Source organism: Paludibacillus litoralis, assembly GCF_037646705.1.
GTDB classification, from domain to species: domain Bacteria; phylum Pseudomonadota; class Alphaproteobacteria; order Rhodobacterales; family Rhodobacteraceae; genus Pikeienuella; species Pikeienuella litoralis.
Genome location: NZ_JBBHER010000005.1, coordinates 1 through 113,478, shown reverse-complemented (window position 1 = coordinate 113,478; position 113,478 = coordinate 1). Strand labels below are relative to the sequence as shown.

Below are 113,478 nucleotides of genomic sequence, written 5' to 3'. Positions count from 1 at the left end.
AGCCGGTGTCCGAATTCAGCGGAGTCGTGTCCAGGTCTTGCGCAAGGGAGGCTTGCGGAAGGAAGAGAAGAGAGGCGACAAGGCCCAACCTGATTAATCTCGTCATGCTTATTCTCCTGAAATGGGGGCGTTACAGTGCGTTTTCATTGGTTTCGCCAGTGCGCACGCGCAGCACCTCTGAGAGGTCAAGAACGAAAATCTTGCCATCGCCGATCTTGCCGGTCCGCGCGCGCGACGCGATGGTCTGAACGACGCGCTCGGCCATGTCCGCGGGGGTTGCGATTTCCAGTTTGAGCTTTGGCACGTAGCTCACGCTGTATTCAGCGCCGCGATAGACTTCGGTATGGCCCGACTGCACGCCATACCCCTTGATTTCCGAAACCATCATGCCTCGCACGCCGATTTCGGTCAGCGCCTCGCGCACATCATCAAGTTTGAATGGCTTGATCGTAGCGATAATCAGTTTCATTCCGCTTCCCTTTGAGAGTCCGCCTGGCGCGATTTGCTGCGCCACAGCATCACCCCCCGCACTGCAGCGAAAGAATGTGTCCCGATAAATCGCCGGTCATCCGCGGATATGCACAAAATTTCGTCCGCTAGAAATTTACCGCCTAATAATTGGGCGCCATATGAACACAGCGGAGCGCAAACCTGTCGCCGCGATCGGGCTTTCACCCCTGTTTTCGGGGCGCCAGCCACTGAAGATTCTCAAATCAGGGAATCAGACAAATCGAATGGGCGTTGCGCAGTCGCCGCGAATGGCGGCGCTGCGCTGCGGACGGCCGGCGTGAGAAGCAGGGCGAGCCCGGCGCCTTCGTGGACGCCTCGCGCGCCTCCATGGACTTCCCGCGAGGTCAAGCGGCGCACAGATCAGCTTCGGGACGTTCCGAAGGTCGGCGTTCTCACTCCATCCGGCGGCGCGCCATCCTCAGGCGCGCGGGCGTCACCTGGAAGGCCGCGATTGCGACCGGAGCCTTCACGGCGCCCCGAACCCTTTCAGCGCAACGACAGGCCCGCCCGCGGCGGCGGCGTCATCGGGGTCGTGCGTGACCATCAAGGTCGGAACGGCGCGGGACGTCACATGCGCGAAGGTGAATTGGCGCATCTCGTCACGCAGTTCAGGGTCGAGCTTCGAGAACGGCTCGTCCAGCAGCAGCGCCGCAGGCTCGGCCAGCAGAGTGCGCATCAGCGCGGCGCGCGCGCGTTGCCCGCCCGACAATGTGGCCGGGTCCCGCTCGTAAAGCCCCGCCAGCCCCGCATGTTGCAACGCCGCCTCCACCGCCGCGCGGCGGCGCGCGCGCCCGCGCAGGCCGGGCGGCAGACCGAAGGCCAGATTGTCGCCGACCGAAAGATGCGGAAACAGCAGCGCGTCCTGAAACATCAGCCCGATCCGCCGCGCCTCGGCGGGCAGCGCCGTCACGTCGCGCCCATTCAGGCCCACCGCGCCCGACAGGCGAAACCCGTGCGCCAGGTGCCCGCCGATGGCGTCGAGCAGCGTGGATTTCCCCACTCCCGACGGCCCCATCACCGTGACGACGTCGCCCGCCGCGACATGCAGCGTCAACGGCTGGAACAGCGCCGCGCCATTGGCCGGCCAGATGCAGAGCGCGTCGAGGTCAAGGCTCATGTGGCGACTCCGGACAGACCGCGGCGGTTACGGTGCAGGATCGCAGGGATCATGACCGCCGCAAGATAGGCGGCGAAGGGCAGCGCGGCCTGAAGCGTCCCGTATACCCCCGTCACGCGGCGATCGGACCCGGAAGACAGGGTCACCGCCTCGGTGGTCAGGGTCGCGACGCGGCCCCCGCCCATGAACAGGGTCGGCAGGTATTGCGCCACGGAGACCGCCACGCCGATGGCGGTGGCGGTCAGGATCGGGCGCAGCAGCACCGGCAGCTTGACCGCCCATAACCTGCGCCCCGGCCCCGCCCCGAGCGCGGCGGCGGCGCGGATCATGCGCGGGTCCAGCGCGCGCCAAGGGTCCGACAGGGCGATCATCATATAGGGAAAGACGAACAGCGCCTGCGCCCAGGTCACCGCCCAGATCCCGCTCGACAGGCCGATCTGCAGAAACCCGACATTCAGCCCGTAGAGAAACCCGATCTGCGGGATCAGCAGCGGCAGATAGATCAGCGCCTCGGCCCAGGGCGCGCGGCTTCTGCGGGCGCGATCCTCGCCCTCGAGCCAGGCGATCGCCAGCGCGAGCGACAGACCGACCGTCGCCCCCGCCAGGAGAAGCGTATTCGCCAGCGTCCGCATCCAGCCGCTCTGCGCGCCCGTCCAGGGTTTCAGCGACCAGCTCTCCGGCAGAATCTGCGGAAAGGACCACCGCCACGCCAGCGACCAGACCAGAAGCGACACCATCGCCAGCGCCCCTATCGCCATCATCGCAGCCACAACCGCGCTGGCCGCCCAGAGCCCCGGCTCCGCCGACAGCCCGCGCCCGCCGCGCCTGAGCCACCAGCGGCCCAGCCTCTTGCCCAGGGCCTCCGCGCCGATCAGCGCCGCCACCGCAAGAGCCACGATCACCGCTTGCAGGACGGCCCCCGCCGAGGCGGGCAGGATCATCGTCGGATCTGGGTCGCCGAACCAGCGCGTCACCGCCACCGCCAGCGTTGGCGGGTTCGACGGGCCAAGGATGATCGCCATGTCCACGACCGACAGCGCATAGGCAAGCACCACCCAGACCGGCAGCCGGATCAGCGGCCAGACCTGCGGCATGATGATCTTGATCCAGACGATCCCGCGGCCATAGCCAAGCGCGCGCCCCGCCGCCATGTGGCGCGCCACGGGAATCTGGCTGAGCGCCGAGAGGATCACCAGCAAGAAAAACGGCGTCTCCTTGACCATCAACCCGAGCGTCAGGGCGAAGCCCCAGCCGTCATTGACCGTGGCGATGTCCGGCGGCCGGTCCCACCCCGCCAGCGGCGCCAGCATACGCGCGAGCCAGCCCGACGGGGCCAGGACAAAGGCCAACCCCACCGCCATCGCCGCATGGGGGATCGCCAGAAAGGGCGTCAGCATCCGCCCGCCCGCCGAAGGCGTTATCCTGGCGTGAACCGCGGCGCAGAAACCGGTCGCCAGCACCAGAGACAGCAAGGTCGAGCCAAGCCCGGTGACGAGCGTCAGGCGCAGGCTGGTGGCGAACCCCGGCAGACCGGCCAGATCCCGCCACGGCGCCAGCGACGCCGCGTCCCGCCCCAACGCGGGCAGGATGTCGAACGCGGCGCGCCCCGTCTGCCAGAGGCCGGCGATGATGGGGGCGATCAGGCCGAGCCCGACCACCGCCAGCACGGCCGCGCGCAGCAGGCGGCCATCCCGGTTCATTTGATGTAACGCCGCGCCCATTCCTCGGTTAGCCGGATCATCCAGCTGGCGTGAGGCTCCAGCAGCGTGGGGCCGAGTTCGTCCAGCGTCGGCAGCGCCGGAGCGGTCGGCAGGGCGGCGAACGCCGCCTTGGCGGCGGCGTCGAGCCGTGACGGGTCCAGCACCGAGAACGACCCCAGAACCTCGATATTCTGCATATGAGCCTGCGTCGCCGGATCGAGCAGGAAATTCGCCACGACTTCCGCCCCTTCGGCGTTGGCGGCGTTGTAGGGAATGGCGACAAAGCTGACATTGCCGATGCTGCCGCCTTCCGGCACGAACACGCGCGCCGTTTCGGGCAGGAGACCATCCGCGATGGCGGCGGCGGTCGAGGCCGGATCGAAGGACATGGCGATGTCGACCTCGCCATCGTTCAGCAATTGTTGCTGCACCGACTGGTTTTCAGGGTAGGTTTCGCCGCCGCGCCACAAGTTCGGGCGCAGCGCGTCGTACCAGTCCCAGAGCGGAGCGGTCGCCGCGGCGAACGCGGCCTCAGTGACGGGCTGCTGCATGATCGCCGCGTCCGGAGCCAGTTCGATCAGCGCCTGCTTGAGGAATGTCGCTCCCATGAAGTTCGACGGATCGGGATGCGTGAACCGCCCCGGATTGGCCGCCGCCCATTTCGCGAAAGCCGCCATGCTGCGCGGCGGCTCGGCGACGCGCGCCGAATCGTACGTGAAGACGAACCGCGCCAGCCGCCAGGGGCTTTCCATGCCCTCCACCGGCACGGTGAAATCGACCGAGGCGGGCGAGGTCGGCCCCAGGTCGAGATATTTCGCGTTCGGCAGATCGGCCACGAAAGGCCCATGGAGCAGGCCCTGCTCCTTCATCGCCAGAAAGTTCGGCCCGTTGATCCAGATCAGATCCACGCTGCCGCCCTCATCCTGACCGGCGGCCTTTTCAGAAATCACACGGGTCACCGCCTCGGCGGTGTTGCTCAGCTTGGCCTGTTCGACGCGGACGCCATATAGCGCCTCGGTCTGCTCGCCCACCCAGGCGATGAAGGCGTTCGTGCGCGCATCGCCGCCCCAGGCGTTCCAATAGACGGTCTGGCCGCGCGCGGCGTCCAGGGTCTGCGACCAGTCGGCCATAGCCGGAGGTGCGAGCAGAGACAGGGCGAGGATGAGAGGAAGTTTCATGAGATCTCCTATATCTGGCGAAAGGGCCCTTGAGCAATGACGGCCTCGCCGGGGGCGCCGCGCCGAGGCGTGACGGGAAGAGAGGGAACGCTGTCGGTCATGGCGGCGCCTGTCGGCTGTGTCGTCGGCTCCGTTTTCGGATCATCCGGCGCCAGCGACAAGCATGGCGCGCGCAGTCTCGACATCTAGCGGACGGCGCCGCCCTGCTCTCCCCCGCGCCGGAGGCGCGGGCGGCCAGCCGGATTCAGCCGGCGAACAAGGCGTCCTGCTCGGCGCGCATTTTCCAGAGGGCCGACCCGGCCGGCGGCTCGACCATGGCGCCGGTGACCGTCACGCCCTCCGGGATATCGACCCGCGCTCTGGCTCCCGGCAGGAGATAGAGCGGCACGGCGTTATTGGCGCCGAGCGGTTGCGCCGGCGTCATCTCCGCGGTCAGGCCGTTGACCTCATGGCGCCAGCCAAGTTCGAATAGCGCACCCGCTTCGATGGGGGCTTGGGTCCGCGCGCTCAGGTCGATCCGTGGGCGCACATTCTCTCCGGCGGTGGATTTGCCCGACCGGCAGGCCGACAGGATCGACATCGGCGCTTCGGCGCCAAGCAGATGCACGATATTGCTGATCAGGAAACGCTCGCCGTCGGCGCTCGCCGGGATGCCCTTTTCCCGAAAGAGGCGCCCGGTCGCCGGGTCGGGCGCATTGGCGACGACGAAGACTCCGCCGGCGAAGCTCATCTCGTCAGGCCGGCGCAGACAGTTGAAGATATCGAGAATTCCCGGTTCATCGAGAAGCCCGCCTGCGGCGACCGGGGCGAACACGTCAGGCAATTCCAACGCGCGCGCCACCGGCGCGTGCAGGGCCGGCCGGCCGGGGGGAAGGCCGGTGGCGTTGGCGACAATCGTCATTTCGCAAAGATCGGGCGTCGTCCGCCGCCAGAAGTCTCGCAGCAGTTCGGACCGCGCGTCGACGATGCGCGCGGCGCCGCGCCCCTCCGCGCGCCAGAGCTCCGCGAAATCCGGCGCGGCGAGCGTGCGGCCATGGGCGCTGATCTCACCCGCCGCCGGATCGTAGACGAAATCGTATTCGCTGGCCTTCCCCGCCGCCACGATCTCCAGGCCAAGCAGGCGGCACCAGGCCACCAGGCCGATAAGCAGGCTCGGCTGATCGCCATCCGCCGGGGTGTAGACCAATCCCGCCGCCCGCGCGCGATGCGCGAGGAGCGGGCCGACCACGCTTTCGGCCTCCTTGGTCACCATCACCACATGCTTGCCCCCTGAAAGGCCAAGCTCGGCGATGACGGCGGCGGCTTCCGGGATCCCCGTCGCCTCGACGATCACATCGACAGGCAACTCCACCGCGATCGCGGCGTCCGGAATCACGAGCGCATCGCCCGCCTCGAAGGCGGCGCGCGCCGCGCTCACGGTCTCGCACACCTTGACGCCGTGAACCCCGGCCGCCGCGAACGCCTGGATCGCCCGCTCGATGTCGACGTCGCAGACGACGCGCACATCCATGCCGGGCGCGAGGCGCATTTGCGAGATGAAGCTGCGGCCGAATTCGCCGGCGCCGATCAGCGCGGCTTCAATCCGGCGCGCTCCGACCGGGCCCAGAAGCGTGTCGAGATGCATAAGTCGTTTCCTTCCGAAACCTGTGATCAGTTCGTGTGAGCGTCATGTTCAGCCGGGCGGCCCGGCGGGAGAAATGAACGCGCGGGGGCTTCGCCGTCCGTCCTTCAGTCGTCCTCCACCGCGATGACGCGGGCGGGGTAGCCATCCGAGTCCGGCAATTTGAGCGGCAAGGCGTAGAGCGTGGTGCGGTCGCCCTTCAAGGCTCCGAAATTGCATGTGTATTCGATGAGGATGACGCCGTTCCGCAGCAGCACGTCATGGCTGACGAAGTCCCGCATCGGCGCGGTCTCGCCATCGAGCAGAAGGCGGATCGGGTAGTCTTGCGGGAAATCCGGCGCCAGGGCCCGGATCTTCTTTTCGAGAAGCCACTCGCAGGCCCCGCGCGAAAGATAGGGCGAGTCGGTCCAGAATTCGCGGGTGTGGAGAGAGCGCTTCTCATCCCACCGCGTCTTGAGCAGCACGATATCGCCATCGCGCACATGGGCGCCCGCTTTGGAGAGGTGCTCCCGGGTGATCTCCGTATTCGGTTCGATATCGGAGATATCGATGATCGCCGCGTCGCCGCAGGTGGCCTCGAGCGGCGTGGCCGAGGTCGTCGGGCCGTCGGGCATGATGTGGCGGGCCGCGTCGATATGCGTATAGCCGTGCACGACGAGATTGAGCTGAGTGACCTGGAAAGCGTCGCCCTTGGCGAAATCGCTTCTCAGGCTGCGCTCCATCGGCCAGCGGAAATGCGGCTCGATGGTTACGGACAGGTCCACAATACGCGACATTACGATGTTTCCTTCTCAGAGCTTTTGCGGGCTCATTGCCCGCTCACGAAATTTGGCAGCCACAAGGTGACCGCGGGAACGTAGGTGACGAGGCCGAGCACAGCCAGGAGAACGCCGATGAACGGGAATGACTGACGCACCACTTCCCCCGGCGGCGTCTCCCCCATGGCCGAGACCATGTATATGAGATAGCCGACCGGAGGCGTGCAGAGCCCGATCATCAGGTTCAACACCGTCATGACGCCGAACTGAACCGTGTCCATGCCGATGGCCTGCGCCAGCGGCAGGAAGATCGGCACGACGATGACCAGCGCCGCGAGCGGGTCCAGAAACATGCCGATCGCAAGGAACAGCACATTGATCAGGAGAAGCACCAGCCAATCCGGGGCGCCAAGCCCGGAGATCGCGGCGGCGAACTGGCGGCTGATCCCCTGATCGGCGATGATCCAGCCGAAGATCGACGACGCGCCGAGAATGACCATGATCGAAGCCGTGCCATGCGCGGCGTTGACCAGCGCGCCGCCGAACTGCGACGCGTTCAGCTCGCCGAACAGGAAAACACCGATGAACACGATGTAGACGACCGCGATCGCGCCCGCCTCGGTCGCGGTGAAAACGCCGCCGCGAATGCCGCCGACGATGATCACGGGAGCGAGGATCGCGAACGCGGCGCGGCCCGTCGCCCGAAAGACCTGCGGCCGGGTCGCCCTCGGCTCCCGCGGCAGATCCAGCGCCCCCGCCCGCATCCAGGCGACCACGCCGAGGCCGAAGGCGAGCAGAAGCCCGGGGATGATCCCGGCGAGGAACATCGCGCCGACCGAGGCGCTGGCCAGCACCGCATAGAGGATCATCGGAATCGACGGAGGAATGACCGGCCCAAGGATCGACGCGCACATGATGAGCGCCGCCGAAAAGCCGGCGGGATAGCCGGCGCGCTTCATGGCCCGGATCAGCACCGACCCGACTGCCGCCGCATCGGCCACCGCCGAGCCCGACACGCCGGCCATGACCAGAGACGAGAAGATCCCGACCTGGGCCAGTCCGCCGCGGAGATGGCCGACGAGCGAGCGCGCGAAGGCGAGAATCCGGTCGGTCACGCCCGACGCCGTCATCAGTTCGCCGGCGAGGAAAAAGAGCGCGATGGCCAGAAGCGCGAAAGAATCCATGCCCTGGACGAAAAGCTGCGGCACCAGCGCCAGCGGCAGCTCCGGCCGCACGACGAGCAGGGTCACGAGCGACGCCGACAAGAGCGAGAAGACAAGCGGCACGCCGACGCACGCAAGGATGAGCATCGTGCCCAGAAGCAGCAGCAGGGTCATTCCCCCGGCTCCGATTCCGGTTCGGGCCAGACCAGCGCCGCAAGCGAGAGCAGGATCCAGAACGAGCAGCCGACCACCACCGACCAGTAGAGATACTGGACCGAAACGCCGAGCGCGGTGAAACGGTCATAGGCGGTGATCTCGATCAGATCGAGGGCCCGCCAGGCGAGAAACCCCAGCAACCCGACGCCCAGCATCGTCGCGAACAGCCTCAACGCCCGCGCGACGCGCGGCGGGGCGGCGGCGGGCAGAAAATCGATCGACATATGCCGGGTGCGCGAGGCGGCGATGAGCACCAGCCACACGAACAGGAGCCGGGTCAGCTCCTCGCTCCAGGGCAGCCCGGCGCCAAAAAGGTACCGCGCCGCGACGCGCGTCGCGGCGACGACGAGGATGACGGCGAGCAGCCCCGCCGCGGCCCAATCCAGGCCGCGGCGCAGAACTCTGACGAACGCGGCTGGATTCACCGCGCCGCGCCGATGGCTTTGACGATCTCGTCGCCATGCTCATCGATATAGGTCTGCGAAACCGTGTCGAACACCGCATCGCGGAACGGAGCGATATCGATGTCTTCGAGCACCTCGACGCCCGCGGCGCGGATTTCGGCGAGGCCGTCCGCATCCTGAGCGCGGTTCAACTCACGCTGATAGTGGGCCGCTTCGCGCGCCGCGACGACCAGCGCGTTCTGCTGGTCCGCCGTCAGGCTCTTGAACCTGGCGAGATTCATGGAGACGACGGAGACGGTGTACGCATGCCCCGTCATCGACATGTGGCTCTGCACCTCCTGGAAGCGGTTCGAGCGGATGATGTTGACCGGGTTCTCCTGCCCGTCGACCGTGCCCGTCTCCAGCGCGAGATAAACCTCGGTGAACGCCATCGGCGTCGGAGACGCGCCCCAGATCTCGAACGCCTGCACATGGGCCGGATTCGGCGTGGTCCGGATCTTGAGCCCCTTGAGGTCGTCCGGCGTCCTGATCGCGCGCTTGCTGTTGGTGATGTTCCGGAAGCCGATCTCCCAGAACGCCAGCCCCTTCATGCGGTTCTGCTCCAGCTCCTTCAGAAGGCCGTCGCCGATATCTCCGTCAACGACCTTGTAGGCGTGCTCGTACGACTCAAAGATATAGGGAAGATCGAGCACGTTCAGCTTTGGCGCGAACCGCGTGTAGAACGGGTTTCCGGTCTGCGCGATGTCGATCGTCCCGAGGCGCACCCCTTCGAGGAGCGCCGGATCGTTGCCAAGCTCTCCGGCGGGATGGACGCTGATCCTGATCTCCCCGCCCGTCAGTTCCGCGACCCGCTCGGCGAAATGCTCCGCCGCGACGTGGTGCGTATCGCTGGTGGGCTGCGTATGGGCGAAACGCAAGGTGGTCTCGGCCATCGCCGGGGCGCCAACCGCGAAAGCCGTCATTGCGAGCAGCCCTGCGAGACAGCCGGTTTTCCTGAAGCTCTTCATGGTCATTTTCTCCCTCGGTGATCACTGTCGACGTGGAGTGGATGGTCATGCGCGCCAAGCGGGGCGTTCACGGAAACGTCTCTCAACGCGCGAGGCCGGCTCATTGGATGGGCCGCCCGCCGTCGATCATGAAATTGGCGGCGGTGACGTAGGAGGCCTCATCGGACGCGAGCCAGAGGATCGGCAACGCGATCTCGCGCGGATCCGCCCAGCGCCGCATCAGGCAATCGTCGACCGGCTCGGCCAGCGTCTCCTCCCGCGAAAGCCCTCGGGCTTCGCCGCGGCGGATATGGAACGGCGTCATCGTGTAGCCCGGACAGAGCGAATTGACCCTTACGCCATGCTCGACCTCCTCGAAGGCGAGCGTGCGGCTCATCGCGATGATGGCGGCCTTCGTCGCGTCGTACTGGCCCATACCCGCGCGGCCGCTCACGCCGTAGGTGGAGGAGATATTGACGATGCTGCCCTTGCCGGAGCGGCGGATTTCAGGAAGCGCGGCCTTGGCCATATACGCGTAGCTCAGAAGGTTGATGTCGATAATTCGCCGCCACGTCTCGGCCTTCGCCTCCGCCAGCGGCTCATAGGAGCGGATGCCCGCGACGTTGATCAGAATGTCGAGACCGCCGAACGCCTCCGTCGCCTCGGTCACGACGCGAATCGCTTCCTCTTCGGTTGAAAGATCGGCGGCGATCGCCAGCACCTCGGCGCCCGGGACATTGGCGCGGACATCGGCCGCCGCGGCCGCCAGCGCCTCCTCGTCCCGGTCCACGATCGCAACCCTGGCGCCCTCTTCGCAGAACACCTGACAGGTGGCGGCGCCGATGCCTCCGGCGCCGCCCGTGATGATCGCCTTTCGTCCGGCCAGTCTCTCGCTCATGTCGGTTCTCCGTATTTTCGGCGGGTTGATGATAAGCTGAATCGCGCGATGCGCATCAGCTCAGATTGTCGGTTACGGTTTCTTTTTCCAGGTCATGGCCAAGCGCGAAGCGCACCAGGGCCACGACGCTGTAGACGGTCATCAGCGCGCCCGCCGTCGGCACGGCCGCATACCAATAAGCCTTGTCCAGACGCAGAAACGGCGTCGTCTCTCCGGAATAGCGGACGAACTCCGCGCCCTTGACCGCCATCGCCAGCGCCAGGATCAGCATGAGCGCGCGGATGAGAAGATCGATCACGCGGCGCAAGGGGCGCGGCGCCGACTGGGCGACGACGGCGACCTTGTAGAGCCCGCCTTCGCGCCAGAGCGCCACAGCGCCCAGAAACGTCATCCAGGCGAAGAGCAGCTCGACGATTTCATCATAGCCGGCGAGCGTGATGAAGGGGATCGTCCGCGTCAGCACATTTGCGCCGAGAAGAAGAAACAGCGCCGCCAGACCGAGAATGACGCCCCATTTGCAGATCAGGAACACCAGCCGATCCAGCGATTTGAGAAGCGTCATCATCATCGCGCCACCGCGTAACCGAGCGCTTCAGGCAGCCAGAGCACGACGTCGGGCACGAAGGTGACGAGCATCAGCACGGCAAGGAGCGCGAGGACATAAGGCCACATCTCCCGCACCATGTCGCCAACCGGCACATCACTGACCGATGAGACCGCATAGAGGCAGAGGCCGACAGGCGGCGTGATCAGGCCGATCATCAGGTTGAGCACCATGATGATGCCGAAATGCACCGGATCGACGCCGATATGGAGCATGACCGGCAAGAGGATCGGGAACGCGATGATGATCACCGCGACCCCTTCGATGAACATGCCGAGCACGAGCAGGATCAGATTGACGATGACCAGGATCATCCACGGCTCGGATGACAGCGCGAAGAGCGACGCGATGACCGCGTTCGGTATCTGCTGCTGGATGAGCACCCAGCCGAAGGGCGCGGCGGCCGCGATGATGAACATCACCTGGACGGTTTGCCTCCCCGACAGCCAGAGGACCTCCGGCAGATCGGCCAGACGCAATTCCCGGTTCACGAAGATCCCGAGCACGAGCGCATAGGCCGTCGCGACCACCGCAGCCTCGGTCGGCGTGACGAAACCGCCCAGGATCCCGCCGACCACGAACACGGGCATCAAGGCGGCCGGCGCGGCGTCGAGAAGAATGCGCCGGGCTTCGGGGCCCTCGGGCTTGTTCTCCATGATGGGCAGATTCTTGCGGCGCGCGAGCAGCGCGATCACGATCATCAGCGAGACGCCCATGAGAACGCCCGGCACGACGCCGGCGATGAACAGCGCGCCGATGGAGACATTGGCGAGGCTGCCGTAGATGACCAGCGGGATAGACGGCGGAATGATCGGGCCGATCGTGGACGACACCGCGGTGATCGTCGCGGCGAAGCGGGGCGAATAGCCCGCCTCCCGCATCGCCTTCACTTCGACGATGCCGAGGCCGGCCGCATCCGCCACCGCGGATCCGGACATTCCGGAGAACATCATCGAGGCGATGACGTTGACATGTCCGAGACCGCCCCGGATGCGCCCGACGAACACCTGGGCGGCGGCGAAAATTCGCTCCGTCACCCCGCCGGTGTTCATCAGATTGCCCGCGAGAATGAAGAACGGGATCGCGAGCAAGGGGAACGAGGTCGTCCCGACATAAAGCCGCTGAATGAAAATGTAGAAAAGGTCCAGCCCGGCGACCCAGTACATCGTCGCGAGCGCGACGAATCCGAGAGCGACGGCGATCGGGGTTCCGACGAGGATGAGCAGGCACAGACTGACGAGTAGAACGGCGAGGAGCATCTGTCGGAAGCCCTGAAAGGGCGCCGGCCGTAACGGCCGGCGCGCGGCGGGAAAAGATGGGCCCTGAGCCCGAACGACGCCGATCAGGCGCGGGCGGCGTCGACGAACCCGGCCCAGGCCTCCCACACGTCTTCATCGATCGCCTGACGAAGCTGGGCGTAGGCCGGCTCCATGCGCTCGCGAAACGGCGCGACGTCGGGGCGCGTGATCTGGAGACCCGCCTTCTCCATCTGCGCGAGCTGATCCTCTTCGTCCGCCTGCACCGCCTGGCGGGTCTCGGTCCCGGCCATCATCGCCTCCTCGGAGATCACGGCGCGCTGATCGTCGCTCAGCGCCTCCCATTTGCGCGGGTTGGCCATCAGCATCGTCGTGGCGTAGATATGCTTGGTCAGCGCGATATGGTCCTGCACCTCGTAAAACTTGCCGGCGAACGTGGTCCCGATCGGGTTGTCCTGCCCGTCGACGGTCTTGTTGGCGAGGGCCAGATAGACCTCCTGGAAGGCGATGGTCTGGGTGTTGGCGCCCAGGGCCTCGAACGCCGCCTTGATCGCCAGCTCCGGCGGAACGCGGATCTTGAGCCCTTCGATGTCTTCCGGCGTCTCGACCGGCCGGCGGCTGTTGGAGAGCGCCCTGAACCCCCACTCGTAATTGGAGACCCAGGTGAAGCCCGCGTCCGCGAGCTGCCTGGAAAGCCAGGCGCGTCCTGTGTCGTCGAGCGTCTTGTGCGCGTGATCGTACCCGTCGAACTGGTAGGGAATATTGACGACGCCGATGGAGCTCGACAGCGCTTCGATATTCGCCGGGTTGAGGATCGTCAGGTCGATGGCGCCGGCGCGCGTCTGTTGCGCGACCTCGGTCGGCGCGCCGAGCATGTTGTTAGGAAAGAGCGTGATCGCCACTTCGCCGCCGGTCCGCTCCGCGATCCGTTCGATCATCCTCTCCGTCGTGAGATGGACAGGGTGCGAGGTGTCGGCCGGGTGGGCCAGACGCAACTGCGCCGCGGCCCGCGCTCGACCGGTTATCGCGAACACCGAGACGGCTGACGCGGCGCCGGCGGCTTTCAGAAAGCTCCGACGCGCCAATTTTGGTGAACTCATATCAGTCATCTCCTCCATGCTGGCGGGAGTCTGCGCTCACGTCGCCATTTGTTATCGCAACCGGTCGAACGGCGCTGCGCGCCGCCTCACCGTCATCTTGCATACACCAAAACCGTAGCCTCGGGGATCGTCGAACGTCAAGAAGCGCCACGCCGCCGCGAATTTCGTTTCATCGCCGCCACGGGGGAGAGAGACGCGCGCCCGCGCGGAGGCGCCACTCCGCCCAACGTATTGAGATAATTATGGTAAGAGCGATCGCCGGGATCCGTTGGGCGCATTTCCCTCATGGCGAGGCCATCGGGCGGGATCTCCGGGGCCTGCGGCCGCCACACCAAGTCGTGAGGAAAGCGCCGCGCGCGGCGCGCTGCTCAGAGCGCGATGAGATGATTGTCGAATTCGACCCCGCGCCGGGCCTCCTCCGCCATTTCGCCGCTCTCGCCGCGCCGCGCCCAGACCCCCTGCCCCGTCGTCGTCGCGAAGCCGGCGCCGAAGGGGGCGACGCCGCAGACATCCGCGGCGCGGAACATGCCCGAAGCGCGCCCCGACGCCGCGTCGAAGGTCATCACGGCGCCGCCGCGCGGGGATGTCGCCGCGACCGTCCTCGCATCGGCGGAAAGCGCGACGCTCCCGACATATCCCCGCATCGTCGCCCATTCCCGCGCGCCCGCCTTCGCCCAGTCGAGGCCGCCGCCGCGGCGATGAAATGCGAGAAGCGGCGGCGCCGCCGCCATGTCGCCCTGCCACTGCGCGCCGACCGCGACGAGATCCCCCGCCGCGGCCAGATGCCGGAGCGAGTTGAAGCGGAGCGCCTCCGGCGGCTCCACGATATCCAGAATCGCGCCGTCTTCGACGCCGATCCAGGCGAGGTTCGGGCGCATGTCCGGGAGGTTGAGCTTCGCGCGGCCGGTGTCGGGATGGGTGCGAAGCCCGCCATTGGCGACGATCAGCGCGCCGCCGCCGGCGGCGAGCCTCACATCGTGCGGGCCAATCCCGCCCGACGGGATCTCGCCAATGCGCCGATACCCGTCCGCCGCGTCCCAGAGCCCGATCCGCCCCTCGCCGCTCTCATAAGCGTTCTCGGTGGTGAACAACGTGCCTCCGTCGGCGGAAAAGGCGCCGTGCCCGTAAAAGTGCCGCCCTTCCGGCGCGCGCAGCCGCGCCAGCTCCGCCCCGGCCGCGCAGTCGAGCGCCATGGCGAAGTTTCCGGGCCGGCGCGCGAACGCGACCGCGACCGGATGGAAGGGATGGGCGGCGGCGGCATGGCCGCGCCCGGGAAGGGCGAGGCGAAACGCCTCCCCGCCCCGCCCGTCCAACCCGATCAGCGCATGGGTCTGATCGGCGAGGCGCGCGGAGGAGAGAAACCGGGCGCCGCCGAGCGCCGCCCACCCCGCGCGAGGCGCGAGCGCGAGGCCGCCAAGCGCCGCGAGCGCGGCGCGCCGGGTCGATCCTTCCGCCATCGCGTCAGTCTCCATCCAGGGAGTTGAAGCCGGCGAGAAGGCCGAGCGCGGGGCCGACCGTTCCGCTGACGGCGTTCCGGAGCGCGGCGACCGACGCCCTCAGGGCGTCGATCCGGCCCCACCCCTCGGGGGAGGAGACCGCCTCGGTCAGAGGCGCCGGCGCCGAAGCCGCCTTCTGCTCCGCATCGGCGAACGCGGCGCGGAGCATCTCGTTTTCCGCCGCGCTCAATTCGGGGGCGAAGGCGGACTCGTAAAGCGCGCTCAGCGCCGCCAGAGACAAACGGACATTCCGAAGCGGGCGGCCGGACCGCCAGGCCTCCGCCCGTTTCGGACGCGGCCGCTCGACGGTCCCGAGCGGCCGCTCGAGGCGAAGATCGAGCGTCGCCTGCAAGCCTTCGAGCATGGCGGTGAAAAACATCTGCGCCGGCTCCGACGCCGACAGATAGACGACATTGTCCGGCGCGCCGGCGCTTTCCATCAGCGCGGCCCGCCGCCCCGTCCAGCCATCGAGGATAGCGGTGGAGATCGCCTGCATGTCGCGCGCGACAGCCACCGCCAGCCGGCATCTGTACGCGGCCGATCCCATGGTGGAGATCTCCGGATCGAACAGGAGGAAATCCAGCGCGAAAAGCCCCTTACCCGCCACGGAAAGCTTCGAGAAGCCGGCCGGGTCGTCAACCAGCGGATCCTCCGCCGCAATCAACCGGCGCAGCGTCTTCGGCGTGAAGCCCTTCGTGTCGGGCCAGAACGCGAGGGAGAAGGCGCGCGCCTCCGCCTCCGCCGGGCCGAACCGGAGATGGCTGACGCCCATCCACGCGTCGAAGGCGGCATTGTAGGCCGCCTCGGTCCGATCCGGCGCGCAGGTCGCCGCCGCCTCGGTCAGCGCGCCGGTCGCGGCGACGAGCCGTTGGTAGCCGGGAACCGCGTGGCCCTCCACGGCGCGCTCCGTCAGCGCGGCGTAGTCCGGGTCGGCGGAGGCCGGCGCCGCGGCGAGGAGAGACAAGAGAGCGACGAACAGCCAGCGCATCAGAGCGACTCCAGAAAGCGGATCAGGGCGGCGCGGTCGGCTTTCGGCATCACCGTGACCGCGTCCCGCGCCGCCGCCGCCTCGCCGCCATGCCAGAGGATCGCTTCGAGAAGGCCGCGCGCCCGCCCGTCATGCAAGAAAAATTCATGCGCGTTCACGGTCTTCGTCAACCCGACGCCCCAGAGCGGCGGCGTGCGCCATTCACGGCCGTTCGCGCGGCCTTCGCTGAACCCGTCGGCCAGCCCCTCGCCCATGTCGTGAAGCAGGAGATCGCTATAGGGCCAGATCAGCTGAAAGCTCTGCTCATCCTGATCGATCAGCCGATCGGTGACGAATTTCGGCCGGTGGCAGGCGGCGCAGCCGGCCTCGTGGAAGATCCGCTTGCCGCGCAGGACCGTCGCATCGTCGACATCGCGACGCGCCGGGACGGCGAGATTTCGGCTGTAGAACACGACGAGATCCAGCGCCTCGTCGCCGACCTCAAGCCCGCCGTCGCGCGCGTCGCCGCCATCGCGCGCCGCGCGGCAGGCGGATTGCGCCTCCGTGCAGTCGCCCCAGCCATGAGGTCGGAGCGACGTCGAGATGCCGATATCGCTCGAGAAGGCCGCCGCGGCCTGGGCCCGCACCGAAGGGGCGCCCCCTTTCCAGCCGAACCGTCCAAGCGTGGGGGCGGCGCGCTCCTCGGACCAGACGATCTGCGCCTCGCCCGAGATCCCATCGCCGTCCGCATCGTCCGGGTCGGCGCCGGCGAGGATATCCGCCGCCGGAATCGCCTCCAGAAGCCCGAGCCCGATCATCGGCGGCGCGACGCGGGGCGAAAGCATCGTCTCCGGCCCGAGCGGGCCGAAGGCCGGGTCGCCGACCGCATATGCCGGGCGGCGTAGCCGCGCGGTCTCGCCCTCGGAAAGGGCGATGTCCACCTCTTCGTAAGAGACCTCGACGCGGCCTTCGGCCCTGTGGCCCTGGATCGCGAAATCCTGCAATTGCGCGCCATAGACCGGGTGCGGCGCGGTCGGCGCGTAGTCGAGATAGGCGGCGAGTTCGGCCTTCAGCGCGCTCCGCTCCGCCGGAACCGCGAGCTTGAACAGGAACGAGACCGCGTTGTCCGCGCCCGGCGGCGGCGGGTGGCCCCGCCCGTCCTTCAGATGGCAGCGCTGACACGAGCGGGCGTTGAAGAGCGGCCCGAGCCCGTCGGAAGCGAGCGTCGACGACGGCGCGGAGACCCAGATCTTGCGAAAGATTCCGTTGCCGACCTTGAAATCCAGCTCCCGCGCGAAGGAGAGCGACGCCGAGGAATGCGAGAACGCGTCGCGGGTCACGCGCTTCATCGAGGTCGCGGCGCCGCCGGGCCGCGCCTCGAACGGTTCAGCCACGGAGAAATCGGTCGGCGGCGCCGTCACGGCCTCGACCCGCGCCTGCTCCGCCGCGGTGCGTGGAATGATCTTCAGGTCGGCGCTGACGCTGCTTGCGACGAACGCCGCCGAGATGCCGGCGCCAAGCAGAAGGCGTTTCATCGGCGAACCTCGCTTCATTGACAATAGTCGATCAATAGACTCGCCTATTCGGAGAGGCGAGCCCCGGATCCGCCAGCCGGCGCGCCCCGGCGAATATGACGCACCGAACCATCAGAAGCCGAATTCGTAGACGAAAAGCGCGCCGACGGTATGGTTGTCGTCTCCCCCTTCGCGGCCATAGCGATAGCCGGCGCCGATGGAGACCCCGTCCGCGATCTCATATTCCGCGGACACCGTGGCGAGATGGTCGGTCGGCGCATGCTCGATCTTCCGCAGCGAATAGACGCCCGAAACCGTGACCGGCCCCAACGGCGCGGCGAGCCCGAGCGTGGCGTAGATCGCGCGGTCGCGCGTCCCGTCGAAATCCGGGAACACCGCGACCTCGCTCAGGAGATCGACGCCCATCTCGCCGAGCGGCGCCTGAACGCCGGCGACAAGGCCGTATTCGTCCGCCGCGTCGCCGACGCCCTTCGCCTGCCGCCGGAACGCGATGGTGTAGTCGACGCCCTCGGTCTCCCCAGCCAGCGAGACGACGACGCTCTCCGGCGCGGACGTGTTCGAAACCCCGCCGTCGCTCTTGTTCAACTCGCCGCGATCATGGACCAGGCTTCCCGAGAGAAAGGTCCGGTCCGCGGCGAAGACCGCGACGCTGAACACGGCCTCGCCGCCGGCGAGCGCGAAGGGCGCCTCGAACGCCGCGCCGAGCCGCTCGGTCAACTCGTAATCCTCGGCGAAATCGGCCCCGTAGAGCCCGGGCGCGGCGTCCCACGCGGCGCCGAACGCGGGGTCGTATTTGCCGGCGAGCGCGGTCAGAAACCCGAAATCATGGCGGAGATACAGTTCCTCCGCGTAAAGGCCCTGATCTTCGAACACCCGGTCGTCATTCGGCCCGGGGTCGCGGATCGGCTCGAAGACCAGGGTCGCGTTGAGGCTGGTCTCAGCGGAGATCTCCAGCGCGAGCGCCGCCTCGGTCGTGTTGTAGAGGTCGTTGATCTCGCCGGTCGGATCGTCGCTGTCAAAAGTGTAATCGTTCTGGAGCTCGATGGCGACGCCGCCGGTCAGACGCGGATAGACCGGGGCCCGCGCCTCCCGCGCGGTCTCCGCTTCGGCCCGCGCCAGAGCGCCGGGCTCGGACGCGCCGGGGGCGACCTCCTGAGCCACCGCGGCCGCCGTCGGCGGAACGAGAAGCGAGAGCAGCGCGCCAAGCGCCAGGGCGGGCCGGCGCGCGCCGGAAAGCATGGAAGTCATGTCGCATTGTCCTTGTCTGGCGTCGTCTGGCTCGCGACCTGGCTGCGACGGGATGAGCGCCGCGCGGGCTGGCGCCGCACGGCGATTGACTGGATGGCCGGAACTGGTCCGGGGTTACTGGAAGACCGCGTCTGGGGCGTCGAGGCTGTCCGATCCCTCGAACGCGATCGGGCTGAGGTTCAACGCGCCCACCGCGCGCTCGATCCCCCGCGTCTGCGCGATCAGGGCGTCGACCGCGCGCATGATCAGCGCCTCGCCCTCGGCGTCGCCCGGGGCCAGCATCTGATCATAAGCCTTGCCGGCCTCCGCCACAGTCTTGATCGCGGAGAGCGCGGCCATGGTCCGGTCGAGATCGAGGCGCAGCGCCGCATCGACGTCGGGCGCCGCCTCGGCGACGAGATCGGAGACCGACGGCCCGGAAACGATCCGCCCATCGATCCGGACATACGCGCCGGTGTAGACGTTCCGTATCCCGAGCCCGTCATAAAAATGGCTGTTGTGGGTGTTGTCGGAAAAGCAGTCATGCTCCTCTTCAGGGTCGTTCAGCATCAGGCCGAGGCGCATCCGCTCCCCCGCCTGTTCGCCGTAGGAGAGACTGCCCATCCCGGTGAGGATCGCGGCCACGCCCGCGTCGACGTCGGCCGAGACCTCGGCCCGCGCCTCGCCGCCCTCGGCCCAGGCGGCGGTCATCCATTCGAGGTCGGAAATCAGCAGCTCCGTCGCCGCCTTCAGATAGGCGCCGCGGCGGGCGCAATTGTCGTTCGTGCAGGCGTCGCCAATGGCGTAATCGGTCCAGGGGCGCTCCCCGGCGCCGGGTCCGGTTCCGTTCAGGTCCTGCCCCCAGAGCAGAAACTCGATGGCGTGATAGCCGGTCGCCACGTTGGCCTCGATCTCGTCCGCCTCGTGCAGGGTCTCCGAGAGGAGCTCGGGGGTGATCTCGGCCGCGTCGATGGTCCGGCCTGAAAGCGTCAGCGTCGGGCTGGCGATGACATTGAGCGCGGCGGCCGGGTTCTCGTCCGTCGCGCCGCCATAGCTGGCGTCCACATAGTCGATCAGCCCTTCGTCCAGCGGCCACGCGTTGACCTTGCCTTCCCAGGCGTCGACGATCGGATTTCCGAACCGAAACGCCTCGGTCTGCTGATACGGGACCCGCGCGGCGAGCCACGCCGCCTTCGCCGCCGCCAGGGTCTCGGCCGAGGGCGCGCCGAGAAGCGCATCCACCGCCGCGCCAAGCCGGCGCGCGGTGATCAGGCTGTCTTCATAGCCGGCGTGCCCGATATCGGCGTAGGTGGCGATCACGTCCGCCTTGTCGGCGCCTGCGGCCATCGCCGCGCCGCCAAGGGTGAATGACGCCGCAAACGCGAGCGTGATGGTCTTCATTGGATCTGATCTCCCTGCTGTCGCCTGAGTCCGATCGGGCCGAGATGACTCGCCCTTTCGCGGCGCCGTTTATAACTGACTGAATGAATCAGGAAAGGAAAAAACTAAAACAGTCAGGATTGTCCCAGGTCGATTTTCCGTCCGTTATCCCGCTCCCCACCACCCCGCTCCGCCGGAGGGAGGCGACTTTCCTCCCCCCTCGAACCGTCGTGATCGGCGCGGGCGGTGCGGGCCATCGTACGGCCGAACGGAGAGTTCCGGCGTCGGATCGGGATCGAGACCGGGTGCGGACGGCGGGCGGTTGAGCCCCCGGGTCGGCCCGTCGCTCCGAGCAGCCTTGACTTCGCGCCCCGCACGGGCCGGGATCTCCATGCTTGGAGGGCGCCGCCGGACCTCTTATCAGGGTCGGGACACCATCAGGAATGAACGCCGGACCGCAACCCTGCGCGGCCGGGCGTTGGCTGGCCGAAAAATCGCATGACACGCCAAATTCATACGAAAGCTCTCATGGAAGATCTGAACCAGACGCCCGTATTCGCCAAGCCGGCCGAAATTGTGGCGCGCGAGCTGGCCGTGGACCCGGAACATGGACTGGATGACGACGAGATCGCCAAACGGCGAAACCGCCACGGCCCGAACCATCTGCGCGCCCGCGCCAGGCAAAGCGTCCTGGTCATTCTGGCGCATCAGTTCAAAGGCGTGATCGTCTGGCTTCTGGCTCTGGCGGCGGGGTTGTCCTTCTACTTCCATGACATCGCCGAAGGCGTCGCAATCATTGTCGTTCTGGCGATCAACGCCGCGATCGGGTTTGTCACGGAGCTTCGCGCCGCACGCTCGATGGAGGCGCTGTTAAACATCGCCACAGTCACGACCCGCGTCCGGCGCGGGGGAAAGACGCTGCATGTCGATGCGCATGATCTGGTGCCAGGCGACATCGTGCTGATGGACGCGGGGGATATGGTCACCGCAGATCTACGGCTTGTCCAGGCGTCGAACCTGCGATGCGACGAATCCATGCTGACCGGGGAATCCACGCCCGTCGACAAGCAGACCGACCAGGTCTCGCCGGACGCCCTGATCGGAGATCGGGCCTGCATGGCCTTCAAGGGCGCGGCGATCACCCAAGGGTCGGGACTAGGGATCGTGACCGCCACCGGAATGGAGACCGAACTCGGCCATATCAGCCATCTGGTGCAAACCGCCGAGCCCTCGGTCTCGCCGCTGGAAAAGCGTCTTGACCGGCTGGGGCGCCGGTTGGTCTGGCTGACATTGGCGCTCGCCGTATTGGTGATCGGAGCGGGGGTGCTGCGGGGCCATGAGTTGGCGGCGATGATCCAGATCGGGGTGGCGCTGGCCGTTGCGGCGGTTCCAGAAGGATTGCCGGTGGTCGCCACGCTGTGTCTCGCGCGCGGCATGTGGCGCATGGCAGCGCGCAATGCGATCATTTCAAACCTGTCGTCGGTCGAAACTCTGGGCGCGACCACCGCGATCCTGACCGACAAGACCGGCACCCTGACCGAAAACCGCATGACCGTGGCGCGCTACCTTGTCTCCGACCAGGAGGTGGATCTGGATCGGCAAGGCGAAGCTCTCCAATTCAAAAGCGGCGGGAGCACGATCGATCCGGGACAGGACGCGCGCCTTCGCGCATTGCTGAAGATCGGGGCGCTTTGCAACGGCGCGTCGATGGGACGGGAGGATGAGCCCCCGTCAGGCGATCCGATGGAACTGGCGCTGCTGCGCGTCGCAGGCCGTGCGGGACTGGGGCGCGAAACGCTGCTGACCGAATGCGAAAGCGTCCGCGAATACGCCTTTGACCAGGACGCCAAGATGATGGCGAGCGTGCACCGGGACGGCGACGGCTTCCTCTATGCGATCAAGGGCGCCCCGGAGGCGGTGCTCGACGTGTGCGCCCATGTTTTGGGGCCGGACGGCGTTCAGGACATGGACGCCGCGACGCGCGCGGACTGGCTGAGCCGCAGCGGGGCCGCGGCCGGCGAAGGCTTGCGCCTGCTGGCGCTGGCGATGAAGCGCGCGGAGCGCGGCGACGTGGCCCCTTACGAGGGTTTGACGCTTGTCGGAATGGTCTGCCTGCGCGATCCCCTGCGCGACGATGTCGCCGGAGCCATCGCCGCCGCCCGCGCCGCAGGCGTGCGCGTGGTGATGATGACGGGCGATCATCCCGACACCGCCGCCGCCATCGCGGCCCAGGCCGGATTGGGCGCCGATGACAGGCCCCTCGCGGTGATTGAAGGGAATGACCTGACCGATCTTGATCCTGAAACGGCCGATGAAGCGCTGCGCGACCGCATCCTCGCCGCCGACGTCTTCGCGCGCGTCGCTCCCGCCACCAAGCTGAACCTCGCGACGCTGTATCAGAACAGCGGCCACATCGTGGCGATGACCGGCGACGGCGTGAACGACGCCCCGGCGCTGAAAAAGGCAGATATCGGCATCGCGATGGGTCAACGCGGCACCGAAGTCGCGCGTGAAGCGGCGCGTATGGTGCTGAAAGACGATTCCTTCGGCACGATCATCGCCGCCATGCGGCAGGGCCGCGTGATTTTCGACAATATCCGGAAATTTGTCGTCTATCTGATGTCGTGCAATGTCAGCGAGGTGCTGATCGTCGGTCTGGCCGTCGGCGCGGGGCTTCCGATGCCCTTGCTGCCGCTGCAAATCCTGTTCCTGAACCTTGTGACGGATGTTTTTCCCGCCTTCGCCCTCGGCTTTGGCGCGGGAGATGAAGCCGTCATGCGCCAACGGCCACGCGACCCAGCCGAGTCGATCATCAATCGCAGCCGCTGGATCGCCATCGGCGTGCTCGGAGGAGCGATCACCGCGACGACGCTTCTCGCATTCTGGCTGGCGCTCCACTGGTTGATGCTGGACGCCGGAGCAGCCGTCACGGTCGCCTTCCTGACGCTGGCGTTGGCGCAGCTCTGGAATGTGTTCAACGTGCGGATGCCTGGCGGGCGGGTTCTCGTCAACGAGGTGACGCGCAATCCCTGGGTCTGGGGGGCCATCGCGCTGTGTCTCGGCCTGATCGCGGCGGCGCTTTGGGCGCCGGGTCTATCCGACATCCTGAAACTGCCGGACCCTGGCGGCGCAGGGTTGCTTTTGGCCGCGGGCGCAAGCCTTGGCCCGCTGGTGATCGGGCAGATCTTTCTTGTCCTGATGTCGAAACGGCAAGGACATTGATCGGCCGGAGCCGCCGGCGACCGGCAAACGCGCCAGCGGCGGGATGATCTCGCCGCGGCGCGCCCGGGTCATCGACCTGCACGTTCGCAACCAGACGCGGAACAAGGCGAGTGGGGCGGATGCGAGGAACCGGTCGTCGCGTTTACCGCGCCCGCGGCCATCGCCCCGCGCGGCGCATCGCCGCCAGAGGCGCGGGCGGCCGGCGGTCGGCGGACCGCGGCGAGCGACCGCCCAAGAAGGCGCCGGGGCGGGCGCCCGCCGCCCGCCGCGTCAATCGGCTGCTTCCGATCTCAGCCTTCAGACTCGAGTCTGGTGACCAGCACGCATGTCACCGGCTTCTTGCCCCAGACCTCCATCGCCGCGCGGCGCGCGACACGTTCAGCCATCGCCGCGACCCGGTCATCGGACCGCAGCTCCTTTTTCGAGGCGGAGACGATGGCGGCGTCGACCCGATCCGCAATCGTATCGGCGATGTTCTGCCCGCCGCGGCCGACCTCCGGCGCGCCCTCGACCCGGACCAGCGGATCGGCGAACAATTCGCCCGACTCGTCGATCACGAGGCTGACCGACACATGCCCCTGCCGCGCCATCTTGAGCCGCGCGCGGATGACTCCGTCAAGCGCGCCGACGAGCACTTCGCCGTCGAGATAGACGCGTCCGGTCTCCACGTGGCGGAGCACGCGCGGGGGATCGAGATCGAGCCCGACCATCGTTCCGTTCGGCGCGACGATGGACTTCGCCCCCCAGCCTTTCGCCAATTCCGCATGCTCGGCGAGATGCCGATGCTCGCCATGGATCGGCGCCGCGACCCGCGGCCGAAGCGCCGCGTAAACCTTTCCGATCTCGTCCCGCCGGCCGTGGCCTGACACGTGGATCGGCTCCATGTCGTCATCGACGACCTCCACCCCCTGTTCGGAAAGCAGGTTGTAGAGCCGGTAGACCTCCTTCTCGTTCCCGGGGATGGTCTTCGAAGAAAAGAGGACGAGATCGCCCTTCTTCAGCTTCACCATGGGATGGCTTCCGGTGGCGATCCGCGCAAGCGCGGCGCGCCCTTCTCCCTGGCTGCCGGTGACAAGATAGAAGAGATTCTCCGCCGGAACGTCACGCGCCCGCTCATCCGAAATGGTCGGCGGAAACCCTTTCAGGGCGCCGGTCTCCGTCGCGGTTTCGATCATCCGCTGCATCGCGCGCCCGGCGACCACCACCGAGCGCCCACATTCCACCGCGACTTCGGCCAGAGTTTTCAGCCGCCCGACATTGGAGGCGAATGTCGTCGCCGCGACCGCCCCTTTCGCGCCCTTGATGAGCCGCTTCAGATGTGGGCGGAGCGGCTGCTCGCCGCCGGATTCCCCATCCTCGAAAATATTCGTGGAATCGCACATCAGCCCAAGCAGACCGTCATCGCCAATCTGCTTCAGCCGCGCCATGTCGGTCGGCTTGCCGATGATCGGATCGGGGTCGAGCTTGAAATCGCCGGTATGCACCAGCTTCCCCGCCGGCGTCTCGATCAGCAGCATCGCCGGATCCGGGATCGAGTGCGTGACCCGGAGGAACGAGACGCGAAACGGACCCGCCTCAACCGGCTCGTCCCATTTCGCCGTCTTCACCACCTGCGCCGGCTGCCCGCATTCGGCCATCTTCCGGCGCGCGACCTCGGCGGTGAAAAGCGGCGCCGAGATGAAGGGCGCGCGAATTTTTGGCCAGAGCCGGCCCAGGGCGCCGACATGGTCCTCATGCGCATGGGTGATGAAAACCGCCTCGAGGCGGTCCTGGATCTCCTCGACGAAGCTGATATCCGGCATCACCAGGTCAATACCGGGCGACGTGTCCATATCTCCGAAGGAGACTCCGCAATCCACCATGATCCAGCGCCGGCTTTTCGCCGGCCCATGACCATAGAGGTACATGTTCATTCCAATTTCACCCGCGCCGCCGAGGGCGACGTAGACAAGTTTCGCGTTATCCGCCATTTACAGCCTGTTTTCCTTATGGATTTTGACGAGGCCACGCATTGTGAGATCCCCGTCCACATGATTGATCGCCGATGTCCCGCCCGCGAAAAGCGCGGAAAGCCCGCCCGTCGCGATCACAGTCATCGGCGCGCCCGTCTCGTCAGCGACCCGTTTGCACACGCCTTCGATCAGGCTCACATACCCCCAATAAACTCCGGATTGCATCGCGCCCACGGTGTCGACGCCGATAACATGCGGCGGCTTCGCCACATCGATATTCGGCAGTTTCGCCGCCGCCTCATGAAGAGCCTTCAGAGAAAGATTCACCCCGGGGGCGATCACCCCTCCGGCGTAGGCGCCTTCGAAATCAACGACATCGAAGGTCGTGGCGGTGCCGAAATCGACGACGATGAGGTTCGGCCCGTAAGACTCATAGGCGCCGACGGTGTTGACCAGCCGATCCGCGCCGACCTCGCGCTCGCGCTTCACCTTGATCTTCACGCCGAGCCGGCACTCCGGCGAGCCGACCACCAACGGCTCACACCCGAAAAACTCCCGGCAGAGCAGACGCAGGTTGAACAGCGTCTGCGGCACGACGGTGGCGATGATCGCGTCGCTGATGGCGGCGCTGTCGACGCGGTGATGCTCCATCAGGCGATTCAGCCAGACGAAATACTCATCCGCCGTCCGCGGCCCATAGGTCGAACAACGCATGGACACGACCAGCCGCTCGCTGTCGAAAACAGTGAAAACGGTATTCGTATTGCCGGCGTCGATCGCGAGCAGCATGACCCGCCCCTTTCACGTAAAGTAGATATCCGCTGCATGTATCCGGCGCACGCCGTCCGACGTTCTCAGAACAAGCGCGCCCTTCTCATCCACATCCTCGAAGACGCCGGGGATGGTCTCCTTCGGCGTCCGCGCCTCGATCCGTTCCCCCAGCCGCGTCGCGCGCGACAGCCATGCGGCCCTCAACGGCGCAAATCCTTCGCTCGTCAGCCGCTTCGACCAGCGGTCGAGACTGGTCGCGATCTCCCGCAGCGCCACCTCCGGCGCGATCCGCTTTCCCGTGGAGGCCAGAAGACTGGTGGGCGGATGCGCGCCTCCGGCGCTCTCAGCCGAGGGCGCGCTCACAAGATTGACGCCGACGCCGATCGCGAGCCAGTCGAGATAATCGCCGCGCCCCGAGCCTTCAAGTAGCACGCCCGCGGCTTTTCCACCATTCAGAAGCGCGTCGTTCGGCCATTTGAGCGCGACCGCGCCGCCCGCCCCCTCGAAAAACTCGGCGATCGCGAGGCAGGCCGCGAAGGAAAGAAGCCCGGCCTCGGCTGTCCTGATCTCGGGCCGCGACAACAGGGTCGCGTAGAGATTCCCCTCAGCCTCCAGCCAGACCCGTCCCCATCGGCCCCGACCGGCGACCTGCCTTCGCGCCGCTATCCAGAGCGGCCCCGCCTCGCCCGCGGCGGCGCGCCGACGGGCCTCTTCATTCGTGCTGTCGACTTCATCGAGATAGATCAGTCCGAGGCCGCGCGGCCAATCGACCGGTGGCTCGACCGACATCTAGCGCACGAGCGCTTCAGCCGCCACGCGGCTGGCGTCGATCAGCCCAAAGCCATTGATGAAGGGCAGCCACCCCACGCTGACGAGGAACGCGCAGACCCCCAGCGCGAGCCGGTTCGACGTGAGCAACCGCCCGTCGAGCGGCTCGTCCGAGTCGTCGAAATACATCACCTTGATGATCCGAAGATAATAGAACGCGGCGATCACCGAGGCGACCACGCCCGCCAACGCCAGCGGCGCAAGCCCGGCCTCGACCGCAGCCATGAAGACGAAATACTTGGCGAAGAACCCGGCGAGCGGCGGAATCCCGGCCAAGGAGAACAGGAGCGCGCAGAGCGCAAGCGCCTGCCCCGGAGACTCCTTCGACAACCCGGCGAGATCGGAGATCCGGCTGACCGGCCGCCCGCCCCGCTCCATCGAAAGGAAGAACGCGAACATGCCGATATTCATCACCACATAGATCGCGAGATAGATCATCAGGCTTTCCGCGCCCTCAACCGTTCCCGCGGCGAGCCCGATCAGCGCGAACCCCATGTGCCCGATCGTCGAATAGGCCATCATCCGCTTGAGATCGGCCTGGCCGATCGCCGCGACCGAGCCCCAGAACATCGAAACGATGGAGATGAAGACGACGATCTGCCGCCAGCTTTCCGTCGTCTCGCCGAACGCGTCATACATGACCCTGGCGAAAAGCGCCGCCGCCGCCACCTTCGGCGCGGAGATCAGAAGCGCGGTCACCGGCGTCGGCGCGCCGTCATAGACGTCCGGGGTCCACATGTGGAACGGGGCCGCGGAGATCTTGAACGCCAGCCCGGCGGCGATGAACGAAATCCCGAAGATCAGGCCAAGCGGAACCTCATCCGACATCGCGACCGCCGCGATCCGCTCAAAATTCGTGGTCCCGGTGTAGCCGTAGACGAACGACGCGCCGTAAAGAAGCAATCCTGAAGAAAGCGCGCCGAGGACGAAATATTTCAAGCCCGCCTCGGTCGATCTCAAACTGTCGCGCCGGAACGACGCGACGACGTAGAGCGCCAGGGATTCAAGCTCCACCGCCATGTAGAAGCTGATCAGATCGCCAGCCGACACCATCAGCATCATGCCGGTCACCGCGAGCCCGACCAGAACCGGAAACTCGAACTTCATCAGCTTGCGACGTTCGAGAAAATCTCGCGAGAGAACGAGCACGACGGCGGCGGAGAGCAGGATTATCACCTTGGCGAGGCTGCCGAACGCATCGGTCACGAACGCTCCGCCGAACGCCTGCCCGGTGCGCGGGTCCACGACGATCAGGATGGCGAGCACCGTCATCAGCCCGGCCAGCAGCCAGTTGATCAGGCCGGCCCGACGATCGCCGCCGCCAAAGGCGCCGAACATCAGAAGACTCATGGCGCCGACCACCAGCAGCAGTTCCGGCAGGATCAGGTTGATATCTGCACCGATCATCGTGGCCTCACTTCATGGCCAGGTTGAAGCTCTCACGCGCGATATCGATATTCGCGAGGAGCGCCTCCACCGAAGGGCCGGTAATGTCCGTCAACACGCTCGGGTATATCCCGAGAACCAAGGTCCCGACGGCGAGCGGGACGAAGATGGCGATCTCGCGTCGGTCGATATCCTTGATATTCTTCAGGCTTTCCTTGATCAACTCGCCAAAGACCAGCCGCCGATACAACCAGAGCGCGTAGGCCGCCGACAGGATGACGCCGGTGGTCGCGAAGACCCCCGTCCATGTCGAGATCTGAAAGACGCCGACCAGCGTCAGAAACTCGCCGATGAAGCCCGACGTTCCCGGAAGCCCGATATTGGCCATGGTGAACAACAGGAACACCGCCGCGTAAAGCGGCATCCGGACGACGAGCCCGCCATAAGCTGCGATCTCGCGCGTGTGCATCCGGTCGTAAAGGACGCCGATGCAGAGAAAGAGCGCGCCGGAGATGAACCCGTGGCTGATCATCTGGAAGATCGCGCCGTCGATCCCCTGCTGGTTCGCCGAAAAGATGCCGATGGTCACGAAGCCCATATGGGCGACGGAGGAATAGGCGATCAGCTTCTTCATGTCCTCCTGCGCCAGCGCCACCAGCGACGTGTAGACGATGGCGATCGCGCTCAGCGCGAAGACGAAATCCGCCATCAATTCCGACGCCACGGGGAACATCGGCAGGCTGAACCGCAGGAACCCATAGCCGCCCATCTTCAGCAGGATGGCGGCCAGAACCACCGAGCCCGCGGTCGGCGCCTGCACGTGAGCGTCCGGCAACCAGGTGTGCACCGGCCACATCGGCATCTTCACCGCGAAGGAGACGAAGAAGCCGAGCCAGAGCAGGGTCTGGAAGCCGCCGAGAATGCTCCAGCCCCAAAGCTCGATCGCGCTCGAATCGAAGTTGTGCCGCAAGAGCGCGACGATGTCCGTCGTGCCGGCGTCCCAGTACATCGCAATCATCGCGATCAGCATGAAGAGAGAGCCGAGCAGCGTGTAGAGGAAGAATTTGAAGGTCGCATAGACCCGGTCCACACCGCCCCAGATCCCGATAATCAGGAACATCGGGATCAGGCCGCCCTCAAAGAAGATATAAAACAGGATCAAATCAAGCGAGCAGAAAACGCCGATCATCAGCGTCTCCAGCACGAGGAATGTGATCATGTATTCCTTGACCCTGGTCTGAACGGACCAGCACGCGCCGATCACCAGCGGCATCAGGAACGTCGTCAGCATCACGAAGGCGACCGAAAGCCCATCGACGCCGACGCGGTAGGTGAGCGGGCCGAGCCAGGCCCGCTCCTCCAGAAACTGAAAGCCGGGATCCGCCGGATCGAACCCGAAGATAACCGGCAGCGACAGAAGGAACGTGAACCCGGTCGTGAACAGCGCGGTCCATCGCGCGTTCTTCACCGCCTGCGCCGAATCCCCCTTCACCAGCAGGAAGATGATCAGCGCGCCAACCAGAGGCAGGAAGATGATGATGGAGAGATAAGGCAACACCGCATCAGCCTCCGAAAACCGAATACCAGGTGATGAGCGCGGCAACGCCGAGGATCATCGCGAAAGCATAGTGAAAAATGAAGCCGGACTGCGCGCGCGCAGCGAGACCGGTGAAGAAGGGGACCATGTTCAGCGCAAGCCCGTTCACGATCCCGTCGATCACATTGCCGTCGCCCCGCTTCCAGAACAACCGACCGAGCTTTTTCGCGCCGCTGACGATGAAGAAGTCGTAGATCTCGTCGAAATACCACTTGTTGAGCAGGAAGGTGTAAAGCGGGCGCTGCTGGCGGGCCAGAGCGGCGGCCGAGCCAGGGCGGAGGATGTACATCACATAGGCGATCAGGAACCCGACCAGCATGGCGATGAAGGGCGAGATCTTAACCTGCCAGGAAACCCCATGCGCGTCATGGACGACGGTGTTGTCCGGGCCGGAGAAGATGGCCCCCGCCCAGAACGCGTCCTCGCCGTGTCCGAAGAAGTTCCCGTAGAAAGCGACGCCGCCAAGGACCGCCCCGACCGCCAGCACATAAAGCGGGATCAGCATCACCTTCGGGCTCTCATGCGCGTGCTCGAAGGTGTGCGGGTCGGCGCGGCTCTCGCCGAAGAAGGTGAGAAACATGAGCCGCCACGAATAGAACGAGGTCATCGCCGCGGCGAGCACAAGCATCACGAACGCATAGTCCGCGCCGGCGCCGGCGAAAACGCTCTCGATGATCGCGTCTTTCGAGAGGAAACCGGCGAAACCGATGCTGGTCAGCGGAATCCCGACGCCGGTGATCGCCAGCGTCCCGATCATCATGGTCCAGAAGGTGAGCGGGATCTTCTTCCGCAAACCGCCATAGCGGCGCATGTCCTGTTCGTGATGCATCGCCAGGATCACCGAGCCGGAGCAAAGGAACAGAAGCGCCTTGAAGAAGGCGTGCGTGAACAGGTGGAACATCGCCGCCTCATAGGCGCCGACGCCGGCGGCGGCGAACATGTAGCCGAGCTGCGAGCAGGTCGAATAGGCGATCACCCGCTTGATGTCGTTCTGCACCAAAGCGATCGTCGCGGCGACGAAAGCGGTCGTCGAGCCGATCACCAGCACGAAGATCATCGCATTCGGAGCGACCTCCATCAGCGGCGACATGCGGCAGACGAGGAACACTCCCGCCGTCACCATGGTCGCGGCGTGGATCAGCGCGGACACCGGCGTCGGCCCCTCCATCGCGTCCGGCAGCCAGGTGTGCAGAAAGAGCTGAGCCGATTTCCCCATCGCGCCGATGAAGAGAAGCGTCATGATCAGCTCGGCGGCGTTCAGATCCGCGCCGAGGAAGGTGATGGTGGAGTCCGCCAGCGCCGGCGCCGCCGCGAAAATCTCGTCGAACCCAACGCTGTCGACCATGAAGAACAGGCCGAATATCCCAAGCAGAAAGGCGAAGTCCCCGACCCGGTTGACGACGAACGCCTTGATCGCCGCGGCGTTGGCCGACGGCTTGTGATGCCAGAACCCGATCAGCAGATAGGAGCAGAGGCCGACGCCTTCCCAGCCGAAGAAAAGCTGCAGGAGGTCGTTCGCCGTCACCAGCGCCAGCATCGCGAAGGTGAAGAGGCTGAGATAGGCGAAGAACCGCGCCTTTGACGGATCCTCCTCCATGTAACCGATCGAGTAGAGATGCACGAGCGACGACACCGTCGTCACGACGACCAGCATCACCGCGGTCAGCGTATCGACCCGGATCGTCCAGTCGACGGACACCGCTCCGGAATCGATCCAGCGAAAGAGCGGGATCACATCGCCCTCCCCGCCGGCGTACATGAAGAACGCGACCCAGGACAGCGCGGCCGAGACGAAGAGCAGAGCGGTCGGGATGGTCATCGCCAGGCGGTCGCCAAGCGACCGGCCGAAGAACCCAACGATCAGAGCGCCAAGCAGAGGGGCGAAGAGTATGATTTGGAACACTGCGCTCAGCCCTTCATCATGTTGACGTCCTCAACCGCGATCGAGCCGCGGTTTCGGTTGAAACAGACCAGGATGGCCAACCCGATCGCGGCCTCCGCAGCGGCGACCGTGAGCACGAAAAGCGCGAAGATCTGTCCGACGAGGTCGCCAAGATACGCGGAAAAGGAGACGAGATTGATGTTCACCGCGAGCAGCATCAGCTCGATCGACATCAGGATGACGATGATGTTCTTCCTGTTCAGGAAGATCCCGAAGATGCCGATGACGAAAAGTATCGCCGCGACCGTCAGATAATGGCTCAGCCCGATCATCTCAGAACCTCATTTGCGTCCGGCGGCGGCGAAAACGCCCGGAAGACGGCCCACCTTCGGAGTCCAGCATACAGCGCCCATCGCTCAGATCCCCTGCCCCGGCTTCACGTCTTTCAGCTCCACCGCCTCGCTGCGCCGGCGCCAGATCTGCACCGTCGCATCCTGCCTCTTGACCCCGTCGCGGGGGCGCAGCGTCAGCACGATGGCGCCGATCATCGCAACGAAAAGGATCACGCCCGCAAGTTGGAAAAAGTAGACGTAGTCGGTGTAGAGCAACCGCCCGAGCGCGAGGGTGTTCTCCACGGTTTCCGGCGCCGGCGCCTCGGCGACGCGCTGAGCCGGCGCTTCAGGCGCGAACAGCCAGTTGGCGAACACCAGCGACAACTCCAGCAGCAGAACGACCCCGATCATCACCCCCACCGGCAGGTAGTTGGCGACCCCGCGTCTCAACTCCTGGAAATCGACATCCAGCATCATCACCACGAAGAGGAACAGCACCGCGACCGCGCCGACATAGACGATGAGCAGGATCATCGCGACGAACTCCGCGCCCATCAGCACGAACATGCAGGCGGCCGAGAAGAACGCGAGGATCAGCCAGAGCACCGAATGCACCGGATTCCGCGCCACAGTGACCATAAGCCCGGCGACGATCGTAACCGTGGCGAACAGATAGAATGCGATGGCGATCAGCGCCATGTTAGTCCCCTCTCGCAACCGTCAGCGGTAAGCTGCGTCCAGTTCGATGTTCCGTGCGATCTCACGCTCCCAGCGGTCCCCGTTCTCAAGCAGTTTCTGCTTGTTGTAGAGGAGTTCCTCGCGGGTCTCGGTCGCGAATTCGAAATTCGGCCCCTCGACGATGGCGTCCACCGGGCAGGCCTCCTGACAGAAGCCGCAATAGATGCACTTCACCATGTCGATATCGTATTTCGTCGTCCGCCGCGAGCCGTCCTCGCGCGGTTCCGCCTCGATCGTGATCGCCTGCGCCGGGCAGATCGCCTCGCAAAGCTTGCAGGCGATGCACCGCTCCTCGCCGTTCGGATAGCGGCGAAGCGCGTGCTCGCCCCGGAACCTCGGCGAGAGCCGCCCCTTCTCGAAGGGGTAATTCAATGTCGCCTTCGGCTTCATGATATACTTGAAGCCCAGCTTGAAGCCGACGACGATATCGACAAGCATGAAATAGCGAAACGCCCTGTCGAACGGGATGCCCATTACGCCTCCACCATCGCTGTTTTCGCCGCGTTTTCACGCCGACGAACTTCGTGAACGATCCGCCGCTTCGCGCCGACCGGCGCCGCGCCCGCTGTCTTGCGCGTTTCACCGGAAAGGTAAAGCCGTCCGGCCGGAAAAGACCGGGAAAGGCGCCCCGCCCTCTGGCGGGCGAGCCTGGAGTCCCGCTCCGGCGCGCGCTCGGGAAGAATGTGTCCGGCCGTCACCGCCTCAACCTCCCAAGGCCCAGCGGGCGTAGCCCGGCACGCCGAAATGCGCGAACCCCGAAACGAGCACGACCCAGCCGAGCGACAGCGGCAGAAACACCTTCCAGCCGATCCGCATCAGCTGATCATAGCGGTAGCGCGGCAGGACGGCCTTCACCACGCCAAAGATGAAGAAGAAGAACACCACCTTCAGAACGAACCACAGCAGCCCGTCGGGGAGGCCCGGGATCGGCGACAGCCAGCCGCCGAAAAACAGGATCGTCGTCATCGCGCACATCAGCACGATGTTCATGTACTCGCCGATCATGAAGAGGAGATAGGGCGTCGACGAATACTCGACCTGATACCCCGCCACGAGCTCCGATTCCGCTTCGGGAAGGTCGAACGGCGTGCGGTTCGTCTCCGCCAGAGCGGACACGAAGAAGAGCACGACCATCGGCAGATGCGGCAACCAGTACCAGTTCAGGAATCCGAGCCCGCCGCTCTGCGCCCGGACGATCTCGGACAGGTTGAGCGAGCCGGTCGAGATCAGCACGCCGACGATGATGAATCCGATCGAGACCTCGTAGGACACCATCTGCGCCGCCGAGCGCAATCCGCCGAGAAACGCATATTTCGAGTTCGAGGCCCAACCGCCCATGATGACGCCGTAGACGCCGAGCGATGAGATCGCGAAGATATAGAGGATGCCGACATTCATGTCGGAGATCACCCAGCCGTCCGCGAAGGGAATCACCGCCCACGAGATCGTCGCCAGCACGAAGGTGGCGAGCGGCGCGAGCAGGAACACCGCCTTGTCCGCCCCGGCGGGAATCACGACTTCCTTGACCACGAATTTCAGGAAATCCGCGAAGGATTGCAGAAGCCCCCACGGGCCGACGACGTTCGGGCCGCGCCGCATCTGCACCGCCGCCCACACTTTCCGGTCCATGTAGAGAAGGAACGCGAGGCTGACCAGGATCGAGACCGTGACCAGAAGGCATTGCGCCAGAATGATCAGAAAGACCCCGGCATGAGTATCGAAAAAATCCATTACGCCTCACCTTCCCGCGGAATTCCCGCTTCGTCGCAGTAGATAAGCCAATCGCCCACCGCGGCCGCCCGCCTGTCCGCCGGCGCCGCGCCGGAGGTGACGGCTCCGGGCGCGCCGCTGATCTGATAGACCAGATCGGCGGCCACGCCATCGCCCGTGGCGTCCCTCTTGGCGACGCCCCCGTCCCATACGAGCGCGCCGGCGCCCAACAGGCGCGCGCGCTTCGCCGCCGCGCAATGATGCGCGGCGAGCGCATCCTCATGCGCCGCCGGGCCGCTGACATGGATCACGCCATCGCCGTTCGTCACCTGCAGCGCGGGCGCGGCCGGCGCCGCGGCCACGGGCGCCGCGGCGCGCGGCGCGGCGGCGCACCCGGCCAGCATCAGCGCGGCGAGCGCGGCCAGGATGTGGGCGGCGCTCATTCAGCGGCCAGTTTCGCCGCGGCGCGCTCTTTCGCCAACCGCGAAAGCTCAGCCATGAGCGCCGAAGCGCGTGCGATCGGGTTGGTCAGGTAGTGATCCTTGATCGCCGAGGTGAATGGCGCCGCGCCCATTTCTCCCGGCGCGACGGCGTTCCACTCCGTCGGCGCGATTTCATCGATCCGGCCAAGATGCGGATACGCCTCGAAAAGCGCGGCGCGAAGCTGGTGAAGGCTGTTCCAGCCCTGCGTCGCGCCCAGTTCCGCCGAAAGCGCCCGCAGGATCGCCCAATCCTCCTTCGCCTCTCCCGGCGGGAACCCGGCGCGGTCGGCCAGTTGCGCGCGCCCCTCGGTGTTGACGAAGATCCCCGATTGCTCGGTGTAGGCGGCGCCCGGCAGGATCACATCCGCGCGATGCGCGCCCCGATCGCCGTGGCTGCCATGATAGATGACGAAGGCGCCGTCGGGCATGTCGACCTCGTCCGCGCCGAGATTGTAGACCACGGCGGCGCCGTCCAGCGCGGCCGGCATCCCGCCCGGCGTCGTGAATCCGACATCCAGCGCGCCGACCCGCGCGGCCGCGGTGTGAAGGACCATGAATCCGGAGCCGGACACCTCGGCCATCTTCATCGCCGCGCCAAGCACGGCGGCGCCGTCTTCACGCGTGAGCGCGCCCTGCCCGACGATGACCAGGGTCTTCTTCGCCTGCGTCTCGTCGGAGACCCCGTCCTTGATCATCTCGTTCAGGCTCGCCGGGCCGGCCCCCGCATGGTGATACTCATAGGTGAGGTCCACCTTCTCGCCGATCAGCGCCACCTCGGCGCCATTCAGCCACGCCTTGCGGATGCGGGCGTTCAGAACCGGCGACTCGATCCGGGGATTGGTTCCGATCAGCAGGATCATCTTCGCGTCGTCGATATCGGCGATCGAGGCCGAGCCGACATAGCCGGAGCGGTTTCCCTCCGGCAGCGCCGCGCCGTCGGTGCGGCATTCGACCGCCCCGCCGAGACCTTCGGTCAGCTCTTTCAGGCTCCAGATCGCCTCGACCGGCGCGAGATCGCCCGCGATCGCCGCGACCTTGCCCGCCTTCATCGCCTTCGCGGTCACGCCGAGCGCCTCCGCCCAGGTCGCCGGGCGCAATTTGCCGTTTTCGCGAATATAGGGCTTGTCCAGCCGCTGGCGGCGCAGCCCGTCGCAGATATGCCGCGCCTTGTCGGCGATCCATTCCTCGTTCACGCCGTCATGATTGCGCGGCAGAATCCGCATCACCTCACGCCCGCGCACATCGACGCGGATGTTCGAGCCGAGCGCGTCCATCACGTCGATGCTCTCGGTCTTCGTCAGCTCCCAGGGCCGGGCGGTGAAGGCGTAAGGCTTGTTGGTCAGCGCGCCGACCGGGCAAAGATCGACCACATTGCCCTGCATCTCGCTCTCTAGTCCGGCCTCGAGATAGGAGGTGATCGCCGCATCCTCGCCGCGCCCGATCATGCCCATCTGGTTGATGCCGGCGACCTCGGTGGTGAACCGCACGCAGCGGGTGCAATAGATACAGCGCGTCATCTGGGTTCCGACCAGCGGACCGAGATCGGGATTCTTGAGCGCGCGTTTCGGCTCGCGGTAGCGCGAGAAATCGACGCCGTAGGCCATCGCCTGATCCTGCAGGTCGCACTCGCCGCCCTGATCGCAGATCGGGCAATCCAGCGGGTGATTGATGAGCAGGAACTCCATCACCCCCTCGCGCGCCTTTTTCACCATCGGCGTCGTGGTGAAGACCTCCGGCGGCTCCCCGTCGGGGCCCGGACGAAGATCGCGCACCTGCATCGCGCAGGACGCGGTGGGTTTCGGCGGCCCCCCCTTCACTTCGACGAGGCACATCCGGCAGTTTCCGGCGATGGAGAGCCGTTCGTGATAGCAGAAGCGCGGAATCTCCTTCCCCGCCTCCTCGCAGGCCTGAAGCAGATTCATCGCTCCCGGGACCTCGATCTCGACGCCGTCGACTTTCAGTTTGCGAAGATCGCTCATCAGTTAACCTCGTTCATCGCCGGCGCGCTCGTCGCAAGGGGCGAGCCAAACGTCTCGAAGCGGGCCGCCCGCCCCGCGCCGTCGCGGCCCGCCGGACGGCGGCCCGAATACTCGCCTTCGCCGCTGCGCATCGCCCTTACTCCGCCGCCAGCGCGCTGACGCGGCCCCGCTGCTTCGCTTTTATCCTGTCTTCGATCTCGTCCCGGAAATGCCGGATCAACCCCTGGATCGGCCAGGCCGCGGCGTCGCCGAGCGCGCAGATCGTGTGCCCCTCCACCTGGGTGGTGACCTCCTGCAGCATGTCGATCTCCTCGATCGCGGCGTCGCCCGTCACCAGACGCTCCATCACCCGCATCATCCAGCCGGTGCCCTCCCGGCAGGGCGTGCACTGGCCGCAGCTTTCATGCTTGTAGAAGGCCGAAATCCGCCAGATCGCCTTGATCACGTCGACCGACTTGTCCATCACGATCACCGCCGCCGTGCCAAGGCCGGATTTCTGCTCCTTCAGCCAGTCGAAATCCATGATCGCATCGTCGCAGATCGAGGCCGGCAGCAGCGGCACCGACGACCCGCCCGGGATCACCGCTTGAAGGTTGTCCCACCCGCCGCGAACGCCGCCGCAATGGCGGTCCAGCAACTCGCGAAGCGTGATCGACATCTCCTCCTCGACGACGCAGGGCGCGTTCACATGGCCGGAGATCGCAAAAATCTTGGTGCCCGCATTGTTCGGGCGGCCGAAATTCGAGAACCACCCGGCGCCGCGGCGCAGGATCGTCGGCGCGACGGCGATGGATTCCACGTTGTTGACCGTGGTCGGGCAGCCGTAAAGCCCGGTGTTCGCCGGAAACGGCGGCTTCAGCCGCGGCATTCCCTTCTTGCCCTCGAGGCTTTCAAGCAGCGCGGTCTCCTCGCCGCAGATATACGCCCCGGCGCCGTGATGAAGATGAATGTCGAAATCCCAGCCGGATTTCGCCGCGTTCGGCCCCAGGAGGCCCGCATCGTAACATTCGTCGATCGCGGCCTGCAGCGCCTCGCGCTCGCGGATATATTCGCCGCGGAGATAGATGTAGCAGACATGCGCGCCCATCGCGAAACCGGCGATCAGCGAGCCTTCGATCAGCGTATGCGGATCATGGCGCATGATCTCCCGGTCCTTGCAGGTGCCGGGCTCCGATTCGTCCGCGTTGACCACCAGATAGGAGGGGCGGCCATCCGATTCCTTCGGCATGAAGGACCATTTCAGCCCGGTCGGAAACCCGGCCCCGCCACGTCCGCGAAGACCGGATTCCTTCATCTCCGCGATGATCTTGTCGCGCCCTCGCTGAATGATCTCCGCCGTTCCATCCCAATGCCCGCGTGCAAGGGCGCCCTTCAGGGAGCGGTCATGCATCCCGTAAAGGTTGGTGAAGATGCGGTCCTTGTCATCCAGCATTAGGTCATTCCTTCACAGAAACGGGGGAACCCGTCTCATTCATCCGCCAGAGCCTTCGCCTGCCCGATCCAGTCTTCGCGCTCGACGCGTCCATGGAAGTCCAGGCGCTCCCCCACCCAGGCGACATCCGCCGGGGTCCAGTTCGCGATCTGGTCGAAATGGAAAATGCCCATCTCGTTAAGAAGAGCCTCAAGCTTCGGGCCGATGCCCTTGATCCTCTTGAGGTCGTCGGCGCCGCCTTCGCGCGCGGCCTTCAGCGTCGGCGGGCCGTCGCCGGGCGCGGCGGCCTGGGCCGCCGCCTCCTGCGGCGCTTTCGGCTCGTCAGCGGGCTTCGCTTCATCCGCCGACGCGTCCTGCGCCTGTTTCATCTTGCGGGCCGCCGTCCGGTCCATGCCGCGTCCGTCGGTGATCCGCTTTGAGGTGTCGTCCAGGAGCCGCGCGAGCTCCTTCGACGCGTTCTCGGCGACCCGTTCGGCCTCGGGGATCATCAGAGACGTGAGGCCGGTTATCGGCTCCGACGCGTAGCGGCCGTTCTGCGGGCCCGGCGTCGGCGTCTTTCCGGCCCCGAACTCATCGATGATCTCCGCGAACCGCGCCGCCGTCAGATCCTCGTAATAATCCTTGCCGATCTGAGCCACCGGCGCATTTGAGCAGGCGCCGATGCACTCGACCTCCTCCCAGGAGAATTTGCCGTCGGGCGAAAGCTGATTCGGGTTTGGCGCGATCTTCTCGCGGCAGACCGCGACCAGATCCTCGGCGCCGCAGATCATGCAGGATGTCGTCCCGCAGATCTGGAAATGCGCGATCGCTCCGACGGGTTGCAGATGAAACTGATAGTAGAACGTCGCGACCTCGAGCACGCGAATATTCGCCATGCCGAGCATCTTTCCCACGACCTCGATCATCGGCCGGGTGACCCAGCCCTCCTGCTCCTGCGCGCGCCACAGGATCGGAATGACCGCGGACGCCTGCCGGCCTTCCGGGTATTTCGCAATCTGCGCCTGGGCCCATTTCAAGTTCTCGGGCGTGAAGGCGAAGCTTTCGGGCTGAACGTGGTGGAGGCTACGAAGCATCAGCGGTCAATCTCCCCGAACACGATATCCAGCGAACCGATGATGGCGCTGACATCCGCCAACAAATGCCCTGAGCACAAATGATCCATCGCCGCGAGATGCGGGAATCCGGGAGCCCGGATCTTCGCGCGGTACGGCTTGTTGCCGCCATCCGACACCAGATAGACGCCAAACTCCCCCTTCGGCGCCTCGACCGCGGCGTAGACCTCGCCTTCAGGCACGTGAAAGCCTTCGGTGTAGAGCTTGAAGTGATGGATCAACGCCTCCATCGACCGCTTCATCTCCGCCCGTCTCGGCGGCGCGATCTTCCCATCTCGCGTGATGACCGGCGTGCCCTTGCATTGATCCATCTTTTCAAGAGCCTGGCGTATGATCTTCACGCTCTCATGCATCTCGTCGACGCGGCAGACATAACGATCGAAACAGTCGCCGTTCTTGCCGACCGGAATCAGGAAGTCGAACTCGTTGTAGAGCTCATAGGGCTGCGCCCGGCGGAGATCCCAGGCCCAACCCGAGCCGCGAACCATGACGCCCGAGAATCCGTAAGCCTGCGCCTCTTCAATGCTGACGACGCCGATATCGACATTCCGCTGCTTGAAGATGCGATTGTCGGTCAGCAGCCCTTCGATGTCATCGAGAACCTGCGGGAACTCCTCGGTCCACTGCCAGATATCGTCGCAAAGCTCGTCCGGCAGATCGAGATGAACCCCGCCGGGCCGGAAATACGCGCTATGGAGCCGGGCTCCGCAGGCGCGCTCATAGAACCCCATCAACTTCTCACGCTCTTCGAACCCCCAGAGCGGAGGCGTGAGCGCGCCGACATCCATCGCCTGCGTGGTCACATTGAGAAGATGGCTCAGGATCCGCCCGATCTCGCTGTAGAGAATCCGGATCAGCGATCCGCGGCGCGGCACCTCGACCCCCGTCAACTTCTCGATGGCGAGGCACCACGCGTGCTCCTGATTCATCGGAGCGACGTAGTCCAGCCGATCGAAATACGGCAGATTCTGGAGATAGGTCCGGCTCTCCATCAGCTTCTCGGTGCCGCGATGAAGGAGGCCGATATGCGGGTCCACCCGCTCGACAACCTCACCGTCCAGCTCCAGAACAAGCCGCAAGACGCCATGGGCCGCAGGATGTTGCGGGCCGAAGTTGATGTTGAAGTTGCGGATGCGCTGCTCCGCAGTCGCCAATTCGCCGTCCATCACGCGGCCCCCGTCTTCTCGTCGCCGGGGAGCACGTATTCCGCTCCCTCCCACGGGCTCATGAAATCAAAGAGGCGATAATCCTGGACCAATGTCACCGGCTCGTAGACGACGCGCTTCTGCTCTTCGTCGTAGCGCACCTCGACATAGCCGGTGGTCGGAAAATCCTTCCGGAGCGGATAGCCGCGAAACCCGTAATCCGTAAGGATGCGGCGAAGATCGGGATGGCCGGAGAACATCACGCCATACATGTCGAACACTTCGCGCTCGAACCAGTCGGCCGACGGGTGAAGCTCGACGCAGGACGGGACGAACTCCTCCTCCGCCACGGAGAGGCGAAGCCGGATCCGCTGATTCTGCCGCATCGAAAGCAGATGATAGACCACCTCGAACCGCTTCTCGCGCTCGGGGTAATCGACCCCGCAGATATCGATCAGCGTCGTGAACTGGCAGGCGCCGTTGGTCTTCAGATATTCCAGCAACTCGAGAATCGAGCGAGGGGTCGTCGTCAGCGTCAACTCGCCGTTGACGACGGCGCTGGCCGTCACAAGATCGCCCTTCGCGGCCTCGATCAGGTCGCTGAGCTCGATGAGAGCTTCGCTCATGTCTCTCTCCTACCGGACGATGGTTCCAGTGCGGCGAATCTTCTTCTGCAATTGCAGAACGCCATAGAGCAGCGCCTCCGCCGTCGGCGGGCAGCCGGGAACATAGATATCGACCGGCACGACTCGGTCGCAGCCCCGCACGACCGAATAGCTGTAGTGGTAATAGCCGCCGCCATTCGCGCAGGAGCCCATCGAGATGACATAGCGCGGCTCCGGCATCTGGTCGTAGACCTTGCGGAGCGCGGGAGCCATCTTGTTCGTCAGCGTGCCGGCGACGATCATCACATCCGACTGCCGCGGGCTGGCCCGGGGCGCGAATCCGAACCGCTCGATATCGTAGCGCGGCATCGAGACCTGCATCATTTCGACGGCGCAGCAGGCCAGCCCGAAGGTCATCCAGAAGAGCGAGCCCGTGCGGGCCCAGTTCACCAGATCCTCCGCCGAGGTCAGCAGGTACCCTTTATCCGTCAACTCGTCGGACAGATTACCCGCGAGGACGTCCTTGTCGGCGCCCGCCTGGAGCGCCCCGGTGCTTACTGCCATTCCAGCGCCCCTTTCTTCCATTCATAGGCGAATCCGGTCGTCAGCACGCCAAGAAAGACGATCATCGACCAGAAGCCGAAATCGCCGATATCCTGAAGGCTGACCGCCCAAGGGAAAAGAAACGCGACCTCAAGATCGAAAATGATAAAGAGAATGGCGACGAGATAGAAGCGAACGTCGAATTTCATCCGCGCATCGTCGAAAGCGTTGAAGCCGCATTCATAGGCCGAGGTCTTTTCCGGATCGGGCCGCCTCACCGCAAGAACGACCGCCGCCAGCATAAGAACCAGACCGAGCCCGATCGCGACGCCGAGAAAAACGAGTATCGGCAGATACTCCCGCAAGAGATCGTCCATGGCGAGCCCCTTTTCCCAGCGCATCGTGCAGTGCAGCACATCTGCGGCCGTATCTACTCTCCCCCGGCCCATGGGTCAACAAAGTCCCGGCGCGGAACAGGCGGCGGACAGAGAGGCGAAAACGCCCCCGAGCGCCGCCCGGGTTCTCCACAAATCATTCATCTTCAAATGAAATTGGAGGAGGCGATGGCGCGGTTGACGGGACTCGAACCCGCGACCCCCGGCGTGACAGGCCGGTACTCTAACCAACTGAGCTACAACCGCTCGCCTCGTCCGGAGGGCGGTCACCCATCCGGTTGAGCGCGTTCTTAGAGAGCGGGTGAAGCCGCGTCAAGCCGCCAAAACCGGCCCTCATCGCGAAAGCGCTCCGGAAGCGCGAAAAGTGCGGCGCCGATCGGCTGGATTGGCGCGCCATCCGCGCCAACGCCCGCCTTTTTCGTCGACGCTCCACCCGGCCCGGGCAGGAGCGCCTTGCCGATGAGACAAGGAGCCTGGAGCCGAACAGGGGGCGCGGCGACCCTCGGCGCGCTTCGCAAGATATTCGATATGTTCAAGCGGGCCTGGTGGGCGGTGACGGGTTCGAACCGCCGACATCTTCGGTGTAAACGAAGCGCTCTACCAACTGAGCTAACCGCCCTCGGGCGACGACGTATCGGAGTTCGGAGCGAAAAGCAAAGCCCCCGCCGGCGAGGCCGGCGGGGGCGAAAACGTCGCAGCGATGAAACCCGCGCCGCAATCAGTGCGTGGCGACGCCGCCGGCCAGCGCGGGCTTCTGGGCGGCCAGCGCCGCCGCTTCCGCGGCCTCATCCCATTCGATCGGAACCGGCGCGCGGGTCAACGCGACGGCAAGCACGTCCGAGACGGTCTCCGCCGGCACGATCTCCAACCCGTTCTTCACATTGTCGGGAATATCGCGCAGGTCCTTCACGTTCTCCATCGGGATCACGACGGTTTCCACGCCGCCGCGAAGCGCCGCGAGCAACTTCTCCTTCAGGCCGCCGATCGGCAGCACATTGCCGCGCAGCGTCACCTCGCCGGTCATCGCGACATCGCGGCGCACCGGGATCCCCGTCAGCATCGACACGATGGCGGTCACCATGCCGACGCCGGCGGACGGGCCGTCCTTCGGCGTCGCGCCTTCAGGCACGTGAACGTGAATATCCATCTTCTCGAACTCGGTCGGCTTCACGCCGTACGAGACCGCCTGACTGCGGACATAGGACGCCGCGGCGTCGATCGATTCCTTCATCACGTCGCCCAGCTTGCCGGTGGTTTTCATCCGCCCCTTGCCAGGCAGTTTCAGAGCCTCGATCGACAGGAGATCGCCGCCGACCTCGGTCCAGGCGAGCCCCGTCACCACGCCGACCTGATCCTCTTTCTCGGCGAGGCCGAATCTGAACCGCTTCACGCCCAACATCTGATCCAGACGCTCCGGCGTCACGACGACGCTGGTCTCCGTCCCTTTCACGATCTCGGTCACCGCTTTGCGGCAAAGCTTCGCGATCTCACGCTCGAGGTTTCGCACGCCCGCCTCGCGGGTGTAGCCGCGGACGATCTCGTAGAGCGCGTCATCCGTCAGCTCGAATTCGCCCTTCTTGAGCCCATGGCCCTTCATCTGCTTGGGCAAAAGGTGGCGCTTCGCGATCTCGACCTTTTCATCTTCCGTGTAGCCCGAGAGCGGGATGATCTCCATCCGGTCAAGAAGCGGCCGCGGCATGTTGTAGGTGTTGGCCGTGGTCAGAAACATCACGTCGGACAGATCGTATTCGACCTCGAGATAGTGATCGACGAACGCGGAGTTCTGCTCCGGATCGAGAACCTCCAGCATCGCGGAAGCCGGATCTCCACGGAAATCCTGGCCCATCTTGTCGATCTCATCGAGCAGGATCAGCGGATTCGTGGTCTTGGCCTTCTTCATCGACTGGATGATCTTTCCAGGCATCGAGCCGATATAGGTGCGCCGATGACCGCGGATCTCCGCCTCGTCCCGGACGCCGCCGAGCGAGATATGGATGAACTCGCGCCCGGTGGCCTTCGCCACCGATTTGCCGAGCGAGGTCTTGCCGACGCCCGGAGGCCCGACGAGGCAGAGAATCGGCCCCTTGAGCTTCCGGCTTCGCTGCTGGACGGCGAGATACTCGACCATCCGCTCCTTCACCTTCTCGAGACCATAGTGATCGGCGTCGAGAATCGCCTCGGCGCGCTTCAGGTCCTTCTTCACCCGGCTGCGGACCCCCCAGGGGATCGACAACATCCAGTCGAGATAGTTGCGAACCACCGTCGCTTCGGCGGACATCGGGCTCATCTGGCGCAGCTTCTTCAGTTCGGCCAGCGCCTTTTCCTTCGCCTCTATCGACAGCTTGGTCGCTTCGATCCGCTCCAGATATTCGCTGGCGTCATCGCGCCCATCCTCTCCATCGCCGAGCTCGCGCTGGATCGCCTTCATCTGTTCGTTCAGATAATATTCGCGCTGCGTCTTCTCCATCTGGGATTTGACGCGGGTCTTGATCTTGCGCTCAACCTGAAGAACCGAGATCTCGCCCTGCATCAGGCCGTAGATCCGCTCCAGCCGCTTGGCGACGTCGGTTATCTCGAGAAGCGCCTGCTTCTCCGAAAGCTTGACCCCGAGATGCCCGGCGATCGTGTCGGCCAGCTTCGCTGGCTCCTCGATCTGCCCGACGGTGCCGACCGCCTCCTGAGGGACGTTCTTGTTCAGCTTCACATATCTTTCGAACTCGGCCGCGATGTTCCGGCTGAGCGCGTCGACCGCGTCCTGATCGCCGATCGTCTCCTCCAGCGGCGTCACACTGGCCTCGAAATACTCTTCACGATCCGTGAATGAATCGATGCGCGCGCGCGCCTTGCCTTCAACCAGAACCTTCACTGTGCCATCGGGCAGCTTCAGCAGCTGCAGCACATTCGCGATCGAGCCGATCTCATAGATCTCGTCGGAGCTCGGCTCATCCTCGGAGGGATCGCGCTGGGAGGCGAGCAAAATCTCCTTGCCTTCATTCATCACCGCTTCAAGCGCCAGCACGGATTTCTCGCGTCCGACGAAAAGCGGGACGATCATATGGGGGAACACGACGATATCGCGCAGCGGCAGGACAGGCAGCGTCATCGCCTCGACAGTGTGATCGGTCATATATCTGCTTTCTCGTTACGGCGAGCGAGCGCGACCCGCGAACGGCGTCGCGCTGGCTCCCTCATTCTCGGATTTGAAACAGAAATGGGCTGTGAAGGCGCCGATTTCAAGCCGCCCCCACCCGTCAGGCGCGAGTCAGGATGCGCTCGCCGACGTGTCTCCACGCTTCTTCTCCGCGTAGATCATCAGCGGCTGCGCGCCCTTGTCGATCACATCCTCGTTCACCACCACTTCCACGACGCCTTCAAGCGCGGGAAGGTCGAACATGGTGTCGAGAAGGACATTCTCCAGGATCGAACGGAGCCCGCGCGCGCCGGTCTTCCGGTCTATCGCCTTTCGCGCAACGGCCGAGAGAGCTTCCTCGGTGAAGGTGAGCTTGGAGCTCTCCATCTCGAAGAGCCGCTGATACTGCTTGATCAGCGCATTCTTCGGCTTGGAGAGAATCGTGACCAGCGCCGCCTCATCCAGATCCTGAAGCGTCGCGATCACCGGCAGACGGCCGACAAATTCGGGGATCAGACCGAATTTCAGCAGGTCCTCCGGCTCCAGCTCCATCAGCAGCTCGCCGGTCTTGCGCTCCTCCGCGACCTTCACATCCGCGCCGAAGCCCATGGCGGAGCCCTTGCCGCGCTGCGCGATGATCCGGTCGAGCCCGGAGAACGCGCCGCCGCAAATGAAAAGGATGTTCGTCGTGTCGACCTGCAGGAACTCCTGCTGGGGATGCTTGCGCCCGCCCTGCGGCGGCACGGAGGCGACCGTGCCTTCCATGATCTTCAGCAACGCCTGCTGGACGCCCTCGCCCGACACGTCGCGGGTGATCGAAGGATTGTCCGACTTGCGGCTGATCTTGTCGACCTCGTCGATATAGACGATGCCGCGCTGCGCCCGCTCCACATTGTAGTCCGCCGACTGGAGGAGCTTGAGGATGATATTCTCGACATCCTCGCCGACATACCCCGCCTCCGTCAGCGTGGTCGCGTCAGCCATGGTGAACGGCACATCGAGGATCCGCGCCAGCGTCTGCGCCAGCAGCGTCTTGCCGCAGCCCGTCGGACCGATCAGCAGGATGTTGGACTTCGCCAGCTCGACATCCCCGGATTTCCCCATGTGATTGAGGCGCTTGTAATGATTGTGAACCGCGACCGAGAGCACCCGCTTCGCGCGCTCCTGTCCGATCACATAATCATCCAGAACCTCGCAGATATCCTGCGGGCTCGGAACGCCGTCGGTTGATTTCACGAGGCCCGACTTTGTCTCCTCGCGGATGATGTCCATGCAAAGCTCGACGCATTCATCGCAGATGAAAACTGTCGGGCCCGCGATCAGCTTCCGCACCTCATGCTGGCTCTTGCCGCAGAAGGAGCAGTAAAGCGTATTCTTGGACTCGGTCCCTCCGGACTTGCTCATTCGGCTCTCCCGGCCCCGCGGGATGGGGCGTCAGATCATACCCAGCGGGATTTAACGAAGAATTGCAGTGATGACCCCATCGACCCCATTGTCGAATCTCGTAGTCCCTTAGTTGTGCATGGTCCTGAAACCCGGCGCAAGGGCGCCCACCATGCACATTGTCCCTCGCCGCGCGTTGGCGCCGAGGATCACGCCGCCTCTCCGGCGGGATCGCGGCTCTCGACGATCTCGTCGATGAGGCCCCAGGCTTTCGCCTTCTCGGCGGTCATGAAATTATCGCGATCCAGCGCTTTCTCGACGGTCTCATAGTCCTGCCCGCAGTGCTTCACATAGATATTGTTCAGCCGCTCCTTCAACTCCAGCACCTCGCGGGCGTGGATCTGGATATCGGAGGCCTGGCCCTGAAACCCGCCAGACGGCTGATGCACCATGATCCGGCTGTTCGGCAGAGAGAAGCGCATGTCCGCTGCGCCGGCCGCAAGAAGGAGCGACCCCATCGAAGCGGCCTGTCCGATGCAGAGCGTCGAGACCTTGGGCCGGATATACTGCATGGTGTCGTAGATCGAGAGGCCCGACGTCACCACGCCGCCAGGGCTGTTGATGTACATCGCGATCTCTTTCTTCGGATTCTCCGCCTCGAGAAACAGAAGCTGCGCGACGATCAGCGTCGACATCCCGTCATGCACCGGCCCGGAGACGAAAATGATCCGCTCCTTCAGCAGGCGTGAAAAAATATCGTATGCGCGCTCGCCGCGGGCCGTCTGCTCGACCACCATCGGCACGAGGGTGTTCATGTAAGTGTCGATCGGATCGTTCATCGAGGGGCCTCTTCATTTCTGTCGCGCAAGTCATATGGGCTCGGCGGACCTGCTTCAAGCGGCCGCCGCAGGAGCCAGCCCCGCCTCACGAGACAGGCGCCGCGGCGCCGGTCCCCCTGCGCAGGCATGGCGCCCGATCGCCGGGGCCGCGCGCGCGTACAGGAAGGCGCCGCCCCGCCCGCCAGATCGCTCGGCGGGCGGGGCGAGGCGCCGCTCCTATTTCTTTTCGTCTTTCTCTTCGCCGTCGCCGTCTTCCTCGTCGAGCTTCCGGACGGCCGCTTCCAGTTCGGCCTTGGTCACATCCTTCTCGGTCACATCGGCGAGTTCGACGATATAATCGACCACCTTGTCCTCGAAGATCGGCGCCCGCATCTGCTGCATCATCTGCGGGTTCTGGCGGACATAGTCGAAGAAGGCCTTCTCCTGCCCCGGCATCTGCTGCGCCTGGCGGAAGATCGCCTGGTTCAACTCTTCATCCGAGACCTCGATCTCGGCCTTCTTGCCGGTCTCGGCGAGGAAAAGGCCAAGCTTGACCCGGCGCTCGGCCATCGTCTTGTGCTCGTCGGTCGGCTCGACGTCCGGATGGTCGTGGCCCTGCTGATCGGGGTTTTCGTCATGCCAGAGCTGATGCGCGATCTGCTTGGCCTCGGCCTCCACCAGACCCTCCGGCAATTCGAACGAGACCGCCGCGTCCAGCGCGTCGAGAAGCTCCCGCTTCAGGAGCTGGCGAGCGGCGTTCTTGTATTCGCCGGCCAGCCGTTCGGCCATCTGCGTTTTCAGCGCCGCGAGATCTTCGATGCCGAATTTCTTCGCCAACTCATCATCGATCTCCGCCGGCGCCGGCGCCGCCACCGCTTTCACCGTGCAGGTGAAAACCGCGTCCTTGCCGGCCAGCGCCTCCACGCCATACGCCTCCGGGAAGGTGACCTCGACGGTCCTTTCCTCGCCGACCTTCGCGCCGACGAGCTGCTCTTCAAACCCCGGAATGAACTGACCGGAGCCAAGCACCAGCGGAAAATCCTCCGCCGCGCCGCCCTCGAACGCCTCGCCGTCGACCTTGCCGAGGAAGTCGAACGTCACCTGATCGCCGGTCTCGGCCGCCGCGCCCTCTTCGCGCGGCGTAAAGGATTGCGCCTGTTCGGCGAGATTCGCGATGGCCTCGTCGACCTCCGCATCCTCGACCTTCGCCGCAAGCCGCGTCAGCTTGATGGCGCTGAAATCGGTCTCGGGCACCTCCGGCAGCCGCTCGTATTTGACGGCGATATTCAGATCGTCGCCCTCTTCGAACTTCTCGTTCGTGATCGAGATCTCGGGCTGCTGCGACGGCGTGTCGCCGGACGCGTCGAAATGTGAACGCATCGCCTCGTTCACCGCTTCGTCGAGGATCTCGCCCATCAGGTTCTTCGCGAACATCTTTTTCAGGAGCGATTTCGGGGCCTTGCCCTTGCGAAATCCCTTCATCTGAAAATCGGCGCGGACCACGTCGATCTTCGCCTCCATCTTTTCCGCAAGATCGGCGGCGGGCACGATCATCGCGTACTCGCGTTTCAGGCCTTCGGCCAGCGTCTCGGTAACCTGCATTTCGTCCTCATCATCTCGCACGGTGGAGGCCGGCGCAAAAAGTGGTGCGGGCGGAGGGACTTGAACCCCCACGCCTTGCGGCACGAGAACCTAAATCTCGCGTGTCTACCAGTTCCACCACGCCCGCCCAAGGGCGAGCGCCCCGCGGGCGGTATGCCCTGCGAAGGCGGCCGCCCCTTGGAAACCGGCGCTTCCATAACAGAGGGACTTCAGCGGCGCGAGAGGAAAGTGCGAGGGGCGCGGCCCCGCGAGCGCGCCGGCGGCCTGATTCATGGCCGCGAGCGGCGGCGAGCGCCTGCGCGCATCTCGTCCGCCGCCCGTCCGGATGTCAGGAAGGAGAAAGGGCGCTCCGAGAGACCGCCGCCGGAGCGCCCGCCGACGTCAGTAGATATACCGGATCTGCTCGGTCCAGAACCGCTCCATGCCTCGCAGATTCTGAATCATGCTCTGCATCGCGTCATCGCCGAAATTCTTGCGGCTCATCAGCAATTCCGCGTGATTCTCAAACAGCGCGCCTACGATCTCGCGCACCTTGAGGCCTTCCTCGGTCAATCTGATTCGCACCGCGCGGCGATCGATCTCGCAACGCTGATGATGCATGTAGCCGCCATCCACCAGCTTCTTGAGATTGTAGGAGACGTTCGACCCCTGATAGTAGCCGCGGCTTTTCAGCTCGCCCGCCGTCACCTCGTTCTCGCCGATATTGTAAAGCAGGAGCGCCTGCACGCTGTTGATGTCGAGCCGCCCGAGGCGTTCGAACTCGTCCTTGATCACATCGAGAAGAAGCCGGTGAAGCCGCTCGATCAGCGCCAGCGCTTCGACATATGTCGGGACGGTCGCCCCAGGATCGTCCTCGAAATCCGAAGCCTCGACCCGCTTGTGGATACTCATCCGTTCGTCTCCCTAGACTCCATTCAGGGGAGAGAATCGCCATAAAGAGCGAACACCCGGTTAATTGGGCGCAGGTTTATCGCTGAATACCGTGAAATCCGGCGATAATCGCAATGATCGGCTCATGCGCGGCCGGCGTCGGCGCCGCGGCGCCGATCCAGCGATAGAGATCCTGGTCGTTTTCGTCGAGCAACGCCTCGTAGGCCGCCAGTTCGGCCGCCTCCAGAGCGCCAAGGCGCGCATCGGCGAAGCGGCCGAGAATCAAATCCATCTCTCTCATGCCGCGGCGCCAACTGCGCATCGACAGGCGGCGAAGACGAGTCTCCATCGGCTCTTCCCGGACCGCCGTCATCGCCGCCCTACCCGATCAGCGCGGCTCGCAGCCGCGCCTCCAGCCGGACGAACCGGTCGGCGAGACGCCGCTGCTCGACGCGGAGCGCGGCGAACTCGGCCAGAACGCCCACCGCTTCCGGCGTCGTCGGCGCCGCCGGCGCGGCGCCTGGTCCATCGCCTTCGCCGGTCATCAGCCAGATCAACGAGACGTTGAGAACGCCCGCGAGCATCTGCATCCGGTTGGAGCGCGGTTCGGACTGATCGTTCTCCCATGAGAAAATGGTCGCGCGCCGGACGCCCAGCCGCCAGGCCAACTGCTCCGGCGAAAGCCCGAACGCCTCACGCGCGGCGGTCAACCGGTCTCCGAAGGTCGCATGCGCGTCGCCATATTCGATCACGGCGTCGGATGAAGGGGCGGGATTCTCGGTCAGGGTTTCGCTATTGTCGGTATAGGTCATGATCGATACCTAGCGCATCCACGGTCGGAATTTTATCGGCAGATTGTCGCGCAGCGGGCCGACGCCAAAGGATCCGGAGCCGAGATGAGCCTCAATCTTCTTCACGCCAACGACGCGCCCGGCGTCGACGCGCCGTCATGGTACGCCGCGACGGCGGCGGCGCGCGCCGATCATCCGCCGCTGAAGGGCCGGACGAAGGCCGATATCTGCGTCGTCGGCGGCGGCTACACGGGCCTCTCCGCGGCGCTGCATCTGGCGGAGAGGGGATTCGACGTCGTTCTCCTCGACGCCCACCGCGTCGGCTGGGGCGCGTCGGGGCGAAACGGCGGGCAGGTCGGCTCCGGGCAGCGCCTTGGCCAGCGGGATCTGGAGGCGCTTCTCGGCCGCGCCCACGCCGACCAGCTCTGGGCTCTCGCCGAGGAGGCGAAAGCCCTGGTCAAGGCGTTGATCCGGCGCCACGCGATCGCCTGCTCCCTTCGCCCCGGCCTGATCCACGCCGCGCACCGCGCCCGGCTCGCGCCCGCGCTGCGGCGGGAGAGCGCGCATCTTGCGGCGCGCTATGGCCACCAAACCGAGTATCTCGATCGGGACGCGCTCCACGCGCTCGTCGGCAGCCCCGCCTACCATGCCGGTCTGATCGATCCCGGCGCCGCGCATCTCCACCCGCTGAATTACGCGCTCGGCCTCGCGCGCGCCGCCGCCGCCGCCGGCGTGCGCATCCACGAAAACAGCGAAGCGGTCAGCATCGAGGACCAAACCCGGCCTCTTGTGCGGACCGCGGACGGCGTGGTCGAGGCGGATCAGGCGATCCTCGCCTGCAACGGCTATCTTGGCGGGCTCGCGCCCGATATCGCCGCGCGCGTGATGCCGATCAACAATTTCATCATCGCGACCGAGCCCCTGACGCCTGAGCGCGCCCGCAGCCTGATCGCCAACGACATGGCCGTCGCCGATACGAAATTCGTGGTGAACTATTATCGCCTCTCCCCCGACCGAAGATTGCTGTTCGGGGGCGGAGAAAGCTACGGGTACCGGTTTCCGTCCGATATCAAGGCCTTCGTCCGGACCAGAATGCTGAAGATCTACCCTCAGCTTCGCGACGCGCGGATCGACTTCGGATGGGGGGGCACGCTCGCGATCACCAGGAACCGGATGCCGCATCTGGCGCGGAGCGGAGCGGCTATCCTCTCCGCTTCCGGCTATTCCGGACATGGCGTCGCGATGGCGACGCTCGCCGGCGCGCTGGCGGCGGAGGCGGCGGCGGGACAGGCGGAGCGCTTCGACATCTTCGCCTCCGTCCCTTCCCCGCGCTTCCCCGGCGGCGGCCGGCTCCGCTGGCCGCTCCTCGCGCTGGCCATGCTCTGGTATCGGTTGAGGGACCGGCTCTAGGCGCGGCGCGCTCCGGCGCGCTTTGCGGGCCGCGTCAAAAAGAAAAGGCCCGGCGCAAAGCCGGGCCCGTTCGCATCTTCGGTGACGCGGTTCAGCGCTTGGAGAACTGGAAGCTCCGCCGCGCCTTCCGGCGACCATATTTCTTCCGCTCGACCACGCGGCTGTCGCGGGTGAGAAAGCCCGCCGCCTTCAGCGCGGTGCGGAGCGACGGGTCATAGAGGCTGAGCGCCTTGGCGACGCCGTGCTTCACCGCGCCGGCCTGGCCTGAAAGCCCTCCGCCCTTCACAGTCGCCTTCACGTCGAACTGACCGTCGACATTGGCGACGGAGAACGCCTGCTTCAGCACCATCTGAAGCACCGGACGGGCGAAATACGCCTCCATCTCCTTGCCGTTCACCACGACCTTGCCGGAGCCGGGCCGCACCCAGACGCGCGCGACCGCATCCTTCCGCTTTCCGGTCGCATAGGAGCGGCCAAGCGCGTCCCGGACCGGCTCGCGCGGGGTCGCGGCTTCGGCGGCGACGCCGCCGGACGCGTCAACCGCATCCTTCAGATCGTCAAGCGATTTGATCTCTTCAGCCATGCTCATGCGCTCCGGGTGTTCTTCTTGTTCATCGACCGAACGTCCAGCGCCTCCGGCGCCTGCGCCTCGTGCGGGTGGCTCTCGCCGGCGTAGATCCGGAGGTTGCCAAGCTGCTTGCGGGTCAACGGCCCGCCCGGCATCATCCGCGAGACCGCCTTCTCGAGCACCCGCTCGGGATGCGCGCCGTCGAGGATCTGCGCGGCGGTGCGCGACTTGATCCCGCCCGGATAGCCGGTGTGCCGGTAATAGACCTTGTCGGCGCGCTTGTTCCCGGTCATCTGCACCTTGCCGGCGTTGATGACGATCACATTGTCGCCCATGTCCATATGCGGCGTGAAGGTCGCCTTGTGCTTGCCGCGGAGCCGCATGGCGATGATCGAGGCGAGCCGGCCGAGGACGACGCCGGTGGCGTCGACGATCACCCATTTCTTCTCGATATCGGCCGGTTTGGCGCTGTATGTTTTCATAACCTGTCCATCCATCGGGCCTGCGCGCCCTGCGACGCGAAACTGATGGGGTCTTTTAGTGATTCCACCGCAGATGTCAACGACGCAGACGCCAATTTACACTATATAGAACAATGAGTTGTCGATGGGGTTATATAATACCCCATCAAACGGCGGCGCTTCTCGGGATCGCGTAGGTCAGCGTCGCGTGCGCGACCGGCTTCTCCTGCCCCTCGGACCAGAGCAGCGCGTCCCCGGTCGCCAGGGTTCGGCCGAGCTTGAGGATCCGCGCTTCGCAGATCAGCGCGGTCGGCGCCGGCTTGTTGAGAAAGTTGATCGCCGCGCCGGACGTGACGGTGAGCGGCTGGCGGCCGATCATCGCGAGCACAGCCACATAGAAGGCGCAATCCGCCATCTCGAACATCGCCGGGCCGGAAACGGTGCCGCCCGGCCGGATGTCGTTCGGGCCGGTCTCGCGGCGCATGATCACGCGCATCGGTGAAAGCTCGCGCACGCTGAACCGGCCCCTCACGGCCGGAAACACCGATTCAAGAAAGCTGAACACCTCTTCAGCGTTCAGTTTCAGCTGCAATTCGCTCATCCTCGCCACTCCGCTGTCCCGCCCTCAACACCTAAACCGAGGCGCGCGCGTCGCGCCAGCCCTCGGTCGGGACCGCAGAGGCTGTCGATCGCGATGATCGGCGTCGGCGGCGCCCCTGTCGCAAGCCGCTCCTGGCGAGTCGAATTCCGCCACCGGCCGAAGGCCCCGCTGGGCCTTCGGCCTGAAAAAGGGGATTCGGGGGCTGGCGGCGGCGGCTCCGGCCGCCGCCCGTCATCCGCTCAGAGATCGCCCCGCGAGAGCGCGCCCGCCAGATGATCCGCCTGCCGGATCGCCAGCGAGACGATTGTGAGCGTCGGGTTCTCCGCCCCGCTGCTGGTGAACTGGGAGCCGTCCGAGACGAAGAGATTGGCGACATCGTGGCTCCGCCCCCATTTGTCGACCACGCCGTCGCGCGCTTTCTCCGACATCCGGTTGGTGCCCATATTGTGGGTCGAGGGATAGGGCGGGGTCGGCAAGATCCGCGTCGCGCCGACCGCGTCATAGATCGCCGCGCCCTGCTTGTAGCCGTGCGCGCGCATGGCGCGGTCGTTCGGGTGATCGTCGTAATGAACGTCGGCGACCGGCAGGCCGAACTGATCCTTCACGTCATGGTTGAGCGTCACCCGGTTCGTCTCCTGCGGCAGATCCTCGCCGACGATCCACATGCCGGCCATGTTCTCGTAACTGTCGATTGCGGTCGTGAACTCGCGCCCCCACGCGCCTGGATTGAGGAACGCCGCCATGAACGGCAGGCCGAGTGAAATCGTCTCGAACTCATAGCCGCCGACGAACCCGCGCGAGGGATCGTGGCGCGCCTCGTCCTGAACGATGCCGGCCATCGTCGTGCCGCGCCACATCCTCACCGGCTTGTCGAACACGCCGTAGACCGAGGCGGTCATGTGCCGCATGTAGTTGCGCCCGACCTGCCCGGAGGAGTTGGCCAGCCCGTCCGGATACATGGAGCTGGCGGAATTCAGCAGAAGCCGCGGCGATTCAATCGAATTTCCGGCGACGCAGACCACCCGCGCCATCTGCTTCCGTTCGGTTCCGTCCGCGGCGGCGTAGACGACGCCGTTGACCTTGCCGTCCGGCCCGTGCTCGATGCGAAGCGCCTGGCACCGCTCGCGCACCTCCAGGTTTCCCGTGGCCTCGCCGCGCGGAATGTCCGTGTAGGCGGCGGACCATTTCGCCCCGAACTTGCACCCCTGAAAACAGAACCCGACCTGCTGGCAGGCTGGCCGGTCGTCATTTTCGATGGAGTTGATCGCCATGCGGCCGGTATGCACCTGCCGGTAGCCGAGCGCCTTGGCGCCCGCTTCCATCACCTTGAAATTGTTGTTTCCCGGCAATCCCGGCCAGTCGTTTGTGCGGGTCACGCGCAGCTTTTTCTCGGCCTTGTCATACCAGGGGGCCATCTCCTCGCTGTCGATCGGCCAATCGATGAGGTTCGCGCCCGGAATGTCTCCATAAGCCGTCTTCGCCTTCCACTCGTGCTCCTGAAGTCGGAGAGAGGCGCCGGCCCAGTGGATGCTGGTCCCGCCGACCGCCTTCACGATCCAGGCGGGAAGGCCGGAGAAGTCCTTCGCCACCCGCCACTCGCCCGACGTGGTGCGCGGATCGGTCCAGGCGAGCTGACCGAAGCTTTCCCACTCGTCATTGATGTAGTCATCGGGAAGATACCGCCCCCCCGCCTCCAGCGCGACGACCGAGACGCCCTTCTGCGCGAGTTCATTCGCGAGAACGCCGCCCCCCGAGCCCGTGCCGACGATGACGACGACGCTGTCGTCCTTCAGATCAAATGGCGCAGCCATGACCGTTCCTCCTCCTTGTTCCGGCTCAAAGCCAGTTGATGTCGTCGAACCCGCGATCGATGTAGCCGCCCTTCGAATAGGACTCGCCCTCATAACCGAAGACCGGCCACACCGCCTTCTGGTTGTAGAGGCCGGTGATCAGGCCGCCGCGGATCTTCTGAAAGAACGGGCTGTTCTCCATCGTCCGGAGAATGTCGGCGCGCTCGCGCTCCCACCCGACGGAGAGATAGTCGGCGTGGCCTGCGCCCTGCGCGGCCGCGTCCAGCCCGGCGATTCCGATCTCGATGTCAGGCGCCGCCTCCGCCGTGTCATGGCCTTTGACCGCCACGGCGTAAAATTCGTCGCCCACCTTGTCGTGCGGATAGATATCGCGCGCCATCTGGATCAGCGTCGCCATCGTTTTCGGCTTCAGCGTCGTCGTCTCCATCGCCCACGCCGCGTCGCTCCCAGCGACGAATCCCGGGCCGATGACGAAAACGGCGCCCGCCGCCGCGCTTCGCGCGAGCAGGCCGCGGCGGGTCAATCCCACTTCGCTGGACAGGCTGGTCATGGCGTATCTTCCCCTTTCATTGAGTTCATTATCGGCGCCCCGCCGCGAGATCATTTGAACCTCCCGGAGCGCTCCAGCACTTCAATCTCGTATCCGTCCGGGTCGGCGATGAAGAAGAAACGCCCGACCAGCTCGCCGTCCGGGGCGAACTCGACAAGCTTGCGGGGGTTCAGCCCCGCCGCCGTCAACCGCGCATGTTCGGCCTCCAGATCGTCGACCGAAACCGCGAGATGGCCGTAGCCGTCGCCCAGATCATAGGGTTCGCGCCGGTCCTTGTTGACCGTCAGCTCCAACTCGAACGCCGTTTCGGCGTTGCTGAGATAAACGAGCGTGAATGTTTCGAAATCCAGCCGGTCTGCGATCTCCAGCCCGAAAGCCGTGCGATAGAAACCGACTGCGCGCGCTTCGTCGAGCACGCGGATCATGCTATGAATGGCCTTGGCCATACAGCCTCCCCCGCATTGATTGCGTCAGGGGAGAATTAAATGGCGTTCCCGCCACCTCCGGGTGTTATCCCGCTACCACATCCCTCCGGGATGCGCCGCGCTCATTCCGCCGCGATCATCACGTCTCGCGGCGCTGTCGTCCGCTCCATGTAGATCAGGCAGGAGCACCGCAGCAGCGACGAGAAATTCTCTGGCTCGCCGCGCCGCTCCAGAACCTCCGAATGAAGCCTGGAGACGAAAGCCGGCGTCGAGAGCCCCTCTCCGGCCGCGATCTCGTCAATGATCCGCCAGAACGCGTTTTCAAGGCGAACGCTTGTGCACTGGCCGTTCAGACGCATGCTTCGGGTTTCGTTCCGGTAACGGGCGGGCTCCTGACCGGCGAAGATATTACACATTCCGCTTCCTCCGCGTATGCCCGGATCGGCATTCGCGTCCCGATCCGATGCGCTCGGGTGGCTCCGAGGAAGCCACCCTACGCCTTTTCCGCCAGTCGCGCAGGATTCCGGTGGGCTCAGGCGACCTTTTCGGCGCTCACGTCCCAGAAGATCCCGGCCATGCAGCGAACCGCATCGCGCGAGACCGTCTTCAGCACATGCTCGTCCGGCGCGTGCTGCGAGCAGGCCCGATAGCTGTGCGGGATCCAGATGGTCGGCAGGCCGAGAATGTCGGTGAAGCTGTCATTCGGGAGCGAGCCCGCGAGATTCGGCAGCACATGAGGCGCCTTGCCACTGGTCCGCTCGAGCGACTTCGCGGTGAAGCGGGCCCAGGGATGGTTCGGATCCAGCCGCGTCGCCTTGAAGAACAGCCGATCGGCGGGCGAGATCTCGACCATCCCGAACCCCTCCCGGTCCAGATGGCGGCGGAGCGCCGGCAGGATGTCGTCCGGCTCGGTGCCGACGACATAGCGCAACTGACAGGTCGCACGGGCGGTGGCCGAGATCGCGTTGACCGGCGCCGCGGGGACGCCGCTCGTCATCGCCAGAACCGCAAAGCTGTTCCAGCCATAGAGCCGTTCGGCCGGGGTCAGGTCCGGCTCGCCCCAATCCGGGTCGATCGCGGGGCCATCGCTCACCTCGACCGGCAGATCTTTCAGCGCGGCGCGGATCTCGGGCGTGAGACTGGTCGGGCGCCATTCGGGGATCCGGATCGAGCCGCGTCGGTCCACGATCGTCGCCAGCGCATGGGCGAGGATCGTCGCCGGGTCCGCGAGCAGACCGCCCCAGTTGCCGGAATGGTGCGCGCCCTCGCGAAGATCGACCACAAGATCGAAATTCACGCCGCCGCGCGAGCCCATGAAAAACGTCGGCGTGTCAGGCTGAAGACGCGGGCCGTCGGAGGCGATCAGCACATCCGCCTTCAGCAGATCCTTTTCCGCCTCGAAGAATTCGGCGAGGCCGCAGGAGCCGACCTCCTCCGACATCTCGATCACGATCTTGGCGTTGAAGCCGAGCGCGCCGCGTTCCGCCAGCACCGCCTCGAGCGCGGCGATGTTGATCAGATGCTGGCCCTTGTTGTCCGCCGTGCCGCGGCCATAGAGCCGGTCGCCCTCCTCCACCAGCTTGAACGGGTGCAATCCCTCGCGCCACTGGTCGGTCTGGGCGCGGATCACGTCGCCATGGCCGTAGGTCAGGACGGTCGGCAGGGCCGCGTCCTCGATCCGGACGCCGACGAGGAACGGGCCGCCGCGCGGATCGGTGTTTTCATGCCGGGAGAGTTCGAACCCCATCGCCTTCAGCCGAGGCGCCATCGCCTCGTCGAGATAGCGCGAAAGTTCGGCCTTCTGCGCCGGATTCTGGCTCTCGGTTTCGTAGGCGACGAGGCGAGAAAGCTCGCTCTGAAACGCGCCGCTGTCGAACCAGTCGGATGCGCGCTGAATCGCGCCTTCGCGGGATGCTTCGGTCATGTCTTCCCTCCCATGCAGGGTCATCGGCTATTTACAATCACAGCCCGGCCCCAGCGCTGGCGGCGGCCTTACGCCCGGCGCGCCCGCCTCTCGCGGCGGCGCGGTCTCAGTTGGCGGGCTCGGGTCCGTAGAGGTGGCACTCGACCATACCCTTCTCGTCCTCGATCGGGCGCGGCGCGACGGTGCGGCATACCGGCATTATCTTGGGGCATCGGGGATGGAAATGGCAGCCGGGAGGCGGCGCGACCGGATCAGGGTAATCGGCGCCGAGATGCGTCTCCGGCACGCCGAGCGACGGGTCCGGGGTCAGCACGGAGGCCAGCAGGGCTTCGGTGTAAGGATGGCGGGGAGTGTCGAACAGCGCGTCCACCCTGGTCTCCTCGACGATCCGGCCGAGATACATCACCGCCACCCGGCTCGCCAGATGCTCGACCACGGCGAGATTGTGACTGATGAAGAGGTAGGTCAGCCCCAATTCGCGCCGGAGTTCGGTCAAAAGGTTCAGGATTTGCGACTGCACCGAGACGTCCAGCGCCGAGGTCGGCTCGTCGCAGATCACGATCTCGGGGCGCATCACCAGCGCGCGGGCGATGGCGACGCGCTGGCGTTGGCCGCCGGACATCTGGCTCGGATAGGTGTCCATCACCCGGGCCGGCAGGCCGACGATGTCCAGGATCTCCCGAACCGCCTTGTCCTGGCTGGCGGCGTCGCCCACCCCGTGGACCCTGAGCGGAAGCGAGATGATGTCGGCGATGCTCTTGCGCGGGTTCAGCGATGAATACGGATCCTGAAAGATCGGCTGGATGCGGCGGGCGAGCTTGCGCCGGTCCTGCCCGATCAGCGCTTCGCCATCGACGAGGACCTCGCCCGACGTCGGCTGTTCGAGGCCCAGCAGCACCTTGGCGAGCGTGGACTTGCCGCAGCCGGACTCCCCGACAAGGCCGAGCACCTCGCCCTTCTCGACCTTCAGCGAGACGCCGTTCACCGCGTGAAGCGGCTTCGACTTCGCGAACATCCCCTGCTTGACCCGGTAGGTCTTCGTGACGTTGCGAAGCTCGAGGGCCGGCGCGGTCATACTGTCGCCTCCGCCGGCTTGCGGCCGGTCTCATGAACGCACCGAAACGCGTGATCGCCCATCCTGCGAAGCGGGATCGCGCCGGCGCAGGCCGCGACCGCCTCAGGGCAGCGCGTGCGGAACGGGCAGCCCGAGACCTCGCCGATCAGGCTCGGCACGATCCCCGGAATGGCGCCGAGCATCGAGCCGCGCTCGTTCTTGCCCGGCACCGGTATGCAGTTCAGCAATCCGCGCGTGTAAGGATGGGTCGGCGTGTTGAAGACTTCCATGGCCGTGCCGGTCTCCATCAGTCCGCCGGCGTACATCACCGCCACATTGTCGGTGACGCGCGCGACGACGCCGAGATCATGGGTGATGAGAATCATCGCCATGTTCATCTCCCGGCCGAGATCGGCGAGCAGCCGCAGGATCTGCGCCTGAATGGTCACGTCCAGCGCCGTGGTCGGCTCGTCCGCGATGATCAGCTCAGGCTCGCACATCAGCGCCATCGCGATCATCACCCGCTGGCGAAGCCCGCCCGAAAGCTGATGCGGATATTGCGAGAGGCGGCTTTCCGCGCCAGTGATGCCGACCTTTCCGAGCAGTTCCACCGCGCGCGCGCGCGCCGCGCTCTTGCCGACGTTGCGATGCAGCAGCAGCGCCTCCGTCAACTGGTCGCCGATGGTGAACGCGGGATTGAGCGAGCTCATCGGCTCCTGAAAGATCATCGCCATCCGGTCGCCGCGAAGGCGGCGCATCTCCCGCCGGCCGATCTTGAGGAGGTCGATTCCGTCGAACTCCATCCGGTCCGCCCGCCGCTCGATTCCATTGCCGAGCAGCCCCATCAGCGCGAGAGAAGTCAGCGACTTGCCCGAGCCGCTTTCGCCGACGATGCTGAGGGTCTCGCCGCGCCTCAGATCGAAATCCACGTCGCGCACGGCGTGGAGCACGCCGCCGCCGACCGGAATGTCGACGGTCAGGTTCCTGACGGAAAGGATGGGGTCGGAGTCGCTCCGGGCGGTTTCGGTCATACGCGCTTCAACTCCGGTTTTCAGGCGCGGTCACATCGCGCAGCCCGTCGCCCATCAGGTTGATCGCGAGCACCAGGGCGAACAGCAAGGCGCCCGGGATCATCACCAGCCACGGCTCGAACAACATCATGTCCTTGCCCTCGGAGACCATCAGCCCCCAGCTCGGCGTCGGCGGCTGAACGCCGAGGCCGAGAAAGGAGAGCGCCGCCTCCAGCAGGATCGCGTGCGCCATCTCCAGCGTCACCACCACGATCAGGTTGTTGAGGATGTTCGGCATGATCTCGGTCATGATGATCCGAGTGGTGGAGCAGCCGATCGCCCGCGCCGCCGCCACATATTCGCGCCGGCGCACCTGGCGGACCGAGGCGCGCATCACCACCGCGAACCGATCCCAGAGCAGGAGCCCGAGCACGCCGATCACCACGTTCAGCGACCCGCCTAGAACCGCGACCACCGCGAGCGCGACCAGAACCACCGGCATGGCGAGGCGGACATTGATCATGAAGGTCACGACCGTATCGACCTTGCCGCCGAAAAAGCCCGCCGCGACGCCCATCGCCGTTCCGATCACACCGGAGATCAACGCCGCGACCGTGCCGATCAGAAGCGAGATGCGGGCGCCGTAGACGAGGCGCGCGAGATAGTCGCGGCCGAGACGATCCGTGCCGAGCGGATGGTTCCAGTCGCCGCCGAGGAACGCCGGCGGCTGCATGCGCGCCATCAGATCCTGCGTATAGGGGTCATGCTGCGTGAGAAACGGCGCGAAGACCGCGATGAGAAGCAGCAGGATCAGCACGGACACGCCGATCAGCAATCCCTGATGGCCGAAGATCCGCTTCCGGAGCATCTGACCCGGCGTCGGGCCCTGGATCTCGTCGAGGAGAGGGTCATGGTCGAAGAGGCCGTCGGGTGCGCGCGTCATGTCAAGCCGCCCTCATCCGCGGGTCGAGCCACGCGTTCAGAACATCGGAAAGGAACGTGAAGACGATGTAGAACAGTGAGAAGATCAGGATCAACGCCTGCACGGTCGGCAGGTCGTTTCGCCCGATGGACTCCCACGCCAGATAGCCCGCGCCATGCAGGGCGAACACCGTCTCGGTCACGATCGAGCCGCCCAGCATGAAGCCCATCTGCACCGCGGCGAGCGACACGACCGGGATGATCGCGTTGCGGAGCGCATGTTTGAACATCACCCGCATCTCGCCCGCGCCTTTCGCCCGCGCGGTGCGGATATAGTCGGAGGAGAGCACCTCCAGCATCCCCGCGCGCGTGAGCCGCATGATCGCCGGCATCGCGTAATAGCCGAGAACGATGGTCGGCATGATGAACTTGATCAGACTGTCCGAGCCCGAAGGCGGCAGCCAGCCGAGCTTGATCGAGAAGACCACGATCAGGATCAACCCGAACCAGAAGCTCGGCATCGCCTGCCCCATGACCGAAAGAAAGAGAGAACCCCGGTCGATCAGCGAATTGGGCTTCATCGCCGATAGCACGCCGAGCGGCACCGCCGTGAACAGCGCGAAGAGCATGCCGTAGACCCCGAGCCGCATCGTCACCGACAGCCGATCGGCGATCAGCGAGGCCACCGGCAGCTTGAAATAGTAGCTCTCGCCGAAATCCCCCTGAAGGGCGCTGGAGAGCCAGTCCCAGTACTGAACCGTGATGGGGCGGTCGAAGCCGTACAATATGCGGATCGCCTCGACATCCTGATCCGTCGCCGACTCTCCCGCGATCGCCGAGGCCGGATCGCCGGAAAGAAACAGCAGGCTGAAGCTGATCATGGACACGGTCAGCGCCACCAGCGCCGCCAGCCCCAGACGTTTCAGTATGAAAATAAGCACCGGCGTTTCTTCCTCAGCGGTTCCATCGACCGGGCCGAAATCCCTGGAAGGGCGGCCCGGCCGAGTTCGCGGTCAGGTCAGTTCCACTTCATCGTCGTGAAGCGGAGCACCTCGTCGGAGGTGGGCGTGTAGAGGACGTCCTTCGAATACACATAGTTGGTGTTGTAGGTGAACATCGGAGCCCAATACGCTTGATCCGAAATCCGTTTCAAGGCCTTGGAGTAATATTCCTTGCGCACCTCGGGATCGGTCGAGCTGTCGGCGACGTCGAGCCAATCCCTCACCTGCTCGTCCCGCGCGTCGTCCAGCGAACCGAACTTGAAGAACTGCGATGTGGACGCGGACGTATCGTTGATCGAGAAGCTGCCCCAGGTCATGAACGCGATCGGCGAGCCCTCTTTCATCCGCATCTCGCGCAGCGCCGAATACTGCAGCACCTTGAAGTCGGTCCGGATGCCGACCGCGTTCAGATAGTTCGCGATCGCCTCGCCATAGTCCCGGTTGCGATAGGAATAGAATTCCGTGGTGAACCCATCGGGATAGCCCGCCTCGGCCAGAAGCTGCTTCGCCTTTTCCGGGTTGTACTCGTATTGAACCAGGTCCTGCTCGCACCCGAACTGACTTGGCGTGCAGGCCGAATAGACCACCTTCGACTTGCCCTTCAGCAGCGCGTTCACCATCTCCTCGCGGTTGAGCGCGTAGTTGACCGCCTGCCGGACCTTCAGTTTGGTGAACGGGTTGCCTTCGCCGGTGCGCCCGGCGGCGTCCAGCGTCAGATAGCCGATGCGCATCGTGCTCTCGTTGGCGACGGTGAACCGGTCCATCTTCGCGAGCTGCTCAGCCTGATCGGCGGGAACCTGCCAGATCAGATCGAGCGTGCCGCCGAAAAGCTCCGCCATCTGCGTGTTCACATCGGGAATGGTGCGAATGTCGATCTTTCCGATCGAGGGCTGGCCCTTCGGGCTGTCATGATAATTCTCGTACTTCTCCAGCACGAAATGCTGACCGGGGGTCACCGACACCACCTTGTAGGGGCCGGTGCCGACCGGCTTCAGCCCCATGCCGGAGGGGCCGGCCTCGGCGTAGTATTCGTTCGGGTACATCGAAACCGGGCCCGAAAGATATTCGATCGCCGCCGGAAACGGCGCCTTCAGATGCAGCCGCACGGTGTACTGATCGATCTTCTCGCCCGATTCCAGCCAGTTGACGTTGCGCTGTGTCTTGACCCCGTTTTTCGGGTCGGCGATGAAATTGACCGTGTAGACCACATCGTCGGCGTCGAACGGCTCGCCATTGTGGAAGGTCACGCCCTCCCGGAGGGTCAACTCCAGCGTCTTGTCGTCGATCCACTTCCACGATGTGGCGAGATTGCCCTTGTATTCGTTGGTCTCCGGGTCGCGATACAGCAGCCCATCCCAGACCGCGCGTTGCAGGACGACGCCCTCGCGCGCGGAATTGAAGTAGCTGTCCACATTCTCCAATTCCTTGGTGTACGCCACATTGAGCGTGTCATTCGCCTTGTCGGCGAAAGCCGGGGCCGGCGCCGCGAGCAGCGCAGCGGCGGCGCATGCGATCATCGTCTGTTTCATGAGACCTCCATCAGTCGTCTTGCATAATTGCAGACCAGCCTGACCACAGATTTCACCTGCGCCGGCCTCTGCGCCGTATCTCTCGCACGGCTTATCCTACGGATGACATGAACGCCTCCGGGCCGGCCCCGGTCAAGTGCGAACTCTGAAATAAAGGCGCGCGGGGCCGGCGATCCGGCCCCGCGCAGGGTCACATTACTTCCATTTCATCGTCGTGAAGCGAAGAACTTCGTCAGGCGTCGGCGTGTAGTCGATGTCCTTCGAGTAGACATAAGCGGTGTTGTAGGAGAACATCGGCGCCCAATACGCCTGCTCCGCGATCCGCTTCAACGCCTTGGAGTAGTTCTCCTTGCGCACCTCCGGGTCGGTCGAGACGTCGGCGATGTCGAGCCACGCCTTCACTTGCTCGTCCCTCGCATCGTCCATCTGACCAAGTTTGAAGAACTGCGAGGTGGAGGCGGAGGTGTCGTTGATCGAATAGCTGCCCCAGGTCAGGAACGAAATCGGCGAGTCGCCCTTCATCTGAAGGTCGCGGAGGGCGGGGTATTGCAGCATGTTGAGATCCGCCTTGATGCCGACCTCGCTCAGATAGTGCAGGACCGCCTCGATCACGTCCCGATCGCGATAAGCGTAGAAGTTGGTCGTGAAGCCGTCGGGGTATCCCGCCTCGGCCAGAAGCGCCTTCGCCTTTTCCGGGTTGTACTCATATTTCATCACATCCTGCTCGCAGCCGAACTGGCTGGGAAAGCAGGTCGTGTTGATCACGAGAGATTCGCCCTTCACCAGCGCGGTCACCAGCTCCTCGCGATTGATCGCGTGGTTGACCGCCTGCCGAACCTTCTGCTTGGTGAACGGGTTGTCTTCGCCGCTCCGTCCGGCGGCGTCCATCGTCAGATAGGCGATGCGCATCGCGCTCGCATTGGCGACGGTGAACCTGCCGGTCGCGGCGAGCTTGTCCGCCTGATCGGTCGGAACCCGCCAGATCAGGTCGAGCGTGCCGCCGAAAAGCTCCGCCATCTGAGTGCTCACATCCGGGATGGTTCGGATGTCGATCTTGCCGATCGAAGGCTGGCCCTTCGGGCTGTCATGGTAGTTCTCGTTCTTCTCCAGCACGAAATGCTGACCGGGGGTGATCGACACCGCCTTGTAGGGGCCGGTGCCGACCGGGTTCAGCCCCATGCCGGAAAACCCCGCCTTGGCGTAATATTCGTTCGGATACATCGAAATGGGCCCGGAGAGATACTCGATCGCGGCCGGAAACGGCGCCTTCAGATGCAGCCGCACGGTGTACTGGTCGAGTTTCTCCGCCGACTTCAGCCAGTTGACGTTGCGCTGAACCTTGACCCCGCTTTCCGGGTTGGCGATGAAATTGACCGTGTAGACCACATCGTCGGCGTCGAACGGCTCGCCATTGTGGAAGGTCACGCCCTCCCGAAGCTTCAGCTCCAGGGTCACGTCGTCGATCCATTCCCATGACGTGGCGAGATTGCCCTTGTATTCGCCGGTCGCCGGGTCGCGGTAAAGCAGCCCGTCCCAGATCGCGCGCTGCATGACGACGCCTTGGCGCGATGAGTTGGCGTAGCTGTCCACATTCTCCAGCTCCACGTTGAACGCGGCGTAGAGCGTGTCGCTCGCCTTGTCGGCGAAGGCCGAGGCCGGCGTGCAAAGCAGCGCCGCCGAGGCGCAGGCGATCATCGTCTGTCTCATGAAATCTCCATCCATCGTCTTGCTGAACCGCCGAGCCATGGCTTCCATCTGCATCAACCCATGCGGCGCGCGCCCTTCACGCGGCGCGCATCACGACGCCATCAACCCCGCCCGGCGAGCCCCGGTCAAGAGCCGGGTCCGGAGAAAACCCGCCGGTGACGGACTGTGGAGAGATCCCGACAGGGCGGGATTCGGCGCGGGCGCTCGCTCCGGATCGCTCCGCCGCATCTTCAGGATCGGATGAGTCCGGCGCCGCCGCCACGCCGACGCGCGGGCGGCTCAAGCCGCGATCCGCTCAAACCCACCAGCGCCGGCCGCGCCGCCGGGAGAGCCAGCCGCCCAGGCTGAAATGGTCGCGATGGATCAGCAGGAGGAGCGCGATCATCGCGCCGAAGACCGCAAGATCCACCACCTGGTTGCGGTTGATCGGAAACCCCCGGTCGTTCAGCGCGAAGGGATCGAAAAATCCCTCCCATCTTCGGGTCAGGGTGAAAAAATGCATCACCAGAAGCGCGCCGTAGGAAAACGGCCGGAACACGCCGATCAGCGCGAGCGCGCAGACCGTGATCTGTACGCCGGCGATGCCGTAGACCTGCCACAGCCCGATATCCGCGCCCTCGTAATACCTCACGAGATCCCGGTACTGGTCGGGCGTGATGACCTTGTGGGCGGCCCAGAGAAAGATGAACCAGACGAGGCCCGCGCGGAGGACGAGAAGCGCCGTCCCGTCGAGTCTGTCCTGGCGCGTCAACGGCGTCATCCGGCCTCCGGGCTCATCAACTCCACCGTTCCGCCATCGCGCACCGCCGTGAAGAAGCAACTCCGTCGGTTGGTGTGGCAGGCGGGACCGGTCTGTTCGACCAAGAGAAGGACGCAATCGCGGTCGCAGTCAAAGCGCAACTCCGTGAGCATCTGGCGGTGGCCGGACGTCTCCCCCTTCCGCCAGAGCTCGCGGCGTGAGCGGGACCAATAGGTCACGCGCCCGGTCGCCAGCGTCTCGGCGATGGACTCGGCGTTCATCCAGGCCATCATCAACACCTCGCCGGTCGCCGCGTCCTGGGCGATGGCGGGGATCAGGCCGCGCTCGTCATAAACGAGGTCGGTGGGGACGAACGGCTCAGGCATCGGCTCTCCTTTCGGCGGCGCCCTTTCCGGCGGGGCTCAAGCGCGCTATTTAACGCATGTGACGGGAGTCTGACATGGCCGAGACCGATCTGATACAGCTATATACGAAGCGCATCCTCGCGCTCGCCGCGAATATTCCGCTGACGCGCCCCTTGGAGCACGCGGACGGCGCGGCGAAGAAACGCTCGCCGCTCTGCGGCTCCACCGTCTCGGTGGCGCTCCGGCTCAAGGACGGGCTGATCTCCGAATTCGCGCAGGATGTGAAAGCCTGCGCGCTCGGCCAGGCCTCCGCCGCGGTGCTCGGCGGCGTCGTCATCGGCCGGAGCCGCGCCGAAATCGCGGCGGGGCGAAACGCGCTTCACGCGATGTTGAAGGCCGACGCGCCGCCGCCGGGCGCGCCCTTCGACGGGCTGGAGGTTCTGGAGCCGGCGAAGAACTACAAGAATCGCCACGCCTCGATCCTGCTCGCCTGGGAGGCGACGCTGGCGGCGATCGACGAGGCGGCCGCGCGGCGCGCCTGCTGACTCCCGATCCTTTGGCGCGGCGGAGAAAACTGCGCCGCGCGGCCCGCGCGCGCGGCGCCGGGTTTCATGCGGCCGCCGTTATCGCGAAACCTGCGAAGACCATGGCGCAGATCACGGCGAGCCCGAAGATATCCGCCAGCGCCTCCCTCGGGCGGGCGGCTGCGAGTTCGATCAGTCTCGAAGCGGTTCTCATCGCGTGAATCCCCCTAAAGTTGTATGAATTTCCTTTCGTATTTCATTTGTTCTCATTTTGTCCGGCACGTCAAGAACATTAGGCGAACACCCTTGAGTCAGGCGCCGCGAAGATACCTGATCGCCGCGTCCCGCTCATGGAGATAGAGCAGAATGCGCAACGCCGGGCCGCGCGCGCCGTCGAGCTCCGGTTCACGCTCCAGAATCAGGCGCGCATCGACCTGCGCGATCCGCATCAGGTCGCCGCTCGTCTCCAGATCGGCGATGCGGAACTGCGGCAACCCCGATTGAGCGGCCCCAAGGAGATCGCCGGCGCCGCGGAGCTTCAGATCCTCCTCGGCGATGCGGAACCCGTCCTCCGTCTCCCGCAGCACGGTGAGCCGCGCGCGCGCGGCCTCGCCCAGCGGCCCGCGATAAAGCAGAAGACAGGTCGAGGCCGACTCGCCCCGGCCGACGCGGCCGCGAAGCTGATGGAGCTGCGCCAGGCCAAAGCGCTCCGCCTGCTCGATCACCATGATCGTCGCCTCGGGCACGTCGACGCCGACCTCGATCACCGTCGTCGCCACCAGCACCTGCGCCGCGCCGGACTGGAACGCCGCCATCGCCGCATCCTTCTCCGCCGGCGGCATCTGGCCATGGACGAGCGCGACCCGCTCCGCGCCGAGCGCCTGTCGAAGCGCTCTCGCGCGCATCTCCGCCGCGACCATGTCCGACGTCTCGCTTTCCTCCACCAGCGGGCAGACCCAATACGCGCGCCGGCCCTCCGCAAGCGCCGCGCGAAGACGCGCGACCACATCGCCGACCCTCGAGTCCGGGACGATGCGGGTGTCGATCGGCCGGCGGCCGGGCGGTTTCTCGTCCAGAACGGAAATGTCCATGTCGCCATGGCTCGCGAGCGCCAGCGTCCGCGGGATCGGCGTCGCCGTCATCGAGAGCACGTCGGCGCCGCCGCCCTTGCCGATCAGCTCCATCCGTTGGCGTACGCCGAACCGATGCTGCTCGTCGATCACCACGAGCCGAAGATCCGCGAACTCCACTCCCTTCTGAAAGAGCGCGTGCGTGCCGATGAGAATGTCCGTCTCCGCCGCCGCCAGCGCCGCCAGCTTCTCCGCCCGCGCCGCGCTCTTGTCGCGCCCGGTCAGGATATCGACGCGGACGCCCGCCGCTTCGGCCAGGGGCGCGAGGTTTGCGAAATGCTGCCGCGCGAGGATTTCGGTCGGGACCATCAGCGCGCCCTGCCCGCCCGCCTCCACCGCGATCAGCAGCGCCAGCATCGCGACCAGAGTTTTCCCCGCCCCGACATCGCCCTGGAGGAGCCGCAGCATTCTCTCCGGCGCGCCCATGTCCGCCTCGATCTCCGCCGCCGCGCGGCGCTGAGCTCCGGTCAGCGGGAATGGAAGCGCCTTCAGCAAGCGCGCCCGGCGCGCGCCGTCGCCGACCGACGCGCGGCCGCGCCCCCGGCGCATGCGCGCCCGCGCCAAAGCCAGCGTCAGCGCGTGCGCCAGAAGTTCATCATAGGCGAGCCGCCGGCGCGCCGGAGCCGACGAGGAGAGCGAAGCCCGGCTCTCCGGCGCATGAAGCTCCGTGAGCGCGGCGCGCCATCCCGGCCATTTCTCCCGCGCCATCAGCGCCTTGTCGAGCCATTCCGGCGGGTCCGGCGCGAGCGCGAGCGCGGCGGCGACCGCCTTCGCCATCTGCCGTCGCCCCAACCCCGCGGTCAGCGGATAGACCGCCTCGAACGGCGGCAGCGCCTCCGCCTCCGCCCGGGTCAGGATGTAGTCCGGGTGGGTCATCTGCATCACGCCGTCGAAGATCTCGATCTTGCCTGAGACGACCCGTTTCCGCCCCTCCGGCAACTCGCGCCGGAGCCAGTCTTCGCGCGCATGAAAGAAGACGAGGACGAACGAAGCGCCCTCATCCTCGGCCATCACCCGGTAGGGGCGGCCCTTCACCCGCGGGGGATGGTGCTCGCCGATCAGCGCCTCGACCGTCGCCACCTCGTCGAGCGGCGCGCCCGCGATCGACGGGCGAATTCGCCGGTCGATCACCCCGTGCGGCGGCGTGAAGATCAGGTCCCGCGGCCGCGCGGCGCCAAGCTTCAGGAACAGCTTCGCCGTTTTCTCCCCGACCCCGGGCAGGCTGGAAAGCTCCGCGAAGAGCGGCCAGAGAATCTCCGGCCGGCCCGGCGGAGCGGATGAATCCGTCGCCATCTCAGGCTCCGATCAGCGCGAGCCAGGCGTCCTCGTCGATCACCTCGACGCCGAGAGCCTCCGCCTTTTTCCGCTTCGATCCCGCGCCCGGCCCGGCGATGACCAGATCGGTCCGCGCCGAGACCGATCCGGCGACCTTCGCGCCCAGCGCCTCCGCCCGCGCCTTCGCTTCGGCGCGGGTCATCTTCTCCAGCGCGCCGGTGAAGACCACGGTCTTGCCCGTGACCGGGCTTTGCGACGCCCGCGCCTCCGGCGCCGTCGGCGTGAGATGTTCGAGAAGATCCTCGATGGCGCGCCGCTCCTTCTCGTTCGCGAAAGCGTCGGAGAGCGACAGCGCCATCACCGGGCCGACGCCGTCGGTGTTGATGAGATCGTCCCAGGCGGCCTGCGCCGCCGCATCCGCGCCGGAGGCCGCGATAGCCGCCTTGCGCGCCTCCGCGACGCGGGCGCGCCGTCCCTCCGCCCTCGCGGCGGCGCGCTCGGCCGCCGCCGCCTCGTCCGCCGCCCGGTGCGCCAACGCGGCCGGGCGCGCCTCGTCCAGCGCCGTCGTCATCGCCGTCCAGCCGCCGTAATGGCGCGCGAGATCCTCCGCGCCCACCTCGCCGACATGGCGGATTCCGAGCGCGAAGATCAGGCGGGCGAGCGGGATCGTCCTGCGCTCCTCGATGGCGCGGAAGAGATTGCTGGCGGAGGTCTCGCCCCAGCCGTCGCGGTTCCTCAGCCGCGTCAGCCCCGCGGCGTCCCGCGCCTCCAGCGTGAAGATGTCCGCCGGCTCCCGGATTGGCAGCGTCTCGTCATGATAGAACGCCTCGATCTGTTTCGCGCCCAGCCCCTCGATGTCGAAGGCGGCGCGGGAGACGAAATGCTTCAGCTTCTCCACCGCCTGCGCCGGACAGATCAGGCCGCCGGTGCAGCGGTGATCCGCCTCCCCTTCCTCGCGGACCACGAGCGAGCCGCATTCGGGGCACGCCTTCGGCATCCTGAAGGGCGCGGATCCGGCCGGCCGCTTCGTGAGGTCGACATCCACCACCTTGGGGATCACGTCGCCGGCGCGGTACACGGTCACCGTATCGCCCTCGCGGAGATCCTTGCCGTCCCGAATCGGCTCGCCCTTGCCGCTCCGCCCGGCGATATAATCCGCATTGTGCAGCGTCGCGTTCGAGACGACGACGCCGCCCACCGTCACCGGCCGAAGCCGCGCGACCGGCGTGAGCTTTCCGGTCCGCCCGACCTGGATCTCGATCCGCTCGAGGATCGTGGTCGCCTTCTCCGCCGGGAACTTATGCGCCGTCGCCCAGCGCGGACTGTTCGCCCGGAACCCGAGCCGCGCCTGAAGATCGAGCCGGTCCACCTTGTAGACGACGCCGTCGATATCATAGCCGAGCGCCGCGCGGCCGGCCTCGATCTTCCGGTATTGCTCCAGAAGCTCATCCACGCTCTCGCAGCGCTTCATCAGCGGGTTGATCTCGAAGCCGTACGCGCCGAGGCGCCGCACCGCCTCCATCTGAGTCTCGCCCAGCGGCGCCGAACAGGCCCCCCAGGCGTAGGCGAAGAACTTCAGCGGGCGCGCGGCGGTGATCGCGGGATCGAGTTGCCGCAAGCTGCCGGCGGCGGCGTTCCGCGGATTGGCGAAGATCTTGCCGCCCGCCGCCTCCGCGCGCGCGTTCAGCGCCGCGAAATCGGCGTGGCTCATGTAAACCTCGCCCCGCACTTCGAGGACGGCGGGCGCATCGCCGTTCAGGCGGTCCGGGATGCTGGCGATGGTCGCGGCGTTGCGGGTCACGTTCTCCCCCACCCGCCCGTCGCCGCGCGTCGCCGCCACCACGAGGCGCCCGGCTTCATAGCGGAGCGACAGCGACAGCCCGTCGATCTTCGGCTCCGCCGTATAGGTGAGCGCGGCCTCCGGCCCGAGGCCGAGAAAGCGGCGGATCCGGGCGTCGAACTCGACGGCCTCCTCATCGGTGAACACATTGCCGAGCGAGAGCATCGCCGTCTCGTGCCGGACCTTGGCGAACGCGTCGGACGCGGGCGCCCCGACGCGCGCGGACGGGCTGTCCTCTCGAATCAGGTCGGGGAAACGCTCCTCGATCGCCAGATTCCGGCGGCGCAGCGCGTCATAGGCGGCGTCGTCGATCTCCGGCGCGTCCTCCTGATGATAGGCGCGGTCATGGCGCGCGATCTCCTCCGCCAGCCGCGCCAGCTCCGCCTCGGCCTCCGCCGCCGTCAGCGCGTCGACCGGCTTGTCCGCCAGGTCGTCATTCAAGCTTTTCACCGCCATCATTCGTCCGCCATATCGCCCGCCCCGAACGTCTGGCGATATGGCGACCCGGTCAAGCCGGAACGGCGCGCCTCCGCTTTCAGCCGTCGTCGCTGGTCTTTCGACGCAGCGCGCGTTAATCGGTGCGCCTGACGCAATGAGCGGGCGCGACATGACCGAAGAGAGCTACAAGGCGGCGATCTCCCCGACCGCCGAGATCATCGAAGAGGCGCGGAACGGCCGCATGTTCATCCTCGTCGACCACGAGGACCGGGAGAACGAGGGCGATCTGGTCATTCCCGGCCAGATGGCGACGCCGGACGCGGTGAACTTCATGGCGACCCATGGTCGCGGCCTGATCTGCCTCGCCATGACGCCGGAACGGCTGGACAAGCTCGGTCTCGATCTGATGAGCGCGCAGAACCAGTCGCGCCATGAAACCGCCTTCACCATCTCGATCGAGGCGCGCGAGGGCGTGACGACCGGCATCTCCGCGCATGACCGCGCCCGCACCATCGCCACCGCCATCAATCCCGAATCCGGCCCGCAGGATATCGCGACGCCCGGCCATGTTTTCCCCCTCCGGGCGCGCTCCGGCGGCGTTCTCGTGCGCGCGGGGCACACCGAGGCCGCGGTCGACGTCTCCCGGCTGGCGGGGCTCAATCCCTCCGGCGTGATCTGCGAGATCATGAAGGAGGACGGCACGATGGCCCGCCTTCCCGATCTCGTCGCCTTCGCGCAGCTCCATAATCTGAAGATCGGAACCATCAGCGATCTGATCGCCTGGCGCCGGCGGCACGACAACCTGATTCGCGAAGTCGCCTCCTCGGTGATCGAATCGGAGGTCGGCGGCTCCTGGACGCTCCGCGTCTTTCTCGACAGCGCCAGCGGAACCGAACATCCCGCGCTCGTGAAGGGCGAAATCGGCCCCGACGCGCCGACGCTGGTCCGGATGCATCAGCTCGACCCGCTGGAGGACGTGCTCGCGCTCGCCGGCGGTCATTGGCGGCAGGCGCCGTCCGCCATGGCCGCGATCGCGGCGGAAGGGCGCGGCGTGCTCGTGCTGCTCCGCGATATGGCGCCGCACCTGATTTCGAAGCGGCTGAACAACGCGCCCGCCGACGCGCCGAAGCGGCTGCGGCAATACGGCGTCGGCGCGCAGATCCTCGCCGCGCTCGGCGTGACGGAAATGATCCTGCTGACCAATTCGCCGAAACCGGAGGTCGTCGGCCTCGACGCCTATGGGCTGTCGATCATCGGCGCCCGGCCGATCCCGGCCTGGAAGGAGTGAGACGATGGCGTCGACCGAACATGGCCCCCGGCTGGCCGCGCCGCGCCTCGATCCGCCCGCGCGCCTTCTGATCGTCGCCGCGCCGTTCTATCGCGGCGTCGCCGATTGGTTGATCGAGGGCGCCGGCGCCGCGCTCGACGCCGCCGGCGCGGCGCATGATCTGATCGAGGTTCCCGGCGCGCTGGAGATCCCCACCGCAATCCGCTTCGCGGAGCGCCGGTTCGACGGGTTTGTCGCCCTCGGTTGCGTGATCCGGGGCGAGACGACCCATTATGAGACGGTCTGCGCCGATTCCTCGCACGCGCTCATGCTGCTCGGCGTTCAGCGCGGTCTCTGCGTCGGCAACGGGATCCTGACGGTCGAAAATCTCGCGCAGGCCGAGGCGCGCGCCGATCCCGCCCGCATGAACAAGGGCGCCGGCGCGGCGGAGGCGGCGCTGCATCTCATCCGGGTCCGCCGCAGCTACGCCGCCGGCAGCGGCTCCGATTCAGACATCCGCCTCGCCGGCGATCCATCGACGGGCGCCGTCTGATGGCCCGCGAAGGCCAGACCCCGAAGGGCGGCGAATCCCGGCTGATGCGCTCGGCCGCCCGTCTCGCGGCGGTGCAGGCGCTCTATCAGATGGAGCTCTCCGGCCAGCCGATGGTCACTGTCCGCGACCAGTTCGAGGCGCACCGGATCGGCGCCGAGATCGACGGCGCCCAGTATCGCGAGGCCGATATCGCCCTCTTTCGGCGAATCCTGAAACACGCGCTCGCCCGGCAGGCGGAGATCGACCAGACGACCAACCGGATCCTGGTGGACAAATGGCCTCTCGGCCGGATCGACGCGACGCTGCGCGCCCTCTTCCGCGCCGCCGGGGCGGAGCTTCTTGAGGAGCCGAGAACCCCGCCCAAGGTGATCATCACCGAATATGTCGATGTCGCCCGGGCGTTCTTTCCCACCGGAAAGGAGCCGGGGCTCGCCAACGCGGTTCTCGACGCCATGGCGCGCGAGGCCCGCCCCGCCGCTTTCGGCTGAACGCGGCGGGCCCCGGCCCGGCCTCTATCTCGGGAACACCTCGTCGAGGGCGGCTTCAAGCCGCTCTATGGCGCCGTCGACGTCATAAAGCTTGTCGAGCCCGAAAAGACCGATCCGGAAGCTGGAATACTCCGCCCCTTCATCCACCTGCAGCGGCACGCCGGCCGCGATCTGCATGCCGACCTTTGCGAATTTCGCGCCGGATTTCACCTCCGGGTCGGTGGTGTGGCAGACGACGACGCCCGGCGCGCCGAAGCCTTCCGCCGCGACGGACTTCACCCCGCGCGCCGCGAAGGCCGCGCGCGCCCGGCGGCCGAGCTCGAGCTGCGCCGCCTTCAGCTTCTCGAAGCCGTATTCCTCGGTCTCCTTCATCACGTCGTGAAACGCGCGAAGCGAATCGGTCGGCATCGTCGCGTGATAGGCGTGGCCGCCCGCCTCATAGGCCTCCATGATCTTCGCCCAGGCCTTCAGGTCGCAGGCGAAGGAGGAAGATGTCCGGCTCTCCGCCAACTCCCGCGCCCGCGCCGACATCATCACCATCCCGGCGGAGGGCGACGCGCTCCAGCCCTTCTGCGGCGCCGAGATCAGGACATCGACGCCGAGCGCCTTCATATCGACCCAGACGCAGCCGGATGCGATGCAATCCAGCACGAAGAGACCGCCCGCCTCCCGCGTCGCCGCCCCGACGGCGGCGATATAGTCGTCGGGCAGGATCATTCCGGAGGCCGTCTCCACATGCGGCGCGAAGACGACCGCCGGGCGCGTCTCCCGGATTTTCCGGGTCACATCCTCAATCGGCGCCGGCGCCAGAGCCGCGTCCGGGGCGTTGCCCACGCGCCGCGCCTTCATCACCTCATGCGCGGCGGGGATGTTCCCGGCGTCGAGGATCTGCGTCCAGCGATAGGAGAACCAGCCATTGCGCAGGACCAGCGCCTGCTCGCCGCCGGCGAACTGCCGCGCCACCGCCTCCATCGCATAGGTGCCGCCGCCCGGGACGATGGCCACATGGTCCGCGTTGTAGACGCGTTTCAAGGTCGACGAGATATCCCGCATCACGCCCTGGAACGCCTTGCTCATGTGGTTGAGCGACCGATCCGTGAACACGACGGAATATTCGAGCAGGCCGTCCGGGTCGATATCGGGCAAAAGCGCGGTCATGTCAGGCTCCCTTCTCCAATCCTTTCATCAGTCTAGCATTCCGGGCGGCGGGGGCGAGCGAAATCATGCCCCGCCAATCCGGCCCGCCCGGCTTCACAAAATCGCCAGCCCTCCTATGCTCGCCGGATGACGCCCGCCGCCGAAACAGATCTCTATCCGCCCATCAAGCTTTACCTTGAGGCGCAGGGCTATGACGTGAAGGCGGAGATCGGCCCGTGCGACATTCTCGCGATCCGCGAGGGGGAGGAGCCGGTGGCCGTGGAGATGAAGCTCACATTCTCTCTCGCGCTGGTGATGCAGGGCGTCGCGCGTCAGGAGCTCTTCGATCAGGTTTATCTCGCCGCACCGCCCCCCGGCCCGCGCGGCGCGAAGCGCCGGCGCCGGGACATGATGCGCCTCTGCCGCCGGCTTGGCCTCGGCCTGATCCTGGTCCGCTTCGATGCGGCGGGCGCGCATGTCGAGCCGCATCTGGACCCGGGCCCCTTCACGCCGCGCCGGAACGCCCGGCGGCGCGGCCTGCTCCTGAAGGAGTTCGCCGCGCGGGCGGGCGATCCGAACTGCGGCGGCGCGCCGGGCGCGGGACGGATCACCGCATATCGCCAGGACGCGCTTCGCCTCGCCCGCCATCTCGCGGAACAGGGGCCGACCAAGGCGGCGCACGCCGCGGCCGCGACCGGCGTTCCCCGCGCCGGAGCGATCTTCCGCTCCGATCATTACCGCTGGTTTCAGCGCGTCGAGCGCGGCGTCTACGCGCTGACCCCGGAAGGCGAAGCCGGGCTCGCGGCCTTTCCGGCGCCGCCGGCCGCCGCCCCTCTCGCCGGGAGCGCACAGGCGTGACGACCGGCGCCGCGCCCCGCAAGCCGAGAATCGAGCCGCCGAAAGTCGCCGTCGCGACCCATGCGCTCTCCATTCTGGAGACGGCGCGCCGAGCGCGGCGCAATGTGCTGGAGATCATCCCCGCCCTCGCCTACCGGCAGCCGATGCTCTCCGGCGTCACGATGAAGCGCTGGCATATGGTGATGGACCCGGGCGCGCTGGAGCGGATCCTGAAAGATCGTGTCGAGGCCTACCCGAAATCTCCGGTCACGAAGCGCCTCCTGAAGCCCGCGATCGGCGACAGCCTCTTCAACGCCGACGGCGCGCATTGGCGCTGGCAGCGCCGCGCCGCGGCGCCGGTGTTCTCGCATCGCCATCTCGTCGCTCTCGCGCCGGTGATGAGCGAAGCGGCGGCGCGCTCCGCTTCGCGCATCGGCGCCGCCATGGAGGCGGCGGGCCGGATCGAGGCCCATGAGCAGATGATCGCCGCGACCTTCGACGTGATCTGCGATGTCGCGCTTTCGGGGCGCGAGACCCTCGACCGGGGCGCCGTCTCCGACGCGATTTCCCGCTATATGACGACCGTCGGCCGGATCTCCCTCATGGACGTGATGTCCGTACCGACCTGGATTCCGCGGCCGGCGGCGCTGTTCAGGCGCCGCTCCACCGATCTCCGGCCGCTGATGGAGCGCGTGATCGCGGCCCGCAAGGGCGCGCCGCCGCGCGAAGACCTGATGGACCTGATGCGCTTCGCCGAAGACCCGCAGACCGGGCGCGTGATGACCCCGGACGAGCTTCGCGACAACATGCTCGCCTTCATCGTCGCCGGCCACGAGACGACCGCGCTGGCGCTTTCATGGGCGCTCTATCTTCTCGCCCTCGCGCCGGAGTTGCAGGAGCGCGCGCGCGAAGAGGCCCGCGCCGCCATCGGACCGGGCCCGGCGGAGGCGGCGCATCTGCCGGCGCTCGGCTATGTCGGGCAGGTGCTGGAGGAGGCGATGCGGCTTTATCCGCCCGCCGCCTTTCTCGCCCGGATCGCGCTTGAGCCGGATCGGCTTTGCGGCCGGCCGATCCTCAAGGGAGACATCCTGATGTTGCCGATCTACGCGCTTCATCGCCATCACATGCTCTGGGACGATCCGGACGCGCTCGACCCGGACCGGTTCGCGCCGGAGACGGCGCGCGCGCGGCCCCGCTTTCAGTATCTGCCGTTCGGCGCCGGGCCCCGGATCTGCATCGGCATGGGCTTCGCGATGATGGAGGCGAAGCTGATCCTCGCCACCCTTCTCGCCCGGTGGCGGTTCACGCCGGCCGGGCCGGCGCCGGAGCCGGCGATGAACCTGACGCTGCGGCCGCGCGGCGGCGTGCTCCTCAAGGCCGCGCGCATCGCCTGACCGGCGGGGCGCGGCGCGCCTCTCTTTCCGGGAGCAGGATCCGGCGGCGCTGCGGGGCGGGGGTGGCGTTCGGGCGTCACATATGCATGTTTGCTCCGCCATCCGACCCTTGGAGCCGAGTCCATGACCATCGCCATCGCCGATACGGCCCCGATCGATGATGACCGTCGCGCGCGGCGGAACGTCGTCATCCTCGCGCTGGCCAGCGCCCTCCTCGGCGCGCAGATGCCGGTGCATTTCGTTCTCGGCGGGCTTTCGGGGCAGTTGCTCGCGGCCGACAAGAGCCTCGCGACGCTGCCGATCTCCGCGACCGTCTTCTGCTCGATGTTCGCGGCCCCGACGATCGCCTTTCTGATGGGCCGCTACGGGCGACGCGCCGGATTCATGATCGGCGTCGCCGGCGGCGCCTGCGGCGCCGCCCTGGCCGCGCTCGCCCTGATTCAGGGCTCCTTCGCGCTTCTCCTCGTCGGCTCGGCCTTCTTTGGCCTCTATATGGCGGCGCAGGGGCAATATCGCTTCGCCGCAGCCGACACCGCGTCAGCCGGCTACCGGCCGAAGGCGATCTCCCTCGTCATGGCCGGCGGGCTCGCGGCGGCGGTGATCGGGCCGCAGATGATTCTGCCGCTGACCCGCGACATGCTCGCGCCGATTCCATTCGCCGGCGCCTACGCGACGGTGGTGCTCCTCAATCTGGTCGCCGGGCCGATTCTTCTTCTGCTGGATATTCCCCGCCCGAAACGGCGCGAGAAAGGCGCTCCGAGCGGGCGCCCCCTTCGCGAAATTCTGGCGATTCCGCGCGTTCGCGCCGCGATCATCTGCGCCATGGTCTCCTACGCGCTGATGAATCTGGTGATGACGGCGGCGCCGCTCGCGGTCGTCGGCTGCGGCTTTTCGCCGGACATGGCCGGCACCGTCGTCATGGCGCATGTGCTGGCGATGTACACTCCTTCGTTCTTCACCGGGCATCTGATCGCCAGATTCGGAGCGGAGAAGATCGTCGCGGCCGGGCTTTTCATGCTCTTTCTCACCGCGCTCGTCGCGCTTTCGGGCGTCACCGCGGGGCATTTCATCGTCACGCTGATCCTGCTCGGAATCGGCTGGAATTTCGGCTTCATCGGCGCGACCGACATGCTCACATCGAGCCATGAGCCGCTGGAGCGGCCCAAGGTTCAGGGGCTGAACGATTTTCTTATCTTCGGCATGGTCACGGTCGCGTCGCTGAATTCCGGCGCCCTGCTGAACGGATTCGACGATGTCGTCACCGGCTGGCACGCCGTGATCTACGCCATCGGGCCATTCCTCGCGCTGGCGGCCGGAGCGCTGTTCTGGCTCCACCGCAAACGGAAGGCGGCGCGCTAGGCGCTAGATGCGCCCGCCCGGCCCGCGCGCGTCGAACGCCTCCTCGGCGTTGAACTTGCCCAGGTTGCCGAAGATCTGCTGAAGGACCGTCAGTTCGCGACCGTAGGTCGGCGTGCGCCTCGTCACCAGATTGATGATCTTGCCGTCTTCGAGGCCGTAGCTGTTCGCGCTCGTCACCAGGCCGTTCGCATCGAACGAGACGGCGACCACCTTCCGGTCGACGATCACGGGCGCGTAGAATGCGTATTTCTCGACCTTCGACGCCGCATAATACCAGGTGTCGGAATCGAAGCTGCTGATGGAGGACGGATGGCCCAGCTTGCGCATGACGGAGCCGCGCGTGTCTTCGCCCGCCACGATCGTGTCCAGTTCCGCGCGCTGCGGCGCGAAGCCATGATTCACATAGGTCGACTCGCAAGCGCCGAGCGCCAGCGTCGCCGCCATCAGCGCCGCGACCGTTCCCGCTTTCGCGCCAACGCGCCTCATCCTCGCCCCATCGTTGTTCCCGCTCTTGCGTCGGCCCGCTCTAGATGTCGGCCCGCTCTTGTGTCGGATAGCGTCAGCATGGTCTAAGATCAAGCAGCAGACAACCCGCGCCGTCGCGCGGACCGGGACCAGGAGGGGGCGCCTCATGACCGACCCATCGCAAGAATTTCCACGCCTCCTTTCGCTCCGCGACCTGCCCGCGCGGGAGGGGCGGACGATCGTTGAATCCGCCACCGACGACGAGCGCGCGGCCATCGCCGCGGCGCTTGATCTGCAGGCGCTTCCCAGCCTTGCGGTCGAGGCGCGCCTGCAACGCGAGGGCGAGTCGGGCTGGCGCCTCGAAGGCCGCGTCAGGGCGGATGTGGTGCAGGCCTGCGTCGTTACGCTCGACCCCGTCGAAGCGAGGATCGACGAACCGTTTTTCCGCCGGTTTCAGCCAGTGATCGAAGGAAAGAAACCGACGGCGAACGTGGTGGAGGTCATTCTGGACCCGCTGGCGGACGATCCGCCGGAGCCGCTCGGCGACGGCGTCGATCTTGGCGCCGTGGCGCTGGAGACGCTGGCGCTGGCGCTGGATCCCTATCCGCGCGCTCCGGGCGCCGTGTTCACGCCGCGTCATGCGCCGCCCCCGGGCGTGGCCCCGCTGACGGACGAAGCGATCCGGCCCTTCGCCGCCCTCGCGGCGCTGAAGGAAGGCGGCCGGGATGACGCCTAAGCCTCGCCTGGCGGCGCCTCGCCCGGGCTTTCGGCGCATTGTGACGACCAACGGAGCGAGGGGTTGCGGGCCGCGCGAATTCGCGTATGTTCCGCTCTCGTTTTTCTAGGATTTCCGGCGTCCCCGCGCATGGCGCTCGGGCCGGCGCGTTGGAGCGGCAGGCCGGCTCGGTCCGGCATGAAGATGAAGGATTAAGATCATGGCGGTTCCACAAAACCGAAAGACTCCCTCGAAGCGCAACATGCGGCGCAGCCACGACGCGCTCAGCGCCGAGGCGCATCTCGAGTGCCCCAATTGCGGTGAATTGAAGCGCCCCCATCATATTTGCGGCGCGTGCGGGTTTTACGCGGGCAAGGAGGTCGTCTCCGTCGTTGACGACATCGACCTCGATGAGGATGCGGCGTAAAACGCTGAACTGCGTCCAGGATACGGACGCCAAGGCGAGTGCGTGATGAGCGAGCAGACGGTCATTTCCGTCGATACGACCGGAGGTGACCGGGGCGCGAACACGATTCTGTCCGGGTTGGCCAAGGCCGCGCGGAAGAATCCTGCGATCCGTTTCATCCTCCACGGCGACGCGGCCAGACTTGATCGGCTGCTGCATCGGAGGGCGGCGCTCCGTGACATCTGCGATATCCGGCACGCGGAGGGCGTCGTGCCGATGGACGCAAAGCCGTCCTATGTGATCCGCCGCGCGCAGGGCACATCGATGCTCGGCGCGATCGACTCGGTGCGCGACGGCGAAGCGCAGGTCGCGGTCAGTTGCGGCAACACCGGCGTGCTGATGGCGCTGGCGATGTTGCGGCTCAGGACCGCGCCGGGCGTCGACAGGCCGGCGATCGCCGTCACCTGGCCGAGCCATGCGCCCCACGGGTACAATATCGTCCTCGACGTCGGCGCGGACGTTCGCGCCGACGCGAGAAACATGGTCGAATACGCGGTGATGGGCGCCGAATACGCCCGCCTCTCCTTCAACCTCGCGCGCCCGCGGGTCGGCGTTCTGAATGTCGGCTCCGAGGACAACAAGGGGCGTCTCGGGATTCGCGAGGCGGCGGATCTGGTGGCCGAAACCGGGCCCGCGGCGGGCGAGTTCGAATATGTCGGCTTCGTCGAAGGCGGCGACATCATTTCCGATCGCGTCGATGTGATCGTGACCGACGGCTTCACCGGCAACATCGCGCTCAAGACCGCGGAGGGCACCGCCCAGTTCATCCATCAATCGATGCGGAGCGCGTTCAACAAGACCATCCTCTCGCGGCTCGCGGCCCTGCTCGCATACAGCTCTCTGCGACGATTACAGGCCCGGATCGACCCGCGCCGGGTCAATGGCGGAGTGTTTCTCGGGCTTGGCGGAGCAGTGGTGAAAAGTCACGGCTCAGCGGATTCGACCGGCGTCGCCGCCGCCGTCAAGCTCGCCTTTCGCATGGGGGAAAGCGGCTTTTCCCGCCGGGTGGCCGACCGCGTGGCCTTGCTTCCCAATGGGCAGCGCGCTATCGCCGCCGGGCGACAAGGTGACGGGTGAGGGTGCGACTTTGAAGAGGGTGGTATGACTGGAACGCGCGCCGTTGCGATTGGCTGCGGCCACTACCTCCCCGCACGCACGGTCGAGAACGCCGAGTTCGCGTCGGCTCTGGATACGTCGGATGAGTGGATCCGGACCCGGACCGGCATCGAACGGCGCCATTTCGCCGCCGATGGCGAGTCGACATCCGATCTCGGCGTCAACGCCGCGAAAGCCGCGCTCGCGCACGCCGGGATCGACGGAAGCGAGATCGACGCGGTGATTCTGGCCACGGCGACGCCGGACGCCACCTTCCCCTCGAGCGCGACGCAGATCCAGCACGCCATCGGCGCGGGCGGGTTCGCGTTCGACCTCCAGGCGGTCTGCGCCGGATTCGTCTATGCGCTCGCGACCGCGGACGCCTTGATCCGCGCGGGCCAGGCGCGCACGGTGATGGTGATCGGCGCGGAGACGTTCTCGCGCATCCTCGACTGGGAGGACAGGCGCACCTGCGTTCTCTTCGGAGACGGCGCCGGCGCGCTGATTCTTCGCGCCGAGCCGGGAACCGGCGAGACGAGCGATCGCGGCGTCCTCGGCGTCAAGCTGCGTTCGGACGGCGGCCACCGCGATCTTCTCTATGTCGACGGCGGCCCCTCGACGACAGGCGTCACGGGGAAAGTGAGAATGCTGGGCCGCGAAGTGTTCAAGCACGCCGTCGTGAAGCTCGCCGATATCGCCCATGAGGTCATGGAGGCCGCCGACGTCAGCGCGGACGAGATCGACTGGATGGTGCCGCACCAGGCCAATCTCCGGATCATCGCCCGCACTGCGGAGCGCGCCGGGCTGCCGATGGACCGGGTGGTGGTGACGGTGCAGGACCACGGCAACACCTCGGCCGCGTCGATCCCGCTCGCGCTCTCCGTCGCGGTGGCGGACGGGCGGATAAAACGCGGCGATCTGCTCCTCATGGAGGGGATCGGCGGCGGGCTCGCCTGGGGCGCCGCGCTCCTCCGCTGGTGAGGCTTTCTCCGCGCGCCGAAAGACCCTCTGACAAGCCATTGATATTGACTCTCTTTCGAGCTTGCGCAAGGCTCTGCTCTCGGCGAGCCTGATTGGGGTGCCGGGAGATTCTCGGATCTCTTCGCAGGAACGAGGGAGACCATCTGATGAGCAAGACCCTCACGCGCTCGGATCTCAGCGAGGCGGTGTACCGGGCGGTCGGCCTCTCACGCAATGAGTCAGCCGACCTTGTTGAGAGCATACTTCAACATATCTCCAACGCCATCGTCGCTGGCGATACGGTGAAGATTTCCTCATTCGGAACATTCGCCGTTCGCGACAAGGGCGCGCGGATCGGCCGGAATCCGAAAACCGGCGAGGAAGTCCCGATCGAGCCGCGCCGTGTTCTGGTGTTCCGTCCGTCGCATATCCTGAAGGACAAGATAAATGAGGGCTGAGATGAGTCCAAGTCGCCCCGCCGCGCCCGTCGCCGGCCGTGATCGCATGACGCCGGACGACTCTCCACCGGAAAAATCAGCCGACGCCTTTCGCACGATCAGCGAGGTGGCCGAGTTTCTTGATACGCCGGCTCATGTTCTGCGCTTCTGGGAAAGCAAGTTCAGCCAGATCAAACCGATGAAGCGCGGCGGCGGCCGGCGCTATTACCGGCCGGAGGATGTCGCGCTGCTTCGCGGCATTCGCGAGCTGCTTTACGATGACGGCCTGACGATCAAGGGCGTGCAGAAGGTGCTGCGCGAGCGTGGTCAGCGCCACGTCGCGGCGCTCGCCGAGGCCGAACCTGACCCGGCCCCCGCCATCCCGGATATCGGAGCGACGCTTTCGAAACTGGAGGCGCTTCGGAACCGGCTTCGGCAGGGGTGAGCCCTCGTCGCCGCCGCCAGGCGGGGGGCGCGGTTTTGCGCGCCTTTGCCTCTTGCCTCCCGCCGCGCCGCCGCGTAAACCCCGGCGACGAACGGGCCATAGCGCAGTCTGGTAGCGCGTCCGTCTGGGGGACGGGAGGTCGTGAGTTCGAATCTCGCTGGCCCGACCAACGAAGCCGCCGGCGCCTTCAGGCGCTGGCGGCTTTTCGCAGAAAGCGGCGATGACCCCCAACCTGTCTCCTCCCGGCGTCCTGCCCGCGCAAACGCTCCGCGAGATGATCGCGCAGGGCGCGATCAGCGCGGAGGCGCCCTTCGCGCAAGGGCAGATTCAGCCCGCCAGCCTCGATCTCCGCCTCGGCTCGAAAGCGTGGCGTGTGCGCGCCAGCTTCCTCGCGGGCTCGACGCGCACCGTCGCAGAGCGGCTCGACGAGTTCGCGATGCACGAGATCGACCTTCATCCCGGCGCCGTGCTGGAGACCGGCTGCGTCTATCTCGTTCCGCTGATGGAGCGGCTGCGGCTGCCGGCCGACATATCCGCGGCCGCCAACGCGAAAAGCTCCACCGGGCGGCTCGATCTTTTCACCCGCCTGATCACCGATCACGGCGCCGAATTCGACACCGTCGCGGCCGGATATGACGGCCCGCTCTACGCGGAGATCAACCCGCGCACGTTTTCCGTTCTGGTCCGGCCTGGCGCGCGGCTGAACCAGATCCGGTTTCGGCGCGGCGTGGCGGCGCTTGACGACGCCGCCCTCCGCGCCCTTCACGCCGCGGAGGGCCTGGTGGACGGCGACGCGCTGATCGGCGACGGGCTCGCCTTCTCCGTCGATCTTCAGCCCCGCGCCGATGAAATCGTCGGCTGGCGCGCGCGCCGGCACGCCGGGCTGATCGATCTCGACCGGATCGGCCATTACGATCCGGCCGAGTTCTGGACCCCGGTGCGGCCGATGCGCTCCGGCGGCGTGATTCTCGACCCCGGCGCCTTCTACATCCTGGTCAGCCGCGAAGCGGTGCATGTGCCGCCGGACCACGCGGCCGAGATGGTTCCCTACCTCGCTGTCGCCGGCGAATTCCGGGTTCATTACGCGGGGTTCTTCGACCCCGGATTCGGCCACAGCTCCGCGGGCGGCGCCGGAAGCCGCGGCGTTCTCGAAGTCCGCTGTCACGAGGCGCCCTTCGCGCTGGAGCACGGACAGGTCGTCGGCCGGCTGATCTATGAGCGGATGACGGAGCGCCCCGACATGATCTACGGCGCCGGCATCAAATCCAACTATCAGGGGCAAGGCCTGAAACTCGCCAAGCAGTTCCGCTGAGCGGCCGATGAGCTGGACCGCCCCTGTCGACATCTATTGCGAACGGCTTTCGCCCGCCTTCTGGGCGGAGCCGTTGAACGCGATCAGCAATCTCGCCTTCCTGATCGCGGCGCTGATCGCCTTTGGCGCGGCGCGGCGGCGCGGCCGGCTGGAGCCGCCGGTGATGACGCTGATCGCGCTCGCGGCGGCGGTCGGCGTCGGCTCGTTCCTTTTTCACACCTTCGCCGCCCGCTGGGCCGGATTGGCGGACACCGCGCCGATCCTGCTTTTCATCCTGGTCTACCTCTATCTCGCGGCGCGCCGATATCTGCGTCTGCCGGCCTTGGCCGCGCTTGGCGCGCCCCTGCTCTTCATCGCATTCTCCTTCGGCTTCCTGTCGCTCTGGCGGGTGGGCGCGCCGTCGCTCAACGGATCGGAGGGCTACCTGCCGGTTCTCGTCGCGCTGGCCGGGTTTGGCGCGTCGCTTCGCCTCCGCGGCCATCCAGCGGCGCCGGCGCTCTTTCTCGCCGCCGCGGTGTTCGCGGCGTCGCTCGTCTGTCGCAGCCTGGACCAGGCGGCGTGCGGCGTCTGGCCTTCCGGGCTTCATTTCATCTGGCACTGCCTCAACGGGGCGCTCCTCGCGATCGTCATGCTCGCCTTCATCAACCATGGCGCGCCAGTCGGCGTCCGGCTTGCGCGCCGCCCATCACGGGGCTAAACCGCCCCTGCATTCAAAATCCTGGAGGCTTCATGTCCGTCGACAAGGACACCGTGCGCCGAGTTGCGCATCTCGCCCGCATCGCCGTCGATGAAACGGAGCTGGAGCCGCTTGCGGCGCGGCTCAACGCCATCCTCGCCTTCGCCGATGAATTGCAGGACGTCGATGTCGACGGCGTGGAGCCGATGACCTCTGTCACGCCCATGGCGCTCCGGATGCGCGCCGACGAGGTGACCGACGGCGGCGCGCCCGAAATGATCCTCGCCAACGCGCCAGACGCCCGTCAGGGCTTTTTCGCCGTGCCGAAGGTGGTGGAGTGATGACCGAGTTGAACCGCCTCACCCTCGCCGACGCGCGCGACGGCCTTCGCCGCGGCGATTTCACCGCCCGCGAGATCACCGAGGATTGCATCGCCGCCATCGACGCCGCCGGCGCGCTGAACGCGGTGGTGACGAAAACCCCCGAGCGCGCGCGCGAGATGGCCGAGGCCGCCGACGCGCGCCTGAAGGCCGGCGACGCGCCGGACATGTGCGGATTGCCGATCGGCGTGAAGGATCTCTTCTGCACCGAAGGCGTGAAAAGTCAGGCGGCGTCGAACATTCTCGACGGGTTCATCCCGCCCTATGAGAGCACGCCGACCGCGCAGCTCTGGTCGGCGGGCGCGGTGATGCTCGGCAAGCTGAACATGGACGAGTTCGCCATGGGCTCGTCGAACGAGACCTCCTGCTACGGCCCCGCCGTATCGCCCTGGCGGCGCGGTCAGGGCTGCAATGCGGCGCTGACGCCCGGCGGCTCGTCCGGCGGCTCCGCCGCTGCCGTGTCGGCCGATCTCTGCCTCGCCGCGACCGGCACCGACACCGGCGGCTCCATCCGGCAGCCGGCGGCGTTCACCGGCATCGTCGGCGTGAAGCCGACCTATGGCCGGGTCTCCCGCTGGGGCGTCATCGCCTTCGCCTCATCGCTGGATCAGGCCGGGCCGATGGTGAAATCGGTGCGCGACGGCGCGATCATGCTTCGCGCCATGGCCGGGTTCGACCCGAAGGATTCGACCTCGGCGGAGATTCCGGTCCCGGATTTCGAGGCCGCGCTCACCGGCGATATCCGCGGCAAGGTGATCGGAATCCCGCGCGAGTACCGGATCGACGGCATGCCGGCCGATATCGAGGCGCTTTGGGCGGAGGGGCGCGAGATGCTCGCCGACGCCGGCGCCAGGATCGTCGACATCTCGCTGCCGCACACCAGATACGCCCTCCCCGCCTATTACATCATCGCGCCGGCGGAGGCGTCCTCCAATCTGGCGCGCTATGATGGCGTCAGATACGGCGCGCGGGCGCCGCTCGCGGCCGATGACGGCGTGGCCGAGATGTTCGAGAAGACCCGCGCCGCCGGCTTCGGCCCCGAAGTCCGCGCCCGGGTCATGGTCGGCGCCTACGCCCTCTCCGCCGGCTATTACGACGCCTATTACCTCAGGGCGCAGAAGGTGCGGACCCTGATCCGGCGGGATTTCGACACCGCGTTCGCCGATGGGGTCGATGCGATCCTCACTCCGGCGACGCCCTCCTCCGCTTTCGGCCTTGGCGAAGTCGGCGGCGACGATCCCGTCGCGATGTATCTGAACGATGTGTTCACGGTGACCGTCAATCTCGCCGGTCTGCCCGGCGTCAGCGCGCCGACCGGGCGGGACGAAGCGGGCCTTCCGCTCGGCCTGCAGCTGATCGGCCGTCCCTGGGAGGAGGCCGAGATGCTGAACATCGCCTACGCGCTGGAGCGCGCCGCCGGATTCGATGCGAAACCGGCCCGCTGGTGGTGAATGCGCGAGGCGCGAGGCCGATCTCTCAGCCGCGCCTCGCGCCGTTTCAGGCTTTCAGATCGGTCGCCGCCATCCGACCGTTCCGGCCCTCCTCCAGTTCGTAAGAGACCTTCTGCCCTTCGTCGAGCCCTTCGATCCCAGACTGCTGAACCGCTGTGATATGGACAAAAATGTCCTTTCCGCCATCCTCAGGCTCGATGAATCCGTAGCCTTTGGTGACATTGAACCATTTGACAGTACCCGTCGGCATGCGTCCGCTCCTCGCCTTCGCGCCGCCGCGTCGCTGCGGCGGCCTTCGCGCATCGTCGAACACAGGCATCGTCGACAGGCATGCTCAAGGCGTCGGCCAGATCCCGAAGTCCGTCTTCAACTCCGCTGTCCGAAATGCTGACAGGAAATGGTCCGAATCACAAGGAAACCATGGATCGGATTTCAATCTCCGACGACCGGATTTCGTCGCCCGCGGAGCGCGGCGCCGCGCTTGCCGCCCGCCGGCGCGCGAAGTAGAGAAGTTGAAACCCTGCACTGGAGCCGCCGATGACCGAACTCGCCTATGCCGAGCCCACACCGAAGACCATTTCCGGCGCGACCGGCGATTGGGAGTTGGTGATCGGGATGGAGGTGCACGCGCAAGTCCGCTCCAAGGCCAAGCTGTTCTCCGGCGCCTCCACCGCCTTCGGCGCCGCCCCGAACAGCAATGTCAGCCTTGTCGACGCGGCGATGCCCGGCATGTTGCCGGTGATCAACGGATTCTGCGTCGAGCAGGCCGTGCGCGCGGGGCTCGGGCTGAAGGCGGAGATCAATCTTCGCTCGGTCTTCGACCGGAAGAACTATTTCTATCCGGACCTGCCGCAGGGCTATCAGATCAGCCAGTTCAAGCATCCGATCGTCGGCGAGGGCGAGGTCATCGTCGACATGGCTCCCGGCGTCGCGCGGAAGGTCGGGATCGAGCGGATTCATCTGGAGCAGGACGCGGGCAAATCGATCCACGACATGGATCCGGCGCTTTCCTTTGTCGACCTGAACCGCACCGGCGTCGCGCTGATGGAGATCGTCTCGCGCCCCCATATCCGCGGCCCTGAGGAGGCGGCGGAATATGTCCGCAAGCTGCGGCAGATCCTCCGCTATCTCGGGGTCTGCGACGGCAACATGCAGGAGGGCAGTCTCCGGGCGGACGTCAACGTCTCCGTCTGCCGCCCCGGCGCCTTCGAGCGGTTCCGCGAGAGCGGCGACTTCGGCCATCTCGGCACACGCTGCGAGATCAAGAACATGAACTCGATGCGCTTCATCCAGCAGGCGATCGACTATGAATCCCGCCGGCAGATCGCAATTCTGGAGGATGGCGGCGCGATCGATCAGGAGACCCGCCTCTACGACCCCCAGAAAGGCGAGACCCGCTCGATGCGGTCCAAGGAGGAGGCGCATGACTATCGTTATTTCCCCGACCCGGATCTGCTGCCGCTCGAATTCAGCCAGGAGTGGGTCGACGAGATCGCCGCGACCCTGCCCGAGCTTCCCGACGCCAAGAAGGCGCGGTTCGTGGCCGATTACGGCCTGACCGAATATGACGCGTCCGTGCTCACCGCCGATGTGGCCGACGCCGACTTCTTCGAGGCGGTGGCGAAGGGGCGCGACGGCAAGACCGCCGCGAACTGGGTGGTGAACGAGCTATTCGGCCGGCTCAACAAGGAAGGGCTCAGCGTCACGGAAAGCCCGGTCTCGGCGGAGCAGCTCGGCGGCGTGATCGACCTCATCGCGTCGAAAGAGATCTCGGGGAAGATCGCCAAGGAGCTGTTCGAGATCCTCTGGACCGAAGGCGGAGAGCCCGCCGCCATCGTCGAAGAGCGCGGCATGAAGCAGGTCACCGACGCCGGCGCGATCGAGGCGGCGGTCGACGCCGTCATCGCCGCCAACCCGGAAAAGGCGGAGCAGGCCCGCGCGAAACCCTCCATGGCGGGCTGGTTCGTCGGTCAGGTGATGAAGGCGACCGGCGGCAAGGCGAACCCGCAGACGGCCGGCGCGCTGGTCAGGCGGAAGCTCGGCGTCGACTGACGCCGCCTTTCCCGAGGCGCGCCTCCTATTTTGCGCGTTGGATTCACTCGTCGGCGCATGGAGTGGATTTAGAATGATTTTCCTGTCGCCAAACTGTTGTGGCGACGAGGCGACGGGGCGCGGGATCGCGGGCCGGATGCGATGTTTTGTCTCAATCGGCGCGTTCACGCCCAGCGGCCCCATGCCGCTGCTATAGTCGGGGCGGCTCCAGGTTGGTGGAGCGGGTCGGATGGCGCTTGAGGCTCCCGGCCGCATGCGATGGCGTCCGCATATAAATGACGGGATACCCTATGGCTGAACCTCGGCTCCCGACCCTCATCACTCCGGCCCCCGAGAGCGGCTTCGCGCGCGGCAAGGCGCGCAAGGGTTTTGAACGGGATGTGGCGGCCCGTGTCGCGACGTCCCGGCGGGCGGCTGCGAGCCGTTATCAGACCGGCGCGGCGACGAACGGCCGCTGGCTCGCCGGAGGCGCCTGATGGCCGCGCGCGACGCGCCGCCGGCGCCGGAACTCGCAGTCTCCGAATGGCTCAACACCGAGCGCCCGATCACGCTGGAGGCGCTCCGTGGGCGCGTCGTCGCGATCGAGGCGTTCCAGATGCTCTGCCCCGGCTGCATTCATGACGGCGTCCCGCAGGCGCTCGAGATCCAGGCGACCTTTTCCGACAAGGACGTCGCGGTTCTCGGCCTTCATACGGTGTTCGAGCATCACGACGCGATGACGCCGGTCTCGCTCCGGGCGTTTCTGCATGAATTCCGCGTTCGGTTTCCGGTCGGCGTGGATCGCCATGACGGCGGCCCGCTGCCGCTCACGATGCAGGCCTACGGGCTTCAGGGAACGCCGACGCTTCTGCTGATCGACCGCAGGGGGCGGCTGAGGGCCCGCCACTTCGGGCGGGTCGCCAGCATGGTCGTCGGCGCCGAAATCCAACACCTGATCGACGCGCCAGCCTAGGCTGGCCTCCCGAAGCCGCCGGCGGTCGGCGTGGTCACGATCACCGCCTCGCCGGCCTTCATGACGGTCTGATCGCAGCCTCTCAACACTTCCATCTCGCCGGAAAGCCGGCGGATCTCGGTCGCGCCGACGGTTCCGTCCCCGCCGCCGTTCAGCCCCTTCGGCGCCACCTTCCGATGCGAGGAGAGGATCGCCATCTGCATCTCCTTCAGGAAACGGATCCGCCGCCGCGTCCCGCCTCCCGCGCTCCAGCGCCCGCGCCCGCCCGAGCCGCGGCGGATATGGAAATCCTCCAGCAGGACAGGGAAGCGGAACTCCAGAATCTCCGGGTCCGTCAGGCGCGAATTGGTCATGTGAACCTGCACGGCGTCGGTCCCGTCAAAGCCGTCGCCGGCCGGGGTCCCGGAGCAGATCGTCTCGTAATACTGATATTCGTCATTCCCGAAGGTGAGATTGTTCATCGTCCCCTGGCTGTTGGCCATCACTCCGAGCGCCGCGAAAAGCGTATTGGTGACATGCTGAGACGTCTCGACATTCCCGGCTACGACCGCGGCGGGGTATTCGGGGCGGAGCATGCAACCTTCCGGAATCACGATGCGGATCGGGCGGAGACAGCCGGCGTTCATCGGGATGTCGCCCGCCACCATCACCCGGAAGCAATAGAGCACCGCCGCCCGCGTCACCGGTTCGGGCGCGTTGAAATTGGTGTTCTGAACCGGCGACGTTCCGGTGAAATCGACCACCGCTTCGCGCGCCTCGCGGTCGACGCTGATCTTCACCCTGATCCGCGCGCCCTGATCCGTCACGGTTTCGGCCTCGGCGTCATGCAGCGCATCGATCACCCGGCGCACCGCCTCCGCGGCGTTGTCCTGCACATGGCCCATATAGGCGCGAACCACATCGAGCCCGAAATGCGCGGTCATGCGCCGAAGCTCCTGCGCGCCTTTCTCATTGGCGGCGATCTGCGCCTTCAGGTCGGCGACGTTCTGATGAACGTTGCGGGCCGGCCAGGGATGATCCGTCAGCAACTCGACCAGGGCCGCCTCCCGGAACCGGCCTCGGTCGACCAGATGGAAATTGTCGAAGAGGACCCCCTCTTCATCGACCGTCGTCGCCAGCGGCGTCATCGAGCCCGGGGCCGAGCCGCCGACATCGGCGTGATGCCCGCGCGACGCCACATAAAACAGGATCTCCGCGCCCGCCTCGTCAAACACCGGCGTCACCACGGTGATGTCAGGCAGATGGGTGCCGCCATTATAGGGCGCGTTCAGCGCGAAAACGTCCCCCGGGCGCATCTCCGGATTCTGCGCGATGATGGTCTCGACCGAACGGTCCATGGAGCCGAGATGCACCGGGATGTGCGGCGCGTTCGCGACCAGCGAGCCGTCGCCGGCGAAGATGGCGCAGGAGAAATCGACCCGCTCCTTGATGTTCACCGAATAGGCCGTGTTCTGCAGCGTGACGCCCATCTGCTCGGCGATCGACCGGAAGAGATTGCTGAAAACCTCCAGCATCACCGGGTCGGCGTTTGAGCCGATCGCCTGCGCCTTCGGCAACGGTTCGACCCGCGTCAGCCGGATATGGTTCAGCTTCGTCACCTCCGCGCGCCAGCCGGGCTCCACCACCACGGTCTGATGCGGCTCGACGATCAACGCCGGCCCGTCGATGGCGCAGCCTGGTTTCATGCCCGCGCGATCCGCGTGAATCTCCGCCTTGCGCCACGCGCCCTCGGTGAAGAGTTCGATACGCTCCTCCGGCTCCCGCTTCTGCGCCGTCGCCTCGGCCTCCGGCTCATCCGGCCGCGCTCCGCCGCCGACCGCTTCGACCTCCGCCGCCTCGATCACCACCGGCTTGTCGTCGAAGGTGAAGCCGAACTGCGCCTTGTGCGCCGCCTCAAAGGCGGCGAGCATGTCGCCCAGCGCGCCGAACGGCGCCGGAAGCGGCGTGTCGGTGCCGTCATAGCGGAGATGAAGCCGCTCATGGCTCGTGATCGCCTCGCGCGGCACCCCCTGCCCCGCGACCTCGTCCTCCGCCGCCCGGCGAAGATCGGCGATCAACCGCCCGGCGCGCCCCAGCGAATCTGCGTCGAGCGTCTCGACCACCGCCTGCGCCCGGTTGGCGCGGATATCGGCGAGCCCCATTCCATAGGCTGAAAGAATCCCGCTATGCGGATGAATAAGAACGGTTTTCATCCCCAGCGCATCCGCCACGCGGCATGCATGCTGCCCGCCGGCGCCGCCAAAACAGGTCAGCGCGTAGCCGGAGACGTCATGTCCCTGCTGAACGCTGATCTTCTTGATCGCGTTGGCCATGTTCTCGACGGCGATGGCGATGAAGCCCTCCGCAACCTCCTCCGCGCTCCGGCCGTCTCCGATCTCTTCCGCCAGCGCATCGAACGCGGCGCGCACCGCCGCCGCGTCAAGCGGCTGATCCTGCGCGGGGCCGAAGATCGCCGGGAAATTTTCCGGCCGAAGCTTGCCGACCATCACGTTCGCGTCCGTCAGCGCCAGCGGCCCGTCGCGCCGATAGCATTTCGGCCCCGGATCGGCGCCCGCGCTGTCCGGGCCGACCTGAAAGCGCCCGTCGGTGAAATGAAGGATCGAGCCGCCGCCGGCCGCCACGGTGTGGATCCGCATCATCGGCGCCCGCATCCGGACGCCGGCGACCTCGGTTTCGAAAGCGCGCTCATAGTCGCCCGCGAAATGGCTGACATCGGTCGAGGTGCCGCCCATGTCGAAGCCGATGATCTGCTCATGGCCCGCCATCCGGCTCGTCTCGACCGCGCCGACGACGCCGCCGGCCGGGCCGGAGAGGATCGCGTCCTTGCCCTGAAAGAGCGACGCCGCCGTCAGCCCGCCGGACGACTGCATGAACATCAGCCGCACGCCGGATTCGCCGCCCGGATCGAGCTCCGCGGCGATCCGCTCGACATAGCGTTTCAGGATCGGCGAGAGATAGGCGTCGACCACCGTGGTGTCGCCCCGCCCGATCAGCTTCATCAATGGCGAGACCTCGTGGCTGACGCTGACCTGCCCGAAGCCGACCTCGCGCGCGATCTCGGCCACGATCCGCTCATGATCCGGGAAAGCGTAGGCGTGCATGAAGACGATGGCGCAGGCGTCGATCCCCTTCGCGCGCGCCGCTTCGAGCGCGGCGCGGACCTGCGCCCGGTCCGGCGCCGCCTCCACCGAGCCATCGACGCGGACCCGCTCCTCGATCTCGATCACCTCTTCATAGAGAAGCTCGGGCTTGATCACCTTTTTCGCGAAAATGTCCTGCCGGGCCTGATATCCGATCTCAAGCGCATCCCGGAACCCTTTGGAGATAACAAGAAGCGTCCGATCTCCCTTCCGCTCCAGCAGCGCATTTGTCGCCACCGTGGTGCCCATCTTGACCGCCGCGATCCGCCCGGCCGGGATCGGCGCGTCGGCGCTGACGCCCATCAGGTCCCGGATGCCCTGGATCGCCGCGTCGGCGTAAGCTTCGGCGTTCTCGGAGAGAAGCTTGTGCGCCCTGATTCCCCCCTCGGGATCGCGCGCGACGATGTCGGTGAAGGTGCCGCCGCGGTCGATCCAGAAATCCCACTTTCCGCGCCCCGCAGTCGACGCCCCGCCTTCATTCGTCATCACAAATCCTTTGCGCCATTCGGCCGCGCATCGGGTCATGCGGGCCGGTTCGGGTCAATCGCGCCGCCAGGGCGCGTCGGTCAGCGTTTCCGCGTCATGAACGCCGCGAACGCGGCGCGGGCTTCATCCGATTTCAGCCGCTCGGCGAAAATCCGCCTCTCCTCAAGAGAGATGGCCTTGATCGCCGCCGGATCGCCCCGCAGCAGCGCGCGCGTCGCCGCCATCGCCTCGCGCGGCTTCGCCGCCAGCCGGCGCGCCGCGTCGAACGCGACATCCATCAGCTCGGCGGCCGGAACGACCCGATTGACGAGCCCGGCCGCCTCCGCCGCCCGCGCCGACAGCGGCTCGCCAAGCGCCAGCAGCGCGAACGCCCGGTGGCTCCCCATCAGCCGCGGCGCGAGATAGGAGGACGCGTTCTCGGGCACCAACCCGAGATCGGTGAACGGGGTCCGGATCTCCGCGGTCTCCGCCGCATAGACCAGATCGCACTGGAAAAGCGTCGTCGCGCCGACGCCGACGGCCAGCCCCTCGACCGCCGCGACCAGCGGCTTGGCGCCGTCGATCTGCGCGTTCAGGAACCGGTCCACGCCGCGCTCCCCGACCTTTGGCGCGTCGCCCGTCGCGGCCTTCGCGAAATCCGCTATGTCGTTGCCGGAGGTGAAACTTCCCCCCGCGCCGGCGAGGAGAATCGCGCCGATGGCGTCATCCGCCTCCGCCGCCGCCATCCCATCCGCCAACGCGCCATACATTGCATCGGTCAGCGCGTTCTTCTTCTCCGGGCGGTTCATGAGCAGCGTCATGACCCCGTTTCTGGCGTCGATGTCGATTGTTCCGTCCATACTCGTCTCCTCCGCCAGATTGCGCGGCGAGACTACGCGCGGAGCCACGGCTTCGGCAACCGCGACATGGCGCCGGCGCCGCGAAGACGCTGAAGACCGCCGCTCATCTCGGACGGGCGCGCCCGCGCCAGCGGCGGCGTTCTAACTGAGCCCCATCCAGCCCCGCACCTGCTCGATCATGTCGCCCTGAAAGTCCGACCGCGTCCCCTCGGCGCTGACGGCGCCAAGGCTGAGGACATATATGTAGTCGGAGAGGCTGAGGATGCGCCTGATGTTATGGTCGACGAGAAGGATCGCCATATCCTGCTTCGCGAAAAGCTCTATCCACTCGAACACCTGCTCCGCGACGATCGGCGACAACCCGATGGACGGCTCGTCGATCAGGCAGAGCTCCGGCTGAAGGGCGAACGCCTTGGCGAACTCCAGCTGCTTCTGCTGACCGCCTGACAGGGAGCTCGCCGAATCCTTCTCCTTCTCTCGCAGGATCGGGAACAGCGCATAGGCCTCGCGCATCCGATCCGCGGTCGAAATCGGCCTCTCCGGGCGCAGGCGCCGGAGTTGCTCGAGCGGCAGCATCAGATTGTCCCGGACGCTCATATAGGGGAACAGGCTGCTTTCCTGCGGGATCATGTAGATGCGCCGCCGGGCGAGCTGATGCGGGTCGATGCCGGAAATATCGTCGCCCTTGAACCGGATCCGGCCCGCCTTCGGCTTCAGGAAGCCGGCGACGGTTTTCATGACCGTGGACTTTCCCGCGCCGTTGAGGCCGATGAGGCCGCGGATCTCGCCGGCGCGGACCTCCATGGAGACCGACTGCAGAATATCGATGTCGGACGTGTAACCGGCGGTGACGCCTTCTATCTCAAGAAGAGCGCTCATGCGACTTGCCCGCCAAGGTAAGCTTCGATCACGGCCCTATCCCTCAGAATGGCGTCGGTCGCGCCGTCGGCCAGCACTTCGCCGGCGTTCATGCAAACCGATCTCGGGCAGAGCTCGCGGACAGCCGGCATGTCATGGCTGACCAGAATGAAGGTCTGCCCTTCCGCGTGGCGCTCACGCACGAACGCGGACATGATATCGCGCATCGTCGGGTGAACCGCGGCGAAAGGTTCATCCAGCAGCGCGACCTGCGGCGGTTTCATGAAGCAGGCGCCAAACTCGAGCAGCTTCTGCTGGCCGCCCGAAAGATGCCCCGCGTCGAGCCCCATCACATGCTCGAGCTTCAGATCCTGAAACAACAGCAACGCGCGCTGCATCGCCGCCTCGTGACTGAGCCCGAGCGCCCTGCCCGCGACCAGAAGATTGTCCAGGGCGCTGATCCGCCGAAACAGCCGCGTCATCTGAAACATGCGCAACACGCCGGCGCGCGCGATCCGGTATGGCTTCAATCCCATCAACTCCTCGCCATTGAGGCGAATGCTGCCGGAATCGCCGTTCAGGTGGCCGCTCATTATATTGATGAGGGTCGTCTTCCCGGAGCCATTCGGCCCGATCAACCCCAGCAGCTCGCCCGCGGAGATGGAGGCGGACACATTGTTGACCGCAACCAGTCCGCCGAAGCGCTTGGTGACGCCGGCGAGCTCAAGAAGCGCCGCGCTCATGCCTTGGCCTGCTTCAGTTTTTCCCGCGAGAATGGAAGCTTGATCAGCCCCCAAAGCCCTTCACGGAAGAACCTCGCGATGATGATGACCGCGAGTGAAAACACGATGAGATGGTAGCCGCCCGCATCGCGCAGGGCCTCCGACACGATGTAGACCAGAAACGCCCCGATGATCGGCCCGCTCATCGTGCCGATCCCACCGATGACCACCATCGAAAGCACGAAACCGGTCTGAAGGATCAGGCCGAGCTCCGGGCTGACGAGCTGCGCGAAATGGGCGTAGAGCGCCCCCGCCAGCCCGCAGATCGCCGCGCTTATGGCGAAGGCGAGCGTTTTCCAGTGAACGACGTCGACACCGCGACTGGACGCGGCGATCTCGTCATCGCGTATCGCCTGCAGATACAGCCCGTATTTCGACCTGAGCAGAAGATAGACCCCGACCTGAACGAAGGTCAGCGCCCCGAGCATGAGATAGTAATAGGACAGCCGGCTCTCGAAGATCCCCGGGACGTTCAAGCCCAGATCGCCGCGCGTGAAGCCATAGGAGTTGCCGATGGCGAGGCGCAGGATCTCGGCGAAGGCGAGCGTGGTCAACGCGAGATAGGCCCCGGACAGGCGCAGCACCACCCAACCGAGAAGGACGCCGATGAAAAACGCCGTGACGACGCCCACCGGAATGCCGATCCAGGGCGGCGCGCCGAGATGGTAGGACATCAGGCCGGTGCCATAGGCGCCCACCATGGCGAAGGCGGCCGGCGCCAGCGACATCTGCCCCGTATAGCCGGCGAGCAGATTCCAGCCGACCGATTGCATCGCGAAATACATGCATACGATCAGAACGCCCAGCCAATAGACATTGCCCACGACCAGCGGAGCGAGCGCCACCAGAACGAGCACGAAAATCGAGACGAGGAATTCGACCTTTGTCCGGCCTTCAGAACTTTGCATCATACGCTGCGGCCCTTCTCCCCGAACAGGCCTTCCGGTCGAAGCAGGAGAACCAGAATAAGCAGGACGAACGCGAACGTGTCGCGGTAATCATACGATATGTAGACGGCGGCGAAGCTCTCGAAGACGCCGAGGAACAGGCTGGCGAGCACCGCCCCCGCGATCGACCCCATCCCCCCGATCACGACAATCACATAGGACTTCAGCGCGATGAACAGGCCGACATCCGGCGAGGCGTTGATGAGCGGAGCGAGAAGGCCGCCCCCCAGCGCCGCGAGGCCGCCGGAGGCCGCGAAGACCAGCGCGCTGACATTCGCCGTGTCGATCCCCGCGAGAGAGGCGCCAAGCTTGTTCTGGGCCACCGCCTGAATCTGCTTCCCCCAGAAGGAATAGCGGAGGAACGCGAGGACGCAGGCGACGATGATCACGCCGACGACGAGCGCGGCGATCCGATGACCGCTCGCCATGAACGGGCCGATGGTCATGCGCTGCACGTCGATCAGGTCCGGGCCGCGAACCGGGTACGGGCCGACCACCTTATCGACGAGATTGATGAGCAGAAGCGACAATCCGAACGTGACGATGATCGCGTATTCGTCCTTCATGATGCTCCATGAGGCGTAGCCGGAATAGAGCGGGCGCATGAGGGTCCGCTCGGTCAGCAGCCCGAGCCCGGCGCCGGCGATGAGCGCGAGCGGCAGGCAGAGCCAGGGGGATATCCCCAACGACGACGCGGCAATCGTGTAGACATAAGCCCCGACCATATAAAATTCGCCGTGAGCGAAATTGACGACCTTCAGGATCCCGAAGATCAACGTCAGACCAATGGCCATCAAGGCGTAGAAGACGCCGGTGATCAGCCCCTGGAAGATGAGATCAAGCGCCAGCATCGACGCCTCCATTTCTAGCAGGAAGCCACCCGAACCGGATCGGGGCGATCAGGCCCCGGCCTTCGGCGTCGGATCGGGCCCGGGTCCGGAGGCCGGCGCGCGCGGCCGCCCAGCAGAGGCGCGAGAGCGCCCCCCGAGACCGGCCGCGCCCGCCCCGGCGAGCAGCTGCGCTGCCGGCGCCCGACATGGTCGAGGCCAAGCCCCTAGGGCCGCATCACCTTGGAAGGATCAAGCTCCATTCCAGGCGTCTCGAGCAGCGGCGCATCGGCGATCGGCTGATTCTTCTCGGTCAATTGATAGGTGACATAGGGAACGCCGAGCCACTGCTGGTACGTGTTGCCCTCTTCGAGATTGAAGGTGATCTCGCCGCGCGTGCCGGTCCATTTCGTCTTCCGCAGCGCGTCGATGACCGCGTCGGCGTCGGTCGAGCCGGCCGCCTCGATCGCGTTGGCGATCAGGAACAGCGAATCGGCGGCCTGGAAGATCAGCCGGTTCGGCTCGGTGTTCTCACGCTTGCGATACTCCTCTCCGACCTTCAGGCCGAGTTCCGGCAGATCCATGCTCGGATGGAAAAGACCGAACTCCACCATGGTCACGGCCGCCTCTCCGACGTTGTCCCAGAAATCGGGATAATCCGCGAGCCCGGCGCCATCATAGAGAATCGTCTCCGCGGACGGCGCGACCCCTTGCTCGTAGAGCTGGTTCATCAGGATATAGGCCGCCGGCGGCAGCATGATGTTGACCACGGCGTCCGGCGGCGAAGCGCGGAGCGGAAGCACGGCGGGCATGAAGTCCTTCGCCGCCCGGTCCAGCGTCTCGTAGCGGTAATCGATATCGGGCCCGTACTCCTTCAGGAAGCTGCCGAGAAGCTCCGCCTGGCCGATGCCGTAATCGGTGTTCTCCGCGAACGCCACCACGGACCGAAGCTCCAGCTTCGCCAATGTCCGCGCGATCGCCTTGGAGATGAACGAATTGTAGTTGGACGGGTTGAAGACCTGAGCGTAGCCCTTCTTGCGGATGTCGTCCGACCAGCCGTTGGTGTTCATGTACGGAATGTTGTTCCGGTGCGCGACCTCGATCTCGGCCAGAACGTTGGAGCTCTGATGCTCGCCCGTCAGGGCGACGACGCCGTCGCTTTCAATCAGCTTCTCGGCCGCCGCGCGGCCCCGCTCCGGCACACCCTGCCCGTCTTCGATGACCAGCTCGATGGATTTGCCGAGGACGCCGCCACCGGCGTTGATCATGTCCCGGGCGATTTCGAGCCCGTCGATGACCTGCGTCCCCTGAACGACCGATCCTGGAGGCGATTGCGCCACGATCACGCCGACCTTGATCGTATCCTGCGCGAATGCGCCGCCGGACAGCAGCGCCGCCGCAAAGCCTGCCATCCCGGCCAGAGTCAACCCGCCGAATTTCATCGTATCCCCCCAGTTTATCTCTTGTAATTTTCGATTCCATCGAGATCTAAGTTAACGATCCATGATATTTTGTGACGTGTCAACAAAATCCGGCCCCTCGATCAAGTCGGCGGCGCTGACATCCGGTATTCGGCGGACCGCGCGCCGAACCCCGCCAGTCGCCGACGTCTCGTTTGAGGGTCCGTTTCAAAAAGGGTTGAGGAGAGAACCTGTTACGCCTTCCCCTTTTTGGGGGGCGCGTACAAGCCGGAGGCGGCCGGAGCGTAAAGATCATGAAAACGGCGGGCCGCGGGGCGACCATGCGGGCGAAAAGATCGAAGGGCGCGAGTGTTTCACGCAAGAAACGCCGGCGCCCTCGCCGGCGTTTCGGAAGACCGGGCGGCGCATCGCCGAAGACGAGGCGCCTCAGTTTTTCGGGTGACGGCGCGGCAAATGAAATACAATGAGAAAAGGTGGCGGCCGATCCTGCAAACATTGCTCCCAAGCGCCCGCCCGATTAACCTCGGCGGCCCGCCAACGATGTGAAGGTGCGGCTCTTGAAAACGCTTCGGATTGTTCATGTCATAACCCGGCTCCTCCGCGCAGGGTCGGAGGAGAACGTGATCGCAACCTGCCTCGGGCAGGCCGACCGGGGACACGAGGTCACGCTCGTCTACGGCCGGGACCACGACGCCGGCTATGGCGCCAAGCTCGGAAGCCGGATCCGGCTCGAATGTGTCGAGAGCCTCGTGCAGCCGATCGACCTCGCCGCCGATCTCCGCGCCACCCGCGAGATGACGCGGCTCTTCCGGGCGATCCGGCCCGATGTGGTCCACACGCACCAGAGCAAGGCCGGCGTGCTGGGGCGGATCGCCGCGCGCTGCGCGGGCGTGCCGCATATCGTCCACGGCGTCCACATCGCGCCCTTCGTCAATGTCGGTCGGCTCGAGCGCGCCGTCTATCTCACGGCGGAGCGCCTGGCGGCGCGCGTCACGCACGCCTTCATCAGCGTCAGCGGCGGCATGCGGGACGCCTATCTCGACGCCGGGATCGGCGCCCCGGCCAAGCACCACGTGGTCTATTCCGGGATGCCGCTCGACGCCTTCATCGGGGCCACGCCGCCGGAGAACTGGCGCGAGATCGTTGGCGTCGGAGATGGGGAGCCGAAGCCGCCGATCCTGCTGATGCTGGCCGCGCTCGAATCGAGAAAGCGCCATCGCGGCCTGATCGAGGTCTTCGGCCGCGTCGTCGAGCGCTTTCCGGAAGTGCGGCTCCTCTGCGCCGGCGAGGGGCCGGACAGGGCCGATGTCGAGGCGGCGATCGCCGACGCCGGGCTGGAGAAGAACGTCCGGCTCCTCGGCTTTCACTCCGAGCCAGGACGGCTCGTGGCGCTCGCCGATCTCTGCCTGCTCACATCCATGCGCGAGGGGCTGCCCCGGGTCGTCGTCCAGTACATCGCCGGCGGAAAACCCGTCGTCGTCACCCGCGTGCCGGGGATCGAGGAGGTGGTCGAGGACGGGGTCTCGGGCTTCGTCACCGACCCCGACGATCTCTCCGACACCGCGGAGGCGATCATCCGGCTTCTGTCCGACGAGCCGCTCCGCGCCCGGCTCGCCGCCGGCGCCGCCGCCACGGATGTCAGCGCCTGGCGACCGGAGGCGCTCGTCGAGGGAACGGAAAAGGTCTACGCGGAGCTCGTTTCCGCGGCCTGACCGCCGTCTCCAACCGTGGAGATTTTTCAGGCCGCCCCGGTTTCAGTCCGGGCCGCTGGAGTGGCGTTCGATCCTTGCGCGCCATTCTGGACGCGCCGCCGTCTTCGCGTTCATCTCGGAAAAGCCGCCGCTTATTCCCGGGCCAGACAGCCGGGCGCGCCGGACCCGCCGCCGCACGAGGCCCGGCTTGACCGCGCCGGCGCGGCGCGCGACGTTGGCTCGGTCCTGAAGATCCGGCCGTCAACTCAAGGAGCGCCCGACGTCATGGCTGATCCCTCACCGCTCGGGGAGGTCGCCGCCGCGGCGACGATCGAGGAGGCGGCCGCCCGGCTCGGCGCGCTGCTGGAGCTGGACGGCTCCGCGCCGCTTCCCGCGACCCGCCGCGCGTTAAGGGACCCGGACTTCGCCCGCGCGCTCATCGGCGTGCGCAAGCTTCCCGCGATTCGCGACCGCCTGCTCGCCGGCGAGGTCCAGGTCTCCGCCGCCCCGACCTCCGCCGCCCCGACCTCCGCCAACGCGCCCCGCCCGCCATCCGCCGCCCAAAGCGTGGTTCACGCCGCCGGCGCGGTGCTGAAATGGGGGATGGAGGGCATGCGCCCGGCCAAGCCCTGGGTGATCGAGCGCCGCCTGGCCGCCTGCAACGCTTGCGAATTTCAGGCCGACGCCCCCGACACCCTGATCTATCGGGGCGCCAAGGTGGTCGTCGGCAAGGATGCGAAGATCTGCACCGTCTGCGCATGCCTCACCAACACCAAGGCGGCGATATCCACCGAGCGCTGCCCGAAGCGGGACCCGGAGCATCCGGAGCTTTCGCGCTGGGGCGAGCCGTGGACCGACCCCGCCGAGCATCCCGACGGCCCGTGGCGCTGACCAGCGCCGCGCGGCGGGGCCGGATGGCGCTGCGCCGCCGCTTTAGGCGCGAGAGACCGCTTTCGCAGACAACGCATGCTCGTAGATCGCGAGATCGGGCGCGCAGATCTCCTGAACCCGGCGGAGCTGCGCCTCAGAGAAGCCGGGGCGCGATCCGGCCGGCCGCTTGTTGCGTTGCAGCTTCAGGAGCCGCACGCCGAGCGCCCGCCCCACGTCCTCGCGGAACGCGTCCATCCGCGCGGTGTCGCCCACCACGTCAAAGCTCTCGAGGTTGGCGCACGCGGTCCGGACCAGCCCGCCCACATCCGGCTCGCCCACCTGATAACGGCCGGCGAAATAGAACAGGTACTCCGAGCCGAAGCGGCGCGCCTGCTCGGATTCAAGAAAGGCCTCGACGCCGCCGCCTTCGACGCTCGAAGGGTGCCGCCGCTTGAGGTAGAGATAATGTGAGACAAACCTCGACACCGGCTCGCGCAGCACCGTCACATAGCGGCGAGTCCGTTCCTCGGCGCGGCGAAGCGCCGGGTTGTAGCGCGCATGGGCCGAGATGCAGCGCACCCCCTTCATGACCAGTCGCGCCATCATCATGTCGCGGACCTCGAATTCGCGGTAAAATCGTTCGAGCCCCGTCGCCTCCGGCCAAAGCAGCCGCTGCAGGGCGGCGCTCTCCTTGAGCGAGATCGTCGCCTGCGAATACAGATACCGCGCCCGGAGCGCCGATCCGACGGACGTGCCGCCGCATTTCGGCGCGTGGATGAATGTCACCGCCTCCGCCATATCGCTCTCCGCTATCGCCCGGCCGGCGCGCAGGACGCGCCGGTCCGGACGGGGGATCCGGTCGGCCGCCGGACTATGTCGTTCTCGCCGATCGTGACGTTTTCGATCATGCCGCCCGGGTCGTTGACCACGACGTCGCCGCAATTGTTGCACCTGTCGCGCCGAAGGCCCGCGCCGTCGAGCCGGTTGCCCGCGACGGTGACGTTGCGCACCGGGTAGGTGTTGTGGCTGGGAGAGGGGTAGAGCAGGATCCCGGCCATCAACGTGTCGCGCACCTCGTTGCCGATTATATCCACATCGTCGCCGCCGATCACAGTCAGCCCCCGCGTCCGCGAGCCCGCGCAGACATTGCCTTCGATCAGCACGTCGCTGACCGTGCGCGGCTGTTCGTCACGGTCATAGGTGACAACGGAGATGCAATCGTCGCCGCTCTCGATCACGCGGCTTCCCCGCACCGTGACATGCTCTGAGCCATTCACGATATGAATTCCGTCGCTGTGGGGGCGATAGACGCAGGCCCCCTCGATCAGAACATTCGAGACGCTGTAAAGACGCATGCCCCCCCGCCTGGCGCCAAGCAGCGTCATGTCGCGCAAGATGACGTCGCGCGCGTCGAAGAGAATGACATGGCTCGCCCACAGCCCGAACCTTCGGCCGCTGGACAGGAACTTGCGCGGCGGCCCCGCGCCGGAGGATCCGCGCCAGCGCTCCGCCCAGTCCGAAAAGGCGTCCGGCGGCGCTTCCAGGGTGAGCCCGTAGAGGCCTATCCCGTCCGCCTCGACGCCGAACCCGAGATCCGCCGCGTCCACGCCGACGAGGCGCGCGCCATAGCCGCAGAGCTCCGCCCCGGCGGCCGCCAGCGTCACCCGGCCCGATCGCAGATACCGCTCGCCCGCCGGCGTCGGCGGAAGAAACAGGATCGGCTCGGGCATCGCCGCCGCCGCGTCGAAGGCCGCCTGCAGCGCATGCTGGATGTCGACGCCCGGCACGACGCCCCGGCTGGAGAGATCGAGGACCGGCCGGCTTCGCCCCGCGATCTCCACCTGATCGGGGACGCCGCCGGCCTCACGCCACGTTTCCGCCAATGTGCGGCAGACCCCCGCGGTCGCGCCCGCGCGTTCGTCGAGCCCATTCGCGCCGCGGGCCGGGGCCTCGCCGGTGATCATCGCCGCCGAGACAAGGGCGGCCGCGCCCAGGGCGATGGTCCCGATCAGGCGGAGGCGCGGCCGCATGTCAGACGGCCTCGATCGCGCGCAGGATTTTCCTCAGCCGGTCAGCCGATTCCACCCAGCGATAGCGCGCCGCTTGCGCCCGGCCCGCCTCCGCCATGCGCCGCCGGCCGGCGGCGTCGAGCGACAGGACCTCGCGGATCCGCGTCGCGCAGGCGTCCGCATCGCCGCTCCTGAAGAAGAGCGCCGCGTCGCCCAGAACCTCGGGCATGGCGCTGCTGTCGGAAGAGACCACCGGACAACCCAGCGCCATCGCCTCGAGCGGCGGCACCCCGAACCCCTCATAGAGCGACGGAAAGAGAAACATGGCCGCGCTCTCGTAGAGCGCGCGGAGTTCGCCATCGCTCACCCTGCCGAGGGCCTTGAGCCACGGCGCCTCGACCGCATGCGCCCGCGCGAGCGCCGCAGGCGCGCCTCCCGCGACAACGAGATGCATCCCCTCGGGCGCGACGGCGGCGAAGGCGTCGATTGCGAGCGCGATGTTCTTGTTCGGACTCTGGTTCCCAACGCAAAGCACGTAGCGCCCGGCTTCGAGCCCGCGCCGCGCGAGCACGTCCGGTTGAGACGACACGCCGAGGATATGCTCGGCGCTGTCGGGCACGATCTCAAACCGGCTTTCGGGCAGATCGCACCAGCGCGCCAACTCGCCCCGGGAGAAGGCGGAGATCGTGATCAGGGCCCGCGCCCGACCGGCGAGGCGCGGCCGGATGAACCCGTGCCACGCGCGGTAGGGGCGCGAGTAGAAGTGCGGATTGGCGAAGAGGTTGGCGTCATGCACCGCGAACACGTGGCGCGGATGGAGGAGCGGGCCCGATCCGGCGAGACTGACCAGAACGCACCCCTTCGCCGCCCGCGCAAGCTCGATTTGCTCCCAGGCGTGCCCCTTGAGACGGCCGACGCGACGGATCTCGATCGCCCGCCAGTCGCGCTGACGCGCCGCGCCAGCCGGCGCGAGGCCCACGACGCGGGCCCCGCCCAGATATTCCGGGTCCTCGGCGAGGCGCGCGTCCAGCGCAGCCGCCAACTCCTCAGCATAACGCTGCATGCCTGAAAGCGGCTGCGTCAGGAAGCGCATGTTAAAATAGATGGGGCGTTTCGACGCCGCCGCCCCACAACTCCGACACGCTTGAGACACCATCACCCCCGCAAGACGCGCGCCTTCGCCCGACCCATCCCCTTATATGGGGCATCGCCCCCCTTATATGGGGCATCGTCGGATCACAAACACGGCGATCAGCGTCCACTCTACCGATTTTCGCCCAAACAGCGAGTGACATGACGCAAGGGCGACGCCGGCCTTTCATGGCGCCCCGCGATGGCGCCGAACTGATGATAATCATTGCAATATGGGGCGTTCTTCGCCATCAGGGCTTGGTTGTACTCGTCGTTGCGCCATACGATTAAAGAGGCTGCCATCTGGAGTTCAGAACGCGCATGAACACTCCTGGGAACATCTGGAACAGACCAACCGCGCCGCGGGAGCGCGATCATGGCCGTTCAGGCGCGGTCGAAGACGACGACTCCCTCTTTGGGCTCGCGCGCGGCCTTGTCGCAACGCTCTGGCGCTGGCGCCTGCTCATCCTGGCGATCGTCGCCGCCGGCGTCTCGGCGGCCTGGCTTGTCCTCCAGACAATTCCCTCGACCTATATCGCCAGCGCCGAGGTCTATTTCGACTTCAGCCGTCAGAGCGTCGTCAGCGACCTGCCGGCGGCCGCGGTGGCGCCATCGGAAGCGACGCTGAACACCGAGATGAAGATCGTGACGTCGCGCAACCTGATGAACGTCGTGGTCGACGAGTTGAACCTTCTCGAGGACCCGGAGTTCAACCCGTGGCTCACCGAGCCCGGAGACCCCGAGACGAGCGCCGAGACGCCCCCCTCCGAGGAGCAGATCCGCATCGCGGCCGTCTCGACCCTGCTCGGTCAGGTCAATGTCTCGCTGGTGTCGAACAGCTACGTGTTCTCCGTCACCGTCGAGACGCTGGGACCGGAAAAATCCGCGGCGATCGCCAACGGCATCGCCGATCTCTTCATTCAGGAGCGGACCGGCCGCCGCCTCACCGCGTCGGAAGACGCCGTATCCTGGCTCGAGCGCCGGACATTGAACCTGCGCGAGCGGGTGCGCGAGGCGGAGAACCGGGTCTCCCAGCAGCGGGCGCTGGTCTCGCCCGGCGCCGACTCGTCGCTCAACTCGATGGCGGTGAAGATCGCCTTCCTGCGGGAACGCCTGGCGACGTCTCAGGCCGAGGCGCGCCGCCTCGCCGATCTTGAGGAGAGACTTGGCGCGGCGTCCGGGCGGACGGCGCTCGACGCGGAGACAAGCAGCGCGCTCCGGAAGTTTTCAGGCGATCTCGCCCGTGAGATCGACGCCGCAGCGGAGACCGACATCGGGCGCCTCGGCGCGCTGGTCGAGCGCGCCCGCAGCGAGGTGGCGACGGCCGCGGAGGAGGTCCGCAGCGAGGTCGTGCGCGCCGAAACCGAGCTTGAAGGCCTTCTCGCCGCCTATTCGGATCAGACCGACGAAGTACAGGCGTTGCGCGATTCCGAGCGCGAGGCCGCAGCGAGCCTCGCAGCCTACGAAGCCATGCTTGAACGCCTGAAGCGGCAGGTCGCCGTCGACGCGGTCGACCCGTTCTGGCCGGAAGCCACCGTGATATCGCCGGCCGTCCCGCCGGCGTTCCCGGCGTCTCCCCAACGCAAACTCATTCTCGCGGTCGCGGGCGTCGGCAGTCTGGCGCTGGCGTCGGGACTCGCGCTGCTGCTCAACGCGTTGTTCCCTGTCGTCTCATCGGCGCGCGAGCTCGAACGTGTGACCGGAATCCCGGTTCTGGCGCGGATTCCTCTGCCTTTGCGCCGGCGGCTGCCGCGCCTTCAACGACAGCTGCGTCGGCGCGGCGCGTCGCCTCTGGCCGATGGCCTGCGCACGCTCAGGATCGCCATTGCGCTCGAATCGCGCGACTCCGCGCCGCGCGTCTTGTTGCTGACCTCCGCCGAAAAAGGGGAGGACAAGAGCGCCACAGGGTATCTTCTGGCGCAGTCGTTCCTGCAGGCCGGACGGAAGGTCCTGCTGATCGACGCCGACCCCTCCGCACGCGCGTTCGGCCGGGTTCCAACCGGCCCGGGCCTCAATTCCGTTCTCATCGGCAAGACCGATCTCAGAGAATCCATCACGAAGGACAAGAACTCCGGGCTCGACATATTGTTCGCCTCCAAGGCGCTCAGCGACGACGCAGACCTGATCGCCTATGATCGGAATCGCGCCGGCCTCGAGAAGATCGCCTCGGAATACGACGTCGTCATCGTCATCGCGCCGCCGGTCGGGACGTTGCCGGACGCCCGTATCCTGGCGCGGCTCTCAGACGCCGTTCTCGTCGTGGTGCGCCGAAACGCCTCCCGCCCCGCCGCGGTCGCCGAGGCGCTGGAGTTGCTCGTCAGCGGCGGGGCGTCCCGCGTCGCCACGGTTCTGCTCTCGCGGCGGCGTCGCTAGGCCGAGGCGGCCGTCACGCCAGCCCATTGCTCCCGAGGTCCGGCTCGCGCGCGGGCTTCGGCCTGCGGATGAAGGCGCAGATGAACAATGTCAGCAGGATATTGTATGTGAAATTGTGGTGCGAATACCAGGCGACATGGGGCGTGACGAGCATCGCTCCGCCGATCTGCCCGTAGACGACGGCGAAGGCGAAGCTTCGATGCGCCCGGTTGAACACCCAGGTGAAGAGCACGATCAACCCGGCGATGAGGAAAGCCCCCAGCCACGAGAAATCGACATAGGGCGCCGTGAAGGCCGGAAAGACGCCTCCAGCCCGCAATCGCTCCACCGCGACGATCCGGTCGCCCAACGCATTTGAGACCACGCCGTCCGCGCCAGAGAATTGCAGCAGAAAATTGAAGCTGTAGACGCCGTAGGTCTTGTCGAACTCCGTCGAGAAGGGCGTCACGGAATTGTAGAAATCGTTGACGAGATAGTAGAGCAGCTTCTCTCCGCCGATGCGCGCCGCGGAATATTCGGACGCCCAGGGCCCGACGGTCACCGCCTCGCGGAGCGACCAGACCGCGAAGAGCAGCGCCGCCAGCACCACCGCATATCTGAGGTGGAACGGCCGACCCGCCACCATCGAGGCGCCGACAAACGTGCTCAGCACCATCTCCACCAGCAGGATCCGCTGTGACAGGAAGATCGGCAGGATCGACAACGCCACGGCGGAGACGATGAACATGCTGATCCCGATCGCCATGTCCTTGCGGATACGATCAGGACTCCGAAAATTCACCGCGAACACGCAGGCGCCGAAGACGCCGAGGCCCGTCAGGCCCGTATAGAGGAGCCGCATGCCCGGAAAGAACTTGTTGTCGAGAATGATGTCTCTGGCCGCGTCGGTCTCCTGCTCCGCCGCCAGCGCGATCAGCCTGTCGATCCCGCCGGCCTGGGCCGCGCTGGTCAGAATCCATACGATCACGATGAGAACGGTGATCACATGCCCGAGCGCCGCGATGCGAACCGCCCGCGACAGGTCGCCAGGGTCGTTGATCGGCCGCGCGTCGCGATCAATGGTTCGCGTCGATACGGATCCGAGAATGACGACGATCAGAAGGCATATGCCTATCCATGCGATCCCCAGGGCGGAAAAGTCGAAGTCGATCCCGTTCAGCTCCATGGTTCGGACCATGACGTGGAGATCGTTTCGCGCCGCATAACCAAACGCGACGCCGGTCATGACGAAAAGCCACGCGAACAGCACGAGCGGAGCAGGCGCCAAAAGGTAGAGCGAACGGCTCCGCTTCATCCGAACGTCTCCACTGGGCGCCGCATGCGTCAGGACATAATCATCCGCCACCCGCTCGAACGACGCGGCCGAGAGAGAAAGCCGGCGGCGCGCTGAACAGATCCGAACCAGCCACGCCATCCTAATCGGGCGCCCCCGACCGAACAAGCCTTGGCGCGCCTGCGGGCCGCATCTGTCCGGTCTGGAGCGGCGCGCCCATTCCTCACTCTCTGAGCCTCTTCCAAACTCCTTCGCGATGATCGTTCGTTGGCGTAAGGTCGCCTACGAGTTTCGCGAGGGTTTGGACTCAAAGATGACTGGAAAAACAAATGGGAAGATACTCGGCCTTCAGGCTCTCCGCGGGATAGCGGCGCTGATGGTCCTCATCGGGCACTCTCTCGCCGAGGCGGAACACTATTTTTCTACGACATTCCCTCTCAAGGATCTGCCTTGGACGCGCGGCGTGGACCTCTTCTTTGTCATCAGCGGGTTCATCATCGTCGTCGCCTCCTATGACGGGCGGAACTCCGTTCCGCCGCTCGTCTTCCTCAAGCGACGATTTCTTCGCGTGGTGCCGCTCTACTGGTTCTACACAAGCCTGATGGTGGCCGCCCTGCTGGTGTTTCCCGAGGGAGTGAAGGATACGCAACTCGACATCGCCCAGATCGTCAATTCCTACGTCTTCATCCCTTACGAACGCTATGACGGCCGGGTCGCGCCGGTGCTTTCGCTGGGCTGGACCCTCAACTATGAGATCTACTTCTATGTGATATTCTCAGCCTTGCTTGCATTCGGGTTGCGCCGGGCCGTCCTCTTTCTTGTCCTTTTCTTCACGGCCTACTCGGCGCTCGGCGCGGTCGTCGACTTCGATTCAACGCCGCTGGACTTCTGGTCCAACGCGCTGACGCTCGAATTCGTTTTCGGCGCCTTGATCGGTTACACCTATCTTCAGCGCGGCCGGCTCGCGCATCGTGCGAGCTTCGCGGTCAGCGCGGGGGGCGTCGTTCTGGGGTTCGGCCTGCTGATCTGGCTGGACGCCCTCGCCGCCGAAGGGCGGCTGCTCGCCGACGCGCCGCGCTTTCTGTTGGCCGGGGGGCCGGCGGCCCTCATCGTCGGGTCGGCCGTTCTCCTGCTGCCGGAGCGGCTGGACGCGCGGACGCCGAAACTCTTGACCGCGCTTGGCGACAGTTCCTACTCCCTGTATCTCAGTCACAGGTTCGTTCTTCGGCCGATGACCATGATATGGCAGCGGGTCCTGCCGGTCTCGCCAGCCTATGCGCCCATTTATGTGATCTGCGCCTGTGTGGCGGCGCTCGTTGCGGCGTATATCGCATATCTGCTGATCGAGCGCCGGTTTCTCAGGCTCGCGTCGAGGCTTCGCCGCCGCCGCGAAGCGGCGCTCAAGATCGATTAGCCGGCTTCGGCTGCGCCGGAGCGACGCGCGCATGCGGCGAGCCGGCCCCCTCGCAGGGGCCGGCCAAGGCTGATCTCAGGCGAAATAGAGATCGTCGATGTAATCGGCGGCGCGATAGACCGAATAGCTGCTCAGATCGCCGTCCGCGTCGTGGAAGCGGTTGCTCTCGACCTCGAAGCCGACGTGAAAGACGACATCGGCGGCCGTATTCACCGCGTGACGACCAAACATCTTGTCGGTTCCGCCGTCACCCAACACCAGTTGGAATCCGGTCTCGACGCCGTTCTTGTCTTCTCCGTAGAGAAATTCGAACTGATCGGCGCGGGCGTCGCTCGCCTGGATGTGGGAGCTGATCTCCTTCACGTCGTCGGAACTGATCTTGCCGTCATCGGCCAGGCCCAACGTATCGATCGCCTCGACGATCATCTGGTTCATTCCATCGGCGGCGCGAGCGGCCTCGTCGATATCGGCCCGCGAGACGTTGCGGATCAGGCCCGGGTCGGTCTGGATGACGTCCACGAGTTGATCGAGCCCGGTCCCCGTCGTGCCCGACGTATCGATGTCGGGGTTGCCGAGGGCCGCCATGTCGGCGTCGGTCAGGAGTTGGTCGAGCCAGTCCGCCGGAACCCCGGTCGAGATATGCGGAACGCCATCATCGTCGAGCATACGGCCTTTCTCGACGCCGAGCCCGACCTGGTACAGCCCCTTCATCCCGTGGTTGATCACGTGGCCGACATGGGGATGGATGCCATCGTCCACTTCGGCGATCTGGGCGATGTCGGCCCCCTTGTGAAGGACCAGGTGGTAGCTCTCATGGAGATCGAGGAACTCGGCGTGGCGGCCCGCGTCCTCGCGAATCCAGGCGTCGATGGCGGTCACGTCGCTGCGGTCGATCGCGCCGTCGTTGGCGAGGCCCAGGGCCTTCATCCCGTCGAGATACATGTTGTTCATCCCGTCGGCGGCGCGTGCGCCTTCGGCGATGTCGGTCCGCGAGACGTTGCGGATCAGGCCCGGGTCTGTCTGAATGATGTCCACAAGCTGATCGAGCCCGGTGCCCGTCGTGCCCTCGACGACGAGGCTGCCACCAGGGTTGCTCAGGGCCTCCATGTCCGCGTCGGTCAGAAGCTTGTCGAGCCAGCTCGCGGTCAGGATGACGGAGCGGTAGAGGTCCCCGTCCACGTCGAGCAGGCGGCCGTTGCGATCGCCGAAGCCGAAGCTGTAAATCGCGCTGGCGACCTCGTCGACCGCGTCCTTGCCGAAGAGGCGGGCGCTGCTGTCCTCGTTCTCGACCAGCTGGAACCCGGTCTCCGCGCCGTTGCGCTCGGCGCCGTAGAGTTCGAGATAGGTCTGGTTGCGCGCCGAGCTCGCCCGGACCCAGTCCCCAAGCCCGCGCAGATCCGCAGCGTCGATCGCGCCGTCATTGGCCAGCCCCAGCTCGCGGATGCCATCGACGATCAGGTGGTTCAGTTCGCCGGCGGCCTGAGCGCCAGCATCGATTTCGGGCGCGGATATCTTGCGTTTGATACCTACGTCCGTCTCGATAATTCCGATCAGGCTGTCGAGGCCTGTCCCGGTGAAACGGCTTTTCATCGTTCTTCCTTCGCATGGATTCCGTGTGCCCGCAGAAGGAACTCAATCCAGAGTGGAAGTCTACAAACGCGCGGTCACCTTCGGCGTCGATGTATTTCACCGACAGGCGCGTTGTTTGGTCGGCGTCGCCGATCGGCAAGGTGAGGATGGTGTTCGCGGCGTGCACCCGTTGCGGCGGGTCGCCGACGCTAACGTGGGTTGGGAGGGTCGGCTTTGTGGAGAAGCGGCCTGATGAAAACGCCGTCGCAGATGGGCGGAGAAACCGCCGCTCGGCCAAGCGGCGGTTTCTTGCTTCTCAGGCTCCGAGCCAGCGCATCTCGAACTCGGCGGCCGACGCTCCGCCGAACATCAGCTCGATCTCGCTGGCGCCGCCCATGTCCGGATCCATGCGGAGCAGCGCATGCGCCTCGCCGAGGCGGTGCAACGAGACCCCGCTCAAGTCGTCAAGGCCAAGCAGCCCCTCGACGCTGAGCACCGAGGCGCCGGCGCCCTCCTCGACGGTGTTCTTGTCGTCAGGGTTGAACGTTCCCGGGTCGAATTCGACGAACACCAGCCGGTCGTCGTCGGCGAAGTTGAGATCGGCGACGAGGTCGCGCTCGCCGGCGTTATTGTGGTTTCCGTGGAAGACGAACTCGTCAGCGCCGGCGCCGCCGATCATCGTGTCGGACCCTTGTCCGTCAAAGAGATGGTCATTTCCCGCGCCCCCGTCGAGCCAATCGCCGCCACTGCGGGCGTAGAGCATGTCGTCGCCGCCCGAACCGGCCGCTTCGTGCGGGGCGTTCTCGGGGGCGCTGTCGTTGAACGACGCGTCGGGCGCCGCGTCGGCGAGCAGGGCCGGATCCTCCGGCGCCGTGTCGACGGCGCTCACCGCAGCCGCCAACAGGTTCGCCTCGCCCGAACCGGTGATGTACTTGGTTTGCAGGTAGCTCTCGACCTGCATCCGTTCGGGCTCGGTCAGGGCGCGGTCGTAGATCAGCGCCGCGCCGACCTCGAGTTCGCTCTCGCCGAGACCGGCGATCTCCGCGCCGATCACAAGCTGCTTCAGATCGGTGGCGAAGGTGTGCTCGCCGCTCTGGATCACCGCGCCGTCGAGGAAATGGCTGAACGCCCCGGCCTTGAGCACAACCGACTGCACCAGCCACCCCTGGGTCGGGCCGTCGACATTCGAATCGAAGTCGAACTTGCTCCCTCCCCACCCCTGCAGCAGCAGGTCGTCGTCGGAATGCTTCGTCGCCAGGCCGAAAGCCTCGTTCTTCGCCCCGTCGCCGTAGACCAGACCCGA

105 protein-coding genes and 4 tRNA genes (1 of these 109 only partly in view) are annotated in these 113,478 nt (G+C 66.1%); 27 read left to right on the top strand and 82 right to left on the bottom strand.

What is annotated here, in order from left to right; all coding sequences use genetic code 11:
* The 19 genes from WG921_RS09720 to WG921_RS09630 form a co-directional block, all read right to left on the bottom strand.
* A protein-coding gene (locus tag WG921_RS09720; protein ID WP_340109033.1) for an ammonium transporter crosses the window boundary here: on the bottom strand, positions 1-106 show its beginning. 1,217 nt of this gene lie to the left of the window's left edge; 106 of the gene's 1,323 nt are visible here — the first part of the coding sequence; it begins with the start codon at positions 104-106; its stop codon lies off the left edge, out of view.
* A 24-nt stretch (positions 107-130) separates the two neighbouring features.
* The gene (locus WG921_RS09715; RefSeq protein ID WP_340109032.1) at positions 131-469 is read right to left on the bottom strand and encodes a P-II family nitrogen regulator; all 339 of its coding nucleotides are present in this window, start codon (positions 467-469) and stop codon (positions 131-133) included.
* 507 nt (positions 470-976) lie between these two features.
* The gene (locus WG921_RS09710; protein WP_340109031.1) at positions 977-1,627 is read right to left on the bottom strand and encodes an ATP-binding cassette domain-containing protein; all 651 of its coding nucleotides are present in this window, start codon (positions 1,625-1,627) and stop codon (positions 977-979) included.
* Positions 1,624-3,327 (bottom strand): ABC transporter permease, encoded by a 1,704-nt coding sequence (locus WG921_RS09705; RefSeq protein WP_340109030.1) that lies wholly within the window; start codon positions 3,325-3,327, stop codon positions 1,624-1,626. The genes WG921_RS09710 and WG921_RS09705 overlap by 4 nt, the downstream gene beginning before the upstream one ends.
* Positions 3,324-4,505 (bottom strand): ABC transporter substrate-binding protein, encoded by a 1,182-nt coding sequence (locus WG921_RS09700; protein ID WP_340109029.1) that lies wholly within the window; start codon positions 4,503-4,505, stop codon positions 3,324-3,326. The genes WG921_RS09705 and WG921_RS09700 overlap by 4 nt, the downstream gene beginning before the upstream one ends.
* A gap of 244 nt (positions 4,506-4,749) precedes the next feature.
* A complete protein-coding gene (locus WG921_RS09695) occupies positions 4,750-6,129 on the bottom strand; it encodes a flagellar biosynthesis protein FlgA (protein WP_340109028.1) in 1,380 nt (459 codons plus the stop codon).
* 104 nt (positions 6,130-6,233) lie between these two features.
* Positions 6,234-6,902 (bottom strand): cyclase family protein, encoded by a 669-nt coding sequence (locus WG921_RS09690; RefSeq protein WP_340109027.1) that lies wholly within the window; start codon positions 6,900-6,902, stop codon positions 6,234-6,236.
* Between the two features lie 32 nt (positions 6,903-6,934).
* Entirely contained in the window at positions 6,935-8,221 is a 1,287-nt protein-coding gene (locus tag WG921_RS09685) for a TRAP transporter large permease (RefSeq protein WP_340109026.1), read from the bottom strand.
* On the bottom strand, positions 8,218-8,688 hold the full coding sequence (locus tag WG921_RS09680) for a TRAP transporter small permease (protein WP_340109025.1): 471 nt from the start codon (positions 8,686-8,688) through the stop codon (positions 8,218-8,220). Before WG921_RS09680 ends, WG921_RS09685 begins: the two co-directional genes overlap by 4 nt.
* Positions 8,685-9,680 (bottom strand): TRAP transporter substrate-binding protein, encoded by a 996-nt coding sequence (locus WG921_RS09675; RefSeq protein ID WP_340109024.1) that lies wholly within the window; start codon positions 9,678-9,680, stop codon positions 8,685-8,687. Before WG921_RS09675 ends, WG921_RS09680 begins: the two co-directional genes overlap by 4 nt.
* A 94-nt stretch (positions 9,681-9,774) precedes the next feature.
* Positions 9,775-10,551: an SDR family NAD(P)-dependent oxidoreductase gene (locus WG921_RS09670; protein WP_340109023.1), complete on the bottom strand. Its 777-nt coding sequence runs from the start codon at positions 10,549-10,551 to the stop codon at positions 9,775-9,777.
* A 55-nt stretch (positions 10,552-10,606) separates the two neighbouring features.
* Positions 10,607-11,116, bottom strand: a complete 510-nt coding sequence (locus WG921_RS09665; protein ID WP_340109022.1) for a TRAP transporter small permease — start codon at positions 11,114-11,116, stop codon at positions 10,607-10,609.
* Positions 11,116-12,414 (bottom strand): TRAP transporter large permease, encoded by a 1,299-nt coding sequence (locus WG921_RS09660; protein WP_340109021.1) that lies wholly within the window; start codon positions 12,412-12,414, stop codon positions 11,116-11,118. The genes WG921_RS09665 and WG921_RS09660 overlap by 1 nt, the downstream gene beginning before the upstream one ends.
* A gap of 83 nt (positions 12,415-12,497) precedes the next feature.
* Positions 12,498-13,511 (bottom strand): TRAP transporter substrate-binding protein, encoded by a 1,014-nt coding sequence (locus tag WG921_RS09655; protein WP_340109020.1) that lies wholly within the window; start codon positions 13,509-13,511, stop codon positions 12,498-12,500.
* 368 nt (positions 13,512-13,879) lie between these two features.
* Positions 13,880-14,968 carry a DUF1513 domain-containing protein gene (locus tag WG921_RS09650; RefSeq protein WP_340109019.1) on the bottom strand — a complete coding sequence of 363 codons (1,089 nt, stop codon included), beginning with the start codon at positions 14,966-14,968 and terminating at the stop codon, positions 13,880-13,882.
* A gap of 4 nt (positions 14,969-14,972) precedes the next feature.
* Positions 14,973-15,995: an imelysin family protein gene (locus WG921_RS09645; RefSeq protein WP_340109018.1), complete on the bottom strand. Its 1,023-nt coding sequence runs from the start codon at positions 15,993-15,995 to the stop codon at positions 14,973-14,975.
* The gene (locus WG921_RS09640; RefSeq protein ID WP_340109017.1) at positions 15,995-17,509 is read right to left on the bottom strand and encodes a di-heme oxidoreductase family protein; all 1,515 of its coding nucleotides are present in this window, start codon (positions 17,507-17,509) and stop codon (positions 15,995-15,997) included. The genes WG921_RS09645 and WG921_RS09640 overlap by 1 nt, the downstream gene beginning before the upstream one ends.
* Positions 17,510-17,620: 111 nt before the next feature.
* Entirely contained in the window at positions 17,621-18,757 is a 1,137-nt protein-coding gene (locus WG921_RS09635; protein ID WP_340109016.1) for a hypothetical protein, read from the bottom strand.
* Positions 18,758-18,871: 114 nt separating this feature from the next.
* Positions 18,872-20,137: an imelysin family protein gene (locus WG921_RS09630; RefSeq protein ID WP_340109015.1), complete on the bottom strand. Its 1,266-nt coding sequence runs from the start codon at positions 20,135-20,137 to the stop codon at positions 18,872-18,874.
* Between the two features lie 507 nt (positions 20,138-20,644).
* On the opposite strand from WG921_RS09630, the gene WG921_RS09625 reads away from it, so the two are divergent.
* Positions 20,645-23,338 carry a cation-translocating P-type ATPase gene (locus WG921_RS09625; RefSeq protein WP_340109014.1) on the top strand — a complete coding sequence of 898 codons (2,694 nt, stop codon included), beginning with the start codon at positions 20,645-20,647 and terminating at the stop codon, positions 23,336-23,338.
* Positions 23,339-23,628: 290 nt separating this feature from the next.
* Here WG921_RS09625 and WG921_RS09620 read toward each other — a convergent pair whose 3' ends face one another.
* The 28 genes from WG921_RS09620 to WG921_RS09485 all read right to left on the bottom strand — a co-directional run bounded on the left by WG921_RS09620 (position 23,629) and on the right by WG921_RS09485 (position 50,842).
* Positions 23,629-25,308: a ribonuclease J gene (locus WG921_RS09620; protein WP_340109013.1), complete on the bottom strand. Its 1,680-nt coding sequence runs from the start codon at positions 25,306-25,308 to the stop codon at positions 23,629-23,631.
* The gene (locus WG921_RS09615) at positions 25,309-26,079 is read right to left on the bottom strand and encodes a type III pantothenate kinase (RefSeq protein WP_340109012.1); all 771 of its coding nucleotides are present in this window, start codon (positions 26,077-26,079) and stop codon (positions 25,309-25,311) included.
* 12 nt (positions 26,080-26,091) lie between these two features.
* Positions 26,092-26,850: a biotin--[acetyl-CoA-carboxylase] ligase gene (locus WG921_RS09610; RefSeq protein WP_340109011.1), complete on the bottom strand. Its 759-nt coding sequence runs from the start codon at positions 26,848-26,850 to the stop codon at positions 26,092-26,094.
* Positions 26,851-28,296 carry an NADH-quinone oxidoreductase subunit NuoN gene (gene nuoN, locus WG921_RS09605; protein WP_340109010.1) on the bottom strand — a complete coding sequence of 482 codons (1,446 nt, stop codon included), beginning with the start codon at positions 28,294-28,296 and terminating at the stop codon, positions 26,851-26,853.
* Between the two features lie 7 nt (positions 28,297-28,303).
* Positions 28,304-29,833 carry an NADH-quinone oxidoreductase subunit M gene (locus WG921_RS09600; protein ID WP_340109009.1) on the bottom strand — a complete coding sequence of 510 codons (1,530 nt, stop codon included), beginning with the start codon at positions 29,831-29,833 and terminating at the stop codon, positions 28,304-28,306.
* Positions 29,834-29,837: 4 nt separating this feature from the next.
* Complete coding sequence (nuoL, locus tag WG921_RS09595; protein WP_340109008.1) at positions 29,838-31,775, bottom strand: NADH-quinone oxidoreductase subunit L; 1,938 nt, start codon at positions 31,773-31,775, stop codon at positions 29,838-29,840.
* A 5-nt stretch (positions 31,776-31,780) separates the two neighbouring features.
* On the bottom strand, positions 31,781-32,086 hold the full coding sequence (nuoK, locus tag WG921_RS09590; protein ID WP_340109007.1) for an NADH-quinone oxidoreductase subunit NuoK: 306 nt from the start codon (positions 32,084-32,086) through the stop codon (positions 31,781-31,783).
* 84 nt (positions 32,087-32,170) lie between these two features.
* A complete protein-coding gene (locus tag WG921_RS09585) occupies positions 32,171-32,785 on the bottom strand; it encodes an NADH-quinone oxidoreductase subunit J (RefSeq protein ID WP_340109006.1) in 615 nt (204 codons plus the stop codon).
* 21 nt (positions 32,786-32,806) lie between these two features.
* Positions 32,807-33,298 carry an NADH-quinone oxidoreductase subunit NuoI gene (gene nuoI / locus WG921_RS09580; protein ID WP_340109005.1) on the bottom strand — a complete coding sequence of 164 codons (492 nt, stop codon included), beginning with the start codon at positions 33,296-33,298 and terminating at the stop codon, positions 32,807-32,809.
* A 228-nt stretch (positions 33,299-33,526) separates the two neighbouring features.
* Positions 33,527-34,555 (bottom strand): NADH-quinone oxidoreductase subunit NuoH, encoded by a 1,029-nt coding sequence (nuoH, locus tag WG921_RS09575; RefSeq protein ID WP_340109004.1) that lies wholly within the window; start codon positions 34,553-34,555, stop codon positions 33,527-33,529.
* Complete coding sequence (locus tag WG921_RS09570; RefSeq protein ID WP_340109003.1) at positions 34,555-34,977, bottom strand: hypothetical protein; 423 nt, start codon at positions 34,975-34,977, stop codon at positions 34,555-34,557. Before WG921_RS09570 ends, nuoH begins: the two co-directional genes overlap by 1 nt.
* Positions 34,974-36,995 carry an NADH-quinone oxidoreductase subunit NuoG gene (nuoG, locus tag WG921_RS09565; protein ID WP_340109002.1) on the bottom strand — a complete coding sequence of 674 codons (2,022 nt, stop codon included), beginning with the start codon at positions 36,993-36,995 and terminating at the stop codon, positions 34,974-34,976. Before nuoG ends, WG921_RS09570 begins: the two co-directional genes overlap by 4 nt.
* 136 nt (positions 36,996-37,131) lie before the next feature.
* The gene (gene nuoF / locus WG921_RS09560; protein ID WP_340109001.1) at positions 37,132-38,427 is read right to left on the bottom strand and encodes an NADH-quinone oxidoreductase subunit NuoF; all 1,296 of its coding nucleotides are present in this window, start codon (positions 38,425-38,427) and stop codon (positions 37,132-37,134) included.
* A 35-nt stretch (positions 38,428-38,462) separates the two neighbouring features.
* On the bottom strand, positions 38,463-39,500 hold the full coding sequence (gene nuoE, locus WG921_RS09555; RefSeq protein WP_340109000.1) for an NADH-quinone oxidoreductase subunit NuoE: 1,038 nt from the start codon (positions 39,498-39,500) through the stop codon (positions 38,463-38,465).
* On the bottom strand, positions 39,500-40,705 hold the full coding sequence (locus WG921_RS09550; protein ID WP_340108999.1) for an NADH-quinone oxidoreductase subunit D: 1,206 nt from the start codon (positions 40,703-40,705) through the stop codon (positions 39,500-39,502). The genes nuoE and WG921_RS09550 overlap by 1 nt, the downstream gene beginning before the upstream one ends.
* Entirely contained in the window at positions 40,705-41,310 is a 606-nt protein-coding gene (locus tag WG921_RS09545) for an NADH-quinone oxidoreductase subunit C (protein WP_340108998.1), read from the bottom strand. Before WG921_RS09545 ends, WG921_RS09550 begins: the two co-directional genes overlap by 1 nt.
* 9 nt (positions 41,311-41,319) lie before the next feature.
* Entirely contained in the window at positions 41,320-41,853 is a 534-nt protein-coding gene (locus WG921_RS09540) for a NuoB/complex I 20 kDa subunit family protein (protein WP_340108997.1), read from the bottom strand.
* Positions 41,844-42,209: an NADH-quinone oxidoreductase subunit A gene (locus WG921_RS09535; RefSeq protein WP_340109311.1), complete on the bottom strand. Its 366-nt coding sequence runs from the start codon at positions 42,207-42,209 to the stop codon at positions 41,844-41,846. Before WG921_RS09535 ends, WG921_RS09540 begins: the two co-directional genes overlap by 10 nt.
* A 187-nt stretch (positions 42,210-42,396) precedes the next feature.
* Positions 42,397-42,473, bottom strand: a tRNA-Asp gene (locus tag WG921_RS09530).
* Between the two features lie 297 nt (positions 42,474-42,770).
* A tRNA-Val gene (locus WG921_RS09525) sits at positions 42,771-42,846 on the bottom strand.
* A gap of 99 nt (positions 42,847-42,945) precedes the next feature.
* Positions 42,946-45,354: an endopeptidase La gene (lon, locus tag WG921_RS09520; RefSeq protein WP_340108996.1), complete on the bottom strand. Its 2,409-nt coding sequence runs from the start codon at positions 45,352-45,354 to the stop codon at positions 42,946-42,948.
* 135 nt (positions 45,355-45,489) lie between these two features.
* Positions 45,490-46,761, bottom strand: a complete 1,272-nt coding sequence (gene clpX, locus WG921_RS09515) for an ATP-dependent Clp protease ATP-binding subunit ClpX (protein WP_340108995.1) — start codon at positions 46,759-46,761, stop codon at positions 45,490-45,492.
* Between the two features lie 188 nt (positions 46,762-46,949).
* Positions 46,950-47,579 carry an ATP-dependent Clp endopeptidase proteolytic subunit ClpP gene (gene clpP, locus WG921_RS09510; protein WP_340108994.1) on the bottom strand — a complete coding sequence of 210 codons (630 nt, stop codon included), beginning with the start codon at positions 47,577-47,579 and terminating at the stop codon, positions 46,950-46,952.
* 216 nt (positions 47,580-47,795) lie between these two features.
* Positions 47,796-49,160 carry a trigger factor gene (tig, locus tag WG921_RS09505; protein WP_340108993.1) on the bottom strand — a complete coding sequence of 455 codons (1,365 nt, stop codon included), beginning with the start codon at positions 49,158-49,160 and terminating at the stop codon, positions 47,796-47,798.
* A 42-nt stretch (positions 49,161-49,202) separates the two neighbouring features.
* Positions 49,203-49,287, bottom strand: a tRNA-Leu gene (locus WG921_RS09500).
* A 254-nt stretch (positions 49,288-49,541) separates the two neighbouring features.
* Complete coding sequence (locus WG921_RS09495) at positions 49,542-50,051, bottom strand: MarR family winged helix-turn-helix transcriptional regulator (protein WP_340108992.1); 510 nt, start codon at positions 50,049-50,051, stop codon at positions 49,542-49,544.
* A gap of 76 nt (positions 50,052-50,127) precedes the next feature.
* Positions 50,128-50,352: an FAD assembly factor SdhE gene (locus WG921_RS09490; protein ID WP_413788583.1), complete on the bottom strand. Its 225-nt coding sequence runs from the start codon at positions 50,350-50,352 to the stop codon at positions 50,128-50,130.
* 58 nt (positions 50,353-50,410) lie between these two features.
* Positions 50,411-50,842, bottom strand: coding sequence for a helix-turn-helix domain-containing protein (locus WG921_RS09485; protein ID WP_340108990.1), 432 nt, complete (start codon positions 50,840-50,842; stop codon positions 50,411-50,413).
* An 84-nt stretch (positions 50,843-50,926) separates the two neighbouring features.
* Here WG921_RS09485 and WG921_RS09480 point away from each other — a divergent pair, with 84 nt between their 5' ends.
* A complete protein-coding gene (locus tag WG921_RS09480; protein WP_340108989.1) occupies positions 50,927-52,231 on the top strand; it encodes an NAD(P)/FAD-dependent oxidoreductase in 1,305 nt (434 codons plus the stop codon).
* Positions 52,232-52,322: 91 nt separating this feature from the next.
* Here the strand turns inward: WG921_RS09480 and rpsI are convergent, their stop codons facing one another.
* The 16 genes from rpsI to hisI all read right to left on the bottom strand — a co-directional run bounded on the left by rpsI (position 52,323) and on the right by hisI (position 66,918).
* On the bottom strand, positions 52,323-52,814 hold the full coding sequence (gene rpsI / locus WG921_RS09475) for a 30S ribosomal protein S9 (protein ID WP_340108988.1): 492 nt from the start codon (positions 52,812-52,814) through the stop codon (positions 52,323-52,325).
* A 2-nt stretch (positions 52,815-52,816) separates the two neighbouring features.
* Entirely contained in the window at positions 52,817-53,281 is a 465-nt protein-coding gene (gene rplM, locus WG921_RS09470) for a 50S ribosomal protein L13 (protein WP_340108987.1), read from the bottom strand.
* A gap of 145 nt (positions 53,282-53,426) precedes the next feature.
* Complete coding sequence (locus WG921_RS09465; protein WP_340108986.1) at positions 53,427-53,861, bottom strand: PaaI family thioesterase; 435 nt, start codon at positions 53,859-53,861, stop codon at positions 53,427-53,429.
* A 239-nt stretch (positions 53,862-54,100) separates the two neighbouring features.
* Positions 54,101-55,672 carry a GMC family oxidoreductase gene (locus WG921_RS09460; RefSeq protein ID WP_340108985.1) on the bottom strand — a complete coding sequence of 524 codons (1,572 nt, stop codon included), beginning with the start codon at positions 55,670-55,672 and terminating at the stop codon, positions 54,101-54,103.
* A 25-nt stretch (positions 55,673-55,697) separates the two neighbouring features.
* The gene (locus WG921_RS09455; RefSeq protein ID WP_340108984.1) at positions 55,698-56,222 is read right to left on the bottom strand and encodes a twin-arginine translocation signal domain-containing protein; all 525 of its coding nucleotides are present in this window, start codon (positions 56,220-56,222) and stop codon (positions 55,698-55,700) included.
* Positions 56,223-56,272: 50 nt separating this feature from the next.
* Positions 56,273-56,668: a VOC family protein gene (locus WG921_RS09450; RefSeq protein WP_340108983.1), complete on the bottom strand. Its 396-nt coding sequence runs from the start codon at positions 56,666-56,668 to the stop codon at positions 56,273-56,275.
* Between the two features lie 101 nt (positions 56,669-56,769).
* Positions 56,770-57,063, bottom strand: a complete 294-nt coding sequence (locus tag WG921_RS09445; RefSeq protein WP_340108982.1) for a ribbon-helix-helix domain-containing protein — start codon at positions 57,061-57,063, stop codon at positions 56,770-56,772.
* Between the two features lie 116 nt (positions 57,064-57,179).
* Positions 57,180-58,571, bottom strand: coding sequence for a M20 family metallopeptidase (locus tag WG921_RS09440; RefSeq protein WP_340108981.1), 1,392 nt, complete (start codon positions 58,569-58,571; stop codon positions 57,180-57,182).
* 106 nt (positions 58,572-58,677) lie between these two features.
* Positions 58,678-59,646 carry an ABC transporter ATP-binding protein gene (locus tag WG921_RS09435; protein ID WP_340108980.1) on the bottom strand — a complete coding sequence of 323 codons (969 nt, stop codon included), beginning with the start codon at positions 59,644-59,646 and terminating at the stop codon, positions 58,678-58,680.
* Positions 59,643-60,656 carry an ABC transporter ATP-binding protein gene (locus WG921_RS09430; RefSeq protein ID WP_340108979.1) on the bottom strand — a complete coding sequence of 338 codons (1,014 nt, stop codon included), beginning with the start codon at positions 60,654-60,656 and terminating at the stop codon, positions 59,643-59,645. The genes WG921_RS09435 and WG921_RS09430 overlap by 4 nt, the downstream gene beginning before the upstream one ends.
* Before the next feature lie 7 nt (positions 60,657-60,663).
* Positions 60,664-61,578, bottom strand: a complete 915-nt coding sequence (locus WG921_RS09425) for an ABC transporter permease (RefSeq protein ID WP_340108978.1) — start codon at positions 61,576-61,578, stop codon at positions 60,664-60,666.
* Position 61,579: 1 nt separating this feature from the next.
* Positions 61,580-62,497 carry an ABC transporter permease gene (locus tag WG921_RS09420; protein WP_340108977.1) on the bottom strand — a complete coding sequence of 306 codons (918 nt, stop codon included), beginning with the start codon at positions 62,495-62,497 and terminating at the stop codon, positions 61,580-61,582.
* A 77-nt stretch (positions 62,498-62,574) separates the two neighbouring features.
* A complete protein-coding gene (locus tag WG921_RS09415; protein WP_413788578.1) occupies positions 62,575-64,086 on the bottom strand; it encodes an ABC transporter substrate-binding protein in 1,512 nt (503 codons plus the stop codon).
* Positions 64,087-64,281: 195 nt separating this feature from the next.
* Complete coding sequence (locus WG921_RS09410) at positions 64,282-65,793, bottom strand: ABC transporter substrate-binding protein (RefSeq protein WP_340108976.1); 1,512 nt, start codon at positions 65,791-65,793, stop codon at positions 64,282-64,284.
* Between the two features lie 295 nt (positions 65,794-66,088).
* Positions 66,089-66,553: a hypothetical protein gene (locus WG921_RS09405; protein WP_340108975.1), complete on the bottom strand. Its 465-nt coding sequence runs from the start codon at positions 66,551-66,553 to the stop codon at positions 66,089-66,091.
* On the bottom strand, positions 66,550-66,918 hold the full coding sequence (hisI, locus tag WG921_RS09400; RefSeq protein ID WP_340108974.1) for a phosphoribosyl-AMP cyclohydrolase: 369 nt from the start codon (positions 66,916-66,918) through the stop codon (positions 66,550-66,552). Before hisI ends, WG921_RS09405 begins: the two co-directional genes overlap by 4 nt.
* 74 nt (positions 66,919-66,992) lie before the next feature.
* Here hisI and WG921_RS09395 point away from each other — a divergent pair, with 74 nt between their 5' ends.
* Positions 66,993-67,442: an iron-sulfur cluster assembly scaffold protein gene (locus WG921_RS09395; protein ID WP_340108973.1), complete on the top strand. Its 450-nt coding sequence runs from the start codon at positions 66,993-66,995 to the stop codon at positions 67,440-67,442.
* Positions 67,443-67,506: 64 nt separating this feature from the next.
* On the opposite strand, the gene WG921_RS09390 is transcribed toward WG921_RS09395, so the two are convergent.
* The 3 genes from WG921_RS09390 to ligA form a co-directional block, all read right to left on the bottom strand.
* Positions 67,507-67,635: a hypothetical protein gene (locus WG921_RS09390; protein WP_340108972.1), complete on the bottom strand. Its 129-nt coding sequence runs from the start codon at positions 67,633-67,635 to the stop codon at positions 67,507-67,509.
* 97 nt (positions 67,636-67,732) lie between these two features.
* Positions 67,733-69,844 (bottom strand): ATP-dependent DNA helicase RecG, encoded by a 2,112-nt coding sequence (recG, locus tag WG921_RS09385; RefSeq protein WP_340108971.1) that lies wholly within the window; start codon positions 69,842-69,844, stop codon positions 67,733-67,735.
* 1 nt (position 69,845) lies between these two features.
* On the bottom strand, positions 69,846-72,122 hold the full coding sequence (gene ligA / locus WG921_RS09380; RefSeq protein ID WP_340108970.1) for an NAD-dependent DNA ligase LigA: 2,277 nt from the start codon (positions 72,120-72,122) through the stop codon (positions 69,846-69,848).
* Between the two features lie 151 nt (positions 72,123-72,273).
* Here ligA and ribB point away from each other — a divergent pair, with 151 nt between their 5' ends.
* The 3 genes from ribB to nusB are packed head-to-tail and all read left to right on the top strand — an operon-like array spanning position 72,274 to position 74,412.
* Complete coding sequence (ribB, locus tag WG921_RS09375; protein WP_340108969.1) at positions 72,274-73,392, top strand: 3,4-dihydroxy-2-butanone-4-phosphate synthase; 1,119 nt, start codon at positions 72,274-72,276, stop codon at positions 73,390-73,392.
* A gap of 4 nt (positions 73,393-73,396) precedes the next feature.
* Positions 73,397-73,924 carry a 6,7-dimethyl-8-ribityllumazine synthase gene (locus tag WG921_RS09370; RefSeq protein WP_340108968.1) on the top strand — a complete coding sequence of 176 codons (528 nt, stop codon included), beginning with the start codon at positions 73,397-73,399 and terminating at the stop codon, positions 73,922-73,924.
* On the top strand, positions 73,924-74,412 hold the full coding sequence (gene nusB, locus WG921_RS09365; protein WP_340108967.1) for a transcription antitermination factor NusB: 489 nt from the start codon (positions 73,924-73,926) through the stop codon (positions 74,410-74,412). Before WG921_RS09370 ends, nusB begins: the two co-directional genes overlap by 1 nt.
* A 24-nt stretch (positions 74,413-74,436) precedes the next feature.
* Here nusB and WG921_RS09360 read toward each other — a convergent pair whose 3' ends face one another.
* Positions 74,437-75,570, bottom strand: a complete 1,134-nt coding sequence (locus tag WG921_RS09360) for an aminotransferase class V-fold PLP-dependent enzyme (RefSeq protein ID WP_340108966.1) — start codon at positions 75,568-75,570, stop codon at positions 74,437-74,439.
* Between the two features lie 126 nt (positions 75,571-75,696).
* On the opposite strand from WG921_RS09360, the gene WG921_RS09355 reads away from it, so the two are divergent.
* The 3 genes from WG921_RS09355 to WG921_RS09345 all read left to right on the top strand — a co-directional run bounded on the left by WG921_RS09355 (position 75,697) and on the right by WG921_RS09345 (position 79,139).
* Positions 75,697-76,407: a DUF2161 domain-containing phosphodiesterase gene (locus WG921_RS09355; RefSeq protein WP_340108965.1), complete on the top strand. Its 711-nt coding sequence runs from the start codon at positions 75,697-75,699 to the stop codon at positions 76,405-76,407.
* A complete protein-coding gene (locus WG921_RS09350; RefSeq protein ID WP_340108964.1) occupies positions 76,404-77,780 on the top strand; it encodes a cytochrome P450 in 1,377 nt (458 codons plus the stop codon). Before WG921_RS09355 ends, WG921_RS09350 begins: the two co-directional genes overlap by 4 nt.
* Positions 77,781-77,903: 123 nt before the next feature.
* Positions 77,904-79,139 carry an MFS transporter gene (locus tag WG921_RS09345; RefSeq protein ID WP_340108963.1) on the top strand — a complete coding sequence of 412 codons (1,236 nt, stop codon included), beginning with the start codon at positions 77,904-77,906 and terminating at the stop codon, positions 79,137-79,139.
* A gap of 3 nt (positions 79,140-79,142) precedes the next feature.
* Here the strand turns inward: WG921_RS09345 and WG921_RS09340 are convergent, their stop codons facing one another.
* Positions 79,143-79,625 (bottom strand): outer membrane protein assembly factor BamE, encoded by a 483-nt coding sequence (locus tag WG921_RS09340; protein WP_340108962.1) that lies wholly within the window; start codon positions 79,623-79,625, stop codon positions 79,143-79,145.
* A gap of 145 nt (positions 79,626-79,770) precedes the next feature.
* Here WG921_RS09340 and WG921_RS09335 point away from each other — a divergent pair, with 145 nt between their 5' ends.
* From WG921_RS09335 to gatA, 11 genes are all read left to right on the top strand, one after another.
* Entirely contained in the window at positions 79,771-80,340 is a 570-nt protein-coding gene (locus WG921_RS09335; protein ID WP_340108961.1) for a YceD family protein, read from the top strand.
* 199 nt (positions 80,341-80,539) lie between these two features.
* The gene (gene rpmF, locus WG921_RS09330; protein ID WP_340108960.1) at positions 80,540-80,746 is read left to right on the top strand and encodes a 50S ribosomal protein L32; all 207 of its coding nucleotides are present in this window, start codon (positions 80,540-80,542) and stop codon (positions 80,744-80,746) included.
* 45 nt (positions 80,747-80,791) lie between these two features.
* A complete protein-coding gene (gene plsX / locus WG921_RS09325) occupies positions 80,792-81,862 on the top strand; it encodes a phosphate acyltransferase PlsX (protein ID WP_340108959.1) in 1,071 nt (356 codons plus the stop codon).
* Positions 81,863-81,886: 24 nt separating this feature from the next.
* Positions 81,887-82,861, top strand: coding sequence for a beta-ketoacyl-ACP synthase III (locus tag WG921_RS09320; protein ID WP_340108958.1), 975 nt, complete (start codon positions 81,887-81,889; stop codon positions 82,859-82,861).
* 143 nt (positions 82,862-83,004) lie between these two features.
* Positions 83,005-83,298, top strand: coding sequence for an integration host factor subunit alpha (gene ihfA / locus WG921_RS09315; RefSeq protein ID WP_340109309.1), 294 nt, complete (start codon positions 83,005-83,007; stop codon positions 83,296-83,298).
* A gap of 1 nt (position 83,299) precedes the next feature.
* Entirely contained in the window at positions 83,300-83,722 is a 423-nt protein-coding gene (locus tag WG921_RS09310) for a MerR family transcriptional regulator (RefSeq protein WP_413788577.1), read from the top strand.
* A gap of 92 nt (positions 83,723-83,814) precedes the next feature.
* Positions 83,815-83,891: transfer RNA gene (locus WG921_RS09305), tRNA-Pro, on the top strand.
* A gap of 51 nt (positions 83,892-83,942) precedes the next feature.
* The gene (locus WG921_RS09300; RefSeq protein WP_340108957.1) at positions 83,943-85,034 is read left to right on the top strand and encodes a 2'-deoxycytidine 5'-triphosphate deaminase; all 1,092 of its coding nucleotides are present in this window, start codon (positions 83,943-83,945) and stop codon (positions 85,032-85,034) included.
* A 7-nt stretch (positions 85,035-85,041) separates the two neighbouring features.
* On the top strand, positions 85,042-85,731 hold the full coding sequence (locus WG921_RS09295; protein WP_340108956.1) for a ceramidase domain-containing protein: 690 nt from the start codon (positions 85,042-85,044) through the stop codon (positions 85,729-85,731).
* A gap of 32 nt (positions 85,732-85,763) precedes the next feature.
* Positions 85,764-86,051: an Asp-tRNA(Asn)/Glu-tRNA(Gln) amidotransferase subunit GatC gene (gene gatC, locus WG921_RS09290; protein ID WP_340108955.1), complete on the top strand. Its 288-nt coding sequence runs from the start codon at positions 85,764-85,766 to the stop codon at positions 86,049-86,051.
* Entirely contained in the window at positions 86,051-87,541 is a 1,491-nt protein-coding gene (gatA, locus tag WG921_RS09285) for an Asp-tRNA(Asn)/Glu-tRNA(Gln) amidotransferase subunit GatA (protein ID WP_340108954.1), read from the top strand. The genes gatC and gatA overlap by 1 nt, the downstream gene beginning before the upstream one ends.
* Positions 87,542-87,587: 46 nt before the next feature.
* On the opposite strand, the gene WG921_RS09280 is transcribed toward gatA, so the two are convergent.
* Positions 87,588-87,791, bottom strand: coding sequence for a cold-shock protein (locus WG921_RS09280; RefSeq protein ID WP_340108953.1), 204 nt, complete (start codon positions 87,789-87,791; stop codon positions 87,588-87,590).
* Positions 87,792-88,078: 287 nt separating this feature from the next.
* Between WG921_RS09280 and gatB the strand changes: the two genes are divergently transcribed.
* The 3 genes from gatB (at position 88,079) to WG921_RS09265 (ending at position 90,545) form a co-directional block, all read left to right on the top strand.
* A complete protein-coding gene (gene gatB / locus WG921_RS09275; RefSeq protein WP_340108952.1) occupies positions 88,079-89,593 on the top strand; it encodes an Asp-tRNA(Asn)/Glu-tRNA(Gln) amidotransferase subunit GatB in 1,515 nt (504 codons plus the stop codon).
* Between the two features lie 290 nt (positions 89,594-89,883).
* Positions 89,884-90,069, top strand: a complete 186-nt coding sequence (locus tag WG921_RS09270) for a hypothetical protein (RefSeq protein WP_340108951.1) — start codon at positions 89,884-89,886, stop codon at positions 90,067-90,069.
* Positions 90,069-90,545, top strand: coding sequence for a redoxin family protein (locus tag WG921_RS09265; RefSeq protein ID WP_340108950.1), 477 nt, complete (start codon positions 90,069-90,071; stop codon positions 90,543-90,545). The genes WG921_RS09270 and WG921_RS09265 overlap by 1 nt, the downstream gene beginning before the upstream one ends.
* On the opposite strand, the gene WG921_RS09260 is transcribed toward WG921_RS09265, so the two are convergent.
* The 7 genes from WG921_RS09260 to WG921_RS09230 all read right to left on the bottom strand — a co-directional run bounded on the left by WG921_RS09260 (position 90,542) and on the right by WG921_RS09230 (position 99,866).
* On the bottom strand, positions 90,542-94,171 hold the full coding sequence (locus WG921_RS09260; protein WP_340108949.1) for a hydantoinase B/oxoprolinase family protein: 3,630 nt from the start codon (positions 94,169-94,171) through the stop codon (positions 90,542-90,544). The genes WG921_RS09265 and WG921_RS09260 overlap by 4 nt on opposite strands.
* Positions 94,172-94,251: 80 nt before the next feature.
* Positions 94,252-95,010: an enoyl-CoA hydratase-related protein gene (locus tag WG921_RS09255; protein ID WP_340108948.1), complete on the bottom strand. Its 759-nt coding sequence runs from the start codon at positions 95,008-95,010 to the stop codon at positions 94,252-94,254.
* Between the two features lie 141 nt (positions 95,011-95,151).
* A complete protein-coding gene (locus WG921_RS09250) occupies positions 95,152-95,889 on the bottom strand; it encodes an ABC transporter ATP-binding protein (protein WP_340108947.1) in 738 nt (245 codons plus the stop codon).
* The gene (locus tag WG921_RS09245) at positions 95,886-96,611 is read right to left on the bottom strand and encodes an ABC transporter ATP-binding protein (protein WP_340108946.1); all 726 of its coding nucleotides are present in this window, start codon (positions 96,609-96,611) and stop codon (positions 95,886-95,888) included. The genes WG921_RS09250 and WG921_RS09245 overlap by 4 nt, the downstream gene beginning before the upstream one ends.
* The gene (locus tag WG921_RS09240) at positions 96,608-97,561 is read right to left on the bottom strand and encodes a branched-chain amino acid ABC transporter permease (RefSeq protein WP_340108945.1); all 954 of its coding nucleotides are present in this window, start codon (positions 97,559-97,561) and stop codon (positions 96,608-96,610) included. Before WG921_RS09240 ends, WG921_RS09245 begins: the two co-directional genes overlap by 4 nt.
* Positions 97,558-98,448, bottom strand: coding sequence for a branched-chain amino acid ABC transporter permease (locus tag WG921_RS09235; RefSeq protein ID WP_340108944.1), 891 nt, complete (start codon positions 98,446-98,448; stop codon positions 97,558-97,560). Before WG921_RS09235 ends, WG921_RS09240 begins: the two co-directional genes overlap by 4 nt.
* Positions 98,449-98,651: 203 nt before the next feature.
* Complete coding sequence (locus WG921_RS09230; RefSeq protein WP_340108943.1) at positions 98,652-99,866, bottom strand: ABC transporter substrate-binding protein; 1,215 nt, start codon at positions 99,864-99,866, stop codon at positions 98,652-98,654.
* Between the two features lie 527 nt (positions 99,867-100,393).
* Here WG921_RS09230 and WG921_RS09225 point away from each other — a divergent pair.
* Together WG921_RS09225 and WG921_RS09220 are read left to right on the top strand one after the other, a co-directional pair.
* Complete coding sequence (locus WG921_RS09225; RefSeq protein WP_340108942.1) at positions 100,394-101,557, top strand: glycosyltransferase; 1,164 nt, start codon at positions 100,394-100,396, stop codon at positions 101,555-101,557.
* 264 nt (positions 101,558-101,821) lie between these two features.
* Entirely contained in the window at positions 101,822-102,427 is a 606-nt protein-coding gene (locus WG921_RS09220) for a hypothetical protein (protein ID WP_340108941.1), read from the top strand.
* Positions 102,428-102,469: 42 nt separating this feature from the next.
* On the opposite strand, the gene WG921_RS09215 is transcribed toward WG921_RS09220, so the two are convergent.
* From WG921_RS09215 to WG921_RS09205, 3 genes are read right to left on the bottom strand one after another with little or no spacing between them, the layout of a single operon-like run.
* Positions 102,470-103,204, bottom strand: coding sequence for a sulfotransferase family protein (locus tag WG921_RS09215; RefSeq protein ID WP_340108940.1), 735 nt, complete (start codon positions 103,202-103,204; stop codon positions 102,470-102,472).
* 11 nt (positions 103,205-103,215) lie between these two features.
* On the bottom strand, positions 103,216-104,436 hold the full coding sequence (locus WG921_RS09210; protein ID WP_340108939.1) for a right-handed parallel beta-helix repeat-containing protein: 1,221 nt from the start codon (positions 104,434-104,436) through the stop codon (positions 103,216-103,218).
* Between the two features lies 1 nt (position 104,437).
* Positions 104,438-105,478: a glycosyltransferase family 4 protein gene (locus WG921_RS09205; RefSeq protein WP_340108938.1), complete on the bottom strand. Its 1,041-nt coding sequence runs from the start codon at positions 105,476-105,478 to the stop codon at positions 104,438-104,440.
* A gap of 389 nt (positions 105,479-105,867) precedes the next feature.
* On the opposite strand from WG921_RS09205, the gene WG921_RS09200 reads away from it, so the two are divergent.
* Positions 105,868-107,919 (top strand): GumC family protein, encoded by a 2,052-nt coding sequence (locus WG921_RS09200; protein ID WP_340108937.1) that lies wholly within the window; start codon positions 105,868-105,870, stop codon positions 107,917-107,919.
* 13 nt (positions 107,920-107,932) lie between these two features.
* Here WG921_RS09200 and WG921_RS09195 read toward each other — a convergent pair whose 3' ends face one another.
* The gene (locus tag WG921_RS09195) at positions 107,933-109,333 is read right to left on the bottom strand and encodes an O-antigen polymerase (RefSeq protein WP_340108936.1); all 1,401 of its coding nucleotides are present in this window, start codon (positions 109,331-109,333) and stop codon (positions 107,933-107,935) included.
* Positions 109,334-109,505: 172 nt separating this feature from the next.
* Here WG921_RS09195 and WG921_RS09190 point away from each other — a divergent pair, with 172 nt between their 5' ends.
* On the top strand, positions 109,506-110,606 hold the full coding sequence (locus WG921_RS09190) for an acyltransferase family protein (RefSeq protein WP_340108935.1): 1,101 nt from the start codon (positions 109,506-109,508) through the stop codon (positions 110,604-110,606).
* Between the two features lie 75 nt (positions 110,607-110,681).
* On the opposite strand, the gene WG921_RS09185 is transcribed toward WG921_RS09190, so the two are convergent.
* Together WG921_RS09185 and WG921_RS09180 are read right to left on the bottom strand one after the other, a co-directional pair.
* Entirely contained in the window at positions 110,682-112,196 is a 1,515-nt protein-coding gene (locus WG921_RS09185) for a hypothetical protein (protein WP_340108934.1), read from the bottom strand.
* A gap of 295 nt (positions 112,197-112,491) precedes the next feature.
* A partial coding sequence (locus tag WG921_RS09180; protein ID WP_413788576.1) for a calcium-binding protein occupies positions 112,492-113,478 on the bottom strand: 987 nt, incomplete at its 5' end.

Excerpts from the sequence above, each read along its gene's own strand:
- WG921_RS09645 (WP_340109018.1), bottom strand. The coding sequence starts at position 15,995 with ATGCGCTGGCTGTTCGTCGCTCTCTTGTCTCTCCTCGCCGCGGCGCCG.
- WG921_RS09535 (WP_340109311.1), bottom strand. The coding sequence starts at position 42,209 with ATGGACGATCTCTTGCGGGAGTATCTGCCGATACTCGTTTTTCTCGGC.
- WG921_RS09435 (WP_340108980.1), bottom strand. The coding sequence starts at position 59,646 with ATGACCGCGCCGGCCCTCGAGCTTCGCAACGTCACGAAGACCTACCGG.
- WG921_RS09715 (WP_340109032.1), bottom strand. The coding sequence starts at position 469 with ATGAAACTGATTATCGCTACGATCAAGCCATTCAAACTTGATGATGTG.
- WG921_RS09345 (WP_340108963.1), top strand. The coding sequence starts at position 77,904 with ATGACCATCGCCATCGCCGATACGGCCCCGATCGATGATGACCGTCGC.
- nuoH (WP_340109004.1), bottom strand. The coding sequence starts at position 34,555 with ATGGATTTTTTCGATACTCATGCCGGGGTCTTTCTGATCATTCTGGCG.
- WG921_RS09675 (WP_340109024.1), bottom strand. The coding sequence starts at position 9,680 with ATGACCATGAAGAGCTTCAGGAAAACCGGCTGTCTCGCAGGGCTGCTC.
- nuoN (WP_340109010.1), bottom strand. The coding sequence starts at position 28,296 with ATGATCGGTGCAGATATCAACCTGATCCTGCCGGAACTGCTGCTGGTG.
- plsX (WP_340108959.1), top strand. The coding sequence starts at position 80,792 with ATGAGCGAGCAGACGGTCATTTCCGTCGATACGACCGGAGGTGACCGG.
- nuoK (WP_340109007.1), bottom strand. The coding sequence starts at position 32,086 with ATGATCGGGCTGAGCCATTATCTGACGGTCGCGGCGATACTTTTCGTC.
- WG921_RS09625 (WP_340109014.1), top strand. The coding sequence starts at position 20,645 with ATGGAAGATCTGAACCAGACGCCCGTATTCGCCAAGCCGGCCGAAATT.
- WG921_RS09450 (WP_340108983.1), bottom strand. The coding sequence starts at position 56,668 with ATGGCCAAGGCCATTCATAGCATGATCCGCGTGCTCGACGAAGCGCGC.
- WG921_RS09425 (WP_340108978.1), bottom strand. The coding sequence starts at position 61,578 with ATGACGCGCGCACCCGACGGCCTCTTCGACCATGACCCTCTCCTCGAC.
- WG921_RS09460 (WP_340108985.1), bottom strand. The coding sequence starts at position 55,672 with ATGGCTGCGCCATTTGATCTGAAGGACGACAGCGTCGTCGTCATCGTC.
- WG921_RS09395 (WP_340108973.1), top strand. The coding sequence starts at position 66,993 with ATGGCCGAGACCGATCTGATACAGCTATATACGAAGCGCATCCTCGCG.
- WG921_RS09240 (WP_340108945.1), bottom strand. The coding sequence starts at position 97,561 with ATGATGCAAAGTTCTGAAGGCCGGACAAAGGTCGAATTCCTCGTCTCG.
- tig (WP_340108993.1), bottom strand. The coding sequence starts at position 49,160 with ATGCAGGTTACCGAGACGCTGGCCGAAGGCCTGAAACGCGAGTACGCG.
- WG921_RS09495 (WP_340108992.1), bottom strand. The coding sequence starts at position 50,051 with ATGAGTATCCACAAGCGGGTCGAGGCTTCGGATTTCGAGGACGATCCT.
- WG921_RS09705 (WP_340109030.1), bottom strand. The coding sequence starts at position 3,327 with ATGAACCGGGATGGCCGCCTGCTGCGCGCGGCCGTGCTGGCGGTGGTC.
- gatA (WP_340108954.1), top strand. The coding sequence starts at position 86,051 with ATGACCGAGTTGAACCGCCTCACCCTCGCCGACGCGCGCGACGGCCTT.
- WG921_RS09485 (WP_340108990.1), bottom strand. The coding sequence starts at position 50,842 with ATGACCTATACCGACAATAGCGAAACCCTGACCGAGAATCCCGCCCCT.
- WG921_RS09405 (WP_340108975.1), bottom strand. The coding sequence starts at position 66,553 with ATGACGCCGTTGACGCGCCAGGACAGACTCGACGGGACGGCGCTTCTC.
- WG921_RS09655 (WP_340109020.1), bottom strand. The coding sequence starts at position 13,511 with ATGAGTTCACCAAAATTGGCGCGTCGGAGCTTTCTGAAAGCCGCCGGC.
- clpP (WP_340108994.1), bottom strand. The coding sequence starts at position 47,579 with ATGAACGATCCGATCGACACTTACATGAACACCCTCGTGCCGATGGTG.
- WG921_RS09550 (WP_340108999.1), bottom strand. The coding sequence starts at position 40,705 with ATGGACGGCGAATTGGCGACTGCGGAGCAGCGCATCCGCAACTTCAAC.
- WG921_RS09665 (WP_340109022.1), bottom strand. The coding sequence starts at position 11,116 with ATGATGACGCTTCTCAAATCGCTGGATCGGCTGGTGTTCCTGATCTGC.
- WG921_RS09250 (WP_340108947.1), bottom strand. The coding sequence starts at position 95,889 with ATGAGCGCTCTTCTTGAGATAGAAGGCGTCACCGCCGGTTACACGTCC.
- WG921_RS09295 (WP_340108956.1), top strand. The coding sequence starts at position 85,042 with ATGAGCTGGACCGCCCCTGTCGACATCTATTGCGAACGGCTTTCGCCC.
- nuoG (WP_340109002.1), bottom strand. The coding sequence starts at position 36,995 with ATGAGCGATCTTCGCAAACTGAAAGTCGACGGCGTCGAGATCGAGGTC.
- nuoF (WP_340109001.1), bottom strand. The coding sequence starts at position 38,427 with ATGCTGGATGACAAGGACCGCATCTTCACCAACCTTTACGGGATGCAT.
- WG921_RS09615 (WP_340109012.1), bottom strand. The coding sequence starts at position 26,079 with ATGCTGCTCGCGATCGACGCCGGCAATACGAATACCGTTTTCACTGTT.
- rplM (WP_340108987.1), bottom strand. The coding sequence starts at position 53,281 with ATGAAAACATACAGCGCCAAACCGGCCGATATCGAGAAGAAATGGGTG.
- WG921_RS09245 (WP_340108946.1), bottom strand. The coding sequence starts at position 96,611 with ATGAGCGCGGCGCTTCTTGAGCTCGCCGGCGTCACCAAGCGCTTCGGC.
- WG921_RS09570 (WP_340109003.1), bottom strand. The coding sequence starts at position 34,977 with ATGAGCGCCGCCCACATCCTGGCCGCGCTCGCCGCGCTGATGCTGGCC.
- WG921_RS09585 (WP_340109006.1), bottom strand. The coding sequence starts at position 32,785 with ATGGCGCTGATCGCCATCGCATTCTATCTGTTCGCCACGGTTACGATC.
- lon (WP_340108996.1), bottom strand. The coding sequence starts at position 45,354 with ATGACCGATCACACTGTCGAGGCGATGACGCTGCCTGTCCTGCCGCTG.
- WG921_RS09710 (WP_340109031.1), bottom strand. The coding sequence starts at position 1,627 with ATGAGCCTTGACCTCGACGCGCTCTGCATCTGGCCGGCCAATGGCGCG.
- WG921_RS09465 (WP_340108986.1), bottom strand. The coding sequence starts at position 53,861 with ATGAGCGAATTGCAGCTGAAACTGAACGCTGAAGAGGTGTTCAGCTTT.
- WG921_RS09490 (WP_413788583.1), bottom strand. The coding sequence starts at position 50,352 with ATGCGCAGTTGGCGCCGCGGCATGAGAGAGATGGATTTGATTCTCGGC.
- WG921_RS09430 (WP_340108979.1), bottom strand. The coding sequence starts at position 60,656 with ATGACCGAAACCGCCCGGAGCGACTCCGACCCCATCCTTTCCGTCAGG.
- WG921_RS09340 (WP_340108962.1), bottom strand. The coding sequence starts at position 79,625 with ATGAGGCGCGTTGGCGCGAAAGCGGGAACGGTCGCGGCGCTGATGGCG.
- WG921_RS09635 (WP_340109016.1), bottom strand. The coding sequence starts at position 18,757 with ATGACTTCCATGCTTTCCGGCGCGCGCCGGCCCGCCCTGGCGCTTGGC.
- WG921_RS09265 (WP_340108950.1), top strand. The coding sequence starts at position 90,069 with ATGGCCGCGCGCGACGCGCCGCCGGCGCCGGAACTCGCAGTCTCCGAA.
- recG (WP_340108971.1), bottom strand. The coding sequence starts at position 69,844 with ATGGCGACGGATTCATCCGCTCCGCCGGGCCGGCCGGAGATTCTCTGG.
- WG921_RS09210 (WP_340108939.1), bottom strand. The coding sequence starts at position 104,436 with ATGCGGCCGCGCCTCCGCCTGATCGGGACCATCGCCCTGGGCGCGGCC.
- WG921_RS09440 (WP_340108981.1), bottom strand. The coding sequence starts at position 58,571 with ATGACCGAAGCATCCCGCGAAGGCGCGATTCAGCGCGCATCCGACTGG.
- WG921_RS09320 (WP_340108958.1), top strand. The coding sequence starts at position 81,887 with ATGACTGGAACGCGCGCCGTTGCGATTGGCTGCGGCCACTACCTCCCC.
- WG921_RS09255 (WP_340108948.1), bottom strand. The coding sequence starts at position 95,010 with ATGGACGGAACAATCGACATCGACGCCAGAAACGGGGTCATGACGCTG.
- WG921_RS09200 (WP_340108937.1), top strand. The coding sequence starts at position 105,868 with ATGAACACTCCTGGGAACATCTGGAACAGACCAACCGCGCCGCGGGAG.
- WG921_RS09270 (WP_340108951.1), top strand. The coding sequence starts at position 89,884 with ATGGCTGAACCTCGGCTCCCGACCCTCATCACTCCGGCCCCCGAGAGC.
- WG921_RS09215 (WP_340108940.1), bottom strand. The coding sequence starts at position 103,204 with ATGGCGGAGGCGGTGACATTCATCCACGCGCCGAAATGCGGCGGCACG.
- nuoE (WP_340109000.1), bottom strand. The coding sequence starts at position 39,500 with ATGCTTCGTAGCCTCCACCACGTTCAGCCCGAAAGCTTCGCCTTCACG.
- WG921_RS09335 (WP_340108961.1), top strand. The coding sequence starts at position 79,771 with ATGACCGACCCATCGCAAGAATTTCCACGCCTCCTTTCGCTCCGCGAC.
- WG921_RS09190 (WP_340108935.1), top strand. The coding sequence starts at position 109,506 with ATGACTGGAAAAACAAATGGGAAGATACTCGGCCTTCAGGCTCTCCGC.
- WG921_RS09415 (WP_413788578.1), bottom strand. The coding sequence starts at position 64,086 with ATGAAACAGACGATGATCGCATGCGCCGCCGCTGCGCTGCTCGCGGCG.
- WG921_RS09630 (WP_340109015.1), bottom strand. The coding sequence starts at position 20,137 with ATGAAGACCATCACGCTCGCGTTTGCGGCGTCATTCACCCTTGGCGGC.
- WG921_RS09390 (WP_340108972.1), bottom strand. The coding sequence starts at position 67,635 with ATGAGAACCGCTTCGAGACTGATCGAACTCGCAGCCGCCCGCCCGAGG.
- WG921_RS09700 (WP_340109029.1), bottom strand. The coding sequence starts at position 4,505 with ATGAAACTTCCTCTCATCCTCGCCCTGTCTCTGCTCGCACCTCCGGCT.
- gatC (WP_340108955.1), top strand. The coding sequence starts at position 85,764 with ATGTCCGTCGACAAGGACACCGTGCGCCGAGTTGCGCATCTCGCCCGC.
- WG921_RS09300 (WP_340108957.1), top strand. The coding sequence starts at position 83,943 with ATGACCCCCAACCTGTCTCCTCCCGGCGTCCTGCCCGCGCAAACGCTC.
- WG921_RS09445 (WP_340108982.1), bottom strand. The coding sequence starts at position 57,063 with ATGTGTAATATCTTCGCCGGTCAGGAGCCCGCCCGTTACCGGAACGAA.
- hisI (WP_340108974.1), bottom strand. The coding sequence starts at position 66,918 with ATGCCTGAGCCGTTCGTCCCCACCGACCTCGTTTATGACGAGCGCGGC.
- WG921_RS09545 (WP_340108998.1), bottom strand. The coding sequence starts at position 41,310 with ATGAGCGAAGCTCTCATCGAGCTCAGCGACCTGATCGAGGCCGCGAAG.
- nuoI (WP_340109005.1), bottom strand. The coding sequence starts at position 33,298 with ATGGGCATCCCGTTCGACAGGGCGTTTCGCTATTTCATGCTTGTCGAT.
- WG921_RS09310 (WP_413788577.1), top strand. The coding sequence starts at position 83,300 with ATGAGTCCAAGTCGCCCCGCCGCGCCCGTCGCCGGCCGTGATCGCATG.
- clpX (WP_340108995.1), bottom strand. The coding sequence starts at position 46,761 with ATGAGCAAGTCCGGAGGGACCGAGTCCAAGAATACGCTTTACTGCTCC.
- WG921_RS09540 (WP_340108997.1), bottom strand. The coding sequence starts at position 41,853 with ATGGCAGTAAGCACCGGGGCGCTCCAGGCGGGCGCCGACAAGGACGTC.
- WG921_RS09690 (WP_340109027.1), bottom strand. The coding sequence starts at position 6,902 with ATGTCGCGTATTGTGGACCTGTCCGTAACCATCGAGCCGCATTTCCGC.
- WG921_RS09280 (WP_340108953.1), bottom strand. The coding sequence starts at position 87,791 with ATGCCGACGGGTACTGTCAAATGGTTCAATGTCACCAAAGGCTACGGA.
- WG921_RS09620 (WP_340109013.1), bottom strand. The coding sequence starts at position 25,308 with ATGGCGGATAACGCGAAACTTGTCTACGTCGCCCTCGGCGGCGCGGGT.
- WG921_RS09660 (WP_340109021.1), bottom strand. The coding sequence starts at position 12,414 with ATGCTCCTCGCCGTTCTACTCGTCAGTCTGTGCCTGCTCATCCTCGTC.
- WG921_RS09610 (WP_340109011.1), bottom strand. The coding sequence starts at position 26,850 with ATGTCGGTCGAGCCACCGGTCGATTGGCCGCGCGGCCTCGGACTGATC.
- WG921_RS09220 (WP_340108941.1), top strand. The coding sequence starts at position 101,822 with ATGGCTGATCCCTCACCGCTCGGGGAGGTCGCCGCCGCGGCGACGATC.
- WG921_RS09360 (WP_340108966.1), bottom strand. The coding sequence starts at position 75,570 with ATGACCGCGCTTTTGCCCGATATCGACCCGGACGGCCTGCTCGAATAT.
- WG921_RS09355 (WP_340108965.1), top strand. The coding sequence starts at position 75,697 with ATGACGCCCGCCGCCGAAACAGATCTCTATCCGCCCATCAAGCTTTAC.
- WG921_RS09650 (WP_340109019.1), bottom strand. The coding sequence starts at position 14,968 with ATGGCGGAAGGATCGACCCGGCGCGCCGCGCTCGCGGCGCTTGGCGGC.
- WG921_RS09410 (WP_340108976.1), bottom strand. The coding sequence starts at position 65,793 with ATGAGACAGACGATGATCGCCTGCGCCTCGGCGGCGCTGCTTTGCACG.
- rpsI (WP_340108988.1), bottom strand. The coding sequence starts at position 52,814 with ATGGCTGAAGAGATCAAATCGCTTGACGATCTGAAGGATGCGGTTGAC.
- WG921_RS09480 (WP_340108989.1), top strand. The coding sequence starts at position 50,927 with ATGAGCCTCAATCTTCTTCACGCCAACGACGCGCCCGGCGTCGACGCG.
- WG921_RS09185 (WP_340108934.1), bottom strand. The coding sequence starts at position 112,196 with ATGAAAAGCCGTTTCACCGGGACAGGCCTCGACAGCCTGATCGGAATT.
- gatB (WP_340108952.1), top strand. The coding sequence starts at position 88,079 with ATGACCGAACTCGCCTATGCCGAGCCCACACCGAAGACCATTTCCGGC.
- WG921_RS09695 (WP_340109028.1), bottom strand. The coding sequence starts at position 6,129 with ATGCATCTCGACACGCTTCTGGGCCCGGTCGGAGCGCGCCGGATTGAA.
- rpmF (WP_340108960.1), top strand. The coding sequence starts at position 80,540 with ATGGCGGTTCCACAAAACCGAAAGACTCCCTCGAAGCGCAACATGCGG.
- WG921_RS09455 (WP_340108984.1), bottom strand. The coding sequence starts at position 56,222 with ATGACCAGCCTGTCCAGCGAAGTGGGATTGACCCGCCGCGGCCTGCTC.
- ligA (WP_340108970.1), bottom strand. The coding sequence starts at position 72,122 with ATGGCGGTGAAAAGCTTGAATGACGACCTGGCGGACAAGCCGGTCGAC.
- WG921_RS09685 (WP_340109026.1), bottom strand. The coding sequence starts at position 8,221 with ATGACCCTGCTGCTGCTTCTGGGCACGATGCTCATCCTTGCGTGCGTC.
- WG921_RS09670 (WP_340109023.1), bottom strand. The coding sequence starts at position 10,551 with ATGAGCGAGAGACTGGCCGGACGAAAGGCGATCATCACGGGCGGCGCC.
- nusB (WP_340108967.1), top strand. The coding sequence starts at position 73,924 with ATGGCCCGCGAAGGCCAGACCCCGAAGGGCGGCGAATCCCGGCTGATG.
- WG921_RS09640 (WP_340109017.1), bottom strand. The coding sequence starts at position 17,509 with ATGAAACGCCTTCTGCTTGGCGCCGGCATCTCGGCGGCGTTCGTCGCA.
- WG921_RS09205 (WP_340108938.1), bottom strand. The coding sequence starts at position 105,478 with ATGCAGCGTTATGCTGAGGAGTTGGCGGCTGCGCTGGACGCGCGCCTC.
- WG921_RS09260 (WP_340108949.1), bottom strand. The coding sequence starts at position 94,171 with ATGACGAATGAAGGCGGGGCGTCGACTGCGGGGCGCGGAAAGTGGGAT.
- WG921_RS09235 (WP_340108944.1), bottom strand. The coding sequence starts at position 98,448 with ATGCTGGCGCTTGATCTCATCTTCCAGGGGCTGATCACCGGCGTCTTC.
- WG921_RS09230 (WP_340108943.1), bottom strand. The coding sequence starts at position 99,866 with ATGAAATTCGGCGGGTTGACTCTGGCCGGGATGGCAGGCTTTGCGGCG.
- WG921_RS09195 (WP_340108936.1), bottom strand. The coding sequence starts at position 109,333 with ATGGCGTGGCTGGTTCGGATCTGTTCAGCGCGCCGCCGGCTTTCTCTC.
- WG921_RS09370 (WP_340108968.1), top strand. The coding sequence starts at position 73,397 with ATGGCGTCGACCGAACATGGCCCCCGGCTGGCCGCGCCGCGCCTCGAT.
- ribB (WP_340108969.1), top strand. The coding sequence starts at position 72,274 with ATGACCGAAGAGAGCTACAAGGCGGCGATCTCCCCGACCGCCGAGATC.